Below are 100,050 nucleotides of genomic sequence, written 5' to 3'. Positions count from 1 at the left end.
GGCTGGCCTCCTTGTCCAGCCCTCAGCTTGAATCACTATTCACCACAAAAGGGAACCCAAGACGATTCAGACTTTTTGGGAAATGCTCTAGCAGCGTCGACGTGTTGTTCGATACTGCCCAGAGGAAATTTGAATATCTTGCGGGCGATGATGCATTTGCCCTTGCTGTAAAGTGTATTTGGGCTCTGGGTGATATTGATACTGAATCGTCTAGGCAAAAGTTAAAATTGCTGACGAAGTCAGACAACGAAATAATCAAGAAAAACGCTCAATATCAAATCAACTTGCGATCATAAAATTATCCAAGGCTTGGTTCGAGCTGACATCAGTCGTATTCGTAACTCGTGGAGTTTTAGCGCCCCACCTTCGGGGCTGTGTTTCCAATTCCCGCATTTCGTGATCAAGGTCACTGGCCTTAAAAGCTGTTTCGGGCAGGGTCCCTTCGTCGTTTCGTGGGTTTTGCAACCGCGCTTGCGGGCCTTTTGAGCAGGCCGCCGGCGTGCCCTTTAAGGAATTTGGACGTGAATTTTCAGATCAATATCGGAGACTGGAAGACCAAACCCGCAGCGCTGACGCGGCTGAAATCCGTTAGCGGCAGCGACTATGCGAAACTCAGGCAGTGCCGCTGGAAACTGATCAAGCTGGCGCGCGAAAGACCGGTCTGCAATGCCTATTTCCGCTCCCTGCCGAAGGGGCGGAGCCTGACCAGCCTTCTGGGCGATTCAAGTATCTGGGTCAGCCTTGTGGAGCCTTGCCCGTTCAACTACGGCGAATCCTGGGAGGCGCATAACGCCATCGGCGTGACGGCGCTGGCCCTTGTCAGCAGCCGGCAGCAGTTGCTTGCCACGCTCGTTCACGAATTCGCCCATATTAACGGCGCCGATGGTGCAGGCCACTGGGCGGAGTTCGCAGCGCTTGCCTGCGGCTTTGGCAGCTGGAAGGAATTCCTGACCGGCGACGACGATCCGGATACGCCCTACGATCCGACGATTAACGGGTAGGAAGGCCGGGGCTCCCTGGTTCCGGATCTCCGCTTTGCGCCGTCCGGAAGGACTGCCAGAGAAGCTTCTCCGGAGAAGCTTCGCCGGGGCGCAGCGCTTCAAAAGCGCATGCATGGGACCCGGAAAGACAGCTTTTCTCAAAGGGTCTCAATGTTTGAGCCCATGGCCTTTGCAAAGTCATGCCTGAAAGACCCGCGGGAGGCCTGATCTCATCCCTTTGCCCGGCAGACCAGCAAGGAACTGTTGCACCAGCCACGGAGGCCCGGCAAGGAGCCGAAGGTGCGGCTGAGGCCTATTTCAAGGGGCTTTAACGGTCCCCACTCGAATGTTTTGCCGCGCAGATGGTGAAACAGCTTCCCGTGCCGGTTGGTCTCCTCGTACCAGGGGCTGAGCATGGGCAGATAGGGCAGGCAGGAGAGATAGCCGATGCCATGCACGGCTTCGATGGTCACCGCCCGGCCGATAATGTCCGACCATTCACCCAGGGTCATACGCACCTGGTGTTCGGGATAGTGGAGATGTTTCAGCTTGAGCCGGTCGAGCCGGTAGAGCTGCGGGACCACGGCCAGGATCAGGCCGCCGGGGGCCACGACCTCTGCGCATTGGCGCATGACCGATTCAATGGCAGCGGCCTTGCCGGGCAGGTGTTCCAGAACATCCAGCAGGGCAATGACATCTGGCTGCCAGGGCAGCTCGTCCCGGTGTTCTGAGAGCCGGGTGGCATCCAGAACAACATCCGGCTGGAACGCGGCTTCATAGTCGGCGCCGCAATAGTCGAAGTCCAACCCCGTGTCGGCCAGATATTCCTTCGAAATGGAGGTGGAGCAACCGATGTCGAGAATGCGCGGGCGGCGCCCGATATCCCTGGACCAGTTGCGGATCTGCCGGGACACAATGTCGAATTTGACCGTGCCGTAAAGGTTGCGCTGCGCATTGGCGAGCTTCTTGACCAGATATTCGGAATGAACCGTGACCCCTTCAGACGCCTCCATCAGATCCTGTCCCTCTGCTCGATCCACAATTGTGTGCACGTCGCTTCTCCTTCTGAGGCAAGCCGGTGAATGCCAGGCTCGTAGCTGTAGGTGGTCAGATCCGCCATCAGGACAATCAGCTCCCCGAGGATGAGTTCGACAATCTCGTCGGCAACGCTGCCTGAGCCTGGAATGAAATTCGCGGGATAGCCGTCATTGACCAGACAGATCTGCCGGTCCCGGTCCGCCTGTGGGTCGGGAAAGTGAAAGGCGCGGATGGAGGGGTGAATGTCGCAGGCTGGCGCTGTTTCCAGATAGCCGACATCGATTTCAATCCGCCGCGAGCTGGCGCTTGCAACCATGCAGCCATTGCGCAGCCGGGCCAGAATGTCTTCGGTGACGGACAGGCGCCCGGCCGCGCCCACCACCAGATCCGATTTCCCGAGCAGAGCTCCGGGCGACAGGCTGGCGTCAAACCCGGACAGGCGCGCCTCGGCCACTTTCAGGGGATCAATGTCAACCAGTGACGTGGTGACATCCAACCGCCTCAGGGCCTTGGCCACACCGAAGCCGATCCAGCCGGCACCGAAAATGGTTGCGTGGCGCCCGGCCAGCGAGTTGCCAAGGTCGCGCATCAGGCCGTCGAGACAGCGGGCAATGGTCTCGCCGCAGCGGGCGGCTTCCAGGCGTTTCAGTTCGCTGTCCGCGCAGTGCATGACCGGGATTTTCAGATCCAGTTGCGCCGCACGCCAGATCCCCTGTTTGGTGATTTCAACGACACCTTCCACAAGATGGAGCTGGTTTTGAAAGCGCTCATGCAGGAGCTCGACAACATATCCGCCGACCTCCTGGATCACGAGTTTCTGTCCTGAGTCGCGGCAGGCATTCAGGCTTTTCTGGAGAGCCTCGGCCAGCACGGTACGGAAATCGGTTTCCGTTTTCGGACACTGAACCCTGTCGCCATACCGGGCCTGCCATTTGAGCCGTGTCGCGTCGCTGCCCGAAGAGTAGGGCACGCCCACGATGGCGTCGAAATCCATGATCCCGTTCAGGGCATCGATCATGCGCATGGTGTCGTCAAACAGATGCGCGACCAGCAGGAACCTGTGGCTGCCGCTCAAGACAAGGTCCAGGCGCTCAACCAGCGCCGGTAAATAATCCGCACGGCGCGCATAGGAAGGAAAGGTCTGAACAGACACTTCGGGAAATGTATTCATTGATATAAATTCCGATGGGCCAGTCACTTTGACACTGGCAGAGGGTCAAGAACAAGTCCCGGTTCATCAAAAGCGCCAAGAAAAATAATGCGGCCACTGCGACTGGAGATTCGACTGCATAATTTCTGCAAGAACATTGCTGAAAACTCAGGCAAAGGGGATCAAATGTCTCCGTTTTGCACATGCAAGTTGCCGGAGTTGAACGAGCTCCGGTGTTCTGCCGGGGGGTTCCGGCAAGGGATGTGCGCATGACTGACGATACGGGCCGCAAGAGCAAGGCCGAGACTGTTTCTTCCTCCAGCTTTTCCTCAAGGTCGCAGTCACCCAGCGTGATGGAGTGGATGGCTTCACCCGCAGTGAAATTTGTCCTGATCGGGCTTTTGACCCTAGGGCTACTGATCCCGAGTGTGTTTGTCTGGGGTCTGGTAGAAGAACGCGCGGACCGGGCCAAGAAGGTTGCCCGGGACATTGCCAGATCCTGGGGCGCGTCCCAGACGGTCAACGGGCCCTATCTGGTGGTTCCTTACACGGAGACCTTTGTCACCACGAACACAGAGGGCGTTTCAAGCGAACGCAGTTCCAAACACTACGCGGTCTTCTTTCCCAAGGCTCTTGACATTCATGCCGAGGTCACAGCCGAAGAGCGGCGAAAGTCCATCTACTCCTTGCCCGTCTACCGCAGTGTTGTGCGCCTGAACGGCCGGTTCGCGAAGCCCGAGGACGCTTTGATCGTGCCGGAACACCTGGACGGTAAAGTTGTGTTTGATCCTGCTGACGCTTTCCTGATAACCGGCATTGGCGACATCAGGGCGCTCAAGAGCGACGTGACACTGGTTCTGAATGGATCGCAGAAAGTCGCCTTCGAGCCGGGCCTTGCCGCGCTGAGAGGCAATGTGTCCCGTCACCGTTCTGACGGTCGGATAAGCTCCGGGATCAGTGTACCGGTTTCCGTCAGGGAGTGGCGCAAGGGGTTCGCTTTTGAGATCTCTTTGGAATTGAACGGGTCCAGTAGCCTTTCTCTCGCCCCGTCCGGTCAGACGACCAAAGTAAAGCTGACTTCCAACTGGCCGCATCCCGGTTTCACAGGGGCCTTTTTGCCGGACCAAAGATCCATTTCCAACACGGGATTTGAGGCCACCTGGACCATTCCCTATCTTGCCCGGGGCATTGCGAACGTGGTGCAAACGGACCAGCTGCCATTGCAGGATAAGCAGCTGGGCGTGAAATTCGTGGAGCCGGTCAATTTCTACCAGACGATTGCCCGGTCGCTGAAATATGCCGTGGGCTTCATCAGTCTGACCTTTCTGGCCGTGTTTGTTCTGGAGCTGCGCTCCGGCTGGCGGCTCCACTGGATCCAATACGCTCTGGTCGGCTTTTCCCTGATCGTTTTCTACGTGATGCTGCTCGCGTTTGCCGAGCATATCGGCTACGGCCCCGCCTATTTGATTGCAGCGGGTGCCGCAACGGTTCTGAATGCCGTCTATGTGGGGACATCCTTGAGGAGCCGGATGGCGGGCGTGATCCTGTTTGCTGTCCTGGCCAGCACGTTCGGTATCCTCTTTGCCTTGATGCGGGAACAGGACTACGCGCTTCTCATCGGCTCGGTGGTCGGATTTGCCGCCCTGGCTGTGACCATGTTCGTGACCCAGAAGATCGACTGGACCGGAGCCGGTCAGTCCCTGCCAGGGCCGGGCAGCCGAACCGGTTAGACCACCTTGCCCCGCTTGTCCGGGCTCGGCATAAGAGCCCGGACAAGCGGGGCAAGGTCCCCGTCCAGAATTCCTGCAGAAACGGCCAGGGCTTCCAGCTGGCAGGGCTGTGGGCCCACGGCCTGGAGGAAGAACACCGGCTTGCCATGGGCGTGGGCGCAGGCGGCTTCCATCAGAGCATTGGCGCCGACATAGCCGGGAATGCCGTGTTTTGCATAATTGGCAATCAGAACCGCATCGGCTGTGCGGATGGTCTCGAAATAGCCGCTCAGAAAGGGGCGTTTGAGGGCGACGGCCGCTTCAAGAGGCAGCTTGTTCCAATCATGACTCTCCTCTTCCTTGACCGGTGTTGTCGCGAGAAGTCCCAGATCGCGCAGGGTTGCGGCCAGAGCTTCCATCTCCTTGAGCGCTGACATGGACCCGCACAGGACTACATGCGGGGAGGGTCTTGGTTGTTTGGGGGCTGTCACGGGGATCTCACGCTGTTGTGTGGGGCGGGCAGGGCGAGTTGAGTTGTCTCTTTGCGCGGCTGCGATAGGTCTATAGCAGGTCCGGCATGTCTTTTAGACCGGTTAGGCGTCCGCCGATTGCGAAAATACCAAAGCAAGGACGTGGCCGTGTCACGGTGACAGCTGGAAACAGGGGAAACCACCGGTCTGGAGAGACGCCCATGCTACGCCTGCCCGCCCTTTTTGTTGCTGCTGTCCTTGCAAGTGCGGCGCCGATCAAAGCTGCTCATGCGGAAACGGCCGTTTTTGCCGGCGGGTGTTTCTGGTGTGTGGAGGCCGACCTTGAAAAAATCCCGGGCGTCCGGGATGTGGTCTCCGGCTATGCCGGAGGCACCACACAAAGCCCCACCTACAAGTCTTATGAAAGCGGCGGGCACCGGGAAGTGGTCAGGGTCGATTTTGATGAAAGCCGGATCAGCTATCAGGACCTGGTGCGCATTTTCCTGCGCACGGTGGATGTGACCGATGCGGGCGGGCAATTTTGCGACCGGGGGTTCAGCTATTCCACCGCGATCTATCCGTTGAATGCGAACCAGACGAAGGCGGCGAAAGCGGAAGTGGCCAGGGCGGACAAGGATCTCGGCGGCAAGGTGGTCACGCCAGTTGAAAACGCAGCTGTGTTCTGGCCTGCCGAAGACTATCACCAAGGATATTATAAAAGCAGCGCGCGCACCCTGACCCGCTTTGGCTATGTGACCCGGGCAAAGGCCTATAAGGGCTACCGCAAGGCGTGCGGCCGGGACGCCAGGGTCAAGGCGGTCTGGGGTGCGCAAGCCTATCAGGGCCTGCCCAGGGCTGGGTCCTGATGCAATAAAAAAAAGCGGCCACATGGGCCGCCTTTTCGTATGCGCAGACTTATCGCCAGATGCTCTAAACCCCGGCTTCGAAAGCCTCGACCAGATCGATAAAAGTCTCGCCGTATTTTTCCAGCTTGGACTGGCCGACGCCGGAGACGGCCAGAAGCGCGTCAGCGGTCACCGGGCGCGCAGAGGCAATGCCGGCGAGGGTCGCATCGGGAAAGACCACGTAAGGCGGCACGTTCTGGTCCCGGGCGATCTGGGTTCTGAGCCGGCGCAGGCGCTGGAACAGGAGCTTATCTTCCTCGTCCAGCTCGTCGGCAACGGACCCGGCCCTGGAGGACCGGGTCTGTTTCAGCCCGGCCGCGTTGCGGTCCTTGCGCAGGGCAATGGAGTCATCTCCGCGCAGCACCGGCCGGGCCTTTTCCGTTAACACAAGCGCGCCGAACTGGGCATGATCCACATCCAGAAATCCGGCGGCCACAAGCTGGCGGGCAATGGATTGCCAGGTCTTCTGGCTCTGGTCCTGGCCAATACCGAAGACCGAAAGGCCGTCATGGCCAAACCGGGCCACCTTTTCGTTGGTCTTGCCAAGCAGTACATCTACCACATGGCCGGTGCCGAAGCGCTGACCGGTTCTGTAGACTGCGGACATGAATTTCTGCGCTGCTTCCGTACCGTCCCAGGTTTCCACAGGGGACAGGCAGGTGTCGCAATTGCCGCAAGGCTGCGGATAGGTCTCGCCAAAATGGGCCAGGAGGGCCTGGCGGCGGCATCCGGCGGTCTCGCAAATGCCGAGCAGGGCGTTCAGCTTGGCATTTTCCGCGCGTTTGATCTCGTCCGGCGCATCGCTTTCGGCAATCATGCGCCGCCGCTGCACCAGATCGGCCATGCCATAGGCCATGAACGCTTCCGACGGCGCCCCGTCGCGCCCGGCACGCCCGGTCTCCTGATAATAAGCCTCCACGGAGGAGGGCAGGTCCAGATGGGCCACATAGCGCACATCGGGCTTGTCGATCCCCATGCCAAAGGCGACCGTGGCCACAAGGCACAGGCCCTCTTCCAGAAGAAACGCATCCTGGTTGGCGGCCCGTTGCTCGGCCGGAAGACCCGCATGATAGGGCAGAGCCCGGATACCCTTGGCGCTCAGCCATTCGGCGATGTCTTCAACCTTTGCCCGCGACAGGCAATAGACGATGCCGCTTTCACCCTTGTGCTTGGTCAGGAAGTCCAGCAGCTGCTGGCGCTGGTTCGTGCGCTCGACAATTTCGTAGCGGATGTTGGGCCGGTCGAAACTGGTTGCAAAAACGGTCGCCTCTTCCAGCTGCAGGCGGCTCAAGATGTCCTTTTGCGTGTGCGGGTCCGCCGTTGCGGTGAGGGCAACCCTTGGCACGCCTGGATAGCGCTCGGCGAGACAGGACAGGGACATGTATTCGGGCCGGAAATCATGGCCCCACTGGCTGACACAATGGGCTTCATCAATTGCAAACAGAGCAATCTGCAGCGTGTCGAGAAATTTGCGGAAGCTCTCATTGGCGAGCCGTTCCGGTGTGACATAAAGCAGATCAATCTCACCGGCGCGCAGCTGGGTGCGCAAATCGGCCTGCGCCTCCTGGGACAGGGTGGAGTTGAGAGCCGCAGCCCGGACCCCTGCGGCCGACAGCGCACCGACCTGGTCCTTCATGAGCGCGATGAGCGGCGAGACCACAATGCCGACCCCGAGCCGGCACAGTGCCGGGATCTGATAGCACAGCGACTTGCCAGCCCCGGTCGGAAACAGCACCACCGCGTCACCGCCCTCAATCAGCGTGTCGATCACTGCCTGCTGTTTGCCGCGGAAGGCACTGTAACCGAAAACGGTCTGCAGAACGGCAAGGGGCCTGGGTTCCGGACGGACTGACGGAGCTTCAGATGCCGGAGCGTCTGAAGGCGGAGCTGAAATGGGGGCATCCGCAGCGAGCGCGGGTGAGACTGACATGTGGCGGCTGTTTCCCTAAAACTACCGCACAATGTCTTATTCGCCCGCCAAGGGCAAACTGCCCTGTGGATGATTTTGACACGGCAAAGTCAAAGCCTGGATGGGGGCAGCGGAGGGGTCAGAACTCGGCGTCTGGATCTTCAGCAAGCGTTTCGGCGCAGTGCACCCGCATCTGTTCGGTCAGCTCTCCAAGATCTCCAGACAGGCGCTCCGGACGGATCGGTTTGCCGAAATGAACGTTGAACCGGGCTTCTTTTTTGTTGAGCAACTCGTTGAATACGGTCATGTCGCGCAATTCGGTGGACACCCGCGCGAGAAAATAGAAAAGGCCGGAGTTCCGGCCGCCCATATGCATGGGGATGATTGGGGCCTTGTTCTTGCGCGCCAGGGCCAGAGCCGACGTCATCCAGGGCCGTTCGGTCAGCTTGCCCTGGTGCCAGTAGGCCAGGCGCCCGGAGGGAAACAGCACGACGACCCGCTCCTGGGTGAAGGCCGAGTTGGCCAGCTTGATCGTTTCCTTGGATTTTTCGCGGCTTTTGAAATCGGCGCGCCATTCGACGGGAATGATCATCTCCGCAAGACGTGGATTGATACGGATCGCATCCCGGTTGGCAAAGATCGCCAGATCCGTGCGCCGGGACTTGATTGCGTCATAAAGCACAATGCCGTCGGCAATTCCGGTGGGGTGATTTGAGACCAGCACCACCGGCCCGTCCTTGGGAACGCGCTCCAGGCCGAGCGTTGTAACGTTCAGGGTCAGAAGCTTGCTCAGATGGGCAAACACATCGACCGCGTCCATGTGGGAAATCGTATCGGCCATGTCCACGGCGGAGCCGTAGCGCAGGATCTTGTAGGCAAACGGCTTGATCAGCGGCCACCAGGGACTGGCCATGACCAGTTTGCCCCGTTCGGCAATCAGAACATCGACAATATGCTGATCTGCAAGCTGTCGCTGCAATGCGGCTTGTCGGTTCGCCGGCAAAGTGTTTGTCGTCTGGTTTGTGGTCCGCACACTTCACCTCTGCCCATGGGGAACCCGTACTACACACTTGCATCGTTAACGAAATCGGCCGCGCGGTGCAAATGCTTGCTCAATAATTTTGCACTTCCCGAAGAGGGGTCAGGTCCAAAGAGAACTCGTAAAAAGTGCCATGAGTGTGATGAAGGAGGCTGCCCAGGCCACGGAGCGCGGTGTTGCTCTGTCTGCCCAATAGCAAAACACGTATATCAGCCGCAGGAGAATGAAGAGCACGGCCAGCCGGTTGACCCAGTCGAGCGAGGCCCCCTGGCTCATGGCGACAAAAACCGAGATAGCGAAAAATGGGAAGGCTTCGAAGCCATTGGCCTGGGCGGCCTGGGCCCGGGCCCGGAAGCCCTCGCGCCAATAGTCCGGATCGCGCGGTCTGGCATTGTCGTATTCCTTGCTCAGCTTGGCCGGAAACACGGACAGGATGGGCAGGATGGCGGCGGCGAGGATACACCAGAAGGCAATGGGCATGGTCAGATCCTTTTATGCGAGGTCTTGTTCACACATAAGACACTCTGTCCGCGAATGCCGGAAAAACCCGGCCGCCGGAACAAAGTGGTGCCGGCTGCATGCCGCGTGTGCGGCGGAAACACGGCAATCTTGGAAAGTGGGGATAAGCGGTAAGTGTCACAAAATTTTCCTGTGCTGCCGTTAAGCGGAAGCCGCTGGCGCCGCAGGAGGCTGCGCTTATGGATTCGAGGACAGCCCGTGACAAAGACAACCCTTCTCTTTCTGTGCCCGGACAATGCCTTGCTGGGACCTTTGGCCGAGGCTTATCTGAATGCGAAGGGCCGGGGCCTGATGCGCGCGTTCTCCGCAGGAACCGCGCCGGCAGACGGTTTGAACCGCCATGTGAAACGGCTGTTGTCGGCTCAGGGCATCGAATCGCACGGCCTGGCCCCCAAGCCGGTGGACGTGTTCCTGATGCCGCATGCCATTGTCCCGGACCGGGTTGTCTATCTGAGCAACATGGCTCCCGTACCGCTGCCCGCACATTGGAAAGCCACTACATCGAGCCATTGGTGGCAGATGGATCCGGTCGTCTCCGGGATGGCGGGCTTTGGCGCGTGTCTTGGCGCATTTGAGCGAATCCGCTCGGCCATTGATGATCTGATCGAACCGGAAAATGCGGTGGGGCGGGGGGTCCTGTGGAATGTCGCCTAGCGCCCCCACAGGAACAGAATTATGCACTATTTTGGATTTTCGCCGCATTCTGGGCTAAGAGAGGCGAACAGAAAGGGTCGAGGATAAGGAACTGATTCGTCATGACGCTTACGGGAAAACTGGTTTTGGTAATGGGCTTGGCCATTCTGGCGGCCGGATGCCAGAGGACCTCCGGTGGCCCGAACTATGCCGCGCCCCTGCCGGCAACCCCGACGACGCCCGTCGGTACAGGCGCTCTTGGCCCGCTTGACGCTAACGGCGCACCGCCGGTCGGAACGACCCTTGGCGGTAGCACGGACCTTGCCAGCAATCCGGTGGCAGCGCCCGCCAACGCGCAGCAGGTGGGCCGGACAGATCTTCTGGGGGGCTGGAAACTGGCCTCTTCCGGGGACAATTGCATGGCGTTCATGACACTGACGGCCTGGGAAGGCGGTTACCGCGCTAATACCAGAGGTTGTGTTACCCCCGCCCTGTCCGGGATCTCCGCATGGGACCTCAATGGCAATCAGGTGATTTTGAAAGACGGATCCGGCGTGATTGCCGCCCAACTTTATTCCAGCGAGCCCGGAAAATTTAACGGCCAAACCTCTACAGGGGCTCCCATTTCCCTGTACCGTTAATAACCCTAGGTATTTTTTCTGGACACTGCTCGTTATAAGTGTATAATTGCATGGCAATCGGAAAGGCTGTGCAATGTCAAAATACGAACCCCTACGTGAACACCTGGCCCGTCTTGAAGATGTTGTTTGGGCCGCGAAGCTCGATGAGGTCGAAAACATCCTGGGAACAAACCTGCCCAAAAGTGCGCGGGAACACAGGACGTGGTGGGCCAATTCTGGCGGAAGTCTCGTTCATCAAAATGCCTGGCTGGATGCTGGCTGGCGTGTCGAGCGCACTGATTTGATGCGTGATGTAATCGTTTTTAGACGCTTGAGGATTGGCGGAACGGTTGCCGTTGCCAAATCCTCAAATGGCGAGAAAACACTCAAGACCCCCAAGCGGGCGGCAGAAAAACGACTGGTGAAGGAAATGGCGGCCCTGCGCCAGCCGGCAACCGTGACCCTGCGTTCTGAGTGGACAACGCTCGGCAGCCTGCAGGAGACCCCCTGTTCAAATGGATCGATCCCGAAGCAGGGCGGTGTGGTGCGCTTTGCCGCCATGGATGGCGATGACGTGATCACCACGATTGTGGCGAGCCCGTCGATCCAGAAGGCCTATCGCGCCTTACGGCTCAAGATGAACGGACATGATTCTGAAGACGGTTATCAGACCGGAGTCGAGATCGTGGAAAAGTCCGGCTTTGACCTGAGTGCCCCGATCGAATGCGACACGGTGAAAGGTGGCAATGCCTGGCTGCTCACCGATGGCCGTGGCCGCAAGGCCGACCTGGACGATCCCAAAGAATGTCATCTGGTCGCCCAGCTTCTCTATCTGCAGGAACTGCAGGCCGGACGGAAGTCTGTCCTGATCCTGAAATAAGTATCTCCTCAAGCACAGTCCCCTCCCTGTGCGCTTGCCCGTGTCCGGTTGACCGGATGCGGGCAATTTTTTGCGGCAGCCGGCACCCGCCGGTTCATAGTCCTTAAGGACCCGGCCGGGCCGTGACGGGTTTTGCCTGCACCTTCAATCGGTTGAAATGTGACTTCTTGAGATTCTGGAACGCCTCCGGCGCAGATCGTGACTTGCATCTGCGACGTTTTGACCTTATTCCGCCGGGCGAGAACTTGTCAGAAGACACGGCAGCGGCGGCCGGTGTTCCAGCGCCCGTCCAGTCCGGACTGTTGACGACACCTCCTGGAGGGAGCAGCACCCTTGAAGATGGAACTGCCGGTCAGCCGCGCACTCAGCGCCCGCTACGATGCCCTGATCGCGTCTGGCCAGATCAGTGAAGACCCTGTCCAGCGGGAAGCCGTCCGGCGCCTGGATCTTCTCAATACCCGCCTTGCCGAAACCCGGCTTGCTTCAAAGAAAAGTTCGCTCGGCTGGCTGTTTGCCAAAAAGAAGAATCAGCTCTGGGCGGCGGTGCAGGGGCTCTATATGTGGGGCGGTGTCGGGCGCGGCAAGACGATGCTGATGGACCTTTTCTATGAGGTCACGGTCATTCGCCGCAAACGCCGGGTGCACTTTCATGAATTCATGAGCGATGTGCATGAGCGCATTCATGCGCACCGCCAGGCGCACAAGCGCGGAGAGGTGAAGGGAGATGATCCGATTCCGCCGGTCGCCAGCAAGCTGGCCGAGGAAACCCGGCTGCTCCTTTTTGACGAATTCGCCGTGACCGACATCGCTGATGCGATGATCCTGGGTCGTCTCTTCACCCAGCTCTTTGAGCGCGGTGTGATTGTGGTGGCAACCTCAAATGTCGAGCCGGTCAATCTCTATAGGGGTGGCTTGAACCGGCAATTGTTCCTTCCCTTCATCGGCATGCTCCAGTCCAAGGTGGAAGTGCTGCATCTCGACTCGCCCACGGATTACCGGCTGGAAAAGTTGGCTGGCGCCCCGGTCTATGTCACTCCGCTTGGCGGGCAAGCCGACACTGAGATGAACCGGATCTGGGACCGGCTCACCCATGGCATGAAACCCCATGCGGATGAACTGGAAAACAAGGGCCGCAAGATCCCGGTGCCCCAGGTGGCCTCCGGCGCCGCCCGGTTCTCCTTTGAGGATCTGTGCGCCAAACCGCTGGGCGCGTCCGACTATCTGCGCATTGCGAGCGCCTATAGCACGGTCTTCCTGGATAACGTGCCCGTCATGTCAAAGGCGCGGCGCAATGAGGCCAAACGCTTCATCACGCTGATCGATGCGCTTTACGACAACGGCATCAAACTTGTGATCTCGGCCGCGGCCGAGCCGCCGGATCTCTATGTCGCTGAAAGCGGTACGGAAGCTTTTGAATTTGACCGGACGAGTTCGCGGCTGATCGAAATGCGGTCGGAGGCATATCTCGCGGGAGAGAAAAAGGATATACACGCCTAGGTCTGCATTCCCTATACAGGAAGTATGCAGACGGGAAGAAATGAAAAAATTCGCCGCCTTGTTCGCAATATTCTTTTGGCGAGGTTGCGCGGGGGCGGCAAAGGGAGTAGTGCCATCCGCAGTCATCAGCGGATGGCATCAAGTTCCATCTTACGTAAAGGGAAACTTTCGATATGGCGCGGAACAAAATTGCCTTGATCGGCTCAGGTCAGATCGGTGGCACGCTCGCTCATCTGGCAGGTTTGAAGGAACTGGGGGACGTCGTTCTCTTCGACATTGCGGAAGGTGTTCCGCAGGGCAAGGCCCTGGACCTTGCCGAGTCTTCCCCGGTGGATGGATTCGACGCCAAGCTGGCCGGTGCCAACAGTTACGAAGCCATTGAAGGCTCCGACGTTGTCATCGTGACCGCCGGGGTTCCGCGCAAGCCCGGAATGAGCCGCGACGATCTTCTGGAAATCAACCTGAAGGTCATGGAACAGGTCGGTTCCGGCATCGCCAAACACGCTCCGAACGCCTTTGTCATCTGCATCACCAACCCGCTCGACGCGATGGTCTGGGCCCTGCAGAAATTCTCCGGTCTGCCGAAGAACAAGGTTGTCGGTATGGCCGGGGTGCTCGACAGCGCCCGCTTCCGCTATTTCCTGGCCGAAGAATTCAACGTCTCCGTTGAAGATGTCACGGCCTTTGTTCTGGGCGGCCATGGCGACACGATGGTGCCGCTGACCCGCTACTCCACCGTAGCCGGGATCCCGCTCACCGATCTGGTCAAGATGGGCTGGCTCACGGCCGAGCGCCTTGAGGAGATCGTTCAACGCACCCGCGATGGCGGCGCTGAAATCGTCGGCCTTCTGAAAACCGGCTCCGCGTTCTACGCCCCGGCCTCCTCCGCCATCGCCATGGCCGAGAGTTATCTGAAGGACAAGAAGCGCGTTCTGCCGGCTGCTGCCGCTCTCGATGGCCAGTATGGCCTGAAGGACACCTATGTGGGCGTTCCGGTTGTCATCGGCGCTGACGGGGTTGAGCGCATCATCGAGATCGACCTGCAGGGCGACGAAAAAGCCAATTTCGACAAGTCTGTCGGCGCCGTCGACGGCCTGGTGGAAGCTTGTAAGAAAATTCAGCCGGCACTGGCCTAAGCGCTGGCTGTCTCGGACTAGAAACGGCCGGTGCTTCATCCATGAAGGGCCGGTCCTCCGACAACGGGGAAACACATGAACATTCATGAATATCAGGCCAAGGCGGTCCTCAAGGAGTTTGGTGCTCCGGTCGCCGAAGGTGTGGCGATTTTTTCCGCTGATGAAGCGGAAGCGGCAGCCAAGAAGTTGCCCGGACCGCTCTGGGTCGTCAAATCCCAGATCCACGCCGGCGGGCGCGGCAAGGGCAAGTTCAAGGAACTTTCCGAAGATGCCAAGGGCGGTGTCCGCCTGGCCTTCTCGCTGGAAGAAGTGACGGCCCACGCCAAGGAAATGCTCGGCAACACCCTGGTCACCAAGCAGACCGGTGACTCAGGCAAGGTTGTCAACCGTCTCTATATCGAAGATGGTGCTGATATCGAGCGTGAGCTCTATCTCTCCATTCTGGTGGACCGCAGCGTCGGCCGTCCGGCCTTCGTCGTCTCTACCGAAGGCGGCATGGACATTGAAGCCGTTGCCGAAGAGACCCCGGAAAAGATCATCACCTTGCCGATTGACCCGGACACCGGTGTCACCGAAGCCGATGCTGCCAAGCTGTGCGAGGCCCTGGAGCTGACCGGTGCGGCTGCTGAAGACGGCAAGACGCTGTTCCCGATCCTGCACAAGGCATTTGTCGAAAAAGACATGGCCTTGCTGGAAGTCAACCCGCTCATCGTTATGAAGGACGGTCACCTGCGCGTTCTGGACGCCAAGGTCTCCTTCGACGGCAATGCGCTGTTCCGCCATGACGACATCATGGCCCTGCGCGATGAAACGGAAGAGGACGCCAAGGAAATCGAAGCGTCCAAATACGACCTCGCCTATGTTGCCCTTGATGGCGATATTGGCTGCATGGTGAACGGCGCGGGCCTGGCCATGGCCACTATGGACATCATCAAGCTCTATGGCGCCGAGCCGGCCAATTTCCTTGATGTGGGTGGTGGTGCCTCCAAGGAGAAGGTGACGGCCGCCTTCAAGATCATCACGTCCGATCCGAACGTGAAGGGCATCCTGGTCAACATTTTCGGTGGCATCATGCGTTGCGACGTGATCGCGGAGGGCGTTGTTGCAGCCGTCAAGGATGTCGGGTTGCAGGTTCCGCTCGTTGTGCGCCTGGAAGGCACCAATGTTGAGCTTGGCAAAAAGATCATCAACGAAAGCGGTCTGAACGTGATCGCCGCTGACGATCTCGACGACGCTGCCCAGAAAATCGTGAAAGCCGTGAAGGGGGACGCGTAATGTCCATCCTCGTCAATAAAGACACAAAAATCATCGTTCAGGGCCTGACCGGCAAGACCGGTACGTTCCATACGGAACAGGCGCTTGAATATTACGGCACCAGGATGGTGGCCGGGGTGCACCCGAAAAAGGGCGGCGAATCCTGGTCCTCCGGTCTGGAAAGCGCCGCCGAGCTGCCGATCTTCGCCTCTGTCGGCGAAGCCAAGGAAGCCACCGGGGCCGATGCGTCCGTGATCTACGTTCCGCCGGCAGGCGCAGGCGCTGCCATTATCGAGGCGATTGAGGCGGAAGTTCCGTTCATCGTCTGCATTACCGAAGGCATTCCGGTGGCCGACATGGTCAAGGTGAAGGCCAAGCTGGAGAAATCCAACTCCCGCCTGCTCGGCCCGAACTGCCCGGGCATTCTGACCCCGGAAGAGTGCAAGATCGGCATCATGCCGGGCTCCATCTTCAAGAAGGGCTCGGTCGGTGTGGTCTCCCGCTCCGGCACGCTGACCTATGAGGCGGTCTTCCAGACCTCCAATGCCGGCCTCGGCCAGACAACGGCTGTCGGCATCGGCGGTGACCCCGTCAAGGGAACGGAATTCATCGACGTGCTGGAAATGTTCCTGGCTGATGATGAGACCCAGTCCATCATCATGATCGGGGAAATCGGTGGCTCTGCGGAAGAAGAAGCGGCCCAGTTCCTCAAGGACGAGGCCAAGAAGGGCCGCAGCAAGCCGATGGCAGGCTTCATTGCGGGCCGCACGGCACCTCCGGGCCGCACCATGGGCCATGCCGGTGCCGTGATTTCCGGCGGCAAGGGCGGCGCTGAAGACAAGATCGCGGCCATGGAAGAAGCGGGCATCAAGGTGTCACCGTCTCCGGCTAAACTCGGCGAGACGCTTCTGGAAGTCTTGAAGGGCTAAGGGCAGAGGATTATGTGCCTTTTGCGACGGAAACTGTTTACGTTTCCTATTGCATGATGACAGGATGGGTTGCGGCGCCCCGGGTGCCGTAACCATTTTCGCGGGGCCGGAGATTTTACCGGCCATTGTAGGGAACCGGCCGCGGGTCTTTTGCCGACCCGCCAAAACGAAAAGGGCGGAGCAGCCCTCCGCTAAAGGACATGGCACGGCAGGAAGCGAACAACGTATTCGCACTGACGTCGTTGCTTTACGGCGCCAACGCAGCCTATATCGAAGATCTCTACGCGCAGTACAAGACCGATCCGAATTCGGTCGATGCCGACTGGCGGGATTTCTTTGCAGCCTTTCAGGACGAGAAAGACGCGGTTCTGAAGGAAGCCCGCGGGGCTCCTTGGAAACGCGCGGATTGGCCGATCGAAGCCAATGGCGATCTCGTCAACGCCTTTGACGGCAACTGGGGCCCGATCGAGCAGAAGCTCGGCGACAAGCTGAAAAAGAAGGCCGAAGCCAAAGGCGCGCCGATGTCCGACGCCGAGGTCCATCAGGCTACCCGGGATTCGGTCCGGGCGCTGATGATGATCCGCGCCTACCGCATGCGCGGCCATCTGCATGCGGATCTTGATCCTCTCGGACTGGCCGGCAAGGGCGATCACGAGGAACTGCACCCCTCGTCCTACGGCTTTACGGAAGCTGACTGGGACCGCAGGATCTTCATCGACCATGTTCTGGGTCTGGAATATGCCACCATCCGGGAGATGCTGGATATTCTGAAACGGACCTACTGCTCGACGCTTGGCGTCGAGTTCATGCATATTTCCGACCCGGCGGCAAAGGCCTGGATTCAGGAACGCATCGAAGGTCCGGACAAGCAGGTTGCCTTTACCTCTGAAGGCAAGAAGGCAATCATGAACAAGCTGATCGAGGCCGAAGGCTTCGAGAAGTTTCTTGACGTCAAATACACCGGAACCAAACGTTTCGGCCTGGATGGCGGGGAAGCGCTGATCCCGGCTCTGGAACAGATCATCAAGCGCGGTGGCCAGATGGGCCTGAAAGAGATTGTGTTCGGCATGGCTCACCGGGGCCGCCTGAACGTTCTGTCTCAGGTTATGGGCAAGCCGCACCGGGCCATCTTCCACGAATTCAAGGGCGGCTCCTATGCGCCCGACGAGGTGGAAGGCTCTGGCGATGTGAAATACCACCTGGGCGCGTCCGCTGACCGCACCTTTGACGGCAACAATGTTCACCTGTCCCTGACGGCCAACCCCTCCCACCTGGAAATCGTCAATCCGGTGGTGCTGGGCAAGGCACGCGCAAAGCAGGATCAGCTGGCAGCTGCACAGGACGGGTCGTTCATTGATACGACCGAGATCGACCGGGGTACGGTTCTGCCGCTGCTGCTGCATGGCGATGCGGCCTTTGCGGGCCAGGGGGTGGTTGCCGAGTGTTTTGGCCTGTCCGCGCTGCGCGGCCACCGCACCGGCGGCTCGGTCCATGTGATCATCAACAACCAGATCGGCTTCACCACCAATCCGCGCTTCTCCCGCTCCTCGCCCTATCCGTCTGATATGGCCAAGGTGATCGAGGCGCCGATTTTCCATGTGAATGCGGACGACCCGGAAGCGGTTGTCTTCGCGGCCAAGATCGCCATCGAATACCGCCAGACCTTCCATCGTCCGGTGGTGATCGACATGATCTGCTATCGCCGCTTCGGCCACAATGAAGGCGATGAGCCGGCGTTCACGCAGCCGATCATGTACCGCAAGATCCGCAAGCACGCGACGACGCTGCAGCGCTACTCGGAGCGCCTGATCAAGGAAGGCGTGCTCGGCCAGGAAGACGTTGACCAGATGAAGGCCGACTGGCGCAAGCACCTGGATGGCGAATTCGAGGCGGGCCAGGCATTCAAGCCGAACAAGGCCGACTGGCTGGACGGCAAATGGGCCGGGATGAAACGCGCCGATGACGAGGAAGATCCGCGCCGGGGCGAAACCGGTCTGCCGATCGACGAGTTGAAGAATCTCGGCCGGGCACTGACCCATGTGCCGGACGGCTTCAACATCCACCGCACAATTGCGCGCTTCATGAACCACCGGGAGCGCATGATCGAGACGGGCGAGGGCATCGACTGGGCCACCGCCGAGGCGATGGCCTTCGGCTCGCTGCTGAAAGAAGGCCATCCGGTGCGCCTGTCCGGCCAGGACTGCGAGCGCGGCACCTTCTCCCAGCGCCATTCCGTGCTCTATGATCAGGAAGACGAAAGCCGCTATATTCCGCTCAACCATGTGGGCGAAGGGCAGCAGCGCTATGAAGTCATCAACTCCATGCTGTCGGAAGAGGCCGTGCTTGGCTTCGAATACGGCTATTCGCTGGCAGAGCCGCGCGCGCTGACCTTGTGGGAAGCCCAGTTCGGGGATTTCGCCAACGGCGCCCAGGTCCTGTTTGACCAGTTCATCTCCTCCGGGGAGCGCAAATGGCTGCGCATGTCCGGCTTGGTCTGCCTGCTGCCCCATGGCTATGAAGGTCAGGGGCCCGAACACTCGTCTGCCCGGCTGGAGCGTTATCTGCAGCTGTGTGCGGAAGACAATATGCAGGTGGCGAACTGTTCGACCCCGTCCAATTACTTCCACATCCTGCGCCGCCAGCTGCGCCGAGACATCCGCAAGCCGCTGATCCTGATGACGCCGAAATCGCTTCTGCGTCACAAGAAAGCGGTGTCCAAGCTCGACGAACTGGGGCCGGACACAACGTTCCACCGGCTGTTGTGGGATGATTGGGGGCCGAACCTCAATTCCGAAGGCAAACTGGTGGCCGACGACAAGATCCGCCGGGTCGTGATGTGTTCGGGCAAGGTCTATTACGACCTGCTCGAAGAGCGCGAAAAACGCGGCATCAACGATGTCTACCTGCTGCGCGTGGAACAGCTTTATCCGTTCCCGAAAAAGGCTTTGATGCTTGAACTGGCCCGCTTCCCGCAGGCCGAGATGGTCTGGTGTCAGGAAGAGCCGAAGAACATGGGCAGCTGGTTCTTCGTTGAATCCTATATTGAATGGGTCCTGGAGCAGATCGATGCCAAACACAAGCGCCCGCGTTATGCCGGCCGCTCCGCAATGGCGTCCACCGCAACGGGATTGATGTCCGTACATCTGGCTCAGTTGCAGGCATTCCTAGAAGAAGCTCTGGGGAACTGAGTACATCTTTCTGGAGGGCCTTCGGGCCCTCTTTCAAAAATTGGCCGGGTAATTTTAAGAGAAGGCGACCATGGCAACCGAAATCCGCGTGCCCACTTTGGGTGAATCCGTTTCCGAAGCAACTATCGCGCAATGGTTCAAGAAACCGGGCGACGCCGTCAGCCAGGACGAGCCGCTGGTAGAGCTCGAAACCGACAAGGTGACGGTGGAAGTGCCGGCGCCGACCGCCGGAACCCTGGAAAGCATCGTGGTCAAGGAAGGCGATACGGTTGAAGTCGGCGCCCTTCTCGGCCAGATCGCAGAAGGCGCGGGTGCCGCAGCTGCCGCGCCGGCCAAGAAAGAACCGGCCAAGGAGGCTGCTCCGGCAGCCAAGGCCGCCCTGGTCGATGTGTTGACCCCAAGCGCAGGCGAATCGGTGACTGAAGCTGAAGTCGGCGAGTGGAGCGTCAAGGTTGGCGATGTGGTCAAGGCGGATGACACTCTGGTTGAACTGGAAACCGACAAGGCGGCGCAGGAAGTGCCCGCACCGGTTGGCGGCACGGTTGTGAAGATCGCTGCGGAGACGGGAGCAACCGTCGAGCCGGGTGTCCTGCTCTGTCAGATCGATCCGTCCGGTGCCGCAGCAAGCGCCGCACCGGCCGCGGCCAGCGCACCGGCCCCTGCTGCTGCAGCACCGGCTGCAAGCGGCTCGGCTATGCCACCGGCGCCCTCCGCCTCCAAGATGATGGCGGAGAAAAACCTGTCTGCCGGCCAGGTCGCCGGGTCCGGCAAACGCGGTCAGGTTCTGAAGGAAGACGTGATCAACGCAATTGCGTCCGGCGCAACGGCCTCCGCGTCTGCTCCGGCACCGGCGCTGCGCGGCCCGGTCGCAGCGGAAGACGAAGTGCGCGAAGAGCGTGTGCGTATGACCAAGCTGCGCCAGACCATTGCGCGCCGCCTGAAAGACGCCCAGAACTCGGCCGCCATGCTGACCACCTACAACGAGGTGGACATGGGCCCGGTCATGGAGCTGCGCAAGCAGTACAAGGAGCTGTTTGAGAAGAAGCACGGCGTCAAGCTCGGCTTCATGGGCTTTTTCACCAAGGCGGTGACCCATGCGCTGAAAGAGATCCCGGCGGTGAATGCCGAGATCGACGGCACGGACATTATCTACAAGAATTTCTGCCATATCGGCGTGGCTGTCGGCACCGACAAGGGCCTTGTGGTTCCGGTCGTGCGCGATGCCGACCAGATGTCGATTGCCGAAGTCGAGCAGGAAATCGGCAATCTCGGCCGCAAGGCCCGGGACGGCAAGCTGGGCATGGCCGACATGACCGGCGGCACCTTCACCATCTCCAATGGCGGTGTCTATGGCTCGCTGATGTCCTCTCCGATCCTGAATGCCCCGCAATCGGGTATTTTGGGCATGCACAAGATCCAGGAACGCCCGATGGCTGTGAACGGCCAGGTGGTGATCCGCCCGATGATGTATCTTGCGCTCTCCTATGACCACCGGATCGTTGACGGCAAGGAAGCCGTGACCTTCCTGGTCCGGGTCAAGGAAAGTCTGGAAGACCCGCAGCGTCTGGTCCTGGATCTTTGATCCGCAGGGCAGTTCCGGCAAAAGCGGATCCCGGGTTCGGATGCGGAATTGCCAAATGACAAAATGTTGGTGCAGTCCACAGGCTCTGATCTGAACGGACTGCTCCAGCGGATCTGAAACGTGCAACCCAGGGGGGCGCCGGATCATGAGCCTGGAATTTCTGATGACCGCCTTGATCGTGGTGCTGGTTCCCGGAACCGGCGTTGTCTACACGGTTGCAGTCGGGCTCGGAGGCGGGCGGCGGGCCTCAGTTGCGGCGGCTTTCGGCTGCACCCTCGGCATCATTCCGGCCATTCTGGCCGCCATCATTGGCCTGGCGGCCCTGTTGCACACCAGTGCGCTGGTGTTTCAGGCGGTCAAGTTTGCGGGCGTTGCCTATCTGCTCTATCTCGCCTGGCAGACCTTGAAGAACCGGGGTGCGCTGGACCTGAAAGAGGACCGGCAGGCAGGTCGCTCCCTGGCGGCGACGGCGCGGACCGGTTTTCTGATCAATATTCTAAACCCGAAACTGAGCGCTTTTTTTCTGGCCTTCCTGCCGCAATTTATCAGTCCGGCCGCAGCCAATCCGGCCCTCGACATGGCCATGCTCGGAGCGGTCTTCATGGCGATGACCTTTGTCGTTTTTGTGGTCTATGGCCTGTTTGCCTCGCTTCTGGGGGATCATGTTCTCAAAAGCGAGACGGTGCTGGTCTGGATGCGGCGGACCATTGCGGCCACCTTTGCAGGTTTTGGTCTGCGTCTGGCCCTGGCGGATCGCTGAGAGGAGACGGCAGGTGATCAGACCCATATCAAAAAAGGGCCGGGGAGCGCATGTCTGAGAAGGTTGTCATTGTAACCGGCGGCAGCCGGGGAATTGGCGCCAGTGTGTGCCTGAAACTCGCCGCGCCCGGAACAACGGTCCTGGTCAATTACGCGTCCAATGCGGCTGCGGCGGCAGAGGTCGTATCCGGTGTGGAAGGCCGGGGCGGCAAGGCCATTGCTGTTCAGGGCAATGTCGGCTCAGAGGCTGATGTGCTGCGGCTTTTTGAAGAGGCGGACAAACACGGCCCGTTGACCGGGCTCGTCAACAATGCCGGTGTGGTCGATGAGGCGGTTCGTGTGGAAGACATGAGCCTGGAGCGTCTGACCCGGATCTTCAGCATCAACCTGACGGGCTCGTTTCTCTGCGCCCGGGAAGCGGTGCGGCGCATGTCGGCCCGCCATGGCGGGACCGGCGGCAGCATCGTCAATCTGGGCTCAGCCTCCTCCAAGATCGGTTCGCCTGCGCAATATGTCGACTATGCCGCCTCCAAGGGGGCCATCGATACCATGACGGTTGGTCTCGCACTGGAAGTGGCTGGCGAGGGCATCCGCGTGAATGCGGTCCGGCCCGGCATCATCGATACGGACATTCATGCGTCCGGCGGCCAGCCTGACCGGGTTGCGCAAATGGAAAGCAAGTTACCCATGAAACGCGCCGGAACCGCCGAGGAAGTGGCCGACGCGATTGTCTGGCTCATGTCCAGCCAGTCCAGCTACACAACCGGAGCCATTCTGGATGTGAGCGGCGGGCGGGCGATACTCCCGTAATTCAGAAACTGGATTAGAAACAAAAGAGGCAAAGGCGACCTAAAATGTCCCAATATGATCTTGTCGTCATCGGAACCGGCCCGGGGGGCTATGTCTGCGCGATCAAGGCGGCCCAGCTGGGCCTGAAAACCGCGGTGGTGGAAAAACGTTCTACCCTTGGAGGAACCTGTCTCAATATTGGCTGCATTCCCTCCAAGGCCTTGCTCTATGCCTCCGAAATGTTCGAGGAAGCCAGCCACGGATTTGAGAAAATCGGCATCAAGGTATCCAAGCCCAAGGTCGATCTGCCGGGCATGATGAAACACAAAAGCGATGTGGTTGATGCCAATGTCAGCGGCGTCGCCTTCCTGATGAAGAAGAACAAGATCGATGTTCACACCGGCACCGGCAAGATCCAGGGACCGGGCAAGGTGGAAGTTGCCGCCGAAGACGGCACGTCCAGTGTTCTGGAGACGAAGAACATCGTGATCGCCACCGGCTCGGATGTCATGCCGCTGCCGGGCGTTGAGATCGATGAAAAGCAGATCGTGTCCTCCACCGGCGCATTGGAGCTGGAAAAGGTGCCGGGCAAGCTTGTGGTCGTCGGTGGCGGTGTCATCGGTCTGGAACTGGGGTCTGTCTGGAACCGTCTGGGCTCCCAGGTAACCGTGGTGGAATTCATGGACAAGATCCTCGGGCCGATGGACGGGGACGTCTCCAAGAATTTCCAGCGCATGCTGAAAAAACAGGGCATGGACTTCAAGTTGTCTTCCAAGGTCACCGGCGTTGCGAAGAAGGGCAAGGGCCTGGCTGTCACGGTGGAGCCGGCCAAGGGCGGTGAGCCGGACGTCATCGAAGCCGACATCGTTCTGGTTGCCATCGGCCGCCGGCCTTATACGGAAGGGCTCGGCCTGGAGACCGCCGGTGTGGCACTTGATGAGCGCGGCCGGGTGCAGATCGACGCCCACTACAAGACCAACGTGGACGGGATCTATGCGATCGGCGACGTGGTCGCCGGTCCGATGCTGGCGCACAAGGCCGAGGATGAAGGCGTTGCCATTGCCGAAATCCTTGCAGGGCAGGCCGGTCACGTGAATTACGACGTCATTCCGGGTGTCGTCTACACCCATCCGGAAGTGGCCTCAGTCGGCAAAACGGAAGAAGAGCTGAAAGCAGCCGGGGTTGAGTACAAGACCGGCAAGTTCAACTTCTCCGCCAATGGCCGGGCCCGTGCCATGAACCAGACCGACGGCTTTGCCAAGGTTCTGGCCGATGCAAAGACCGACCGGGTGCTCGGCGTTCACATTGTCGGCTTCGGCGCCGGGGAAATGATCCACGAAGCGTCGGTTCTGATGGAATTCGGCGGCTCGTCTGAAGATCTCGGCCGCACCTGCCACGCGCACCCGACCATGTCGGAAGCGGTCAAGGAAGCCGCCCTGGCCACTTTCGCCAAGCCGATCCATTCCTGATCTTCGGTCCTCGCGGATCGGAATGTCTTGAAAGGCGCTGCACGTCTCTGGCTTGCAGCGCCTTTGCCTTGTAAAGGGAAAGCGAACGGAAGCCATCAGACTCAGGTCTTTCGACGGAGGTGATCAGATCGGTTCCAGTTGTACTTTCCTGGCGTTTAAGCGGGATCTACCTTCGCTTTGAAAGTCTCCTTTTGCCGGAAGTCATCCAATGCGATAGACCGCTAAAACGGCTTGTCCTTTTTCAGCCTCTTTGGCCAAGGGGCCATGGCAGTTCTTTAAAGATGCGTGGGGCGCGCAATGCACATGAAATCAAACGGACGTATGACCGCACACATGGCGGGTCTTTGGGGGCTGTTCTGTATCGGATCAGCCTTGGTGTTCTTCTGGCCGAGCCATACGATTGCCAATATAGATGACCTGTTCTTTGTGCCCTGGGCCACGGAATATGCAGCCACAGGTGAGCATATCAATCCGTTGCTGGCCATACAGTTTCCAGGGCTGGAGAATTATCATCTCTACACCCGGTTCCATCTGATCCTGTCCGGCTTGTTCCTGGAACTTTTCGGCGTCAGCAGGCTGACAGTGATTGCCTATGAGTATGCGTGTTTTTTATCGACCGCCCTTGCCTTTTCAGGCTTGTGTCTGGCAATCCGGTTGCCCAAAGCGGCCATAATGGCCCCCCTGCTCTTCGCGCCAATGTATGTGGTGGCAGGTTTTCGGCTCGAGACCACCGCCTGTATTTTTTGGATGTTTGGCCTGTTTATGCTGTTTCTCGCGGCCCGCTTGCAGGATCACGGAGAAACAGAGCTAAGGGTCTCCGGTGTCAGAACGCTCGGCAAATTTATGCTTGCGTTTGCACCCTTGGCCTCACCGGCTGTCTTCGCCTGGAGCCTCGGCGCTATCTTGGCGCATGATTTGTGGCAGCTTTATTCCCGCAAGCTCGGGTTTGGCCGCTTCGTTCTTGAAAATGGGATCGCCCTCCTTCTGGGCCTGTTGGTCTTTTCGCTCAGCATTGAGTTTCAGTATCGCGACTTTTTTGATCAGCTTGTCTTTCATGCGGCGAGGTCAACCGGGCACGGCATCAATGACGAGGCGCTGCTCCGGGCTGGGATTTTTGCCGCGACAGGACTGATCCTCACAAGGTGGTCGCGTGCGGCAGCGCTGCTTTGCCTGATGCTGGCGGCAGGGCAGGGGCTGGGAGCGTTCCTGCATGACAAGGCACTGGCCAGGAACCTTGCGGCCAGTGCCGTCTTTCTGGTGGCGCTTGATGCGGTCACGGCAAAGCGCTTCCAGGCGCTCGCCTATGGGATTTACGGTCTGGTTATCCTCGTGGTGTCAGCCAACTTCCTGCTGTTTTACCTGCTGTCCGGCACCGCCCCGGGCCGGGACCTTGCGCTCAAGGATTATCAGCATGATGTCGCGGCCCACAAGCGCGTGTTCATCGATGAAACCATGGCGCATCACTATCTGGACCATCAGACCCGCGATGCAATTGCCTGGACATGGGGACGCAAGTTTCCCCTTGCCCGGGCCGAAAAACTGAGCGAACTGAACCCTGGGGAGGTCTGGTATCTCAGCCCCTATACCTTGTTCGGATATCTCAAGGGGCATACGGCCATTGCCGATGCGGTCAAGGCCGGCGGTATCAGCTACCGGCATACCCCGCAGTTGCCCTGTGTCATGGGCCGCCAGTCCTGCCGGCTTCCGGCCGAAGGCTGGACCATGCTGCGGCTTGAGCGCACCGGCGGCAGTGTGCAATTGAAGGACTATTCAACAGGCCGCACCATTCAGCTTCCCGAAGGGTCCTGACCTCAGGTTTTGTTGTGGTTATGGCGGCACAAGCTGTGATCGCCGAAGGCCTTGAGCACGTTGCAATCTGTCATGGTGTGTGTGCCCTTGCAGCTGGCTGCGATGCGCTCAAGTTCGGCTTCCAGCTTTTTCAGATAGGCAATACGTGCCCGCACCGCCACCAGCTGATCGAGCGCAATGCGGTCTGCCTCCTGGCACGGCATATCTGGGTGCCGGGAAAGGTCAATCAGCTCCCGGACAGCTGGCATAGGCAGGCCGAGATCCCGGCAATGTTTGATAAAGCCGAGCCGGTCCCGGTCTGCCTCCCGGTAGCGCCGCTGGTTGCCTTCGGTCCGCACAGGCGTGTCAATCAGGCCTTCTTTTTCATAATAGCGGATCGTGGGGACCTTCACTCCGGTCTGTTTCGACAAGTCTCCGATTGAAAAATCCATAAAAGCCTCTTGAACCTCTAGCCACTATAGGGATTAGAAGGCCTGGCAGACAGGAAATCAAGATGTTTCAAGGAGACGGACATGGGCGCCTGCTGCGCAAAATCCCACGGGTCATTTGATGGAATGTCCAGGGACTACCGCCGCCGTTTGTGGCTGGTGATTGGCTTGAATGCGGTCATGTTCGCAGTGGAGATGGCTGCCGGTCAGGCTGTCGGCTCAAAAGCGCTGCAGGCGGATGCCCTGGATTTCTTCGGCGATGCGCTGACCTACGGGGTATCCCTTGCGGTGATTGGGACCTCGCTGAAAACCCGGGCAACGGCTGCTCTGGCCAAAGGGGTCAGTCTGCTCTTGATGGGGGCATGGGTCGCCGGTTCCACGTTCTATCAGGTTTTTGTCCTGGGCGTGCCCCAGGCCGCAGTCATGGGATCCATCGGTTTTCTCGCCCTTGCGGTCAATCTGGCCAGCGTGGTGCTGTTGATGCGCTACAAGGACGGGGATGCCAATGTGCGCTCTGTCTGGCTCTGCTCGCGCAATGACGCCATCGGCAATGTGGCAGTGATGGCTGCGGCCATGGGCGTATGGGGCACGGCAACGGCCTGGCCGGATCTCATCGTGGCAGGCCTAATGGCAGCATTGTTCCTCTCCTCCGCGCTCCAGATTCTCGGTCAGGGACGAAAGGAATACCGGTACAAGGCCGATCATCCGGCGCCTCTTGAAGGCGCTTGAAGACCAGGAGATCATCCCATCGGGGCCGATCTGACAGTGTCTTTTTGAGAGGCACAAAAAAGAACCGCTGCCGAAGCAGCGGTCAATGGATTGGAGCGTTAGAAACTTGGATTACTCGGCAGGCGGCCCGGAAGGCGCCTGCAGAATGGTCTGTTCCTCCACGACCGCCTGACTGAGGTCATTGGTCGCGATGGAAATGTCCGTTTCGACGTTTGGAACTGGAGCCGTTTCCGCAACGGTCATGTTCTTGTCGGCCTTGGCAGTTTTGTCCCATGGGCACGCAGTTGCCGGAGCAATGGCAAAGGCGCTCAGGGCGAGGACTGCCGTAAAAGTGCTGGTCATGCGCATCTTAAGCCTCCATCGAATGTCGCGGGGTACTGTAGCGACACTGATAAAGGTAAAGCAAAACTGAAATCCGGCAAGGAAAAACCGGGTGAAGATTGATACCAAGGTTAAGATCAGTGCTTCACTGGCGGTTAAGGTTAAAGGTTTGTTGCGTATTTGGCTCTGACAAGTCGTTGATTACGTTGACGACATGGGTATCCAGAACGTCGCCGAAAGCTCTGAGCGTGATCTTTTTGCTGCTCAGGAAGCCGATCAGAAGAACGACGATCGCGCCGTCTGAACGCAGCTCCGCATCGGTCCAGCCCCATTTGCAGTCCCGTGGAATACAGGCGGTAAACGCCCGGACCTTGATGTAAACCCGCTCGTTCTCACATTTGCTGCGCACTTCCACCCGGCTGATTTCCTTGGGCTTGGCCTCCGGATTGACCCAGACCCCGTCTTCGGGAAGCGGGCAATAGATGCGTTCGGCCTGGGAGGGGGCCACAAGGAGGAAGAACAGGCTGGCTGCAAGGATCACGATACGCATTGAAGGTCTCCAGCGAAAGCTTGCTTGCGGTGCCTGTCCGAGGCGCTTTTTCCGGTCCTCTGCGGGATCCGGTTGCAGGTATTTTATATACTTGCCGATGGAATATTCGCCTTTAGCGATTCGCATTCAATCGAAAGTGTCCCGGTCATGCACTCACTCACCACGGAGCAGCTTGTGCTGCGCCCGCCAGAGCATAGCGACTTTGAGGTTTACAAGTCGTTTTTTTCCGATCCGGACGCCTCGCGCTTTTATGGCGGTCCGTTGCGGGCCGACCAAGCCTGGCGGGGTCTGGCGGCACATCTGGGGCACTGGCAGTTGCGCGGCTATGGCATATGGATGATTGTCCTGAAAGACAGTGGCGATCCGGTCGGCGGCTGTGGCTTTGTCTGGCCGCAGGGGTGGCCACGGCGCGAACTGACCTGGTGGTTGCTGCCGCAAGCGCGGGGCCGGGGTATTGCCGTGGACGCCTCGCGCGCCGCCATCCGCCATGCTTATGACCAATATGGCTGGGCGCTTGTGGAAACCCATATGAAGGACAGCAATATCGCCGCGAAAAAACTGGTGCAGAAGCTGAACGGCCGGGAGATTGCGCGCGAAACCTTCCCCGATGGCGAGATCCGCTCTGTTTATGCGCTGCCACGGCCTGACTGAGACCCGCAGCTCCTTATCGTCTCGGATGCGCCTTGTCATAGGCGGCCAGCAAGTGGGCGGAATCGATTTCAGTATAAATCTGTGTCGAGGAGAGGCTTGCATGACCGAGCAGCTCCTGAATGGTGCGCAGATCCCCGCCACCGGCCAGAAGATGCGTGGCAAAGGAATGGCGCAGGGCATGCGGGGTCGCAGTGTCGGGCAGGCCGAGCGCGCCGCGGAGCTTTTCCATGGCCAGCTGGATCATGCGCGGGTTGAGCGCTCCGCCCCGAGCACCCAGGAACAGCGGCCCGTCCGCAGAGACCGCATAGGGGCAATGTTTGAGGTAAAGGGCAATGGCCTCGCAGACGGCGGGCAGGATCGGCACGATGCGCTCCTTGCGGCCTTTGCCGAGAATGCGCAGGGTCTTTGTGCCAGGCGTTGGCGCCATGCGTCCGGTCAGCGAAAGCGCCTCGGAGATCCGCAGGCCACAGCCATAGAGCAAGGTCAGCACTGCGGCATTGCGCGCTTCAATCCAGGTCTCGCTTTCCAGGGCCAGATCGCCGCTGGTCACGTCCAGTGCATCCTTGGCCGACACCGGCTTGGGCAGCGAGCGGGCCTGGCGCGGCGGTCGCACCGCATCGGAGGCAGCCGCATTCACCTCGCCGCGCCGCTCCAGAAACTTCAGGAACGAGCGGATACCGGCAAGCCCCCTGGCAAGTGACCGGCTTTGCACCCCTTGTCTGCGGCGGGACGCCAGAAACCCCCTGAAATCGGCAGGCCGGAGTGCAGCAATGTCTTTCAGACCGGGGGCACCGCCGAGATGCATGGTCAGGAAGCGCAGAAACTGCCGCAGGTCCCGGTCATAGGCGAGCAGCGTCTTGTCCGACAAACGGCGTTCATCCGACAGATGATCCAGCCACAATCCTATCCGGTGGTTCAGGTCCGGTTGGGCGGTCACAAGAAGATTGGACATGTCGGATGCGGTCGGGCTCATGAGGGGAGTTTAGGACACCGGCCTGTACCGATTGGTTAACCGGCCCACCATAGTAAGACTGCCCACAAAAAACGGCCCGGATATGGTCCGGGCCGATCCTGTTCTGTTGGTCTGATGACGGACTTAAAGAATGCTCTGCCCGGTCTTGGCCCAATCGGCCAGGAAGGCGTCCAGGCCCTTGTCTGTGAGGGGGTGCTTAACGAGGCCCTTCAGGGTCGCTGGTGGGACCGTTGCCACATCTGCGCCGATGATCGCGCATTCCTTCACATGATTGGCGGTGCGGATCGAGGCGGCCAGGATCTCGGTATCAAAGCCGTAATTGTCATAGATCACGCGGATTTCGCGGATCAGTTCCAGGCCGTCGATGTTCATGTCGTCAAGGCGCCCGATGAACGGCGAGATGTAGGTCGCGCCAGCCTTGGCCGCCAGAAGGGCCTGGTTCGCGGAGAAGCACAAGGTAACATTCGTCTTGGTGCCGTCTTCCGTCAGCAGCTTGCAGGCTTTCAGTCCGTCGAAGGTCAACGGCAACTTGATGACCACATTGTCGGCAAGTGCCTGAAGCACTTCGGCTTCTTTCATCATGGTGTCGAAATCGGTGGCGGCCACTTCAGCCGAAACATCACCGTCTGTGATCTCGCAGATCTCGGCAATCACTTCCTTGAAATCGCGGCCCGACTTGGCAATCAGGGACGGATTGGTGGTGACGCCGTCAAGGAGACCGGTGGCTTCCAGTTCCTGGATTTCGGCGGTGTCGGCCGTGTCGACGAAGAATTTCATGCCTGTCTACTCCTTGTAAGGCACCCGTATCAAAGCACCCGTCCGGTCTGCTGCCGTCTGCCGGTCTTGCCCGGTCAGGCGGAAGCAAAAATTTGCGCGGTGAGCCGCGCTCTCTTTACCCTAGGATGATGACAAGAAGAACCCCTGATTCTCCGGTGGATGAAATTCCTGTGGTGCGTCCCGCAAATGCCGCAGGGCTTGATTGCTGGTCCTTGCCGGGCAAACCTGCGCCGGATTATGAAACCAGCCTGCCGGATGGCACCGGGACCTGCCCTGACATTTTGGAGACCTGAAAATCCGTGCTGTTTGACGATCCCGATCCTCAGGAAACGATTGCCAGCGTGCTGGTGCCCGTCGCCATTGCGGGAGCCTATACGTATAAAGTGCCGGCCGGCCAGACGGTGGTTCCGGGGACAATAGTCAAGGTGCCGCTAGGGCCCCGTGAAGTTATCGGGGCCGTTTGGGACATTGAGCCGGATGCGGCGATCAACCCGCAAAAGCTGAAAACGATTTCCCGCATCTATCAGGAGACGCCGCCGCTGGATAAGGATCTGCGCCGGTTTGTCGACTGGGTGGCCAACTGGACCCTCGGCGCGCCCGGCATGGTGCTGCGCATGGTGCTGCGCTCAGAAGAGGCCCTGGCGCCGGAAGCGCCGGTGCCCGGAGTGCGCCGGATCGAAGGGGCTGAGCCGGACCGGCAGACGGCGGCGCGCCGGAAAGTGCTGGAGACGATGGCGGACGGCATGGCCTGGACCAAAAGCGGCCTGGCCCATGCGGCCGGGGTGTCGGCTTCCGTGATTGACGGTTTGATCCAGCAACAGGTGCTGGAGGTGATCTCCATGCCTGCGGCCCCGCCGCCGCCCAGGCCTCAGATCGATTTTGCGAAGAAAGACTTGACGCCAGCCCAGCAGGCGGCCGCCGGAAGCCTGATCCGCAGTTTTGACGCAGGCGCAGGCGTGTCGCTGATTGATGGCGTGACAGGGTCGGGCAAGACCGAGGTCTATTTCGAGGCGATTGCAGAAGCTCTGCGCCGGGACCAGCAGGCGCTGGTCCTGATCCCGGAAATTGCCTTGACCGAGCAGTTCCTGCGCAGGTTCGAACAGCGGTTCGGGGTCTATCCCGCTGAGTGGCATTCTGAAATCACGCCAAAAACCCGGGCGCGGGTCTGGCGTGGTGTCGCTTCCGGCGATGTGCGGGTGGTGATCGGCGCCAGATCGGCCTTGTTCCTGCCCTTCCGCGAGCTGGGGCTCATCATTGTTGATGAAGAACATGATGCGGCCTTCAAGCAGGATGACCGGGTGCCCTATTCGGCCCGGGACATGGCAGTGGTGCGCGGTCATATTTCCAGGTTTCCTGTTGTTCTGGCGTCCGCAACCCCTTCTGTTGAAAGCCATGTCAATGCGGAAACGGGCCGCTACAGCCTGGTTGAATTACCGGAGCGGGCCTCCGGGGCGGAGCTGCCGGATTTGAAGGCCATCGACATGCGCATGGACGGTCCGGAGCGGGGGCGCTGGCTGGCGCCGCAGCTGGTCCATGCGATCAAGGAGACGTTTGCGGCTGGCGACCAGTCCCTGCTTTTCTTGAACCGGCGCGGCTATGCGCCGCTGACCCTGTGCCGGACCTGTGGCCACCGGTTTCAATGTTCGCATTGCAGCGCCTGGCTGGTGGAGCACCGCTTTCAGAAGAAGCTCGTTTGCCACCATTGCGGCCATGTGGAGCCGGTGCCCCAAAGCTGCCCGTCCTGCCAGAGCAAGGACAGTCTGGTGGCCTGCGGTCCCGGGGTTGAGCGGGTGGCGGAGGAGGTCTCCGATCTTTTTCCCCAGGCGCGCACGCTGGTCCTGTCCTCCGACCTGCCCGGAGGGCCGGAACGGCTGAAACGGGAAATGAAGATCGTGGAAGAGGGCGGTGCCGACATCGTCATCGGCACCCAGCTGGTGGCCAAGGGGCATAACTTCCCGAAAATGAAACTGGTCGGTGTCATCGATGCGGATCTGGGCCTGGCCCATGGGGATCCGCGCGCGGCGGAAAAGACGTTTCAATTGCTGGGGCAGGTGACCGGCCGCGCAGGCCGGGTCACCGGCGGCGGTGTCGGTTATTTGCAGACCTATAACGCAGAGCATCCGGTCATCAAGGCTCTTCTGTCGGAAGACAAGAAGGCCTTCTATCAGGCGGAAGTCGAGGCCAGGCGCGCGGCCGGCCTGCCGCCATTTGGACGGTTGGCCGCCTTGGTGGTGTCCGGGCCGGACAAGGGCTTTGCCGAAGGGTTTTCCAGGGCCCTGGCGCGGGCGGCGCCGCATGATCCGGCGGTCACCTTGCTGGGGCCGGCGGAAGCCGCCCTAGCCATGGTCCGGGGACGGCATAGATACAGGCTGCTTGCCATGGCCCCACGCCAATTCGATCTTCAGTCCTATTTGCGCCATTGGCTCAGCGCAGGTCCGAAGCCGTCTAAAGGTCTGCGGGTTCAGGTCGACATCGACCCGCAGCATTTTTTGTAAAACCGGTTTGAACGCTACGGAATCAGGTGTCCCACCGCTCGGTTTTGAGGGCTGCAAGCTGGAAAGACACGGGCTTTCTGGCGAAGTTTGGCGCGATTTCGCAGCCAGGGCGGCAGGCCCGCAAAGGGGATTTGAGGCGTGGGCTGCAAAAAACTCCCAAAAATCGGCCAGAACAGTCTTTTGGCGAAGTTGCACACGGTGAAACCCTGTGCTAATTGAGGCGCGGCTTTGGGGGGATCGGCTTAACCGTCATACCTTCTGACCTTGAAAAAGATCATTATTTTCAAAGTTTTGCGGGCGATTGCCGTTCCGTGGGCTTGAAAAAACGTCAGAGAGCACGGACCTGGTGACTGATAACGTATCTCTCGTATCCGGTGTGGCACAGCGTTACGCGTCCGCCCTTCTCGACCTTGCGGAAGGCGATGGCGTCACGGCTGACGTGGAACGGGATCTGACTGCTTTCGAAGGCATGTATGCTGAAAGTGAGGATCTCGTCCGTCTCGTGAGAAGCCCGGCATTCAGTGCAGAAGAGCAGCTTGCGGCGCTCACAGCACTTCTTGACAAGGCAGGCATCTCAGGTCTTGCCGCAAATTTTGTGAAGCTGGCCGCCCGCAACCGGCGCCTCTTCGTTCTTCCCGACATGATCAAGGCATTCCGCGCGCTGCTTGCAGACAAGCGCGGTGAGGAAACTGCAGAGGTCACCTCCGCAGCCGCCCTGTCCGACGAGCATGTCGCTGCCCTGAAAGAGGCTCTCTCGGCTTCAACGGGCAAAACCGTAAACATCGCAGCGAAGGTTGATCCTGCCCTGATCGGCGGCCTTGTGGTCAAAGTCGGGTCCCGCATGGTCGACACGTCTCTGCGTACCAAGCTCAATTCACTCAAGTTCGCGATGAAAGAGGTCGGCTGATGGATATTCGGGCCGCGGAAATCTCCGCAATCCTCAAGGACCAGATCAAGAGCTTTGGCCAGGAAGCCGAAGTTTCTGAAGTTGGTCAGGTGCTCTCCGTCGGTGACGGTATCGCCCGTGTGTATGGTCTGGACAAGGTCCAGGCCGGTGAAATGGTTGAATTCCCGGGTGGCATCAAGGGCATGGCCCTGAACCTGGAATCCGACAATGTCGGCGTCGTGATCTTCGGCTCCGACCGTGACATCAAGGAAGGCGACACCGTCAAGCGGACCGGAGCCATCGTGGAAGTGCCGGTCGGCAAAGGCCTTCTGGGCCGCGTTGTTGACCCGCTCGGCAACCCGCTGGACGGCAATGGCCCGATTGAGGCCACCGAAAAGCGCCGTGTGGACGTGAAGGCACCAGGCATCCTGCCGCGCAAATCCGTGCATGAGCCGATGTCAACCGGCCTGAAGGCAATTGATGCGCTGATTCCGGTTGGCCGTGGCCAGCGTGAGCTTGTGATTGGCGACCGCCAGACCGGCAAGACCGCAATCATTCTGGATACGTTCCTGAACCAGGCGCCGCTGCACAAGTCCGACGACGAAGATGTGAAGCTGTACTGCATCTATGTGGCTGTCGGCCAGAAGCGGTCGACCGTTGCCCAGTTCGTGAAGACCCTGGAAGATGCCGGTGCGCTGGAATATTCCATCGTCGTGGCCGCGACCGCTTCCGATGCCGCCCCGTTGCAGTTCCTGGCACCTTTTGCGGGCTGTGCGATGGGTGAGTTCTTCCGCGACAATTCGATGCATGCTGTGATCGGCTATGACGATCTGACCAAACAGGCCGTGGCCTATCGTCAGATGTCCCTCTTGCTGCGCCGCCCGCCGGGACGTGAAGCTTTCCCGGGCGACGTCTTCTACCTGCACTCCCGCCTGTTGGAGCGCGCCGCGAAGCTCAATGAGGATCACGGCAAAGGATCCCTCACGGCGCTTCCGGTCATCGAGACCCAGGGCAACGACGTGTCGGCGTTTATCCCGACAAACGTGATCTCGATCACCGACGGTCAGATCTTTCTGGAAACGGACCTCTTCTACCAGGGTATCCGCCCGGCCGTGAATGTTGGCCTGTCGGTGTCCCGCGTAGGCTCGTCCGCCCAGATCAAGGCCATGAAGCAGGTTGCCGGTCCGATTAAGGGGGAACTTGCCCAGTACCGCGAAATGGCTGCCTTTGCCCAGTTCGGCTCTGACCTTGATGCCACCACCCAGCGTCTGCTGAACCGTGGCGCCCGCCTGACCGAACTCCTGAAGCAGCCGCAATTCTCACCGCTGAAGACGGAAGAGCAGGTCGCGGTCATCTATGCCGGTGTGAACGGGTATCTCGACACCTATCCGGTGGACCGGGTGAAGGACTTCGAAGAAGGCCTGCTGCTGTTCCTGCGTGGCGAGCACCAGGATTTGCTGAACGCCATCTGGGAGAAGAAGGCTCTGGACGACGACCTGACGGCCAAGCTGAAAGCGGCCATCGACGCGTTCGCCAAGAACTTCGCCTGAGACCACACGCCGGGATAAGGAGCAGGGGCGGCCATGCCGAGCCTGAAGGACTTACGAAACCGCATCGCTTCCGTTAAGGCGACGCAGAAAATCACCAAGGCCATGCAGATGGTGGCCGCGGCGAAACTGCGTCGTGCCCAGGAAGCTGCGGAGGCCGCGCGCCCCTATGCGGAACGCATGGACGCCGTGCTGGCCAATCTCGCGGTGGCTTTTGAGGGCCGCGACGATGCTCCGAAGCTGATGTCCGGGACGGGCAGGGACCAGGTGCATCTCCTGGTGGTTGCTACGGCCGAGCGCGGACTGTGCGGGGGCTTCAACACCAACATTGCCAAGCTGGCCCGTGAGAAGGCCCGCAGCCTGATCGCGGACGGCAAGACCGTAAAGATCATGTGTGTTGGCAAGAAGGGCTTCGATGCGTTGAAGCGCGAATTCGGCCAGCATGTGATCAAGACAGTCGATCTGCGCAGCGTTAAGAATGTGGGTTATGCCAATGCCGATGAAATCGGCCGGGATGTCCTTTCGATGTTCGCCGATGGCGAGTTCGATGTCTGCACCCTGTTCTATTCGACCTTCAAGTCGGTCATTGCGCAGGATCCGACGGCTCAGCAGTTGATCCCGGCTCATTTTGAGGCCGGAGAGGGCGAGCAGGCCAGCGGCGCGCAGGCGGTTTACGAATATGAGCCGGATGAGACGGAGATCCTTGAGGATCTTCTGCCGCGCAACATTTCCGTTCAGATTTTCCGGGCGCTTCTGGAAAATGCTGCTTCTGAGCAGGGCGCGCGCATGTCCGCCATGGACAACGCGACCCGCAACGCAGGCGAGATGATCGACAAGCTGACGATCAACTACAACCGCCAGCGTCAGGCCCAGATTACGACGGAACTGATTGAAATCATCTCGGGCGCCGAAGCGCTCTAGAGCAGTCTGCGCCCGGTAAAGGGCGCAGACTGCCAGACTGGTATTAATGTCGATCAACCGGCTGTTTCCTCATGAAAGCTCAGGAAACAGGTTGATCAAACGGGATCGAGACGAGGATTAGGGATATGGCTGACAAACAGGTCGGACGGGTCACCCAGGTCATCGGCGCCGTTGTCGACGTCAAGTTCGATGACCACCTGCCGTTGATCCTGAACGCTCTTGAAGTAGACAATCAGGGTGTGCGCCTGGTGCTTGAGGTTGCCCAGCACCTCGGCGAAAACACGGTGCGCACCATCGCCATGGACTCCACCGAAGGTCTGGTGCGCGGTCAGGACGTGGTCGACACCGGCGCACCGATCGCCGTTCCGGTCGGCGACGGCACCCTGGGCCGCATCATGAACGTCATCGGGGAGCCGGTGGACGAAGCGGGCGACATTCCGCATGAAGACAAGCGCGGCATCCACCAGGAAGCTCCGACCTTCATCGAACAGTCCACGGAAGCTGAAATCCTGGTGACGGGCATCAAGGTCGTCGACCTTCTGGCGCCTTACGCAAAGGGCGGCAAGATCGGCCTGTTCGGCGGTGCCGGTGTCGGCAAGACCGTTCTCATCATGGAGCTGATCAACAACGTTGCCAAGGCGCATGGCGGTTACTCCGTGTTTGCCGGTGTGGGCGAGCGGACCCGTGAAGGCAACGACCTTTACTGGGAAATGATTGAATCCGGCGTGAACAAGGAAGGCGGCGGTGAGGGCTCCAAGGCGGCGCTCGTCTACGGCCAGATGAACGAGCCTCCCGGAGCCCGTGCCCGTGTTGCTTTGACCGGTCTGACGGTCGCCGAGCATTTCCGTGACCAGGGCCAGGACGTGCTGTTCTTCGTGGACAACATCTTCCGCTTCACCCAGGCCGGGTCCGAAGTGTCCGCGCTTCTCGGCCGTATCCCGTCCGCTGTGGGCTATCAGCCGACCCTGGCGACCGACATGGGCGCGATGCAGGAACGGATCACGACCACGACCAAGGGGTCGATCACGTCCGTTCAGGCCGTTTACGTTCCGGCCGATGACTTGACCGACCCGGCGCCGGCTTCGACCTTCGCCCACCTGGATGCTACGACCGTTCTGAACCGCTCGATCGCTGAAAAAGGCATCTACCCGGCTGTGGACCCGCTGGACTCCACGTCCCGCATGCTGGACGCCCGCATCATCGGTGAAGAGCACTACAACACGGCGCGCGCCGTGCAGGGCACGCTGCAGCGCTACAAGGCTCTGCAGGACATCATCGCCATCCTGGGCATGGACGAATTGTCTGAAGAAGACAAACTCACCGTTGCCCGCGCCCGCAAGATCGAGCGCTTCCTGTCCCAGCCGTTCTTCGTGGCAGAAGTCTTCACCGGGTCCCCGGGCAAGCTTGTGGCTCTGGAAGATACCATCAAGGGCTTCAAGGGTCTGGTGGAAGGTGAATATGACCATCTGCCGGAAGCTGCCTTCTACATGGTTGGCTCCATGGAAGAAGCCATTGAGAAAGCACAGAAACTGGCTGCGGAAGCTGCCTGATCTGGCCAGCAGGACCGGACGCCCGGAGGGTGTCCGGTCTCTTCAAGTCTGATGGCGCAGCCATCTGAAACGTGACTGACAAGGAAGCCGCCAAATGGCCGAACTTTTCCAGTTTGAGTTGGTGTCGCCGGAGCGCCAGCTCCTGTCCGAACAGGTCGCCGAGGTTGTCGTTCCGGGCGCCGAAGGCGAATTTGGCGTTCTGAAGGACCACAGCCCGTTCATGTCCAGCATCGCGCCGGGCATTTTGAAGGTCCGGGCCGATGCAGGCACCTGGACCGAATATTTCGTCCGTGGCGGTTTTGCCGATGTGGCAGGCGGTGGTCTGACGGTTCTGGCCGAGCAGGCCGTGCCGGTCTCCGAGATCAGCAAGGACCAGCTTGATCAGGCGATCCGCGACGCCGAGGAAGATGCGGCCGATGCCAAGGACGACGCAGCGAAACAGAAGGCTGACCGTACCCTGGCGCGCCTGAAAGACGTTGCCGAAGCTCTGAAAGCGGCTTAAGCCAGCTTACAAAGTCCTTTTTATAGCTCTCCAGAACACCGCCTTCATCAAGGCGGTGTTTTTTTTATGTCTATTATTTCAACAACTTACGCAGATCCTATTGCGCGTAACAAGGGAATTACGGAGTTGTAATATTTCATTAACTAAATTAATTAAAATAAATGATAGAGAAAATCACCAATGTATTTTGATTCGACTCGCAAGAATCTGAGTCGGTATTCCGTAAGGAGCGCGATATGACGATACGAAGGAAGATTTTACTTGGATTTTCTTTTGTTGCAATCTTGGTTGCCGTAATTGGAGGCTGGTCTTTCGTCGTTTTGACCAAGTTTGTGAATGACATCGAAGCGATGGGGGACATGAGCGGAGATGCTCTTTTGTCCGCAGAGCTCAATGCGGATATGGCCAAGGTTCTGGTGAACACGAACAAGTATCTGCAGACCCGTTCCGACGAGGCTCTGGGGCAGGCTCATGACTTCATCCGCCAGATGGAGGAGGGCTTGAAGACCGCAGACGCGGAAATCAATAATCCGGCGCGGGTTGAGCTCTTGAAAAAAATCAAGGGCGGTATGGCGAATTTCAAAACGGGGCTCGAGACGGTTGTACAGTTGTACCGGGAGCGGGATGACCTGGTAACAAACCGTCTGGATGTGATCGGACCGGAAGCGCGCAAGAACCTGTCTACCATCAATGAAAGCGCGACCTGGGCCAGCGACTATGAAACCGCAAATCTGGCGGCCAGAAGCTCCCAGAAATTTCTTCTTGCCCGGCTTTATGTGCTCAAGTTCCTGGCGTCCAACACGGCTGAAGACTTTGAGCGGGCCATGGAGGAAATGGCCAAGGTTCAAAAGGAAGCGACCGCTCTGAGCGAAAGCATTGAAAATGCAGACCGCAAGGACCTGCTGGCAAAGACCCTGCCGATGCTGGAAGACTACAGACAGGCCGCACAGCGGGTTCATGATATCGTCGTGGAGCGCAACGAGATCCGGAACACGGTGCTGGATCATACGGGCACTCAGATCAACGCCTGGGCTGCGGAGATCAAGGAAAGCGCAGTTGCAGACACGGGCGTGATCGCTGACAACACGGTGGAGCGGGCCGTCTTTGCGGAATACCAGATTGCCTTTGTGGCTGCTATTGGCTTCCTGGTGGCCGTTGGCCTGTCCGTGATCATCACCTTCAGCATTACACGCCCTCTCACCCGGCTTGTGGCCGATGCCACGCGCCTGTCGGCGGGAGACACATCTGTCGCTTTCAAGGAAGCTGAGCGCAAGGATGAGATCGGCACGGTAGCCCAATCGGTTGCCGGGTTCCTGGACGGGGTTGTCCAGCGCCAGCAACTGGCGGAGCAGCAAGAGCAGGAGCAAGAGGCCCGTGAGGTCCGCAATGAGAAGATTGCCGCTCTGATCGACACATTCAGCAAACAAAGTGCCGGTCTGCTGGAAGTGGTCGACGGTGCGACAATCGCGTTGCAATCCACTGCGACCCAGATGACCCAGACGGCCCAGGACACCAGCATGCAGTCGGCGGAAGCCGCTAGTGCTGCCGAAGAGGCGACAACCAACGTCCAGACGGTCGCGAGCGCCACGGAAGAGCTGTCCGCCTCGCTTACGGAAGTGAGTTCCCAGGTCAGCCACTCCACCGGTATTGCCGCGAAAGCCTCGTCCGAGGCGAAAAAAACCAATGCCCAGATCGGAAGCCTTGCGACGGTCGCTGAGGATATTGGCGAGGTCATTGGGCTGATCCAGAACATTGCCGAACAGACCAACCTGCTGGCATTGAATGCCACCATCGAAGCGGCACGGGCCGGCGAGGCGGGCAAGGGCTTTGCCGTTGTGGCAGCGGAAGTGAAGGACCTGGCCAGCCAGACTGGCAAAGCGACGGAGGAGATTTCCCAGAAGATCTCCGCTATTCAGGAAGAGACCAAGGATGCCGTGGGCGGTATTCAGGTGATCAGCGAGATCATCGATGAAATGAACAGCGTTGCCACAACCATTGCCTCGGCCATCGAGGAGCAGTCAGCGGCGACGGGCGAAATTGCAACCAATGTGGATCAGGCCGCCGGGGGAACCGGGGTTGTCAGCAGCAATGTTGCCCGTGTCTCCCAGGCCGCCAGCGAGACCGACGCGGCCGCCAAGGGGGTGTTGGACGCTTCGGAAAAGCTGGCCCAGCAGGCGGAAGAGATGCGGTCCACGATTGAGACCTTCTTGACGGAAGTCCGGGCCGCCTGACGCAAGGTGATATGATGGCGCCTATTTGATGGGCTTTGCCCCGGATGTCTTGTCATCAAAATTAGGGTGAGAGAATTGAGACCTTCTGGACCGCGACCTGGAAACAGGCCGCGGTTCGCTCTTGGAAAGGGTTGGGGCTGGTCAGGCCTGTTCCTCGAAATGCTGGAAGCCGTCCCGGCCTGCATTTTTAACCGCATAAAGGGCAACGTCTGCTTTCTTAAGAAGGGGGCTGGCGGCATCTCCAGCCCCTTGGATGGCGGCAATACCGACACTGGCACTGATCAAGATGGAGTTGCCTTCGATCTGGTAGGGCCTTTTGAGTTCGGTGACGATGCGTTGAGCGATGCGCGTGGCCAGCCCCCGTTCGGCTTCGGTGTTGCGCACGATCACTGCGAATTCATCGCCCCCCAGACGGGCGACTGTGTCCTTGGAACGCACACAATCCTTCAGCCGCGTGGCAACAAGCGTCAGAAGCTCATCCCCGACATGGTGCCCATAGGTGTCATTTACCGGCTTGAACCGGTCGAGATCGACCATCAGAAGGTCGCTGGCTTCGCCATAAAGCTGTGAGCGCGTGATTGCATCTTCCAGCTTGAGATTGAACAGCGTGCGGTTGGCAAGTCCCGTAAGGGTATCGTGATGGGCGGCGTGGGTGATCTTCTCGGTGGCCCGCTCGCGCAGGGTGACGTCTTCATGAGTGCCGATCCAGCCGCCATCGGGCAAGGGGGTGCGAACAATGCTCAGGACCTTGCCATTCGGATGCCTCAGGGTTGTCCGTACGACCTCTCCCGCATCTAGCCGGTCCCGAAGGGCCAGGTAATAGGCGATGGAGTCGCCGTCAAAATGGTTGCGCGATTTCTCAAGCTCAAGCACGTCAATCAGATGCATGCCTTTTTGGACTTCCCCTTGCGGTTTGTCGAAGAGGTCCAGGAATTGTTTGTTCCAAAGAGAAATGCGGCCTTCATTGTCGAAGACGCAGACCCCTTGGCGCATATTGGCGATAACCGCTTCCAGCTCGTTCAACCGCTTGGTGGCCAGGCGTTCCTTTTCCACCAGCTGCTCTTCCATCCGTTTGCGGTCGGTGATGTCCATGATGCTGGTGACATTGCCGCCATTGGCAAGGGTGGTGCCACGCACCTCAAGCACGCGGCCTTCCGACGTTGTGCGTTCATAGATATGGGTGTTGGAAGAGCCGTATTTCCGGATACGCTCTTCGGCGATCTCGTCCGGTTTGCCCGGGCCGTAATCCCCCCGTGCGGCGAGGAAGGCGACTGTGTCTTGCAGTGTTGGGGGCGGGTCCTTCTGCAGGAACTCTTCCGGTATGTTGAACAGGCGCACAAATTCCGAGTTCCAGGACGACAGGATCTGGCCGCTGTCGTGATGGACAAGACCCCCCGGGAAGTTGTCAAAAAAGACCTGCAGCGTTTCTGCCTGCTGTTTCAGCTTGGTGATATCGGCCAGGGAGATCACAGCTCCGGCCAGATCATGCTCACCACTTGGTTCGATGCTTTGCGCATTCATGCGCAGCCAGCGCAGGCGGCCGCTGGGTTCATCCCGGACCTGAAGTTCCACGTCCCGTATTCTGCCGGGATCCCGGATTGCGAGTTTGAAAGGATTGACGGACGAACCGTCAACGAGACTGGGCATCTGAAACGACACTGGCAGGTCGTGCGCGCATTTCCCGGTCAGGTCCGTGTCTGCCAGGTTCTGTCCGGTCAGGCCCAGCAAATCCATGGCGGCGGAGTTGAGGGAGCGGATGCAGCCTTCCGGGCAAACCAGTAAAATGCCTTCCTGAAGCGCTTCAAAGGTGGAGCGGCGCACGGCTTCGGCCGCCCGGGCTTCCTGGTCTTTTTGGCGGGCCCGGGTGATATCCAGCAGCACGCCGACAAGCCGGCGCACCGATCCGTTTTCGACGACTGCATGGCCGGCCAGCCGGACCCAGATCTCCTGGCCTTTGGCATTGGTCAGTTGCAGATCCCTGTCCCAGCTGACGCCATCGCGGAGGCCCTCGTGGAAGGCGCTTTCCAGGACGTCCCGGTGTGAGGGACACAGGAACGCCAGAAGGGTATCCAGGTCAGGCTCGAAAGCGGCATCCACGCCCAGAATGTCCCGTGTCTTGTCGGTCCAGGTCATCAGGCCGGTGCGGGGGTCATAGTCCCAGCCGCCAACTCCGGACACTTGGGCGATTTCGGTCAGGAGACCCTGGTGTCTGTCGGCCTTTGCCTGTTCCTGCTCTGCTTTTTCAAGGGCCTCCCGCGTTTCGTAGCCCGCCTTCAGCGATTTGATCAGACCTTCGACCACTTTGGCTGTATTGCGCAATTGCGTCACTTGGACGTCTGTAAGCTGGCGGGGCTTGTGGTCAATGACACAGATTGTGCCAATGCAGTTCTGTCCATCCAGGGAGATTGGGCAGCCGGCATAGAAGCGGGCCCCGAGAGGTCCCGTGACCAGCGGGCTGTCCTGGAAGCGCGGATCTTCCAGAGTGTCGGGAACAATCAGGATATCCTGACCGAGAATGGTGTGGGTGCAAAAGGAATTTTCCCGGCGGGTTTCAGGGGTGTCCAGGCCCACAGCCGCCTTGAACCAGACCTTGGTCCTGTCCACGATCGATATCAGCGCAATCGGGCATTCCAGCATATGAGACAGGTTGGAAACGACCGCATCATATTCTGGCAGATGCTCAGAATTCAGAATGGCTAGCTTCCGTAAAGCTTCCAGCCTTTCATTTTCATTCTGTACCCTTGCCAGCGCCATTTCCGATATAGACTCCGTATTCGCACGTCTCCGGACTCTGGTATGTTATAGTATCGATTTAATAATCATATCAATGCAATAAACTGAATAGAGAAATATATAAACGCAATGAAGATATTTGTATGCATCTGCTATTTTTCATTTTCATTTGGAATTTTAATTCTCTGAGTTTTCTTTATTGTTAAACTTAACTAGGATTTTGTGGCGCGTTCATTTTGGTTTATTCACAGAAAAGACACGGCCAGAGACCATCTCGTTGCTTCGATCAACTTTATTGCGAGAAGACATTCAGACCATCCTCACCAAATAAGACCCTGTTTGACCGTGACATGAGAGCGTTCAGCAAGGAGCCTGTCACAGGGCGATGTGGGGCATCGTCCAAGACGCGCGACACGGCGGAACGCTTCCATGTCGTGGACTTCGATGGGTTTTTGAATGCGCCGGGCTGCATCACGCCGCTTGCCCGGCCGCCCAGGCCGATCTGCGCGCGCTTCCTGGTTGGCGAACCTGAAAAACATCCAATAGGGTCTTTTTTGGTGAGCGTGGTGTCAGCCATAGGTTCTTGAGAAAGTTCCCAAGGGGCAGACAAAAGAAAACCCGGCACGAGGCCGGGTTTCAAGGAGTGTGGGGAACCCCACGATATGTCTGCTTTTGTTGCGAGCAGCTTTATCAATCACGCAGCGCGGCGGAAAGACAGGCTCATGCCACCACCGGACCGGTTGCGGCGGCGTTCTTCCGGCGGAATGTAGACAATTGCGCTGTGTTCTTCGCAATAGGATACGCCCGCTTCAACACGGGTGTTGCACGGGAACGTATAGTTTCCAGCGTCACCTTCAGCCCATTTGCAGCAGCCCGGGCGCGGGAGGGACAAGTCAGCCATCTTGTTTTCCTTCTCAGTCAAGCAGCAAAAGCGCTCGAGCATCCTCTGGAGGGGAGGATCCGAACAGCTTTCGACAGAAATCGGATATTACAGCGCCCCGGACTGCGTCCGGTGGTTGACCCGGTCAAGGGCTCCTCAGTAAGCGCAGGATTTAAATAAGCGGGGTGTCACAAAATTGCAATAGAATACCTGACATTTCCGTCCTGCACTCAGTGCATACCGGGTTAATCGGGCGTTAAAGCGTCGTGCGCCGGTAGGGGGAAACCACTTTGTCTTTTGAGGTGAGTTCTGTTCTCTCAAGAAGTTATCCGGGTGTGCCGCGGTCCTTGAAATGCCCACCAGCCGCTTCCAGGGCTTGAGGTGTATCCAGATCAAGCCGGGCCGCCGGGCCAATTTCAACTTCGGTCACGAAGCCTGGATTGCCGGCAATGACATGCCGTGCCCCCACATCTCCGCTCAAACTGCGCAAGGCGTCGAAAAAGCGCCGGTCCCACAGAACGGGATTGCCGCGTTTGCCGTCCGCTGTCGCCGTTACGATCAGGTTATTGCCGCCCGCCCGGTAGGCGGCAATCAAAGCGGTCAGGTCTGAGGCCCGAATGCGAGGCATGTCCCCGAGCAGAATGAGAACGGCCTCCGTATCCGGTGCGATGGCCTTCATGCCGGTGGCGATGGACCCGGCCATGCCGTCCGCAAAATCGGGATTGCGTACACATAAAATACCGAGATCTGCGACATGCGCTTCCACCTCTTCGGCCAGGTGGCCCGAGACCAGGATGGTCTGGGAAAGCTCCGCGCCGCAGGCGGCTTCCGCCACATGGCGTATCAGCGGTTTGCCGTCCAGCTCAGCCAGCAGCTTGTTGGGCCCGCCCATGCGTGTCGACTGTCCGGCCGCCAGAAGAATGGCGGCGATTTTGGGCGGTGACGCCCCGGGGCGTTTGACCTCGCGCGGCTGCGGCCGGGTTCCGATTTCCATCAAAAGACCTCCAACGCCCATGGCGGTGATGTCGTCTGGACCGGTCTCGATACCGGCCAGAAGCCGGTCGAGTACCCAGTCGAAGCCATTTTCCTTCGGGCTTCTGGCACAGCCCGGCGCGCCAAGAACGGGCACACCGGCAAGGTCTGCCAGCATCAGCAGGTTACCCGGATCGACGGGCATGCCCAGATGGGTGACGGTGCCTCCGGCCAGATCGACTGCCGCGGGCAGAACATCGTGCCTGTCTACGACCGCCGAGGCGCCAAAAAGAATGAGACAGTCCGCCCCGTCCCGGATCAGCCGGCCCATAGCCGCGCTCACGGCTTCGCTCGCATGTGCCACTCTTTCTTCCTGAAGCACATGGCTGTTGCTGGCCCGGAGCCGGTCCTCCAGAACCCGCCGGGTCTTGTCCATGGTGCTGTGTTTCAGATGGGGCAGTTCGGTGGCGACAAGACCGACTTTCCGGCTGCGGAACGGCGCGATGCGGACGGCCTTTTGCAGGGCGGTCTCGGCCTGATGCAGGGCGGTGCCGGTCACGGCAAAGGAAATGATCTTTGCTGTGGCGACCATGCGGCCTGGCACCACCTTTGTGTGGTTCGCCAGCGTGGCAAAAGTAATCGCTGGGTCGACCCGGTTGGCCGCCGTGACAGCGTCTTCGTCAAGACACAAAAGGCCCGGCGTTGCCGCATAAAGGTTCAGGCGCCCGGTAAAGGCGGTATCGGCTTCAAGGCCTTCTCCCATGGCGGCTCTGCCCAGACGGGTGGCGGCGGCATCTTCATTGATATCGCCAGGGTCCAGCCGTGCGGCAATGACCGAGGTCTCTCCCTGGGCTGCCAGAAGACGGCAGTCTTGTGCGCTCAGCACATGCCCTTTTGTCAGCACCTTGCCGGCAAGCCGGGTTCTGTGAGCCAGCAGACAGCCTTCGGCGTCCTGAAGCGGAACAGCGCCGAATTTCATCCGGCCGTCTCCGGATCTCCCTGTCTCAGGGCCTTGAGGATGGCCGCCAGAACGGCGACGGCAATCTCGGCCGGAGACGCGGCGCCGATATCCAGTCCAATGGGGGCGTCAATGCGCTCAAACAGCGCCGGGTCGGCCCCTGCGGCAGCGAACCGCTCCAGCCGTTTGGAATGGGTCTTCCGGCTGCCCAGGGCGCCGACATAAAAACAGCCCGTCTTCAGGGCTTCCAGAAGCGGCGTGTCGTCGATCTTTGGGTCATGGGTGAGGGCGGCGACGGCGGTATAGGCGTCAAGCGGTGCTGCCTTCAGAACATCCTCCGGCCACTCGGCTTTCAGGTCCGTGCCCGGAAACCGGTCCGGCGTGGCAAAGGCGGTGCGCGGATCAACGACCGTGACATCGAGCCCGGCGATCCGGGCCATCGGCACCAGCGCCTGGCTGATATGCACAGCGCCGATGATCAGCAGCCGGGGGGCGGGCACGCTGACGGTTAGAAAGACGTTGCCGGCTGGAGTTTCCACCAGACCGGATTTGCCCGACCGGAACCGTTTTTCAAATTCTGCGGCAAGCGGGTGGGCAGAATAGTCATCGGCGGCGCGCACCAGTTCCTGCGTGCCGTCATCCAGCCGGGTGACCAGCAGGGCGGCCCGGCGGGCCTGCCGCTCCGTGTTCAGGGCTTCAAGACGCGAAAGATCCATGGTGTCAGGCTTTGTCCGTCGCCAGCTTGAGCCCAAGCCCGACCAGAAGGGACCCGCCGATCCAACGGCCCAGATCCTGGAACCTTGAGGTTGAGGTGATACGCTTCTTGACCTCGGAGGCAAACAGCACGGTGATGATATCGGCTGAGGCAAAGGCGCAATTGACGATCGTGCCCAGGACTAGGAATTGCGCCCAGATCGGCAGTCCAACTTCGGGGGAGACAAACTGGGGCAGGAAGGCGATGAAGAAGATCGCGGCCTTGGGATTGAGAACCTCCACAAGGATACTGTCGACAAAGGCTCTGCGGCCGGACTTCTGCGGCAGTTCGGGAAGCGGCGCTGCTGTGAGACGGGTGCGGATCATTCGCCCGCCCAGATAGATCAGATAGAGTCCACCCACCAGCTTCAGGGCCACATAGAGCGCCGGCACGAGCGCGAAGAGGGCAGAAAGGCCAAACGCGGCTGCCAGGACATGGGCATAACACCCCAGATGGATGCCAGCGGCGGCCATGAAGCCAGCCCGCCTGCCCCGGGAAATTGTCTGCGCGGCGGTGTAGAGCACTGCGGGACCGGGCATATAGGCGAAAAGGGCGGTTGCTGCGAGAAAGGCAAGGAAGGTTTCAAGCGAATACATCAGCTATGTCTCTCATCAAACAACGGGTTCAACATAGACACGGATCCGGCCGCCACAGGAGAGTCCCACGCGCCAGGCCGTTTCATCGGCGACACCGAATTCCAGCGTTGCCGGGCGTCCCGTTTCGATGACATCGATGGCCTCGGCCACCACAGCCCCTTCCACGCATCCGCCTGACACGGAGCCTTCAAACTGGCCGTCCGCGTCAATCACCAGATGGGAGCCGACCGGCCGGGGGGCAGAGCCCCAGGTCTCAATCACTGTAGCCAGCGCAACCTTGCGTCCCGCCCGGCTCCAGTTTTGGGTCGTGGTCAGTACATCGGTGATGCCGTCGGGACCTTGCCCGGATGCGGCAAGGTGAGGGCTGTCGGTTGTTGTCATATGTTTGGTCCTCCCAAAAGGGTTTTTCCCACGCGAACGTGGCAGACGCCGGTTCAACTATAGATTTTTCTGGGGCAGAGAAAAGCTTTTCTCAAACAGAAACGGCGCCCGGGGGGCGGGCGCCGTTTCAAAACGTGAATGTGAGATTGCTATGAGCCGGTTACTCGGCAGCGCTGCGCAAGGAGGGGGCTGCGCTCAGAACGGCTCCGTCCACATGGGCTTCGAAGGTCTCGAAATTGTCGACGAACATCTGTACCAGCTTGGCAGCCTGTGCATCATAGGCCGCCTTGTCCGCCCAGGTGTCCCGCGGGGTCAGGATGGCAGTGTCCACGCCCGGCACGGCGACCGGAACCTCAAACCCGAAATTCGGGTCGGTGCGGAACTCCGCATCGCTCAGCGCGCCGGACAGGGCCGCCTGAAGCAGGGTGCGGGTCGCCTTGATCGGCATGCGGTGCCCGGTGCCATGGGCGCCGCCGGTCCAGCCGGTGTTAACCAGCCAGCAATCCACATTATGCTTGGCGATCAGGTCCTTCAGCAGGTTGCCGTATTCGGACGGGTGGCGCGGCAGAAACGGCGCGCCGAAGCAGGTGGAGAAGGTGGCCTGCGGCTCGGTCACGCCCTTTTCGGTTCCGGCCACCTTGGCCGTATAGCCGGAGAGGAAGTGGTACATGGCCTGGGCCGGGGTCAGCCGTGCCAGCGGTGGCATCACACCGAAGGCATCGGCCGTCAGCATGATGATTGTCTTCGGCATCGGCGCGCAGCCGGTGGCACTGGCATTGGAAATGAAGTGAATCGGGTAGGCCGCCCGAGTGTTTTCCGTCTTCGAGCCGTCATCGAAATCTGGCACTCGTCTGTCGTCCAGAACGACGTTTTCCAGCACAGTCCCGAAGCGCTGGGTGGTCGCGTAGATTTCCGGTTCCGCGTCGGCCGAAAGTTTGATGGTTTTGGCATAGCAGCCGCCTTCGAAGTTGAAGACACCTCGTTCGCTCCAGCCATGCTCGTCGTCGCCGATCAGCGTGCGTGCAGGGTCGGCGGAGAGCGTTGTCTTGCCGGTGCCTGACAGGCCGAAGAACACGGCCGTGTCTCCCTCATGTCCCACATTGGCGGAACAATGCATGGACATGATGCCCTTGGCAGGCAGCAGGTGGTTGAGCATCGTGAAGACCGATTTCTTCATCTCGCCCGCATAGGACGTGCCGCCTATCAGGACGATCTTGCGGGTCAGGTCGCAGGCAATAACCGTTTCGGAGCGGCAGCCGTGGCGCGCCGGATCTGCCTTGAAGCTCGGCAGGTCAACAATGGTCATGTCCGGTGCGAACCCGGCCAACTCGCTGGCGTCCGGGCGCAGCAGCAGATTGCGGATGAACAGCGAGTGCCAGGCAAATTCTGTATAGACCCGCACAGGCAGGCGGTGAACCGGATCGGCACCTCCGTAAAGATCCTGGGCGAACAGCTCCATGCCGTCCGCGTGTGCCAGGAAATCCGACAGCAACAGATCGAACTGCTCTTTGGACATCTGGGCATTGTTGTCCCACCAGACCGTATCTTTGGTCTCGTCATCCAGAACAACAAACTTGTCTTTCGGGGACCGGCCGGTGTGGATGCCGGTCTCGGCGACGAGAGCGCCGCCGGCTGCCAGCCGGGTTTCGCCGCGGGAGAGGGAATACTCATAAAGAGCAGGCTCGTACTGGTTCCAATAGAGCGCCTTCAGGCCTTTGAAGCCGAAGAGTTCACTGCCTTGGGCTAGGTTCCTGATGCCTGTTTCTTTCATCTTCCCGCATTCCTCGTGATGGGAGCTTTTCCATGCCGGACCCTGGATCGAAACGCGTCGATCCGGCTTTGAGGGCTGCGAAGCTAGTGGATTGACTTCACGGCAGCAAGACTCGCCGAGGGGCTATGTCTTTGTTTAATCGATTAAAATACTTGGCAAATCCGCCGATGATTAATTTGAGCGGCGAAGTAAAAAACGAAACCTTCGGATCGGTCGATGTATTGCTCAAGGTGAAAGAAAGCGCGTTTAAAACGAAGATAAGCTCACATCCTCAGCAGCGATGGCGCGGCCGCAAGCAGTTTGGAAACCGTACAAAGAGAAACCGATGGTTGCTGAAAGAGAAACTGCCTGCCGCTATTGCATTTCCCTTGCCGCCGCCCCATCAACGCAGACTTCAGGGCCTCATTTGGGGCCAGGAAGCGTGTCTTCGGGCCGTCTGCCTTAATTTATGCGCATTTAGCGGGCCAAAGGCTCTATGTTACAGTAAGACCGGTGCCAAAGCATCGTGGACTGCCGAAAATGGATAAATAGAGAATGCCGACAATTGCTCTGGTCGATGACGACCGCAACATTTTGACTTCGGTGTCAATTGCTCTGGAAACGGAAGGCTACCGGGTTCAAACCTATACGGACGGAACCTCCGCGCTGGACGGGTTGCAAAGTGACCCGCCTCAACTGGCCATTTTCGATATCAAGATGCCGCGCATGGACGGCATGGAGCTGCTGCGGCGACTGCGCCAGAACTCCGACTTGCCGGTGATCTTCCTGACTTCCAAGGACGATGAGATCGACGAGCTGTTCGGCCTGAAAATGGGTGCGGACGATTTCATTCGCAAACCCTTTTCCCAGCGTCTTCTGGTGGAACGTGTGCGCGCGGTGCTGCGCCGCGCCCAGCCCAAGGATGCCAGCGCGCCGCGCGAGGATGCGGACAAGTTGCTGGAGCGGGGCCAGCTGGTCATGGACCAGGAACGGCACACTTGCACCTGGAACAACAAGCCGGTCACCCTGACCGTCACCGAATTCCTGATCCTGTCCGCGCTGGCCCAGCGTCCGGGCGTGGTCAAAAGCCGCAACGCGCTGATGGATGCGGCCTATGATGACCAGGTCTATGTGGACGACCGGACCATCGACAGCCACATCAAACGCCTCCGGAAAAAGTTCAAGGTTGTTGACGACGACTTCGACATGATCGAAACACTCTATGGTGTGGGCTACCGCTTCCGGGAAGTCTGATCCAACCCAAGGCCCGTTTGGGCGCATTGGAGATGCAGGTTGTGCGAACAGAGGCGAGAGACGGCGGTCAGAAGGGCAACGGGCGTATCGGTGATAGGCTCAAGCTTCTTTTGGCGGCGGCCCGAACCGTCTGGTCTTGCGCAAGATGCATCCCCTGCGCCAATACGGCCTAGAGACAGCATTTAGATGGCGGTTGACAGCGAGAATGCCGAAACAGGTGCGGGCTCTGATCCGTTAAACGGGTCTGAGAAGTCCCGGCTGCGACGTCTCGGCAACAAGCGGATCCGCCGCCGGCTTCTTAATCAGCTCGGCCGCCTGTTCGGCACCTATGTGCTGTCGTCCCTGACCCGGCGGATCATTGCCATCAATCTGGTTGGCCTGCTCGCCCTGGTGATCGGCATTCTCTATCTCAACCAGTTCCGGGCCGGGCTGATCGACGCCAGGGTTCAGAGCCTGCTGACTCAGGGCGAAATCATTGCCGGGGCCATCGCCGCCTCCGCGACCGTGGACACCGGCACCATCACGATTGATCCGGAGCGCCTGTTGCAGCTTCAGGCCGGGGAAAGCATCACCCCGACGGCCGAGGATCTCGACAGTCTGGATTTCCCGATCAATCCGGAGCGGGTGGGGCCCGTCCTCCGGCGCCTGATTTCGCCCACCAAGACCCGGGCGCGGATCTATGATCCGGAGGGCATTCTCATCCTGGATTCACGCCACCTTTATTCCAGCGCGCAGATCCTGCGCTTCGATCTGCCGCCGCCGTCCGGCGAGGAGACCGGGTTCTGGGACACGGCCTGGCAATGGGTCAAGCGCTGGCTTCAGCAGGGCGATCTGCCGCTGTACCAGGAAGTGGGCGGGGGCGACGGGCGCACCTATCCGGAAGTGGAAGCCGCTCTGTCCGGCTCTCCGGCCAGCGTGACCCGGATTTCCCAGCGCGGTGAACTGATTGTGTCCGTTGCCGTGCCGATCCAGCGGTTCCGTGCGGTTCTGGGCACGTTGCTGTTGTCGACCCAGGGCGGCGATATCGATGCCATCGTGCGTGCGGAGCGCATCGCGATTATCCGGGTCTTCCTGTTTGCCGCAACAGTGGTGGTGCTTCTGTCGATCCTGCTGGCTGGCACCATTGCAGGGCCGGTGCGCCGGCTGTCTTCGGCTGCAGACCGGGTGCGGCGCGGGTCCAATTCCCGCCAGGAGATCCCGGACTTCTCGGACCGGCAGGACGAGATTGGCCATCTGGCCCGGGCGTTCCGGGAAATGACCAACACGCTCTATAACAAGATCGACGCCATTGAACGCTTTGCCGCCGATGTGGCTCATGAACTCAAGAACCCATTGACCTCCCTGCGCAGCGCGGTGGAAACCCTGCCACTGGCAAAGACCGCGGAATCCCAGGGACGGCTGATGGAGGTGATCCAGCATGATGTGCGCCGTCTGGACCGGTTGATCAGCGACATTTCCGACGCCTCCCGTCTGGATGCGGAATTGGCGCGCATTCAGGCCGAAACCATCGACCTGGCCGAGCTGCTGCGCAACATGGGCGATGCGGTCAACCAGCGCACTGGGATCGATGATCCCAAGGTGAAGCTGACCGTGGCCGATGCTCAAGGGCCCAAACCCTATGTGGTTCAGGGGCATGACATCCGGCTGGGCCAGGTGATCTCCAATCTTCTCGACAATGCCCGCTCCTTCTCGCCCCAGGGCGGCACTGTGCGTGTGGATCTGGCGCGTGAAAACCGGCGCATCCGCATCGTTGTGGATGATGATGGCCCGGGCATCCGGGCGGAAAACACCGAACGGATCTTCGAACGGTTCTATACCGACCGTCCGGACGGCGAAGGCTTCGGCAACAATTCCGGCCTTGGCCTGTCTATTTCGCGACAGATTATTGAAGCTCATGGCGGTACGATCTCCGCCACCAACCGCAAGGAACAGGGACCGGACGGAACCATCAAAACCGCAGGTGCCCGCTTTACGATCCTGCTTCCGGCCGGGTCTGCCAAGTGACGGGCGGCAGCGGGAGCAGCGAGGCCGGGAGCGGGATTGGGGCCAGCGAAGCCCTCCATGCCAATTGCCTTGTGATTGGAACCGCGGGGCTTCTTGTGCGCGGCCGGTCCGGCAGCGGTAAATCCGGTTTCAGTGACCATCTGATCGAGGCGGCCCGCACCAGGGGCAGCTATGCAAATCTGGTGTCCGACGACCGGGTGCATCTGGCCGCAGAGGATGGGCGGCTGATTGCCCGTCCGCCCAAGTCCATTTCGGGTCTTTTGGAAGTGCGCGGCGCGGGATTGATGCGCACCGGCTATCAGCCTGTGGCGGTGATCACCCTGCTGGTGGATCTGGAACCAGCCGAAACGCTGGAGCGTTTGCCCGAGCGGGCCTTTGCCCCCAAAAAAGTCGGAGATGTGCTGGTGCCTTCGATTTCGTGCCCGGAAAACCGGCCGGACACCGGACTGCGCCTCGTCCGCTGGGCGTTGCGTAGTGTTCTGGCTGGGACACCCGACTATATTTAGAGCATAGCGGTCGTTTTTTGCTTGCAACTGGTCAAACGGTTGCAGAGAGTGCATCAGACTGATAAACGCCCGGATCCGCCCAGAGCCAATACACACGATAGTCAGGCTGAAGACTGAATGATCGGACTAGTTCTCGTTACGCATGGACGCCTCGCTGAAGAATTCAAAGCGGCGCTGGAGCATGTGGTCGGTCCCCAGGAACAGGTTGAAACCATCTGCATCGGACCGGATGACGATATGGAGCAGCGGCGTCAGGACATTCTGTCCGCGGTGGAGGCTGCAAACTCGGGCAAGGGCGTTGTCCTTTTAACGGACATGTTCGGGGGCACCCCCTCCAATCTCGCCATTTCGGTGATGGACGGAAAATCCGTGGAAGTGGTGGCCGGGGTCAACTTGCCGATGCTGATTAAGCTGGCCAGCGTACGCGGCGACCGGCAGCTGACGGATGCGGTCGATGAGGCCCGGCAGGCCGGCCAGAAGTACATATCCGTGGCGAGCCAGGTGCTGTCGGGGCAGAACTGATCACGGATATGACGGCGACCCATCTATTTGAGAAGGACCTGACCATTGTCAACCGCCGGGGGCTGCATGCCCGCGCCTCGGCCAAACTGGTCAAACTCGTCGAAACATTTCAAGCGGACGTGACCGTCTCCAAGGACGGCCAGACCGTCGGCGGCACGTCGATCATGGGGTTGATGATGCTGGCCGCGAGTCCGGGCTGCTGCATCAAGGTTCAGGTCAGCGGCGAGGAAGCGCAGGCGGCCCTGGACGCAATAACGGATCTTGTCGAAAACGGGTTCGGCGAAACCGACTGAGGCCAGCTTTCCCTCAAGGGGCCTGCCTGCAGCGCTGGGGGCACTTGAGACGGGCCAGGCGCGATTCGGGCCGGCTTCCGGGTTCAGTGGGGGATTTTCATGGCTGGCCAGTCTGGTGACCGTACGTTTTCTGCCGCGCATGCGGCCCTGTCCCATTTGCATCAGGGCCTGGATCTTCAATTTGCCTTTGAATTGTGGGACGGGACCCGCATTCCGCAGGACAGTCCTGCTGAGGGTCTGCGGCTTGCCCTGTCCGCCTCCGCGCTCACCCGGCTGCTGAGACGCCCATCGCTCAAGACGGTCATCGAGTTGTATTCCACCGGTGACATTGACCCCAGGGGGGGCAGTATTTTCGATTTTGCGGAAAAGCGGCCGAAGCTCAAAAGCCGCGAGATCCGCAAGCGTTTGAACAAATGGCTGCTTCTGAAGAGCGCCTGGCCGCTTCTGCGGGGGGCCGGTAAAGGCTTGGCGGGGCCTGAACAGGGTCTGGACGCGGGCAGGGCGGCGGACCGCAGTTCGGGGAGCCGCAAGGCTGACATCGCGTTTCACTATGATGTCTCCAACGCGTTCTACCGGCTCTTTCTTGATCCGGAAATGGTCTATACCTGCGCTTATTTCCGGGACTGGTCCAACGATCTGGCCACCGCCCAGCAAGACAAGCTGGATATGATCTGCCGCAAGCTGCGGCTCAAGCCCGGCGATCGCATGCTCGATATCGGCTGCGGCTGGGGCGCGCTCATCTGCCATGCAGCCGAACATTACGGGGTGAGCGCCGTTGGCGTGACCTTGGCCGAAGAACAGCTTAAGCTCGCCCGCGAGCGGATCGCGGCGCGGGGGCTGGAGGGCAAGGCCTCGGTGGAACTGATCGACTACCGGGACATGACCGGCCAGTTCGACAAGATTTCCTCCATCGGCATGTTCGAAGCCGTCGGGCTGGACAATTACGATAATTATTTCCAGAGCGTTCACCGGCTCTTGAAGCCGCGCGGCCTTTATCTGCACCACGCCATCACCCGGCGGGGCAAGAAGGATCTGACGGCGTTCCGGCGCAAGAAGCCGGAATATCAGGCACTCGTGCGCTACATTTTCCCGGGCGGGGAAGTCGACCATATTGGCTGGACCCTGACAAATCTGGAGGCCCACGGCTTTGAAGTGCATGACGTTGAAGCCTGGCGGGAGCACTACGCCCGCACCACCCGGCTTTGGGCGGAGAACCTGACAGCGGTCCGGGACGACGCCATCGCCGAGATCGGCGAGCAGAAATATCGGCTCTGGCTTGCATATCTTTGCGGTGTTTCCCTCGGCTTTGAACGGGGCTCCATCGGGATTTTCCAGACGGTTGCCTCAAGGCGCACCAAGGGCCCATCCGGAATGCCTCCCTCGCGCGAGGACCTTTACCGGCCCGGGAACGGCGAGCGCACAGTCAGTCTCGATTAATCATATAAAGAATTCTTTATATCTTTATTGCGTTAAGTCGCGCCGGGGGCTATAACCCTGCCAACGGTTTCCGGCCTTGCCGGAATCGGCTGGCGGCCGCCCCGAATGCGCGTGCACTGGCATGCGGAAGGGCGGCGGCATCCTTCAGGGCCGGCAGTGGCCCGGACCCGATTTAACGCTGGACCAACAGCAGGACACTTCAATGACCGACTATATCGTCAAAGACATCGCGCTCGCAGACTGGGGCCGCACCGAGATCGAAATCGCCGAGCACGAAATGCCGGGCCTCATGGCCTGCCGTGCCGAATTCGGCGATGCCAAGCCGCTCACGGGCGCGCGGATCGCCGGCTCGCTCCACATGACCATCCAGACCGCCGTCCTGATCGAAACGCTGGTGGCGCTCGGAGCCGAAGTCCGCTGGGCTTCCTGCAACATCTTCTCCACCCAGGATCAGGCGGCAGCTGCCATTGCTGCTGCGGGTATTCCGGTTTTCGCCGTTAAGGGGGAGACCCTGGAAGAATATTGGGACTATGCCGACAAGATCTTTGATTTTGACGGTGGCGCCAACATGATCCTGGACGATGGTGGCGATGCGACGCTCTATATTCTCATGGGCGCCCGCGTGGAAGCCGGGGAAACCGGCCTGATCGAAAACCCGCAGTCGGAAGAAGAAGAATGCCTGTTTGCGCAGATCAAGAAGCGCATGGCATCCCATCCGGGCTGGTTCACCAAGCAGCGTGATCTGATCCAGGGCGTTTCGGAAGAGACCACCACCGGTGTTCTGCGTCTTTATGAAATGCAGAAAAACGGCCAGCTGCCGTTCCCGGCCATCAACGTCAATGACAGCGTGACCAAGTCCAAATTCGACAACCGCTATGGCTGCCGCGAATCCCTGGTTGACGGCATCCGCCGCGGTACCGACGTGATGATGTCCGGCAAGGTGGCCGTTGTCTGCGGCTATGGGGATGTGGGCAAGGGCTCTGCCCAGTCGCTTGCCGGGTCCGGCGCCCGGGTGATTGTCACCGAGATCGATCCGATCTGCGCTCTGCAGGCCTCTATGGACGGGTTCGAGGTCAAGACCATCGAAGAGGCACTTCCGGAAGGCGATATCTACGTCACGGCCACCGGCAACAAGGACATCATCACCCTGGACCACATGCGCGGCATGAAGGACATGGCGATTGTCTGTAACATCGGCCATTTCGACAACGAGATCCAGGTCGCGTCGCTGAAGAACTTCAAATGGCGCCCGGTCAAGGATCAGGTCGACATGATCGAATTCCCCGATGGCAAGCGGATGATCCTTCTGTCCCAGGGCCGTCTTGTGAACCTGGGCAACGCCACCGGACACCCGAGCTTCGTGATGTCCGCCAGCTTCACCAACCAGGTTCTGGCGCAAATCGAACTCTACACCAAGGGCGATGCCTACAAGAACGAAGTCTATGTGCTGCCCAAGCATCTTGACGAGAAGGTTGCCCGCCTCCACCTGGAAAAACTCGGTGTGACGTTAACCGAATTGACCGACGCCCAATCCGATTATCTGGGGATTAATAAGGCCGGTCCGTTTAAGGCGGAACACTACAAATACTGATCTTTCTGATTCGGGTCACTACATCTGGTGATGGCCCGGAACGCCACATGTGAACAAAAAAATGCAGAACCCTTCAATTTGAAGGGTTCTGTTAACTTTTCGGTTACGGACTCTTCTGCGTGATTCTCAAAAAGGTTATGGTTTAAGCGAATCAAGGGCCAGAAGGCGGATGTCTTTGATTTGCTCCCGAAATCCGGGGGTTCTCCCGCATAGCGGGGAAGGCGGCACAAGGGGATCGTAACATGCCGATAGGCGGCAAGAACGGCGCGCAAAATAGCGCGGCGTGGCGAGAATGGAGTCTGAAAACGGTGACGCTCGGCAGCGCCTCAATGGCGAGCTATGGGCTGTCGGCCGGTCCGGCTTTTGCCAATATTCTTGCAGACACCACAGAGGCCATCAATCCGGGTGCCATGATCCTTGTGGGCGCGATGGGCGGTATGTGCGCCTTTGCAGTGACCGCAGCCGTTGCGCTATTAAGGCACCGCAAGCAATCATCCCAAATCACTGTCGCTCTGGAAAAGGAAAAAAGCGATCTGAAACTCCGGGTCGACCGCCTGGAGGCTATGCTCAACACCGATGAGCAGCGCGTGATCGTGTGGACCGGAAACGGAGCCGTGCCCCAGATCTGGGGCGTTCTGGCGGAAAAGTCCGGCGTGCCGCGCCCGCCTGCCCAGCTTCTGGCCTTTGGCAGCTGGCTGACGGTGAAATGCGCCGGGGATCTGGAACGGCATCTGGATATGCTGTTCCGCACCGGTGAGGCCTTTACCGCGACATTCAAAACCCGTGCGGGCACCTATGTGGAAGCTCTGGGGCGCACCACAGGCGGCGCCGTCGTGCTGCGGCTGAGGGACCTGACCGGCGAGCGCCAGATGCAGGCCGAGCTTGCAGCCCGCAATGCGCGGATTTCCGGCGAATTGCATATGCTTCATGCCTTGCTCGATGCCATGCCGGCCCCGGCCTGGCAGCGGGATGCGGAGGGCAATCTGACCTGGGCCAATGCGGCCTATGCGGAGGCGGTGGAGCTTGGCGATGCGGAAAGCGCCGTCAAGACCGGTGCGACCTTCCTGGACGCGGCGGCACGCACCGCCATGGCCGTGCAGCGGACCGAGGATGGCTGTTTCAGCGCCAGAATTCCGATTGTGGCCTCCGGCGACCGCCGGGTCTTCGAGGTGACCGATGTCAACGCGAGTGTCGGCGGCGCCGGCATTGCCGTTGATATCAGCGACCTGGAACAGGCCCGCAAGGAACTGGGCCGCGCCGAAGATTTCCATGGCCGCACCCTGGACCAGCTGGCCGCCGCCGTGGCGATCTATGGCAGCGATCGCAAGCTTCAGTTTCACAATGCGGCCTTCCGACAGCTTTGGGACCTTGACGATGCGTTCCTGGGGGGCAGGCCGGAAGATGGCGCCGTGCTCGACGCTCTGCGGGCCGCGCGCAAACTGCCCGAACAGGCCGATTACAGGGTCTGGCGCAACAAGATGCTGGAAAGCTACCAGTCCCTGGAAGCCCGCGAAAGCTGGTGGCATCTTCCGGACGGGCGGACCTTGCGCGTCATTGCCAATCCGCACCCCCAGGGCGGCGTGACCTATATTTACGAGAACTTCACCGAGCGCCTCGACCTGGAAAGCCGCTACAACGCGCTGGCACGGGTGCAGGGCGAAACTCTCGACAATCTGTCGGAAGCCGTGGCCGTGTTCGGGTCCGATGGCCGCCTGCGCCTGTGGAACCCGGCCTTCGGCAAGATCTGGAACATCGAGGAAGAGCAGCTTGCCGAACTGCCCCATGTGAACGAAGTTGTCTCTGCCTGCACGCTCAGCGAACAGGAAGAAGACGCCTGGAAGAAGCTGGCGGGCAATGTCACCGGCCTGCTCGACAACCGCACCCACAAGGTCAGCCGCCTGGAACGGCACAATGGTGATGTGCTCGACTATGCCACCGTGCCCCTGCCTGATGGTGGCACGCTGGTCACCTTTGTGGACGTGAGCGACAGCGTGAATGTAGAGCGCGCACTTCTGGAAAAGAACGAGGCGCTGCAGCAGGCCGACCAGATCAAGAACGCCTTCATCCAGCATGTGTCCTACGAGCTGCGCTCGCCCTTGACCAACATCATCGGTTTTGCCCAGTTGCTCTCGGATCCGAAATTCGGTGATCTGACGGACAAGCAGGGCGAATACGCGGAATACATCCAGTCGTCCTCGTCGGCGCTTCTGGCCATCATCAACGACATTCTCGATCTGGCGACCCTGGATGCGGGCATCATGGAACTGGACCTGGGCGAAGTCGATGTGGCCTCCACAGTCTCGGCGGCGGTCGAGGGCCTGAAAGACCGGATCGCAGATGCCAAGATCACGCTGCGCACCCATGTGCCCGAAGATATCGGGAATATGGTGGCCGACGAGAAGCGGTTGCGTCAGGTACTGTTCAACCTGATTTCCAACGCCGTGCGGTATTCAGAAGAAAACGGCGTCGTCGATGTCAGCTGCAACCGGAATGACGGCCAGGTTGCCTTCGTGGTGCAGGATCATGGCTACGGCATCCCGGCGGAAATCCTGACCCAGGTTTTCAACCGCTTTGTCGGCCATGACACGGGCACACGGCGCCAGGGCGCGGGCCTGGGCCTCGCGATCGTCAAGAGCTTTGTCGAGCTCCATGGCGGCACCGTCGAAATCGATTCGGTTGAAGGCAAGGGCACTACAGTTACTTGCGTCTTTCCTGCGCGCCCGGAGCAGCCCGGTCAGGTGGCCGCTGAATAACGGACCCGCCCATGGCAGACCACCGGCTGCGGCAGCTTCCAGCCTCTTTCCTGACACGGAATCTTCCCGACGAGGGCGCTACGGCCCGCCTGGCCGGGGACATTGCCATGATCCTCAAGCCGGGCGATACCGTGTGCCTGTCCGGAGATCTGGGCGCCGGAAAATCCACCTTCACCCGGGCGCTGATCCGGGCCTTTGCCGAAGAGCCGGAGCTGGAAGTGCCCAGCCCGACCTTCACACTGGTTCAGACCTATGCCTTGCCCCGCTGTGAACTCTCCCATTTCGACCTTTACCGGCTGGAAGAGCCGGAAGAGTTGGAAGAACTTGGTCTTGAGGACCTGCTGGAGACGGGCGCGGCGCTGATCGAGTGGCCGGAAAAGGCAGAGGCATTGCTGCCGGAGACCGTGCTTTGGATCCAGATCATCCAGCCGGATGCGGACAGCGAAGAGCGGGCCCTTGCGTTCGTTTCCTCCGATCAGGACTGGCAGACACGCGTCACCCGGACGCTGGAGATGCGGGATTTTCTGGAAACAGCAGGATTTGGTGGCGCATCCCGGGCCTATCTGGCTGGAGATGCGTCCTTACGGAGTTTCGAAACAGTGACTGGTGACGGGCGCACTGCCATTTTGATGAACTGGCCTTTCCGCGACGGGGCAGTCTCAGAAGAGGTCCGCACCTATATGGCAAAGGTTCATCTGGCACAGGATTGCCGTTCGGTTCTGGCGATCGGGTCCGAGCTGCGCAAACGGGGGTTCCGGGCGGCGGAGATCTATGCGGCGGCTCCGGACCAGGGGCTTGTCCTGTCTGAGGATCTGGGCCGGGAAACCGTTCTGGTGGATGGCAAGCCGGATCCGGACCGGTATCTGGCGGCGGTGGAGCTTCTGGCCAGGATGCATAGTGAAAGCTGGCCTGAACAGGTCAGCCTTCCCGGCGGCAGCGTCTATCCCGTTCCGGACTATTCCCAGGAGGCACTGATTGCAGAAGCCTCTCTGTTTCTGGACTGGTATGTGCCCCATGTGACCGGGGCGGACGCGACACAGGAGACGCGGCAGGCCTTTGAAAGCCTCTGGCAGCATGCTCTGGACGGGATCGCAGAGGCCCAGCAGGGCTGGGTCCTGCGGGACTTTCATTCTCCCAATCTTCTGTGGCAGCACGGCGCCAGCGGCCTTGACCGCATTGGCCTGATCGATCTGCAGGACACGGTAAGAGGGCCGGTGGCCTATGATGTCGCCGCCCTGTTGTTCGATGCGCGCACAGATGTGGATGCCGCACTGGAAACAAGGCTCTACGAGGCTTATCTGATGGCGAGGCAGAGAGAGCAAGGGCCCGATAGAGACCTGTTTGCGAAAGCCTACGGGGTCATGGCCGCCCAGAGAATTTCGAAGATCCTCGGCATCTTCGTGCGTCTGGCGAAGCGGGATAATAAGCCGGCTTATTTGAGCCATTTGCCGCGTATGCTAGGCTATCTCGACCGGGTGCTTGACAGGCCGGGAGTGACGGATTTGAAAGAAGGCTATGCACGCTTCCGGCGGTGAGATTTGATTGGCCGGGCGCAGGGAAGCATTTGAGTGAGCGTATGACAACATCGCGGTTCCGACCCACAAAAGCAATGATCCTGGCCGCCGGAATGGGCAAGCGCATGCGCCCTCTGACCGCCACCACCCCGAAGCCGCTGATCGAGGTCAACGGCCAGGCGCTGATCGACCATGGCATGGACCGTCTGGCGGCTGCGGGCGTGAAAACCTGCGTGGTCAATGTCCATTATCTGGCGGATCTAGTGGAAGTCCATGTGCGCCGCCGGAGCGATATGGACATCCTCATTTCCGATGAGCGGTCCCGCCTGTTGGAAACCGGCGGCGGCATCCGCAAAGCGCTGCCGCTTTTGGGCGACGAGCCGTTTTTCCAGCTGAATTCGGACACCTGTTACTGGATAGAAGGCGTCAAGCCCAACCTGGAACACATGATCGATGCCTGGGACGAGGCGCGCATGGATGCGTTGCTTCTGGTGGCCGAAACGGTCAAGTCCGTCGGCTATTCGGGCCGGGGCGATTTCGAAATGGCCAAGGATGGCAGTCTGACCCGCCGTCTGGAAAAAGGGGTCACACCCTTTGCCTATGCGGGGGCGGCCCTGTTGCATCCGCGCCTGTTTGAAGGCACGCAGGACGAGCCATTCTCCATAAATATGCTGTTCAACAAGGCCATTGCAGCGGGCCGTCTGTTCGGGGTTCAGATGGAAGGGCTTTGGCTGCATATCGGCACGCCCGATGCCATTCGCGCAGCGGAATATGCGGTGCGCGAGAGCGCGGCCTGAGACCGCGATGCACCCGCCGCGCGCAGGCCTGTTCTCCGTTCCGCCCTCCGTCCCGTTTCTGAAGACCCTGGTCGATACGCTCGCCGACGGTTCCCTGATCCCCGGCTTTTGCCCGCTGCAGACGCCGCAGCTTCTGCCCACTGTGACGCTCTACGTGCCGACGCGCCGCTCCGCGCGCTTGTTGCCCCAGGTGTTTCAAGAGCGTTTTGGCGGCCGCCCGGTGCTGCTGCCGGCTATCCGGCCGGTGGGCGATGCGGACGAGGATGTGCAGGCCCTGAGCGGGGAGGCGGATCTGGAGGCCCTGCCGCCTGCCATGCCCGTTCTGGAGCGGCATCTGGCCATGACCCGGCTGGTGAAAGCCTGGAAGGGCACCTTGCGCCGGGAAGCCTTGAGCCTGCGCACCGACGAGCCCCTGGGCGTGCCCGCCTCAACAGCGGATGCGGCCTGGCTGGCCTCTGATCTGCTGGCCCTGATGGATGAGGTGGAGACCGAAGAGGCGAACTGGTCGGACCTGACCGCGCTGGTGCCTGAAGATTTTGCCCGCTATTGGCAGATCACGCTGGATTTTTTGAAGATTGTCCAGGAGGCCTGGCCTGCCCATCTTGCCGAATGCGGCCGGATGGACCCGAAGGCGCGCCGCTCCGCCCTGATCCGGAGGGAAGCGCAGCGCCTTGTGGCCACCCCACCGAAGGGGCCTGTGATTGTCGCCGGGGTGACCGGCTCGGTTCCGGCCACAGCCGCGCTGCTGAAAGCGGTCGCCGGGCTGGAGCAGGGGGCCATTGTGCTGCCCGGTCTCGACCGGCATCTGGATGACCGGTCCTGGCAATCTCTCGGCCTGCGCAGCGCCCCTGCAAAGGCTGCGCCGGGCCAGCCAGCCCCGGCAACGCTGCCGTCCCATCCGCAATATTCGCTGAAGCAACTGCTCGACCGGCTTGGGGCGGACCGCTCCGCGATCCGGGAACTCGGTCCGCAGCCTCCCGCCGCTCTGGCGCAGCGGGAAGTTCTGGTGTCTGAAGCCCTGCGCCCGGCTGATACCTCCGACGGCTGGACGGGCTTCTTGAGCGAGACCGGAACGGAAATGAGGGCGGAGGCCCTGAAAGATGTGTCCCTTCTTGTGGCGCGGAACGAAGCGGATGAAGCGCTCAGTCTTGCCATTGCCTTAAGGGAAAGCGTGGAGCGCGGTGAGACCGCAGCCCTGATTTCGCCCGACCGGATGCTGACCCGCCGGGTAGCGGCGGAGCTGTCGCGCTGGTCCATTCAGGTGGATGACAGTGCGGGCCGCCCGCTCGATCAGACCGCCCCGGCCATTTTGACACTGCTATCGGCCAAACTCGCGTTGGGCGGCTGTGATCCGATTGACCTTCTGTCCCTTTTGAAACATCCCCTGGCCCGCCTTGGGCTGCCCTTCAAGGATATCCGCTCAGCCGCCCGGGCGCTGGAGCGGGGGGTGGTGCGGGGCCCACGCGCCCGGCCGGGCACGGAGGGGCTTCTGGAGGCGATCGAGGCCAGCCGTTTGGAGGTGGGCAAGGCCCATACGCCGCGCTGGAAAAAGATCCATGACGGCGACTGGGAGGTCATGGCCGCTCTGGTGGAGCGGCTTGGCAAAGCCCTTGCGCCGCTGGAGGCGCTGGCGGGTCAGGCCGACCCTGTGTCCGTTTCCGAGCTGGCCCGGTGTCAGGTCGAGGTTGTTCAGGCCGTTGCCTGTGACGAAACCGGGTCCATGTCGGAATTGTATGCCGGGGAAGCGGGCGAGGCGCTGGCCCAGTTCTTTTCCGCACTGCTGGACGGCGAAACCAGTGGCCTGTCCTTTCCGGCGGGGGAATGGCCAACCGTTCTTCCGGCCCTGATGGCGGGCCAGTCTGTGCGGCGGCGGCTGCCGGGAGACCCGAGGGTGCAGATCCTCGGCCCCATGGAAGCCCGGCTGCAGAGCTTCGATGTCGCAATCCTGGGCGGCTTGAATGAAGGCACATGGCCCCAGCGCACGCGCAATGATCCGTGGCTGAACCGGCCCATGAAACGGGATATCGGCCTGGAACCGCCGGAACGCCGCCTCGGGGCAGCGGCCCATGACTTTGCGCAAGGGATGGGTGCGCAGCGGGTGCTCTTGTCCCGGGCTGGCCGTGTCGATGGCGCGCCGACTGTGGCCTCCCGCTGGCTGCAGCGTCTGACAACGCTTGCAGGGCCTGAGATTTCAGAGGCCATGGTGGCGCGCGGGGCGGTCTATGCGGAGCTTGCAGCCCGTCTGGACCAGCCTTCCGGACCCGTGCGTCCGGCGCTGCGGCCATGCCCGAAGCCGTCTTTGGCCGCGCGCCCGCACACCCTGTCGATCACGGAAATCGAGCGGCTGATCCGCGACCCTTATGCCATTCACGCCCGTCACATTCTGGAATTGCAGCCGGTCGACCCCATTGGCGGCGAGCCGGGTGCTGCCGACAAGGGCAACCTCATTCATGATGCGCTCGCCGAGTTTCTGGCCACCTGGACCGGGCCTTTTGATGACACGGCTGTGGCCGCCCTGACCGGGATTGGCGAAGAGCTTTTTGAACCGCTCGACGCCTTCCCGGCGATCCGGGCGCTATGGTGGCCCCGTTTCCAGAAGATCGCTGCAGGCGTTGTGGCGTTTGAGGCTGTTCGTTCTGCTGCGGTGGAGCAGCGGTTTCTGGAAATCGGCGGCGGGGTGGACCTTGCCCTGCCGGGCTTTCCGTTCCGCCTGCGCGGGCGGGCCGACCGGATTGACCGTCTCACATCGGGCAGCCTGTCCGTGGTCGATTACAAGACCGGACAGGTTCCCTCGCAAAAGCAGGTGGATGCTTTGCTCTCCCCGCAGTTGCCGCTGGAAGCAGCCATGATCAGGCGGTTCGGCTTCAAGGATGTTCCGGCGGACCGACCGGTGAGTGAGCTTTTGTATCTGCAGCTTAAAGGCGGTGTGGAGCCGGTGGTGGAAGCGTGCCGCAATCCCAGGGAAACGGAACTGGAAGAGCTGATCGAAGATGCCTGGCAGCGGCTGGAACAGCTGATCGCCCACTATGCCAGGGAAGACACCGGCTATCTGTCCCGCGCCCGCGTCCTGCAGGAGCGCATGATGGATGGCGACTATGACCATCTGGCGCGGACCCAGGAATGGGCCTTGTCCGGGGAGGAGAGCGGATGAGCGGCTTTCAGATCCCCGAGCTGACCCGGCAAAGGCAGGACCTCGCGTCGCGTCCGCGTGCATCGGCCTGGGTGAGCGCCAATGCGGGCTCGGGAAAGACCTTTGTCCTGTCGCGCCGGGTCGTTCGCCTGCTTCTGGACGGCACGGACCCCGGCCGCATTCTGGCGCTGACCTTCACCAAGGCGGCGGCTGCGGAAATGGCCACCCGCGTCTTCCGTATCCTGGGCGGCTGGGTGACCCTGGAAGACGAGGCCCTGGCCGCCGAATTGCAGGATATCGAGGGGCGGCGGCCGGATGCGTCCCGCCTGGCCATGGCCCGGCGTCTGTTCGCCCGGGCACTGGAAACCCCCGGCGGGCTGAAGATCCAGACCATCCACGGCTTTTGCGAAGCGCTGCTGCACCAGTTTCCCCTGGAAGCCAATGTGGCCGGTCATTTTTCCGTTCTGGATGACCGGGTGGCGGCCGAGCTGATGGCCGAAGCCCGCGCCAGTGTGTTGCACCGGGCCGAAACGGAGCCGGACAGCCTTCCGGGCCACGCGCTGGCTGCCGTCATTGAGCTGATGAGCGATGGCGGGGCGCAAAAGGCGCTGGAAGAACTCATCCAGAACCGCGATGCCTTCCGCCGCTGGACAGTGGATGCAGGCGGGTTGGAGGGCGCCCTGACGGATCTTGCCGCGCTGCTGGAGGTCACGCCGGGAGAGACCCTGGCGGAGTTTGATCTCAGGTTCAAGGCGGACTGCCCAGTTGACCTGCGTCTGGCCCAGGCTTATGCCGAAGCCCTCAACACAGGCACGAAAACGGACCAGCAGCGCGCGCTGGATCTGGTGGAAGCGGTCAGGATCAGCGATCCGCTGGCGTTCCGCACCGCATGGCAGGCGGTCTTTCTGACCTCGAAACTGGAACCGCGCAAAGCGCTGGCCACCAAGAAGGTTGCCGCCAGCTTTCCGGAGATGGTCGAAGCGCTGCAGGCGGAACAGGTCAGGCTGCTGGATCTGCTCAGCGCCCGGCGGAAGATCGCGACCTTTGAGGGCACGGCTTCGCTGCTGCGCCTCGCCGACGGGGTCATCCGCCACTATGAGAAAGCCAAGACGGCCAGAGGCTATCTCGACTTTGAGGATCTGGTCGTGAAGACGGCCACGCTGTTGCAGAAATCGGATGCGGCCCAATGGGTCCAGTACAAGCTGGATCAGGGACTGGATCATATACTGGTGGATGAGGCCCAGGACACCAGCCCGCGCCAGTGGGAGGTGGTCACTTCGCTGGCCTCCGAGTTCTTTGCCGGGACCGGTGCCAATGAGCGCATCCGCACCCTGTTTGCGGTCGGCGACGAAAAACAGTCCATCTATTCGTTCCAAGGCGCGGTTCCAGCCTATTTCGACGCCATGCGCCGGGCGTTTTCCAGTCAGGCCGAGGCGGCGGACCGTGAGTTTCATTCGGTCAATCTGCAGCTGTCCTTCCGCTCCACACCGGATGTGCTGGGGGCGGTTGACCGGGTGTTCCGGGACGAGGACGCCTACCGGGGCCTGTCCCAGGAGCTTGCCGCACCGGTTCATGAGGCGATCCGGCGGGATCCGGGCATCGTGGATCTGTGGCCGCTGGAAGCGGAGGCGGAAACCGACGCGCCTGATGACTGGCGGCTGCCGATAGATCATGTCGGCTCCGGCAGTCCGATGCTGAAAGTGGCCAGGCGCATTGCCCGGGAAATTGCCCGCTGGATGCGCGAGGGAACTGCCGATCCGGGCGATGTCATGATCCTGGTGCGCAAGCGCGGCCCTTTTGTGGAGGCGCTGAACCGGGAACTCAAGGAGCTGGATGTTCCAGCGGCCGGCAGCGACCGGCTTGTGCTGACCGATCATATCGCGGTGCAGGACCTGGCTGCCCTTGGCCGTTTTCTGCTGCTGCCGGAAGATGATCTTTCCCTGGCCGCCGTCCTGAAAAGCCCGCTGTTCAATCTGGATGACGACCAGCTTCTGGACGTGGCCCGGGAGACGCCGGACAAGGCCCGTCCCGGAACTTTGTGGCAGATGCTGGTCAAACGTTCGGAAACGTCCGGGCTATGGCAGGGCGTGCGGGCGAGGCTGGAAGACTGGCGTGCACGCGCCGACTTCGTACCGCCTTATGAATTTTATGCCCGGCTTCTGGGGGCTGATGGTGGCCGCAAGGCCTTCCGGGCCCGGCTCGGGGTTGAGGTGAATGACGTGCTGGACGAGTTTCTGGCGCTGACCATTGCCTACGAACAGGCCGGACCCCCGGGGCTGGAAGGCTTTCTGGCCTGGATCGCCGCAGCGCCCACGGAAATCAAGCGCGAGCTGACCAATACCAAGGGCATGGTTCGGATCATGACCGTCCACGGGTCGAAGGGGCTGGAGGCCAGGATTGTGATTCTGGTGGATCCGGGTGCCGCTCCGGTCAGCGCGCTCCATGATCCGTCTTTCCTGCCGCGTGCACGCCTTGAAAACGATCTTCTGCCGCCCGCACTGGTTTGGCTGCCGCCCAAGGCAGACCGCATGGACTGGCACGAGGCGGCCGTTGCCAGGCTCCGGGACGATCAGGCGGAAGAATACCGCCGCCTTCTCTATGTTGCGCTCACCCGTGCCGAGGACCGGTTGATTGTGTGCGGCTGGGAGCCGAAGCGCGGGGCCCATGCAGAATGCTGGTATTCCCTGGTGGAACGGGCCCTGAAGCCCGAGGCGCAGGAGATCATCACGGCGGATGGTCAGGTGCTCGCCTGGCGCTGGCAGAAAAGCGGCGCAGAGGCAGACCCGCACAGCGCGGCCGAAAGCGAAGGGCGCCCGGCCCCGTCCGGCGGTGCCGGGCCAGAGGCGGAAAAAACCATGCCGGGCTGGCTGGCAGAGCCGGTGGCGCCGCTGCCAAAGAAAAAGCGGCTGCAGCCCTCCAAGGCCTTTGAAGAGATGGAGGAAAAGGACGGGGTTGATCCGGTGCCGGCAGTCTCGCGGCTGGAAGCGCGCACCCAGCCCGCATCCTGGCCACTGGAGCGGGGGCGGCTGGTGCATCGGCTTTTGGAACTGCTGCCCGATCTTCCCGACAGCGAGCGCCTTCCGGCGGCCGGGCGGTTTTTGGATCAGGAGCTTGCCCCCGCGTTTTCCAGCTACCGTGCCGCGCTCTTGAGTGAAATCGAAGCGGTTTTGACGGCCCCTAGCTTCGCGCCGCTGTTTGGAGAGGGCGCGCTGGCGGAAGTGCCGCTGGTTGGAACGATTCGGGCCGCTGACGGCACCGAGGTGGAAGTCTCCGGCCAGATCGACCGCCTGCTTGTCGATGGTCACCGGGTTGTGATTGTCGACTACAAGACCAACTTGCGCCCTCCGGAGACCGCTGAGGCCGTGCCGCTGGAATACCGGGCGCAGCTTGCCGTTTACAGGGAATTACTGGCCCAGATCTATCCGGAGCGGGAGATCGAGGCCTATCTCCTGTGGACCTCTACACCTGCCTTGATGCAAATCCCGTCCGATATTCTGGACCGGACGTTCTCCGGACTGAAGCCGGATGGCCGTCCGGCTTGACGGCGGGCCTGCCGCTACCTACGTTCTGGCCAACTGGCACGCTTACATCGGGTAGGCGTCTGAACGCAAACCACGAGATCTTGATATGGCAACAACTCAAGTCACCGACGCCTCCTTCGAAACAGAAGTTCTGAAATCCGACGGTCCGGTGGTCGTCGACTTCTGGGCCGAATGGTGCGGCCCGTGCAAGATGATTGCTCCGGCTCTGGAGGAAATCTCCGAGGAAATGGACGGTGCGGTGAAGATCACCAAGCTCAACATCGACGAGAACCAGGACATGCCGATGAAATACGGCGTCCGCTCCATCCCGATGCTGATCCTGTTCAAGGATGGCGAGCCGATGGCAACTCAGGTTGGCGCGGCTCCGAAGGGCAAGCTCTCCGACTGGATCAAGAGCGCTCTTTGAGGTCGTTCTGCTGCCGCTGGCCGGCTGCGGAGCAAATGATTGCATCCGGCGGACGGGCTTTGCGCCCGCCCGCCGATTTGCTTTGAATTCTTTGCAACCGGTCTTATAAGCATTCGCATACAGATTTGAGCAAATCGCGTTTGATTGGATTTGTCTTTCGCTGCCTGACATCAGAGATTTGAACGCAAAAGACAAGCAGTTTGCAATCCGATGAACGCGACACGCTCTAGAGCCAAACGGATTACCCATGAGTGACGAGACCCAAACTCCGCAAAACCAGCCGTCTGACGCGACCCCGGAAACGGACACTGCGGCCTCTCAGCCCGAAGCGGCGGAGATGGCAGCAACCGATCCGGCCGAGGCTCTGAAAGCCGAAAATGCCGAGCTCAAGGACCGGGCTCTCAGAACCATGGCGGAGATGGAAAATCTGCGCCGCCGGACGGAAAAGGAAGTTAAGGACGCGCGCCAATATGCGGTGTCCGGGTTTGCCCGCGACATGTTGACCGTCTCCGATAACCTGAGACGGGCTTTGGAAGCGCTGCCCGAAGAAGACCGCAAGAACGCCGATGCGGGCGTGGCCGCGCTGATTGAAGGCGTGGAAATGATCGAGCGGGACCTGCTCAACCAGCTGGAAAAGAACGGCGTGCGCAAGCTGGACCCGGAAGGTCAGAAATTCGACCCGAATTTCCACCAGGCCATGTTTGAGGTGCCGAATACCGAAGTGCCGAACAACACGGTCGTGCAGATCGTTCAGGCGGGCTATGTGATTGGCGAGCGGGTGTTGCGCCCGGCCCTGGTCGGGGTCTCCAAGGGCGGCCCGAAAGAGGCGCCAAAAGAGGCCGGACAAGCCGAGGACACGACCGCTGGCGACGCAGGGCAGACGGTCGACAAGAGCGCTTGACGGAGCGCCTTCCCGAAGACTTCTATAAAAGCCGCCCGGAGTTAAGCTCCGGGCGGCTTTTATGTTTTCGCCCAAGGAGACGATGATGCTGCTACAGGTGCTGGATTATCTGGGCGTGGCAGTCTTCGCCATGACCGGCGGTATTGTCGCCTCCCGAAAGAAGCTCGATTTCATTGCGCTTTTGTTCTTTGCAACAATGACCGGCATTGGCGGCGGCACTTTGCGGGATCTGCTTCTGGGCGTGCCGGTCTTCTGGGTGGAAAATGAGGCCTATCTGCTGGTCTGCCTTATGGTCAGCATCTTCCTTTGGTTCTTCGCCCACTGGATCGAACAGCTCAACAAACCTTTGCGCTGGGCGGATGCGCTGGGCTTGTCTGCCTATTCCGTGATGGGGGCAGCCAAGGCGATGAGCGTGGGCGACACCATGCTGGTGGCTGTGCTGATGGGCGTTGCGACCGCCACCTTTGGCGGCGTCATCCGGGACACGATCGCCCGGGAAGCGTCCTCCATTGTGAAGCCGGAAATCTATGTCAGCGCCGCCTTTGCCGGAGCGGGCGGTTTTGTGGCCCTGTCGGCTCTTGGACTGCCGCAGACTGGCGCGGCCGTTGCCGGAGCGTCGCTGGCCTTGGTGCTGCGTGGAGGGGCGATCCTCAGGGACTGGACGCTGCCCGGCTACCGTGCCAAGAAAGAAACCTGATTTTTTTCGGTATTTGATCCGGCGCGGTGTGCTCTTTCAGCGGGCCGGACGCAGCCAAACGGCAGGGAGGCCGGTATGGTTCAGGTTGAGCATGGTGTTTTCTACTGGAATGAGTTGATGACCCGGGACACGGAAAAAGCCAAGGCGTTTTACGGTAAGGTCCTCGGCTGGACCTTCACCGACATGCCCATGGAAGAGGGGCCTGTCTATACGCTGGCCACTCTCGGCGACACGCCGGTGGGGGGCATCTTCCCGATGGCCGGGCCAGACTATGACGGCGTGCCGGATCACTGGATGAGCTATGTGGCCGTTGACAATGTGGATGAGCGTGTCGAACTGGCGCTTGCCCATGGCGGCGAAGTCATCCGCCCGCCCTTTGATGTGGCCGGAATTGGCCGGATTGCCCTGTTGAAAGATTCTGGCGGCGCCGTTCAGGGCTGGATGACCCCGAGCGAGATGGCGGGCTGAGGGGCGAGGCTGGGTGTCGTTTCAAACCGGGAGGGCCCGCTCAAACCGTGAAGGCCCGCAAGCTTCAAGCTGGCCCGCCCACTGCCTGGCGTCCCACTGCCAGCCCCCACTGTCCGACCGCATGTTCTTCGTCCCACGACCAACCTGACCCATGCCACAGTCTTCTGAATTGCCGGGGATCGGCAAGCTGCCTGTCTCAGGCCAGAGTCGTCTGGATGCCTACTGGTTCTGGGGGGCGCTGCCCTCTGAAGAGGACATGCGAGCGCAGCTGGCCGGGTTCCGGGCGCAGGGCTTTCAGCGGATTTATATTCAGGCCCGGCTTTCCCTGCCGCGGCCTGTCTACCTGTCTGACGCCTGGCTGACGGCGTATCGCAAGGCGGTCGACCTCATGGCTGGGCTGGGTCTCACGGCCGGGCTTTATGATGACTATGCCTGGACCAGTGGCCAGGCCGGGGGGCGCACCGTTGCAAGCGCGGATCATCTGCGAGAGACCCATGTTTTCTGGGCTCGTGGATCGGCGCGGGAGATCCGGATCGACGGCATCAGGGCAACGCTTGGTGCAGCGCTTGGCCCGGCGGTTCAATCCTGGATCCATGAGAGCGGCACCCCGGAATTCGAGGACTGGAGCGTGGTGGCCGCTGTGCTCAAGGAGCCGGGGAAAGCGCCGCAAGACATCAGCTCCGGCGTTCGGCTTGAATCGTGTGATGCACAGCAGGCAACGGTCCGCTTGGTGTGGGACATGCCCCCTGGGGCCAGCTGGACGGTCTTTGCCCGCGCCCGTGTGCGGACCTCGCGGATCATCAACTATCTCCTGCCGGAGGCGGGCCGCCGTTTTGTGGAGCTTGGCCTTCAGCCCTATGCGGACGCGCTCGGCCCCCATTTGGCCACAACCGTGGACTGTCTCTTTTTCGATCAGCCGGCCCCTGTCCTTTACGACTGGCCGGGCCGCTATGGCAATTTGCGCAACAGCCTGCCCTGGAGCGATGCCTTTGCGGACGCCCTTGCCGCTGACGGGTCTGTGGCGCTCCAGCTGGCTGCGCTCTTGGACGGTTCCGACGCCGGTCCCGTCCGCGCCCGGGCCTACCATTTGCTCAACACAATGATGCAGAAGGCGTTTTTTGAGCCGGTTCGCGGATTTTGTGACCGTCATGGTTTGACGCTGACGGGTCATGAGATTTTGCCTCATGTGGGCAGCTTTGCGCTGAATGGCGGCTTTTCCGGCATTGATCCTCGGGTGGCAATGGCGGCGGATTTTTTTGGTCTGGACCGCTGGCGGGACGAAACGGCTGTTGATGCCAACAATCTGGGGGCCCAGCTTGCTCCGCTCCTGGGGGACAGTCTTGCCAGAGCCAGCGGGCGGAGGGGCTGCTGGACGGAACTCTATCTGACCGCAGAGCGCACACCGCGCAGGGCCGCAGGCCAATGGGAACTGACGCCTGCGGCCCTGCGCAGCCAGCTCTTGCGCCTGCACATGCTGGGGGCAAGCCGGATCATCCTGCATGCGCTTTATGCCGGAGGCGGCCGCAGCGACAGCCTCGGAGACGGGCCACCGGAGCCGCTTGAAACCCTGCTATTCGATTTTCCGCCGGGCTATAATCTTCAGCCCTGGTGGCCGGTTCTGGGAGACCTTTCGGAAGAGGCGGGCAGGCTGGCCGGGTTTTTGGAGGCGGCAAGCCCGCCGCCGCAGGTCGCACTGGTCTATCCGTACGAGACCGCCTTGCGCGAAGGTCCGGCCCATGCCCATGGTGTTGCTTTCGGGGCCTGGTGCGAACAGCTGCTGGCCCATGGCCACCGGCCTCTCATCTGCGACGAGGCCGGATTGGATCACCTTTGCCGCACCGGACAGCTTTTCGGATCTCAGATCGTGGCGGTAGCTCTGCCCGGAGAAATCACCTTTCAAACCCCGGGACTGTGCGCGCGCCTCGCAGATTTGAAGATCCCGGTGCTTGGAAAGCCGCCGGTATCCGTGTCCGGCCTGTTCCCGCAGGACGTGCCGGTGCTGGAAAAAGGGGCGGGCGTCCGCGCCTTGCTGGCTGGACGGGATGCTGCGGGACACTGGCAGGTGGTGCTTTTGAACGAAAGCGATCAGCCGGGCGAAGCCGCTGTTCTGTCTTCTTTGGGGCTTGCTGTTTTGGAAAGTGATATCCCGGCGGCGAGAAGGCTTGATGTCCGGCTGGCACCCCAGGAGTTACGCTGTCTGCGCTTGCAGTCAATCCGGGCGGAGACCGGGAGGGTCTGGCTGCCCTCTGCCCATCCAACGCCCGGTCCCGCCTTCCAGGTCTTGGACACCGGATGGACGTTGGCAAGAGGAGACGAGATCAGACCGATCCGGGTTGATGAGGGCTGGCAGGCTCAAGAGCTGGCAGACTGGTCCGGAACCGGGCTCTATGAGTGCCGCTTTGTGCTGGACGAAGACAGGGCGCTGATGCTGGACCTGCCCGGTGTGGCCTGTGTTGCGGAGGTCTTTTTGAACAGTCATCCGGCCGGGCGCCGCCACCACGCACCTTTCCGCTTTGAACTCGGCCTCCTGGCAAAGGGCGAGCATCATCTGGCCATCCGTGTTGCCAATACATTGGCCAATGCCCTTTATGCCGGGACGGAGTTTGCCGGGAGCCTCTGGCCGGATGCATCCGGCCTCACGGCCCCGCCCGTTTTGCGGGATCTGCCGGGGGACTGATGCCCTTATTCGCCCGAGAGAACAGTCTCCGTCGACGTGATCTTAAGCATCGGCGCGCGGTCGGCCATGACGGCAACGGCCCCTTCGTGCAGACCTTGGCTGCCTGCGGCGCAGGCATCCGCAACAAGGCGCAGATGACGGCCCGCATCCACTGCTTCGACGGCGGTCCCCAGAACACAGCAATCGGTCGCAACGCCGCATAACGTAATCCTGGCGTCCCCCGGCAGCACGGCTTCCAGTTCGCGCCATTTGGAAAAGCGGTGGCTGGTGACGCTGGGCCGGTCCTGCCAGCGCGGGTCGAGCTCCCAGACCCAGCGCATCTCAGGGCTTAAGGCAAAGGGCCATTGCTCATAGTAAGCCTGCCAGGCGCCCACGGGTTCGGCGGGGGGCACAAAACGGGTGAACAGGACCTTTTCGCCATAGCCGTCCACCATCCGGCCGATTTTCTCTGCGCAGACCTCATAGCCCGGCGTGCACCACGGGCTGTCGGGATGACCGAAGCCGGGCTGCATGTCGATCACCACCAGCCAGTCGGTCATGCGGGCACTCCAATCGTGTCTTCCACCGCCCAGCTGAGCCAGACATCACCGTCTCCGGCAAGCTCCGGAATATCCCGGTCCCGGGCAATCAGTTTCCAGTCCTGATCCTCCACCTGGATCAGGCAGGTGGCCATAGCCCCGGCAAACACCCTTTGGGTCAAACGCCCCTGAATGGCATTGTGACCGGGGACAGGGGCCGTGCCAATGGCAAGGGCTTCCGGGCGCACGGCGAACCGGCTCGGCCCCGGCCGGTCGGGCAGGGTCAGCCCGTCAAGGCGGGTTTCGGGAAGCCAGTTGGCTTCGCCCAGAAAGCTGGCGGCAAAGGCGTCGGTGGGCCGGTCATAGACCTCGCGGGGGGGACCGGCCTGGACAATGCGCCCATCTTTCAAGATCCCGATCCGGTCGGACAGGGTCAGCGCTTCTTCCTGATCATGGGTGACAAAAATCGTGGTGATGCCGATTTCGCGCTGAATGCGTTTGAGTTCAATCTGCATGTCGACCCGCAAGGTCTTGTCGAGCGCAGACAGGGGCTCGTCAAGCAGCAGCACCTTTGGATTGGTCACGATGGCGCGGGCGAGCGCGACACGCTGGCGCTGACCGCCCGACAACTGGGCAGGGTTGCGGTCCGCAAGACCCGAGAGCTGGACCAGTTCCAAAGCCTCTGCGATCCGTCGCCTTTCCTCCGCAGCCGGAACTTTTCGTACCCGCAGGCCGAAGCCGATATTGTCGGCGACGGACATGTTGGGAAAAAGGGCGTAGTTCTGGAACATCATGCCAATGTCCCGCTTCTCCACGGGCACTCGCTCAACATTGTGTTCGCCGATACGAATGCTGCCCGTGTCTGGAAAGCTGAAACCCGCAATGGTGCGCAACAGCGTGGTCTTGCCGGAGCCGGACGGGCCGAGCAGGGCGAAGAAACCGCCATTGTCAAAGCGGATGGTCACATCGTCCAGCGCCGCCACGCGGCCGAAAGTCTTGGTCACATTTTGAACGTCGACAAGGGACATCAGCGGCTTCCTGCGAATTTGGACTTGCGGGTGGCCAGAAACATGACCCCCATGGACAGGGTGATGATGAGGGTGGAAATCGCATTGATCTCCGGCGTAAAGCCTTTGCGGATCGCGGTATAGATCAGCACCGGCAAGGTGCTGTCCCCCGGTTTGGAGAGAAAGTAGCTGACGACGAACTGGTCGAAGCTGACCGCAAAGGCGAAGAGTCCGCCTGCCACGATGCCCGGCGAGATCCAGGGAAGGGTCACCCGGCGCAGAACGGTCAGGGAACTGGCCCCAAGGGAGCGGGCAGCCTCTTCCAGGGCAATGTCGAAGCTGGACAGGCGGGCCGTCACCGTGACGATGACATAGGGCAGGGCCAGAGCCACATGGCCGATGATGACCGCCGGTGTGCCCCGGCCGATGCCGATGAAGAAAAAGAAGATCAGCATGGCCGTGCCCGTGATCAGCCAGGGAATGGCAATCGGGGGAAACAGCAGCGCCTGGAACACCCGCTTGCCCGGAAAGTCGTAGCGGAAGAGGGCAATGGAAGCGGCGGTGCCGAGGCTGGTGGCAATCACGGTGGTGGCAATGGCAATCAGGATGGAGCGGATCGCGGCCGCAATGATCTGATCGTTGCCGGCCATCTTCTGATACCAGGTCCAGGAAAAGTCGAAGGGCAGCTGATAGAAGGGCGAGGCGTTGAGGGACATGGCGGCCATGACCAGGATCGGGGCATAGAGAAACACCAGGATCAGGGCCAGCCACAGACGGCCGAGCACGGATAGCAGAGAAGGTCTCATGGGGTGGCCCTCCGCAGGATAGGGCTGGCACAGGCAAGGATCAGCAGCACCACGGCCAGCAGAATGAAGGAGAGGGCCGCGCCGAGCGGCCAGTTATAGACGGCAACGAACTGGTCTTCGATCACCGTGCCGTAATAGGTGCCGACCCGGCCGCCGAGAATACGCGGTTCCATGAAGGAGCCGACTACCGGCACGAAGACAAGCACGGCCCCGGCCAGCAGGCCGGGCATGGACAGCGGCAACAGCAGGCGGCGCAGGATGGTCAGTTTTGACGCGCCCATGGACCGGGCCGCCTCGATGATATCATCGTCCACCGCCTGAAGCGCCAGATAGGAGGTCAGCACCACATAGGGCAGGTAGCTGTGGACCAGGCCGATGACCACTGCCGTGGTGGTGAACATCAGGTTCAATCGGATGTCGAAAGGTAGGAAAAACTCGATGCTGCGCTCCAGCACCCCGTTGCCGCGCAGCACGATGGCCCAGGAAAAGATCCGCACAAGGGAATTGGACCAGAAGGGCAGGATCACGAGCAGGAACAGGGTTTCGCGGGCCCGGCCCCGGATCGTGCGGGCCAGGACCAGGGCGCAGGGATAGCCGATCAGAATGCACAGCAAGGTCACGGTCAGGCCCAGGGTGAGCGACTTCCACAACAGCTTGCCATAGGTCGGATTGGTCAGGAACCGGTCATAATTTTCAAGCGTAAATGCCCAGTCGGGCGTTTGCTGGGGCAGGTCGGTCAGGAAGCTGAAAAACAGCATGGCCGAAAGCGGCAGGAAGACGGCCACCAGAAGCCACAGATAGGCGGGGGACAGATGCGCTGCGAGGCGCATTCGGTCCTGCGCGGACGTGAGTTCAGCCATGCGCATGTCCTTGCGTCGCGGAGGTCAGGAAGCGGGACAGGCCGGGATCTGACCGGCCCGCCCGCAGAGCATGTGTGGATTACTGCGCGGCCTTCAGGCCTTGCCACAGTTCAAGATATTTCTCGCGGGTCTCGTCCGAGATGGGGGCCATGAATTGGACACGGGCAGCCACACCCGGATCGCCCAGAACGCGCTTGTTGAAGGCGTCATCCGGCAGGGCCGCTGCCGCGTCCGCATTGGCCGAGGCCGGAGCCCCTTCCTTGTCCCACACGGTGTAGAAGGCCGGATCAATCATCCAGTTGATGAATTCCAGCGCCGCGTCCTTGTGTTCCGACGTGGCCGGCAGGGACAGGCCGTCAAGCCAGCCAATGGCGCCTTCCTTCGGCACCACGAATTCAATAGGCAACCCTAACCCGATGGACCGGGCTGCAGATCCGGACCAGTAGGTGGCAAGATCCAGTTCGCCGGCGGCCATGTACTGGTTCCAGTCGTTTTCACTGCTCCAGAAGGTGCGCAGGTTTGGCAGAAGAGTTTCCAGCTTTGCCTTCACTGCGTCCAGGTCTTCAATGTCATTGATGTTCTGGCCCGTTGCCAGTGCACCGAAATGCATGGCCTCAACCGCATCATCGCGGATCGCCACCCGGTCCTTGTAGGCTGGGTCCCAAAGGGCTTCCAGCGTGTCGGGCACCTCGGACATGGCAGAGGTGTTGACGGCGAAGGAGGTCAGGCCCCAGACCCACGGAACCCCATAGACCTTGCCGTCCGGGACCAGCTGCGGATCGGTGGCAAACTTTTCCGAAATGCCTTTGAAATTCGGCACCTTGGTCGTGTCGATCGGCTCAATCAGGCCTTCGGATGCGGCCTGCTGGGTGTAGATCGAGTTGATCAGCACCACATCATAGGCCCCCGGATTGGTGCGCAGCTTGGTGAGCATCTCCTGTTCGGAGTTGAAATATTCATGCACGACCGTATGGCCCGTGGCCTTTTCGAACGGCTCCACGGCGAAGGACTGGTCCGTGCCGTAGCCCTGCCAGTTCAGGACACGGATTTCATCCGCGACAGCGCTCCCGGCCATAAGAGCCAGGGCAGAAAGGGAAATCAGGACTGTTTTCATCTGGTGTCTCCTTGTGAAGGTCATCGGGCCGCTTCTGTCTGGCGGGCCTCTTGTTTTGAAGTTAAAGCAGTGCTGCGACCTCCTCCCGCGCGGGGGGCGTGGCAGGTCCGGTGCGGGTGGTGGACAAGGCTGCAGCGATATTGGCGTAGCGGGCCGCCTGGAGCGGATCGCCCGTGCGCGCAAGTTCGGCGGCAAAGCTGCCGATATGGCAATCTCCGGCACCGTTGGTGTCAAGGGCGGTCACCTTGTGCGGGGGAAACTGAAGGATCTGTTCTCCCGTGGCTAGCAGACAGCCCTTGTCGCCGTCCCGTAGCAGAGCGCCGCGCCGCCCCGCGGCAAGTGAGGAAAGGGCTTTGTCTGGCGCGGTTTCTCCGCTTATGGCCGCTGCCTCGTGCCGGTTGGCGCTAATCCAGTCGGCCCGGCCCAGAATCGGGCCGAGAACAGCCTGCTCGAGACGGGCGGCCACCGGGGCGGGATCGAACATCACCGTGATCCGGGCGGGAAGCGCAGCGACCCACCTGGCAAGCGCGGTGCAGGTGCCCGGATGGGTGAGCGTGTAGCCGGAAAGAAGAACGGTGCTGACCTCTTCCAGGGCGATCCCGTCGAGGTCTTCGGGCGCGATCCGGCCTTCAGCACCGGGTGCGCTGAGGAAGCTGCGTTCTCCATCCGGTTCCAGCAGCACGGTGCAGCAGCCCTGGTCGATGCCCTCGAGAGGTGGGCGGGCCCGGGAAATGCCCAGCTGGTCGAGGCTCTGCGTCACGAGCGCAGCCAAAGGCCCGCTGCCCAGCGAGCCGCCCAGGCGGACCGGGATTCCGGCAGAGCGTGCTGCGGCCATGGCATTGAAACCACCGCCCGGTGTAACGCTAAAACCGGTCACTTCGGCTTCCTTTCCGGAGGCTGGCAGCGCTTTGACCGCATAGACCATGTCCACCACCGGAGCGCTCATTTGCAAAAGCAGGCTCATGCAGCGGCCCCATTCATGGAGGTTGCCCGAAGGGCCAGAAGATCCCGGACAAGCGGATCGATGCCGAGGTGATTGGCGGCCTGGACCGTGGCTTGTGCGGCGTCCGGAATGGTACCGCCAAGGGCACCGGCCAAAGCGCCGGTAATGGCGCCAATCGTGTCGGTATCGTCCCCCGCATTGGCCGCGATCAGAAGGGCCTGCCAGAGATCTCCCTTGGCCAGCTGCAAAATTCCGAAGGCCATAGGCACGCTTTCCCGGCTGGCGACCGATGTGCCGATGCCTGCGATCAAGGCCATTTCGCTCCCCCGCGCAGCCAGCTCCAGAGCCAGTTCAATCCGGCCAGCCATGTCGGGCTCTCCGGCAGGATAGCCGCATGCCTGTCCGGTGCGGCAGGCCGCAAGGGCTTTCTTGAAAGCCGTGTCCCGGTCCTGTCCGGCAATCCCGCAGGAAATGGTCATGGCGACCGCAGAGGCAGCGGCAATGGCTTCGCCGGTATTGTGGGTGACACGGCAAGTGCGGGCGGTCCGGGCAACGAGGGTCTCAATGTCCGGCCCGGTCATGATGCCGACCGGCGCGATGCGCATGGCCGCGCCATTGGTGGTGCCGCTTTTACCGGTCTCCTCCGGCGCGGTGCCGGACAGAAGGGCTTTGATGGCGGCTTTGGACGAGGGGCCAAGCAGATCGGACAGTCCCTTGGCCCGGATGTCCTGTTCCCAGGACAGCAGGTCCTGTGCCCAGGCCGCTTCATCGAACCGGCCGGGGTCTGCAATCAGACGCCGGGCCAGCAGCAGGGTCTGCTCCGTGTCATCCGTTACCTGGCCTGCCGCAAGTCCGTGGGACACGGGATGGCCGGCAAACGGGGCCATGAACCCGTCAATCCGGCCATAGTGCCTGGCAATTTCCGCGCGTGGCAGGGTCTGGGACGGCATGCCAAGGGCATCGCCGATGGCAAGTCCCATCAAGGTGGCGCGGGCGCGCGCCGTGATGCCGGTCTCGCTCATGCGGGTCAAAACTCCATATGCAGCCCGAACAGGGCCGGATCGAGCAGGCTTTCCACATATTCCATGACGGCCCCTTCTGCTGTGCGGGTCAGGCGGCGCAGACGCAGCATGGGCTCTCCCGCCGGGCGGCCCATCACCCGGGCATCTGCCTCGCAGAGCGCGGGCAGCACATTGGCCCATTCTTCTCCCGATGCAGGCCGGAGGCCGCACCGGTCCAGGGTCCGGCTCAAGGAGCCATTGTCCAGTCCTTTGTCCGGAAGGGCTGCGAAATCCGGCTGCCAGGGCAACCGGGCCCGCTCCAGTGTCAGCGTCTGTCCGAGCCCCTCATGGACCCGCACCCGGTCGACGGCGAGTACATCACCAGCTGCAAAGCCGGGCGCGTCCAGATCCATCGGCTGGCGGGTTATGGACAAAATGCGGGTTGTCAGTGTGGCGCCGGTGTCGGACAGGGCAAGGCTCCAGCCCAGGTCGCTGTCGATCACCGCGCCGCCATAGGTCACAAAGGAACCGATGCCGACCCGTGTCTTGATCAGGCCCTTGGCAGCAAGAATACCAAGGCTCTTGCGTACGGTGCTCCTTGAAACGGCAAAGCGTTCCACAAGCGCATTCTCGCTCGACAAAGCTTCCCCGTCGGGAAGCGCGCCGGAGCGGATTTCAGCTTCCAGCAAACGGGCAATGCGTTCCGGTTTGGTCTTGGGAGACATGTGCGGCATGTGGTCCTCCTGTCTTGAGTTTAGACAGGTCCAGACAGGTCTGTCACCCTTGAAGGTGCATAAATTTTTGCCATGCTTTCAAAGTAGCTGATATTTATGCGTAAACAGGCGGCAAGCAGAAGCTCCGAGGCCGCCGCTTGCCCTATTAGGCCCGCCTGGCCAATTCGTCCCGGCTCGCGGTCAGGTAGCGTTCGGCATTGCCGGAGAGGGACGGGCCGAGATAGCCGCCTTCTTGAATGAGGGCGGTGGGCAGGCCCATGCGCACGATGCTGCGCGCCATGGTCTCAAAGCCGTTGCCCGTCATGCCGACCACTGACAGGGGATCGTCCCGGGCCATGTCGAAGCCGAGCGAAATCACGAGTGCCTCTGCGCCCCAGGTTTCAAGCGCTGTGATCCCTTCGTGAAACCGTTCCAAGATGACGGCTTCATCGGCACCGGGGGAGAGCAGGAGGTTCAAGCTGGTGCCATATCCGGCGCCTTCGCCGGTTTCATCCGCATAACCGAGATAGAAGGTCGGATAGTGTGCCGGGTCCACATGCAGAGAGCAGACAAAAATGTCCGCCTGATCATAGAAGATATCGAGGGTGCCGTTGCCCGTGTGGGTGTCGATATCAAACACTGCGACCTTGCTGAAGCGTTTCTGAAGCGCCTTTGCGGCAATGGCCGCATTGTTGAAGAAGCAGAACCCGTTCGCCCCGTTCTTCAGCGCATGGTGGCCCGGCGGGCGGCACAGGCCATAGGCCATCCGGTCCCCGTCCAGAACCCGTTGGGCGGTTTCAATGGCTGTCTGGGCGGACCAATAGACCGCCTCATAGGTGCCTTGGGTCAGAGGAACAGAGGTGTCGGTTGCATACCAGCCGAGCTGGCCGAAAATCGACGCGGGCACCCGGCCAGGCCTGTGACCGGGATGATAGGTCGGGATGGGTTCGGCATCGCCCGCTTCCGCGCACCAGCGGTCATAGGCATCTTTCCAGAATGCGACATAGTCGGGGTCGTGAACAGCCAGAATGGGCGTAAGGCCATGGTCCTTTGGGGCCTCGATGTCGAACCCGTTCCGGAGCAGCATGTCCCGCAAAAGGACGGCCCGTTCGGGCTGCTCCGGATGGGGAATATAGGCGCCCCGGCGGAAATACCGTTGCGGATTATGTTTGAGCTGACGCTCGTCGAAGATCGCTTTCATCAGGTCTCGCCTTCCTGAAAAGTGGTGGCCGCCCGGTCAAACGGCAGCTGCAAGGTCCTTCTCCCGTCCGGGGATCGCATCGATCAGAGACCGGGTATAGGCAGATTGCGGGTTTTCAAAAATCTCGAAGGCTGTGTTCAGCTCAACGATCTGTCCCTTTTGCATGACCGCGATCCGGTCACAGATCTGGGCGGCCACCCTTAGGTCATGGGTGATGAACACCAGGGAGAGTCCAAGGCGGCGTTTAAGATCCGCGAGCAGATCGAGAACCTGCGCCTGGATCGAGACATCAAGCGCGGAGACGGCTTCATCGGCAATGATGATTTTCGGGTTCAGGGCAAGTGCACGTGCAATACCGATGCGCTGCCGCTGCCCGCCGGAAAACTCGTGAGGATAGCGCTCGCTAGCCGCCGGATCCAGACCAACCAGATCAAGGAGCTCCCTGGCTTTTGCAAATGCCTCGGCCTTCGGGGTGCCATAGGCGATCGGTCCGTCGGCAAGGATGCGGCCGACTTTGGAACGCGGGTTCAGGGACGCGAAGGGATCCTGAAAGATCATCTGGATCGACTTGCGCGCAGCGCGCAGTCTTTCGCCGCGCAAATGGGCCATGTCGTCCCCGCCCAGAAGCACGGCACCCGCATCTGGTTCCATCAGGCGAACAAGACAGCGGCCGACGCTGGATTTGCCCGACCCGCTTTCCCCCACAATGCCAAGGGTTTCCCCTTCAGCCAGCCGGAAGCCGACCCCGTCGACCGCCTGCACCACCCTGCGGGCGGCGCCGAAGAGGCCACCGCCGGAGGTGTAACGCTTGCTCAGGCCGACCACTTCCAGAACCGGCTTTCCGGCCGGTGCGGCCTGTTTCCGCTTTGCCTGAAGCCGGGGGATCGCCGCGATCAGCTTTTGGGTGTAGCTGTGCTCCGGATGATCCAGCACCTTGGCTGCCGTGCCCCTCTCCACCACCTTGCCAAGCTGCATGACCGCAACACGGTCCGCAATTTCGGCGACAACTCCAAAGTCGTGGGTGATGAACATCACCGCCATGCCGTGCGTTTTCTGAAGATCCCGGATGAGCTCAAGGATCTGCGCCTGGGTGGTTACGTCAAGGGCCGTCGTCGGTTCGTCGGCGATCAGAATGTCCGGTTCCAATGCAAGGGCCATGGCGATCATGACGCGCTGGCGCTGACCGCCGGAAAGCTGGAACGGATAGGCCTTGGCCGCTTTGTCAGGTTCTGGAATGCCGACTTCGGTTAACAGGCTAACCGCGCGCGCAGATCTTTCTTTCTTGCTCAGAAGGCCGTGGGCCTCAAAGACTTCGGCAATCTGGTCGCCAATGCGCATCAACGGGTTCAGCGCCGACATGGGTTCCTGGAAGATCATGGAAATCTTGCGGCCCCGGAGCTTCAGCAGCTCCGACTCCGGCACTTTGAGCAGATCCCTGCCTTCGTACAAAATCTCGCCGCCTGTTGGATGGACACCTTCCGGCAGGAGCCCCATCATGGCATTGGCGGACATGGACTTGCCCGACCCGCTTTCCCCGACAATGCACAAGATCTCTCCCGCATGCAGGTCAAGGGAGACGTCGTCCACTGCAAAGGGCCGGTCGGCGCCTGTCGGCAAGGCGATCTGTAGGTCCTTGATGGTCAAGAGCGCAGCGGCCCGGGTCATGCCTTTCTCCCCTTTCTGGAAAGTCGAGGGTTCAAGGCGTCGTTCAGGCCTTCGCCGATCAGATTGAGGGCCAGAACCGTTACCACGATGGCAATGCCGGGAAAGAAGGACAGCCACCAGGCCTGGCGGATGACGGTGCGGGCCGCGCCGATCATATAGCCCCAGGACATGAGATTGGGATCGCCCAGTCCGAGAAAGGACAGGGAGGATTCCAGCAAAATGGCGGTTGCAACCATCAGTGAGGCCAGAACAATAATTGGCGACAAGGTGTTTGGCAGGATCTGGCGCAGGATAATGTTCCGGGTTTTCTGTCCCGAAAGGATCGCCGCTTCCACATATTCGCGTGAGCGCAGGGCCAGTACCTCGCCGCGTACCAGCCGGGCGACGGGCGGCCAGCTGACAATCGCGATGGCACCGACAATAGAATAGACGCTCGGTTCGAATATCGCGACCAGCACGATGGCAAGCGCGAAATTCGGCACGGTCTGGAAGAACTCGGTAAAGCGCATCAGCGCGTCATCCACCAGGCCGCCAAAATAACCGGCAAGTGCACCGATCGGAATGCCGATCAGAAGGGCGACCAACGTTGAGGTCAGGCCGACCAGCAGGGAGACCCGGGCCCCATGGGCCAGTCCGGACAGCACATTGCGCCCGAGTGCATCCGTGCCGAGGGGAAAAGCCTCCATGCTCAGGGGCGGCAGGAAGGGCCGCTGTACCATTTTCCAAGGAGATTGCGGAAACAGCGCCGAGGCGAATAAGGCGATCAGGATGACGCTGGTCAGGATGACGAGGCCGGCGACGGCGCCCTTGTTGGTTTTGAATTGGCTCCAGAAGCTCCGCATCATGCCACCCGGATTCTCGGGTCGACAATCCGGTAGAGAATGTCGGTCACCAGATTGAAGACGAGCACCATGGCGGCGGACACAAAGAAGACGCCGAGCAGCACATTGTAGTCCCTCTGGGCGAGGGCCTCGAACATCAGACGGCCAATGCCCGGCCAGGCAAAGACGGTTTCGGTCAGAACGGCTCCACCGACAAGCTGGCCCGCCTGCAGACCTGCCAGAGTAACAACAGGCAGGATGGCATTGCGCAAGACATGGCGGCGCTGGATCACACCGGGCCGCAGTCCCTTGGCCCGTGCGGTCTTGACGAAATCCAGCGTGTTGACCTCCAGCATGGAGGCCCTTGTCATGCGCATATAGACGGCCATGAAGAACAGGCCGAGCGTGCCGGCCGGCAGGATCAGGTGTTTGCCAATGTCCAGGACCCGGTCCAGACCGGTAAAATTGCCGCCTACGGTCTCATAGCCGAAGCCGGGCAGCCAGTTGAGCTGGACGGAAAACAAAAGCACGGCCATCAGCGCGATCCAGTAGAGCGGCGTGGCATAGAACAGGAGCGCCAGCGTGGAAATGGCCGTGTCGGACCATTTTCCGGCACGCATGGAAGCCAGCACCCCGGCAAGGGTTCCCAAAACCAGCGAAATCACGAAAGCGGTGACGGTCAGAAGAAGGGTCGCGGGCAGCCGCTGCAGGATCAGATCCAGAACCGGCATCTGCTGGCGGTACGAATAGCCGAGGTCAAATTTCAAGATCCCGCCGAGATAGATCCCAAGTTGGGTCAGGAGCGGTTTGTCGAGGCCGAATTGTTCCTTGAGCTGTTGAAGGAACACTTCATCGGCCGCCCCGGCTTCCCCGGCCATGACAGCAGCCGGGTCGCCCGGGGCAGCGTGAATGAGAAAGAAATTCAAAGTCACGATGGCGATCAGGATGAACGCCGCCTTGACCAGTCGCAGAGCGATGAAACGAAGCATGAGCTGTGTGGGCCTGTTGTCATCCGGACGAAACAGGGGCCTTGCGCCAAGACCCGGCAAAGGGGCGGCGTGCCGCAAAGGCCACCGCCCCGATCAGGCACTGCGCCTAGTTCTTGTCGATATAGGCGTCCCGGAACCCGTCATTGACGCCGATGGCGGTGGTGACGAGATCCTTCACATTGCAGCGGTAGATGGTGGGAAAGCCCAGTTCCAGGAGCCAGGCAACCGGAACATCCTCCGTCAGGATCTGCTGGACCTCCGTATACAATTTCTGGCGCTCGTCCTGGGAGGCGGTCACTGCAGCCTTGGCGAACAGCTCATCCACCTTGGGGTTCTCATAGCCTTCCACATTGTTCCAGGGTGAGCCCTTGGCAATGTTGGAGGAGATATAAGTCCGGGACACGCCCAGGGCCGGATCGCCATACTGGTAGAGATAGGTGAAGGCGAGGTCATAATCCCACTCGCTGATCTTCTGGTTCCAGCCAGCGACGTCAGAGGCAACCATATCGACCTTGATACCGACCTCTTCCAGGTTCTGCTTGATGGCTTCCGCCCACCGCTGCCAGGTTTCCCCATAGGGCAGGGGCAGCAGCCGGACGGCAGTGCCGTCATAGCCCATCTCTGCCAGTAGGGCCTTGGCTTTTTCAGGATTGTAGTCATAGTGGGCCACATCTTCGGAAAAGAACCGGGTGGAAGAGGAGAGCGGCCCCTGGGCCACCTTGCCGAGACCGTTCCAAAGCGCGTCCTTTGCAAAGCCCCGGTCCATGGCGAACATGACCGCCTGGCGGAAGCGTTTATCGGCCATCGGGCCTTCCCGGTTGTTGAGCCACAGGAAGGACAGCGGCCCGAAGAACTCCCAACCTTTGTCGGTGACGCAGGTGTTGTCCAGGGCAGTCAGGCGGCCGACATCGAAGTTTTCAACGGACCCGCCTGGCAGGATATCGACCACACCGGTTTCATAGGCAACCGCGCGGGAGGCAGCATCCGGAATGACATGCCAGTAGATCTCGTCGAGATAGGGCAGGCCGTCGATATAATAGTCCTCGTTCTTCGTCAGAAGAATATGGGAGCCTTTGACCCATTCGGTGAATTTGAATGGACCGGTGCCAATCGGAGTATTGTTGGCCGGATTTGTCTTGAAGTCCGTGCCCTCATAAATGTGCTTGGGCACGATTGGCATAGTGCCGGATTCAAAAATGCCGATGAACGGGCCGAAGGGCTGCTTCAGCTTGAAGACCACCGTGCTGGCGTCCGGCGCCGTTACGCTGTCCACATGGGTAAGGGAAGCGCGCAGGCGGGGATTGGTTTCCCGCAAGAACGTGTCGACTGAGAAGACCACGTCGTCTGCGGAAAACGGTTCGCCGTCATGCCACTTCACATTGTCATAAAGATGGAACGTGTAGGTCAGGCCGTCGTCCGAAATCTCCCAGGACTTGGCCAGTTGGGGCATCGGCTGCAGTTTATCGTCGTAGCGCAGCAGGCTTTCATAGATATTACCGGCCACCATCTGGGTCGGGCCGTTCTGAACCACGCCAAGCATAAGCCCGGGCGGCTCGGGCTGAATAACGACATTGGCGCGCCCGCCGGAAACGGGATCTGCAAATGTTGCGCTGGTGGAAAGCAGAAGGCATGCCGCGAGCGCGGCCAAACGCTTTTTCATAGTTCATAGTCCCCTTTGGCTGCCGGCTCTTGGTTTTGATCTGTGCCGGAAATCTTTGTGCTGGAAGGTGCCGGTTGTCCGGCTTATGTCGAAAGATCGGGATAGTGTTTCAGGGCCAGGCGCTGGAAAGCGTCCCATTCGGGATCGGCCTTCTTGCTGGAGTGCTGGTCGCCCCAGGCCTCATATTGACGGGCGGTCTTCTCCGCCAGATCCCCGCCGACCGGCCGGGGCGTCCCGCCGGAGGACATGATCGCCAATTGTGCCCGGCAGGCCCGTTCCAGATTGAACATTAGGGAAAAGGCTTCCCCCACCGAGTGGCCGCAAGTCAGAAGGCCGTGATTGCGCAATACCATCACCTTGCGTGTGCCAAGATCGGCGACCAGCCGTTCCCGTTCTGCGAGATCGAGCGCAATGCCCTCATAATCGTGAAAGGCCAGACGGCCGTGGAATTGCAGCGACCACTGGTTCAGCGGCAGCAGCCCTTCTTCCATGGAAGAGATGGCAACCCCGGCCACGGTGTGGGTATGAAGAACACAGTGCAGATCGGGTTTGGCGGCATGTACCGCACTGTGAATGGTGAACCCGGCCTGATTGATCCCCGCGCCATAAGGATCGTTCAGCACTTTGCCGTCCACATCCACGGTGACCAGATTGCTGGCAGTCACTTCGTCAAAACGAAACCCATAAGGATTGATCAGAAAGGCATTCTCGCCTTCCTCCACCGGGGCCTTTGCCGAAATATGGGTGAAGATGCTGTCATCAAGCTGGAAGTGGGCAATCAGCCGGTAGGCCGCAGCAAGTTCAAGCCGCTCTTTGGCCGGTGAAGAGGAGGGAATGGGTGAAACTGTCATGCGTCCGCCTTGGAAATGGGGCCTTTGAACGCGCATCGGATATTGGAACGTGATGCCCGGCCCTCTGAAGTTCCTTAAGGCAACCATGCAAATTTTGGATTGTCAATTGTCGACAATAAACATAAATTAGGCATTCTGCCGTATTGCGGAGCAGGCCCTGGCCAGGGACGAAATGCGCTTTCAGGTCCGGAGAAGACCTGTTCAAAGCAGCGGGCGTTGCCGGTATAAACGGTCGTCCGACAAGATTGGAAAGACCGCATGTTCTCAACCGTCACCACCACTGATCTCGTGCGTCAGATCGCCCGGCAGATTGCCAGGGCCATCACGGAGGGGCGCTTGAAGCCGGGCGAACGGTTGACTGAGTTGCGGCTGTCAAAGGAATTCGGCACCAGCCGCGCCCCGGTCCGCGAGGCCGCGCGTCTTTTGGAAAGCCAGGGTCTGGTGGTGTCGAGCCCACGGCGCGGGTTTTTTGTGCGCACGCTTACGGCCACGGATCTGAAGGATATTTACGAGCTGCGCATGGCCCTGGAATTGCACGGCGTCGATCTTGCCCTGCGGGATCTCGATGAGGCGAAACTGAACCGCCTGAAAGCGCAACTGGCGAAACTTTTCGAAATGGCCGAAAGCAAAACGGCCGAAGAGCAGATTTTTGAAGATCTCCGGTTTCACCGCATGCTGTGCGAGTTCAGCGGCAATGCGCGCCTGTTAAAAACTTATGACGACCTGGCTGTGGAACTGACCGCCGGTATTACCTTGATCGGGAAACTTTATGACGATCCGCAGCGGATCGCCGAAACCCATGTACCGATCATCGAAGCCCTGGAGCGCCGGAGCCGTGACGAACTGCGCGGTGCGCTGGAATATCACATCGGCTATGCGCGGGATCAGATTGTGGATCTGTTCAGCACCCTGTCTGATGACGATGAGGATTAAGGCTCGCTCCTCTGAGAGGCTGCGGCGGTAAAAGCCGGCCACGCCGCCGCAGTGTCAGGAGACAAGTCCCGAACTGTCTCAGTAGACAAGCCCCGAAGTGGCTGACACGAACACGATCAGCCCGATGGAAATCGCGGGGAGGCTTGCCGAATAGGCAAGGGTCGTCAACATGTTCTGCTCCTTTGCAAAACGGTTGGAAAGCGCGCTTTGGTCCAGCTGGTCTCTGGAGTGCTGTGCGTTCTTCTGGTTCTACCGGACTGTCTTGCAGCGCCAACATCAAGGAATGTCAGGCGGAAAAAAGGCAGTGCGAATTTGCGGCTGCAAGCTCCAGATCAGACAGGTCTTTAAGCATCTGCTTTCAAGGTCTGCCCCCTCTGACTGCATATATCGGGGCTACACGCAAAAGTTCCAGATCTTATGACCTCAAAAAAATGTGTGCGGCGAGAGCGTGGTCGGCAAGGCCTGTTCTGGCACCAGGCAGAAACAGGGTCCGCTGGCCATAATAGCGGCGGCCCGCCTTGCTGCCCTTGGCAAGATCAGCCAGATCAGCGGCAAATTCCAGGTCCGGAAGCGGCGGGGCTGCTAGGTCCGAGGTGAAGAGCCTGGCGTCGTCCAGAAGCTCCCCGGTGAGGTCTGCGTCCGGATCGGCGACATCGATATGGCATCCGGCGGGCGGGTCAAGAAACCGCAGGGCTTCATAGGCGCCCGACTGCCAATCGGGTCCGGCAATGCAGATCATGTCGGCTCCGTCCTGAGCAGCGTCAAGTTCGCTGGTTTCCCCCAGGCTGACATTGGCAAGCGCCGGTTGAAGGGCGATCTTGCGCCGGACCTCCGCCGAGGTTCCCAGGCACAAGACGGAGGTCAGGTTGCGCACCCTGGCAAAGGCGGAGAGCATGCGCGGCAGACGCGGATTGTCGCCGATCACGAGCAGCCGCGAGGTGTCCTCCCGGGACAGATAGGCAGCGGCAAGTGCGTGGAGCCCTGCCATGCGCCACACTGCCAGCCTCATGCCGTCCAGAATGGCAATCGGCTGGCCCCCTGTCCCGGAAAACAGGAGATAGAGATTTGACCGGAATTCCTCGGATTCGGGAAGGCTGAGGGACAGGCCGCAGCCCACATAGCCCCGTGTCACATCGTTCTGGGCGGGAAAATCGGTCCAGGCGGGCTGGAGCGAGAGATGGCCGGTCTGGTCACGCAGCCGTGCAATAGGCTGATCGGGAAGAAACGGTGCGATGGTGGTGGACCGGTAACCACGCCGGAGGGTCTCCAGAACCTCCCGGTCTTCCAGACAGGCATCGATTTCGTCGGTGGAAATAATTCGCATTCATGCTCCGTGATGGAACAGTCTGCGCGTCAGGCGGCCGAGCGTTTGCCCGGTGCCAGCAGTCCCTTGGCGTTTGAGGCGGCAGGGGCTGCGGCCGTCATCTCACGCAGCTGGTCGGCTTCCTTGTGCCACTTGTCGGCTTCGCGGCGCTTGAGGCGCGCTTCCTTGCGCCAGCGGCCCTGTTTGGCCCAGGCGCCCATGCCTCCCACCAGGATGCCGACACCAAGGCTGGCGAAAATCACCCAGAACAGGGGAACGCCGGTCAGGGTCAGGCGGGGGTCCTGGGGATCGAACGGGTTGAACGACAGGAATACCGTGTGACGGTTGGCCACGGAGAGGGGGACCAGAACCGCCGCAATGGCAAGAAGGATCAGGTTCCTGATGAAGCGGGTCAAAGCGGTCTCCCCCGGATATATGTCTCGTCACATGTCGGTGGTCAGGCACTGCGGCAAAGCCCTGCCTCAGTCGTCGCCGTGATCGACCCCGTCATTCAAACGTATACGCATTTCCTTACCGGTTTTGAAGAAGGGAACGAATTTCTCGTCGACTTCCACCTTTTGGCCGGTGCGCGGATTGCGTCCGGTCCGGGCCGGACGGTTCTTGACGGAAAACGCGCCGAAGCCGCGCAGTTCGACCCGGTCCCCGCGCATCAGGGCTTCCGTGATCTCATCGAGGATGGCGTTGACAATATTCTCGACGTCCCGCTGGTAAAGGTGCGGGTTTTGTTCTGCGATGTGCTGTACCAGTTCCGATTTGATCATGAAAAGCCCCCTCGATTACTGTTTATTATCTGCCGCGTCTGAAGCCTGCCAAACAGATACGAGCCCGTCAAGCGTAAGACCTCGAGGAATCAGCCCCTTAGCATCATCAAAAGGGATTAAGAGAGCCGATCCGATCCCTTTTCCGAATTCCCGGGAGATCCGGGCGGAAAATGGCAGTTCGTCCAGGTTTTCATTTGGTGTCCATGTGACAATAGGAAGGTCTTTCGCAACGCCCTTTTCCGAGACCAGCCATTCCACCGCCTTGTCTTCGCCGCCAATGGCGTCGACGAGCTTCTCCTCCAGCGCCTTGTGACCGGTCAGAATGCGGCCATTTGCCAGGGCTTTTGCCTTGACGGCGGCCAGTTGCCGGCGTTCGGCCACGAGGCCGACAAACCAGTCATAGGAATCGTTCACCAGCGACTGCAGCATGGCCCGTGCTTCAGGAGTTGCCTCGGAATAGAAGTCGGGTTCAGCCTTAAGCGGCGCGCTCTTGACCGCTTCCATCTTGACGCCCACCGTCTCAAGCAGTTTTTGCACATTGCCGAACTGGAACAGGACGCCAATGGAGCCGGTGATGGAATTGTACCTCGCGACAATGTGATCGGCGGCCAGCGCCACCATGTAGCCTGCGGAGGTGCCCACCGTGCGGATCTCGGCAACAACCGGTTTCTTTTGCGACAATTCGCGCAGCGCTTCATACAGCGCTTCGCCGCCGGTGGTGCTGCCACCGGGAGAGTTGATCGAGATCACCACGCCCTTGACCGCATCGGCCTTGCCGATCTTTTCGATCATCTGAAGCGTTTTCCGGTTCTCCATGATCACGCCTTCAATCGGAATGCGAGCGATATGAGCCGAGCGTTTGGACAGTCCGGACAGGCCGGACACATAGGCAAGGGAGCCCAGAAGGGCAGCTGCGATCACGACAAAGGTCGCCGCGCGCCAGAACGTTACCTTGCGCCGCAACCGTCGTCTATCCACCAGCGCATCAACATCTACAGGCATGAACAGGGCATCTCCCGGCAAGATCGTATGAAAACCAATAACCTACATAGGAACACAAAGTTCAAAAATGCAATTGAATATAAATACGGCTCGAACACAATGCCGCAGTTTCGGGCAAAGTGATGGCGAAAATGACACTTCTGGACAGATTGATCAAAAAAGCGGCCGCTTGGCCTGCCTGTGAGCCCGGAATCCCGTGCAAGAGCTTTGAAACACCGGGAAAAGTCCGGGAGGACGGTTTCAAACATCTTGACGAAAGCGGCTCCAATGGGCGCTGAACAGCGGCCTTGGAGTGGTCCCGGCAGGGTGAGGGCCAGTCTCCTTTGCCCGCTGACATCGTTGGATCGCATGTGTGGAGGGAAAACACCACATCGCGCAATCCGCCTCCTCAGTAGACAAAGCAGATCCGGTTAAATCGTGCTGACTTATCGCCCGAGGCTCTAGTTGATGCCTGTGAGCTGGATTTCGAAGGTCAATGCCTTTCCCGCCAGCGGATGGTTGGCGTCCAGTACCACCTCGTCGCCGGAAATCTCGACAACAGTGACCGACATGGTCTGACCGTTCTCGGTCTGGGCCTGGAGTTGCAGGCCGATTTCCAGCGGCACATTGGCCGGGATGGTCGTGCGTGGCACGGACTGGCGGGCGTCCGGGTTGTGCGGGCCATAGGCTTCGTCGGCTTCCATGCGCACGGTCTTTTCATCGCCGATCTTCATGCCGGGAATGGCCTTGTCGAGGCCGGAAATGATCTGGCCCGAGCCGACAGTGAATTCCAGCGGCTCGCGTCCTTCCGAACTGTCGAAGACGGAACCGTCATCCAGGGTGCCCTTATAGTGCAGGCGAACCGTGTCGCCATTTTTGGCTTCGGTCATGATGGGGTCGCAATTCTGTCTGGGGTGGGTTTTGAGGCCGCTTCCTTATGGCGGGTACTCGTCGTATTTCTCCCAGCCTAAAGAGCATGGAGCAAATGTAAAGGGTTGTGTCCCTTAGGTCAGAAAAAGAAAACCCGGCATTTCAAGCCGGGTTTTTCAACTCTATTGTCAATTCAGCCTAGTGTGTTGAATCTGAAATACGCCTCATCTTGGCAGTAACCGCCGGAGTGTATTTCAAATTCGAAAACCACACTAGAAACATAAACTTGCTAGTCACCTTCTTGAATCTGAAGTTCGTTCGGAGCGCACCGGGAAATCTGGCGAACTTCAGTTTCAGGTGATTAGCGTTTGGGCAGCGGAATCCATTCGGCAACGGACACATTTGCATGCTGGAACTGGGGCATCTTCTTGCCCAGGTCTTCCATGTTGCGCACGTCCTGTTCGTTCAGGAACTCCTGGGTGATCAGGGTCGGCGGGACGATCACCTGTTTGCCCGGATCTTCTCCTGCCAGCATCAGGGCCAGGGTGCGCACACTCACCTCGCCGACCACGGCCGGGTTGGTGGCCACAGTGGCCGCCCAGGCGGAGTCCGGTTCGCGCATGGCGGAGATATCCGCCGTTGAGACATCGGCGGAATAGATCTTGATGTCCTGATTGAGACCGGCTTCGTCAACGGCAATCTTCACGCCCTTGGCAAATTCGTCATAGGGCGCGAACACCACGTTGATATTCGGATGGGCCTGCAGTACGGACCGCGCCTGGTTGGCCACCGAATTGGCAATCGGGTTGTCGAGCGTGCCGAACATGGCCGCTTCCTTGATGCCTGGATTGTCCTTCTTCACTTCCTTCCAGGCAACGTCCCGCCGGTCGAGCGGGGCAATGCCGGGCACATAGACATAGCCTGCGGTGAAATTTGTGCCATTGTCCCTGATGGCCTGTTCCAGCGCCAGCTTGCCAAGCATGTAGTCGGACTGTTCGACCTGCGGGATGGCATCGTTTTCCACGTTCACATCAAATGCAACCACCTTGATCCCGGCCTCAACGGCGCGCTGGGCAGCCGGTTTCATGGATTCAGTCAAGCCGTGCTGGATGATGATGCCGTCCACGCCAAGGGCAATGGCCTGATCCACCATGTCGGCCTGGAGCGCAGCGTCCTGGCGGCTGTCCAGCACCCGCAGATCCACGCCGAGGGCCTGGGCCTGCTGTTCAACGCCCGAAAGATAGGACTGAAAGAAGTCCCCGGTCGACAGGTAGCGCACCAAGGCGATTTTCACCTCGCCCGGTTTGTCGAAAGGGGCGGGCATGTCGGCGGCAAGAGCGGCGCCGCTGAGGCTGCCCCCAAGGCCAAGCGAGGCCGCAACGGCCAGTTTCACGAACTCACGTCTTAGCATTTTTTTCCTCCCGTTAATGGCGCCGGACCGGCGTCACGCTGTTCGCCTGCCGCCGCGCCGCGACGACAGGTAGAATGTGAAGACAAGGGCGGCGACGAGCACGGCGCCCTTGACGAAGTCCTGCATGTAATAAGGGGCGTTCATCATGGTCAGGCCCTGCAGCAGGATGCCGACAAACAGGGCGCCCGCCGCTGTTCCGAACGCGTTCGGCCGCGCAGCGCCCAGAACCGCAAAGCCGATCAGGGCAGCGGCCACGCTGTCGAGCAGCAGGTTGTTGCCGGAAGCAATGTCCCCGCGCCCGAGCCGGGCCGCCAGCAGAATACCGCCAACGGAAGCCAGCATGCCTGAGATCATATAGGCGGTGATCTTGTAACGGTGCACATTGGTGCCCACCAGTCCGGCGGCCCGTTCATTGGAGCCGATGGCATACATGAGGCGGCCATGGCGTGTGTAGCCCAGAAACAGCCAGATCAGGAGGGCGATCAGCAGGAAGACGACCACCGGTACCGGCAGCAGCCGGTCCAAAAAGAGGTCGAACCGGTGACGTCCGAGCCACAGAAACGCGGCTGAAAAGGTGCCTTCGGCAACCGAGCCGTCCGCAAGGCTCATGCCGGTGGCAATCGAGTTGCCCTGGGTCGGAATGCGCTGAAGTCCGATCAGAAGAAACATCATGCCAAGGGTGGCCAAGAGATCCGGCACACGCATCTTCACAATCAGAAGCCCGTTCACCAGGCCGACAAGGGCGCCCATGACCAGGCACAGGGCGACCGCCACAAAGGCGGATTGCTCCAGGATCACCATCGTATAGGCGGACAGCATCAGGGCCGAGGTGGCGACCGAACCGATGGACAGGTCAAAGCCGCCCACAACCAGCGTGCAGGTGACACCGAGGGCGAGAATGCCGGTAATGGCAACGGATTGCAGGACAAACACTGCAGAGCGCGGGCTGGCGAAGCCGCTCGCATAAAGCGAGAAAAACAGGGCAAGGCCCCCAAGCAGGATCAAAAAGCCGTATCTGATGGCATAGTCGAGTGCGGTCTTGTTCATGCGGTCCATTTCATCCTGCAAGTGCCATCTGCGGGCTGGGGCCGGAGACATCGGCAACCAGGCTGTTCAGATCGACATTCCTGTTCACATATTCGCCAACAACCGCCGCCTCGTTGAGGACAATGATCCGGTCGGCGATTTCGAGGGCTTCATCAATTTCCGCGACAAAAACGAGGGTGGTCCGGCCCGGTGCGGTCTGGCGGATATGGTGGCCGATATCCCGTCGCGCGCCGATATCGACCCCTTGAAAAGGCTCGTCGAGCAGAAGCACGCGGGAGGGCTGCAGCAGCCAGCGGCCGATCATGACCTTTTGCTGGTTGCCGCCGGACAGCGTGCCGATCCCGTCCGAATTGTGCTGGCAGACAATGCCGATCCTGCCGATCATCCTCTCCGCAGCCTTGCGCTGGGCGGCGTCGCTCAGGAACGCGGCCCGGCTGAAGGCTTTCAGGAACGGCAGTGTCATGTTGTCGGAAATGTCAAAATCCGGCACGACTGCATTTTCGCTTCGGTCTTTGGGGGATAGGAACACCCCTTGCGAGACTGCATCTCCGGCACCTTCCGGCCGATAGGCCTTGCCATCCAGGCGCAGGCCTCCGGCGGCAGGCGCAGCCAGCCCGAAAATGATCTCCGCAAGCCGCGTCTTGCCGCTGCCCAGGAGGCCGGTAAAGGCAATGACTTCACCTTCAAAAGCGGTGAAGTCGATCCCGGCGCTGTGGTCGAATAGCTTCACACCCTCCAGCTGCAGCACAGGGTCCCCGCCGGAGACGGGCTCGATATCGACTTCGGTCATCTGGTGGCCAAGCATGGCATTCACCGCGCCCACATAGTCCAGCGGCTCGGTGTCAAAGACCCCGGAAATGGCGCCGTCGCGCATGGATATGATCCGGTCGGCGATGCGGCGGATATCGGACATGCGGTGAGAAATATACAAAATGGCCACCCCGTCGGCGCGCAGCCGGTCAATCAGCGCGAACAAGCGCTCCGCCTCCGAAGAGGACAGGGACGAGGTTGGCTCATCCAGAATGAGCAGCTTTGGCGCGCGGGCCATGGCCCGTGCAATGGCAATCATCTGCCGGTCGGCCACATCCAGGTCCGCAACCCGCATGCGCACATCCATGGTCAGGCCCATGCTGCCGGCAATCTCGCGGGCCTGACGGCGCAGGGCCCTGTCATTGACGAACAGTCCGGCGCCCGGCTCGGTCAGCCGGTCAAGCGTCAGGTTGGTGGCCACATCGAGGTCGGGGATCACTCCGTCGTCAATGGACTGGTGCACGGTGACGACGCCCTTGGCAATCGCATCGGCAGCGTCGGCCGGGGCAAAGGGGGCACCGCCCAGCTCAATGGTCCCGGCATCCGCGTGGTGATAGCCGCACAAGACCTTCACCAGCGTGGACTTGCCAGCCCCGTTGGCACCCATAAGTGCGGTGACTTCTCCGGCCCGCAGGTCCAGATCAATGCCTTTCAGAACGTGATTTCGTCCAAAAGACTTTTCCAGACGGCGGAGCCTGCAGGTGACGTTTTGCACCTTTCCTCCCATATTTTTTGAACGAGCTCCCATCTCGTTGTCCGGAGTTACAGCATGCAAAATAGGCATTTGTCAACTCGGTTGACTTTTGAGTAATCTTGCCCATTATCGGGCCGCAACAGGGAGGAAAAAGACAGTCATGGAAACGCCGGAACAGTATCAGCCCCTGACCCCTGAAAGCCTGGGCGACCGCCTGGCGCCGGTCGCGGCCGTTGCTCAGCGTGTGGGAGAAGATCCAGCCTCCTGGACCGTGCGCGAGGTCGGGGACGGCAATCTCAATCTGGTATTCATTGTGGAAGGCCCGGTGGGAACCGTGATTGTCAAACAGGCGCTGCCCTATGTCCGTCTGGTCGGAGACAGCTGGCCGCTGCCCCTTTATCGTGCCTTTTTCGAGTATCACGCGCTTGTCCGCCAGGCGCAGCGGGACCCGGGCGCGGTACCGGAAGTCTATCATTTTGACGAAGAGCAGGCGCTGATCGTCATGGAATTTCTTGCGCCCCACAAGATCCTGCGCCGCAAGCTGATCGAAGGAGAGACCGTTGAGGGGCTGGGCACGTTTCTCGGCACTTTCTGCGCCAGAACCGCCTTCCGCGGCTCCGAACTCTCCCTGAAGAGCGCGGACAAGAAGAAGGATGTCGGGCTCTTTTCGGGAAATGTCGAAATCCCGGCGATCACAGAGGCGCTGGTCTTCACCGACCCTTATTTTGAAGCGGAGATGAACCATCACACGCCGGAGCTGGATCCGGTGGTCAAGCAACTCCGCCTGAACGGCGAATTGAAGGCTAAGGTGCAGCGGCTGTTGATGAAATTTGCCTCCAACACCGAAACCATGGTCCATGGAGATCTGCACAGCGGCTCGATCATGTCGACCGGCACCGAAAGCCGGGTGATCGATCCTGAATTTGTGCAATACGGGCCGATGGGCTTTGATCTCGGCATGTTGCTGGCCAATTTCCTGATGGCCTATTTCAGCCAGCCGGCCCATCGGCCGGCTTCGGACCTGGACAGCTATCAGGAATGGATCCTGTTCGTGATTGCGGACACTCTGCAGGCCTTTGAGGCAGAGTTTTTGAACCTCTGGGCGACGGAACGGACCGGCATGCTCTATCCGCATGCCCTGTTCGAAGCGCAGGGGCTGTCGTCACAGCCCGCCTGCGCCGCCCTGTTATCCGGCATCCTGGCAGAGGCGATGGGGTTCTGCGGGATTGAAATGCACCGGCGCACTTTGTCGCTTGCCCACAACGCGGATTTTGAAGAGATCGAGGACAAGGGTCTGAAAGCCCGTCTGGAAGCGCGCAATCTGAAGATGGGGGCCGAGCTTGTCTTGACGCCCAGGGCGGTAACGTCCAGGGATGCCTTGCTCACGCTGGCCCGCCGTTTCAACAAAAGGGATATCATATGAAGGTCAACGGAACCCATTACCGTTCGCTCTGGTGGGATGCGGACAAGGGGGCTCTTCAGATCATCGACCAGCGCTGGCTGCCCCATGACTTTCGGGTCCAGCAGGTCGGGACGCTGGACGATTTCGCCGATGCGATTGTCGAAATGCGGGTGCGCGGCGCGCCCCTGATCGGGGCCACAGCCGCCTATGGCATGGCGCTTGCCGCAAAGCTGGACCCCTCCGATGCGGGCCTGAACGCAGCCTGGGCCTTTCTGGAAAAGACCCGGCCCACCGCCATCAATCTGCGCTGGGCGCTGAACCGGTGCCGGGACTATCTTTTACCCCTGCCGGAGGCCGAGCGCGGGCAGGCGGCGCTCAACCTCGCCCATGAAATTTCCGATGAGGATGTGGAGATCAACCGCAACATCGGCCAGCACGGGCTGGAGATCATCCGCAAGATTGCTGCTGGCAAACCGGCGGGACAACCGGTGAACATTCTCACCCATTGCAATGCTGGCTGGATCGCCACGGTAGACTGGGGCACGGCCACCAGTCCCATGTATCAGGCCCATGATGCGGGAGTGCCGATCCATGTGTGGGTTGACGAGACGCGGCCGCGCAATCAGGGCGCCCTGACCGCCTGGGAACTGGGCAGCCATGGCATTGCTCACACCTATATCACCGACAATGCGGGCGGGCATCTGATGCAGCATGGCCAGGTGGATCTGGTCATCACCGGCACGGACCGAACCACCCGGCGCGGTGATGTCTGCAACAAGATCGGCACCTATCTGAAGGCGCTTGCCGCAAAGGCCAATAATGTGCCGTTCTATGTGGCGCTCCCATCGCCCACGATCGACTGGACCGTGGATGACGGCGTTGCAGAAATCCCGATCGAAGAGCGCAGCGCCCGGGAAGTAACCCATATTCAGGGACTGACGGAAGAAGGCGGGATCGGCCAGGTCCAGGTGACGCCCCGGGGCACATCCGGTGGCAATCCGGCCTTTGACGTCACGCCGAACCATCTGGTGACCGGTCTGATCACCGAGCGGGGCGTGTGCGAAGCCTCTCCGGCAGGCTTGGCCGGGCTGTTCCCGGACCTGTCCAAGACCGCCGAGAGCGCATGAGCCCGGTCCCGGCGGGATCTGGAGCGCGCGGGACCGGAGCCCGCGTGCGCAACCAGGAAGAGGCAATCATCGAGGTGACCTGGTGCTATTATCAGGACGGCCTGAACCAGAACGAGATTGCCGCCCGCCTGGGTATTTCCCGGGCCACCGTGGTCAATCACCTTCAGGAAGCGCGCAAGCGGGACTATGTACGCATTTCC

General features: G+C 60.5%; 88 protein-coding genes (1 of these 88 only partly in view). 48 read left to right on the top strand and 40 right to left on the bottom strand.

Annotated features, from left to right (window positions below; translation table 11 throughout):
- Both ACXAIC_RS04870 and ACXAIC_RS04865 read left to right on the top strand, forming a co-directional pair.
- Nucleotides 1–296 (top strand): hypothetical protein (locus tag ACXAIC_RS04870; RefSeq protein ID WP_475174219.1); only part of this gene is annotated, 296 nt, incomplete at its 5' end.
- 225 nt (nucleotides 297–521) lie between these two features.
- On the top strand, nucleotides 522–1,001 hold the full coding sequence (locus ACXAIC_RS04865) for a hypothetical protein (RefSeq protein WP_475174218.1): 480 nt from the start codon (nucleotides 522–524) through the stop codon (nucleotides 999–1,001).
- 209 nt (nucleotides 1,002–1,210) lie between these two features.
- On the opposite strand, the gene ACXAIC_RS04860 is transcribed toward ACXAIC_RS04865, so the two are convergent.
- Nucleotides 1,211–2,032, bottom strand: a complete 822-nt coding sequence (locus tag ACXAIC_RS04860) for a class I SAM-dependent methyltransferase (RefSeq protein WP_475174215.1) — start codon at nucleotides 2,030–2,032, stop codon at nucleotides 1,211–1,213.
- Entirely contained in the window at nucleotides 1,993–3,189 is a 1,197-nt protein-coding gene (locus ACXAIC_RS04855; protein ID WP_475174214.1) for a Rossmann-fold NAD(P)-binding domain-containing protein, read from the bottom strand. Before ACXAIC_RS04855 ends, ACXAIC_RS04860 begins: the two co-directional genes overlap by 40 nt.
- A gap of 248 nt (nucleotides 3,190–3,437) precedes the next feature.
- On the opposite strand from ACXAIC_RS04855, the gene creD reads away from it, so the two are divergent.
- Nucleotides 3,438–4,898, top strand: a complete 1,461-nt coding sequence (gene creD / locus ACXAIC_RS04850) for a cell envelope integrity protein CreD (protein ID WP_475174211.1) — start codon at nucleotides 3,438–3,440, stop codon at nucleotides 4,896–4,898.
- Here creD and ACXAIC_RS04845 read toward each other — a convergent pair.
- Nucleotides 4,895–5,314 carry a hypothetical protein gene (locus ACXAIC_RS04845; protein ID WP_475174209.1) on the bottom strand — a complete coding sequence of 140 codons (420 nt, stop codon included), beginning with the start codon at nucleotides 5,312–5,314 and terminating at the stop codon, nucleotides 4,895–4,897. The genes creD and ACXAIC_RS04845 overlap by 4 nt on opposite strands.
- 254 nt (nucleotides 5,315–5,568) lie before the next feature.
- Between ACXAIC_RS04845 and msrA the strand changes: the two genes are divergently transcribed.
- Nucleotides 5,569–6,213 carry a peptide-methionine (S)-S-oxide reductase MsrA gene (gene msrA / locus ACXAIC_RS04840; protein ID WP_475174208.1) on the top strand — a complete coding sequence of 215 codons (645 nt, stop codon included), beginning with the start codon at nucleotides 5,569–5,571 and terminating at the stop codon, nucleotides 6,211–6,213.
- A gap of 64 nt (nucleotides 6,214–6,277) precedes the next feature.
- Here the strand turns inward: msrA and recQ are convergent, their stop codons facing one another.
- The 3 genes from recQ to ACXAIC_RS04825 form a co-directional block, all read right to left on the bottom strand.
- A complete protein-coding gene (recQ, locus tag ACXAIC_RS04835; protein WP_475174205.1) occupies nucleotides 6,278–8,182 on the bottom strand; it encodes a DNA helicase RecQ in 1,905 nt (634 codons plus the stop codon).
- A gap of 118 nt (nucleotides 8,183–8,300) precedes the next feature.
- Nucleotides 8,301–9,194 carry a GNAT family N-acetyltransferase gene (locus tag ACXAIC_RS04830; protein ID WP_475174203.1) on the bottom strand — a complete coding sequence of 298 codons (894 nt, stop codon included), beginning with the start codon at nucleotides 9,192–9,194 and terminating at the stop codon, nucleotides 8,301–8,303.
- A 108-nt stretch (nucleotides 9,195–9,302) separates the two neighbouring features.
- On the bottom strand, nucleotides 9,303–9,680 hold the full coding sequence (locus tag ACXAIC_RS04825) for an MAPEG family protein (protein ID WP_475174201.1): 378 nt from the start codon (nucleotides 9,678–9,680) through the stop codon (nucleotides 9,303–9,305).
- Between the two features lie 237 nt (nucleotides 9,681–9,917).
- Between ACXAIC_RS04825 and ACXAIC_RS04820 the strand changes: the two genes are divergently transcribed.
- The 13 genes from ACXAIC_RS04820 to ACXAIC_RS04760 all read left to right on the top strand — a co-directional run bounded on the left by ACXAIC_RS04820 (nucleotide 9,918) and on the right by ACXAIC_RS04760 (nucleotide 26,264).
- On the top strand, nucleotides 9,918–10,373 hold the full coding sequence (locus ACXAIC_RS04820) for an arsenate-mycothiol transferase ArsC (protein ID WP_475174199.1): 456 nt from the start codon (nucleotides 9,918–9,920) through the stop codon (nucleotides 10,371–10,373).
- A gap of 101 nt (nucleotides 10,374–10,474) precedes the next feature.
- Nucleotides 10,475–10,993 carry a protease inhibitor Inh/omp19 family protein gene (locus ACXAIC_RS04815; RefSeq protein ID WP_475174198.1) on the top strand — a complete coding sequence of 173 codons (519 nt, stop codon included), beginning with the start codon at nucleotides 10,475–10,477 and terminating at the stop codon, nucleotides 10,991–10,993.
- Between the two features lie 73 nt (nucleotides 10,994–11,066).
- On the top strand, nucleotides 11,067–11,852 hold the full coding sequence (locus ACXAIC_RS04810; protein WP_475174196.1) for a DUF7662 domain-containing protein: 786 nt from the start codon (nucleotides 11,067–11,069) through the stop codon (nucleotides 11,850–11,852).
- Between the two features lie 339 nt (nucleotides 11,853–12,191).
- Nucleotides 12,192–13,349 carry a cell division protein ZapE gene (gene zapE, locus ACXAIC_RS04805; RefSeq protein ID WP_475174231.1) on the top strand — a complete coding sequence of 386 codons (1,158 nt, stop codon included), beginning with the start codon at nucleotides 12,192–12,194 and terminating at the stop codon, nucleotides 13,347–13,349.
- 173 nt (nucleotides 13,350–13,522) lie between these two features.
- Nucleotides 13,523–14,485 (top strand): malate dehydrogenase, encoded by a 963-nt coding sequence (gene mdh / locus ACXAIC_RS04800; RefSeq protein ID WP_475174193.1) that lies wholly within the window; start codon nucleotides 13,523–13,525, stop codon nucleotides 14,483–14,485.
- 75 nt (nucleotides 14,486–14,560) lie between these two features.
- A complete protein-coding gene (gene sucC, locus ACXAIC_RS04795; RefSeq protein ID WP_475174191.1) occupies nucleotides 14,561–15,760 on the top strand; it encodes an ADP-forming succinate--CoA ligase subunit beta in 1,200 nt (399 codons plus the stop codon).
- The gene (gene sucD, locus ACXAIC_RS04790; protein ID WP_475174190.1) at nucleotides 15,760–16,668 is read left to right on the top strand and encodes a succinate--CoA ligase subunit alpha; all 909 of its coding nucleotides are present in this window, start codon (nucleotides 15,760–15,762) and stop codon (nucleotides 16,666–16,668) included. Before sucC ends, sucD begins: the two co-directional genes overlap by 1 nt.
- A 200-nt stretch (nucleotides 16,669–16,868) precedes the next feature.
- Nucleotides 16,869–19,856 carry a 2-oxoglutarate dehydrogenase E1 component gene (locus ACXAIC_RS04785; protein WP_475174187.1) on the top strand — a complete coding sequence of 996 codons (2,988 nt, stop codon included), beginning with the start codon at nucleotides 16,869–16,871 and terminating at the stop codon, nucleotides 19,854–19,856.
- Between the two features lie 70 nt (nucleotides 19,857–19,926).
- Nucleotides 19,927–21,438 (top strand): 2-oxoglutarate dehydrogenase complex dihydrolipoyllysine-residue succinyltransferase, encoded by a 1,512-nt coding sequence (odhB, locus tag ACXAIC_RS04780; RefSeq protein WP_475174186.1) that lies wholly within the window; start codon nucleotides 19,927–19,929, stop codon nucleotides 21,436–21,438.
- 145 nt (nucleotides 21,439–21,583) lie between these two features.
- On the top strand, nucleotides 21,584–22,198 hold the full coding sequence (locus ACXAIC_RS04775) for a LysE family translocator (protein ID WP_475174184.1): 615 nt from the start codon (nucleotides 21,584–21,586) through the stop codon (nucleotides 22,196–22,198).
- Nucleotides 22,199–22,248: 50 nt separating this feature from the next.
- On the top strand, nucleotides 22,249–23,007 hold the full coding sequence (locus tag ACXAIC_RS04770) for an SDR family oxidoreductase (RefSeq protein ID WP_475174181.1): 759 nt from the start codon (nucleotides 22,249–22,251) through the stop codon (nucleotides 23,005–23,007).
- Nucleotides 23,008–23,051: 44 nt separating this feature from the next.
- Nucleotides 23,052–24,455 (top strand): dihydrolipoyl dehydrogenase, encoded by a 1,404-nt coding sequence (lpdA, locus tag ACXAIC_RS04765; RefSeq protein WP_475174178.1) that lies wholly within the window; start codon nucleotides 23,052–23,054, stop codon nucleotides 24,453–24,455.
- A 321-nt stretch (nucleotides 24,456–24,776) separates the two neighbouring features.
- Nucleotides 24,777–26,264, top strand: coding sequence for a hypothetical protein (locus ACXAIC_RS04760; RefSeq protein WP_475174175.1), 1,488 nt, complete (start codon nucleotides 24,777–24,779; stop codon nucleotides 26,262–26,264).
- A 2-nt stretch (nucleotides 26,265–26,266) separates the two neighbouring features.
- Here the strand turns inward: ACXAIC_RS04760 and ACXAIC_RS04755 are convergent, their stop codons facing one another.
- A complete protein-coding gene (locus ACXAIC_RS04755; protein ID WP_475174173.1) occupies nucleotides 26,267–26,695 on the bottom strand; it encodes a MerR family transcriptional regulator in 429 nt (142 codons plus the stop codon).
- Between the two features lie 81 nt (nucleotides 26,696–26,776).
- Here ACXAIC_RS04755 and ACXAIC_RS04750 point away from each other — a divergent pair, with 81 nt between their 5' ends.
- The gene (locus ACXAIC_RS04750; RefSeq protein WP_475174167.1) at nucleotides 26,777–27,421 is read left to right on the top strand and encodes a cation efflux transmembrane domain-containing protein; all 645 of its coding nucleotides are present in this window, start codon (nucleotides 26,777–26,779) and stop codon (nucleotides 27,419–27,421) included.
- A gap of 111 nt (nucleotides 27,422–27,532) precedes the next feature.
- Here ACXAIC_RS04750 and ACXAIC_RS04745 read toward each other — a convergent pair whose 3' ends face one another.
- Together ACXAIC_RS04745 and ACXAIC_RS04740 are read right to left on the bottom strand one after the other, a co-directional pair.
- Nucleotides 27,533–27,763: a hypothetical protein gene (locus tag ACXAIC_RS04745; RefSeq protein WP_475174165.1), complete on the bottom strand. Its 231-nt coding sequence runs from the start codon at nucleotides 27,761–27,763 to the stop codon at nucleotides 27,533–27,535.
- Nucleotides 27,764–27,887: 124 nt separating this feature from the next.
- Complete coding sequence (locus tag ACXAIC_RS04740) at nucleotides 27,888–28,292, bottom strand: serine/threonine protein kinase (RefSeq protein ID WP_475174163.1); 405 nt, start codon at nucleotides 28,290–28,292, stop codon at nucleotides 27,888–27,890.
- A gap of 147 nt (nucleotides 28,293–28,439) precedes the next feature.
- Between ACXAIC_RS04740 and ACXAIC_RS04735 the strand changes: the two genes are divergently transcribed.
- The gene (locus ACXAIC_RS04735) at nucleotides 28,440–28,943 is read left to right on the top strand and encodes a GNAT family N-acetyltransferase (protein WP_475174160.1); all 504 of its coding nucleotides are present in this window, start codon (nucleotides 28,440–28,442) and stop codon (nucleotides 28,941–28,943) included.
- Between the two features lie 13 nt (nucleotides 28,944–28,956).
- Here ACXAIC_RS04735 and ACXAIC_RS04730 read toward each other — a convergent pair whose 3' ends face one another.
- Nucleotides 28,957–29,916 carry a tyrosine recombinase XerC gene (locus ACXAIC_RS04730; RefSeq protein ID WP_475174157.1) on the bottom strand — a complete coding sequence of 320 codons (960 nt, stop codon included), beginning with the start codon at nucleotides 29,914–29,916 and terminating at the stop codon, nucleotides 28,957–28,959.
- Between the two features lie 123 nt (nucleotides 29,917–30,039).
- On the bottom strand, nucleotides 30,040–30,693 hold the full coding sequence (gene fsa, locus ACXAIC_RS04725) for a fructose-6-phosphate aldolase (protein WP_475174155.1): 654 nt from the start codon (nucleotides 30,691–30,693) through the stop codon (nucleotides 30,040–30,042).
- Nucleotides 30,694–30,992: 299 nt separating this feature from the next.
- On the opposite strand from fsa, the gene ACXAIC_RS04720 reads away from it, so the two are divergent.
- The 7 genes from ACXAIC_RS04720 to ACXAIC_RS04690 all read left to right on the top strand — a co-directional run bounded on the left by ACXAIC_RS04720 (nucleotide 30,993) and on the right by ACXAIC_RS04690 (nucleotide 40,825).
- Complete coding sequence (locus ACXAIC_RS04720; RefSeq protein WP_475174154.1) at nucleotides 30,993–33,188, top strand: primosomal protein N'; 2,196 nt, start codon at nucleotides 30,993–30,995, stop codon at nucleotides 33,186–33,188.
- A 346-nt stretch (nucleotides 33,189–33,534) separates the two neighbouring features.
- Nucleotides 33,535–34,095 (top strand): F0F1 ATP synthase subunit delta, encoded by a 561-nt coding sequence (locus tag ACXAIC_RS04715; RefSeq protein ID WP_475174152.1) that lies wholly within the window; start codon nucleotides 33,535–33,537, stop codon nucleotides 34,093–34,095.
- Nucleotides 34,095–35,624: a F0F1 ATP synthase subunit alpha gene (gene atpA, locus ACXAIC_RS04710; RefSeq protein WP_475174150.1), complete on the top strand. Its 1,530-nt coding sequence runs from the start codon at nucleotides 34,095–34,097 to the stop codon at nucleotides 35,622–35,624. The genes ACXAIC_RS04715 and atpA overlap by 1 nt, the downstream gene beginning before the upstream one ends.
- A 33-nt stretch (nucleotides 35,625–35,657) precedes the next feature.
- Nucleotides 35,658–36,542: a F0F1 ATP synthase subunit gamma gene (locus ACXAIC_RS04705; protein ID WP_475174149.1), complete on the top strand. Its 885-nt coding sequence runs from the start codon at nucleotides 35,658–35,660 to the stop codon at nucleotides 36,540–36,542.
- Between the two features lie 125 nt (nucleotides 36,543–36,667).
- The gene (gene atpD, locus ACXAIC_RS04700) at nucleotides 36,668–38,092 is read left to right on the top strand and encodes a F0F1 ATP synthase subunit beta (RefSeq protein WP_475174147.1); all 1,425 of its coding nucleotides are present in this window, start codon (nucleotides 36,668–36,670) and stop codon (nucleotides 38,090–38,092) included.
- A 94-nt stretch (nucleotides 38,093–38,186) separates the two neighbouring features.
- Nucleotides 38,187–38,594, top strand: a complete 408-nt coding sequence (locus ACXAIC_RS04695) for a F0F1 ATP synthase subunit epsilon (RefSeq protein ID WP_475174145.1) — start codon at nucleotides 38,187–38,189, stop codon at nucleotides 38,592–38,594.
- A 332-nt stretch (nucleotides 38,595–38,926) separates the two neighbouring features.
- The gene (locus ACXAIC_RS04690) at nucleotides 38,927–40,825 is read left to right on the top strand and encodes a methyl-accepting chemotaxis protein (protein WP_475174142.1); all 1,899 of its coding nucleotides are present in this window, start codon (nucleotides 38,927–38,929) and stop codon (nucleotides 40,823–40,825) included.
- 141 nt (nucleotides 40,826–40,966) lie between these two features.
- Here ACXAIC_RS04690 and ACXAIC_RS04685 read toward each other — a convergent pair whose 3' ends face one another.
- From ACXAIC_RS04685 to ACXAIC_RS04655, 7 genes are all read right to left on the bottom strand, one after another.
- The gene (locus ACXAIC_RS04685; RefSeq protein ID WP_475174139.1) at nucleotides 40,967–43,579 is read right to left on the bottom strand and encodes a PAS-domain containing protein; all 2,613 of its coding nucleotides are present in this window, start codon (nucleotides 43,577–43,579) and stop codon (nucleotides 40,967–40,969) included.
- Between the two features lie 673 nt (nucleotides 43,580–44,252).
- A complete protein-coding gene (locus ACXAIC_RS04680) occupies nucleotides 44,253–44,459 on the bottom strand; it encodes a hypothetical protein (protein WP_475174136.1) in 207 nt (68 codons plus the stop codon).
- Between the two features lie 304 nt (nucleotides 44,460–44,763).
- Entirely contained in the window at nucleotides 44,764–46,389 is a 1,626-nt protein-coding gene (locus ACXAIC_RS04675) for an NTP transferase domain-containing protein (protein ID WP_475174135.1), read from the bottom strand.
- Complete coding sequence (locus ACXAIC_RS04670; RefSeq protein WP_475174132.1) at nucleotides 46,386–47,084, bottom strand: XdhC family protein; 699 nt, start codon at nucleotides 47,082–47,084, stop codon at nucleotides 46,386–46,388. The genes ACXAIC_RS04675 and ACXAIC_RS04670 overlap by 4 nt, the downstream gene beginning before the upstream one ends.
- Before the next feature lie 4 nt (nucleotides 47,085–47,088).
- Nucleotides 47,089–47,718: a LysE family translocator gene (locus tag ACXAIC_RS04665; protein ID WP_475174129.1), complete on the bottom strand. Its 630-nt coding sequence runs from the start codon at nucleotides 47,716–47,718 to the stop codon at nucleotides 47,089–47,091.
- Between the two features lie 15 nt (nucleotides 47,719–47,733).
- On the bottom strand, nucleotides 47,734–48,099 hold the full coding sequence (locus ACXAIC_RS04660) for an XdhC family protein (protein WP_475174127.1): 366 nt from the start codon (nucleotides 48,097–48,099) through the stop codon (nucleotides 47,734–47,736).
- Nucleotides 48,100–48,259: 160 nt separating this feature from the next.
- Nucleotides 48,260–49,870, bottom strand: coding sequence for a phosphoenolpyruvate carboxykinase (locus ACXAIC_RS04655; protein WP_475174125.1), 1,611 nt, complete (start codon nucleotides 49,868–49,870; stop codon nucleotides 48,260–48,262).
- A 125-nt stretch (nucleotides 49,871–49,995) separates the two neighbouring features.
- Here ACXAIC_RS04655 and ACXAIC_RS04650 point away from each other — a divergent pair, with 125 nt between their 5' ends.
- The 18 genes from ACXAIC_RS04650 (at nucleotide 49,996) to ACXAIC_RS04565 (ending at nucleotide 74,341) form a co-directional block, all read left to right on the top strand.
- Nucleotides 49,996–50,397: a hypothetical protein gene (locus ACXAIC_RS04650; protein WP_475174124.1), complete on the top strand. Its 402-nt coding sequence runs from the start codon at nucleotides 49,996–49,998 to the stop codon at nucleotides 50,395–50,397.
- A gap of 7 nt (nucleotides 50,398–50,404) precedes the next feature.
- Entirely contained in the window at nucleotides 50,405–51,103 is a 699-nt protein-coding gene (locus tag ACXAIC_RS04645; RefSeq protein WP_029064229.1) for a response regulator transcription factor, read from the top strand.
- A gap of 186 nt (nucleotides 51,104–51,289) precedes the next feature.
- Complete coding sequence (locus ACXAIC_RS04640) at nucleotides 51,290–53,107, top strand: stimulus-sensing domain-containing protein (protein WP_475174121.1); 1,818 nt, start codon at nucleotides 51,290–51,292, stop codon at nucleotides 53,105–53,107.
- Entirely contained in the window at nucleotides 53,104–53,613 is a 510-nt protein-coding gene (locus ACXAIC_RS04635) for an HPr kinase/phosphorylase (RefSeq protein ID WP_475174120.1), read from the top strand. Before ACXAIC_RS04640 ends, ACXAIC_RS04635 begins: the two co-directional genes overlap by 4 nt.
- Before the next feature lie 117 nt (nucleotides 53,614–53,730).
- Nucleotides 53,731–54,135 (top strand): PTS sugar transporter subunit IIA, encoded by a 405-nt coding sequence (locus ACXAIC_RS04630; protein ID WP_475174117.1) that lies wholly within the window; start codon nucleotides 53,731–53,733, stop codon nucleotides 54,133–54,135.
- 8 nt (nucleotides 54,136–54,143) lie between these two features.
- Nucleotides 54,144–54,428 carry an HPr family phosphocarrier protein gene (locus ACXAIC_RS04625; protein ID WP_475174115.1) on the top strand — a complete coding sequence of 95 codons (285 nt, stop codon included), beginning with the start codon at nucleotides 54,144–54,146 and terminating at the stop codon, nucleotides 54,426–54,428.
- A 99-nt stretch (nucleotides 54,429–54,527) separates the two neighbouring features.
- Complete coding sequence (locus tag ACXAIC_RS04620) at nucleotides 54,528–55,865, top strand: class I SAM-dependent methyltransferase (RefSeq protein ID WP_475174114.1); 1,338 nt, start codon at nucleotides 54,528–54,530, stop codon at nucleotides 55,863–55,865.
- A gap of 202 nt (nucleotides 55,866–56,067) precedes the next feature.
- Nucleotides 56,068–57,456: an adenosylhomocysteinase gene (gene ahcY, locus ACXAIC_RS04615; RefSeq protein ID WP_475174111.1), complete on the top strand. Its 1,389-nt coding sequence runs from the start codon at nucleotides 56,068–56,070 to the stop codon at nucleotides 57,454–57,456.
- Between the two features lie 329 nt (nucleotides 57,457–57,785).
- Nucleotides 57,786–60,209: a PAS domain-containing sensor histidine kinase gene (locus ACXAIC_RS04610; protein ID WP_475174110.1), complete on the top strand. Its 2,424-nt coding sequence runs from the start codon at nucleotides 57,786–57,788 to the stop codon at nucleotides 60,207–60,209.
- An 11-nt stretch (nucleotides 60,210–60,220) separates the two neighbouring features.
- The gene (gene tsaE, locus ACXAIC_RS04605) at nucleotides 60,221–61,744 is read left to right on the top strand and encodes a tRNA (adenosine(37)-N6)-threonylcarbamoyltransferase complex ATPase subunit type 1 TsaE (RefSeq protein WP_475174109.1); all 1,524 of its coding nucleotides are present in this window, start codon (nucleotides 60,221–60,223) and stop codon (nucleotides 61,742–61,744) included.
- Nucleotides 61,745–61,785: 41 nt separating this feature from the next.
- Nucleotides 61,786–62,520 (top strand): nucleotidyltransferase family protein, encoded by a 735-nt coding sequence (locus ACXAIC_RS04600; RefSeq protein ID WP_475174107.1) that lies wholly within the window; start codon nucleotides 61,786–61,788, stop codon nucleotides 62,518–62,520.
- Between the two features lie 7 nt (nucleotides 62,521–62,527).
- Entirely contained in the window at nucleotides 62,528–65,671 is a 3,144-nt protein-coding gene (gene addB / locus ACXAIC_RS04595) for a double-strand break repair protein AddB (RefSeq protein WP_475174105.1), read from the top strand.
- Complete coding sequence (gene addA / locus ACXAIC_RS04590) at nucleotides 65,668–69,192, top strand: double-strand break repair helicase AddA (RefSeq protein ID WP_475174104.1); 3,525 nt, start codon at nucleotides 65,668–65,670, stop codon at nucleotides 69,190–69,192. Before addB ends, addA begins: the two co-directional genes overlap by 4 nt.
- A gap of 85 nt (nucleotides 69,193–69,277) precedes the next feature.
- Nucleotides 69,278–69,598 carry a thioredoxin gene (gene trxA, locus ACXAIC_RS04585; protein ID WP_475174102.1) on the top strand — a complete coding sequence of 107 codons (321 nt, stop codon included), beginning with the start codon at nucleotides 69,278–69,280 and terminating at the stop codon, nucleotides 69,596–69,598.
- A 247-nt stretch (nucleotides 69,599–69,845) separates the two neighbouring features.
- Entirely contained in the window at nucleotides 69,846–70,499 is a 654-nt protein-coding gene (gene grpE / locus ACXAIC_RS04580; RefSeq protein ID WP_475174100.1) for a nucleotide exchange factor GrpE, read from the top strand.
- A gap of 85 nt (nucleotides 70,500–70,584) precedes the next feature.
- Complete coding sequence (locus tag ACXAIC_RS04575) at nucleotides 70,585–71,196, top strand: trimeric intracellular cation channel family protein (RefSeq protein ID WP_475174229.1); 612 nt, start codon at nucleotides 70,585–70,587, stop codon at nucleotides 71,194–71,196.
- A 75-nt stretch (nucleotides 71,197–71,271) separates the two neighbouring features.
- The gene (locus ACXAIC_RS04570; protein WP_475174098.1) at nucleotides 71,272–71,664 is read left to right on the top strand and encodes a VOC family protein; all 393 of its coding nucleotides are present in this window, start codon (nucleotides 71,272–71,274) and stop codon (nucleotides 71,662–71,664) included.
- Nucleotides 71,665–71,815: 151 nt separating this feature from the next.
- Nucleotides 71,816–74,341, top strand: coding sequence for a carbohydrate-binding protein (locus ACXAIC_RS04565; RefSeq protein ID WP_475174097.1), 2,526 nt, complete (start codon nucleotides 71,816–71,818; stop codon nucleotides 74,339–74,341).
- A 5-nt stretch (nucleotides 74,342–74,346) separates the two neighbouring features.
- Here the strand turns inward: ACXAIC_RS04565 and ACXAIC_RS04560 are convergent, their stop codons facing one another.
- From ACXAIC_RS04560 to ACXAIC_RS04495, 14 genes are all read right to left on the bottom strand, one after another.
- Complete coding sequence (locus ACXAIC_RS04560; protein ID WP_475174095.1) at nucleotides 74,347–74,880, bottom strand: cysteine hydrolase family protein; 534 nt, start codon at nucleotides 74,878–74,880, stop codon at nucleotides 74,347–74,349.
- Complete coding sequence (locus ACXAIC_RS04555; protein ID WP_475174092.1) at nucleotides 74,877–75,887, bottom strand: ABC transporter ATP-binding protein; 1,011 nt, start codon at nucleotides 75,885–75,887, stop codon at nucleotides 74,877–74,879. The genes ACXAIC_RS04560 and ACXAIC_RS04555 overlap by 4 nt, the downstream gene beginning before the upstream one ends.
- Entirely contained in the window at nucleotides 75,887–76,672 is a 786-nt protein-coding gene (locus tag ACXAIC_RS04550) for an ABC transporter permease (protein ID WP_475174090.1), read from the bottom strand. Before ACXAIC_RS04550 ends, ACXAIC_RS04555 begins: the two co-directional genes overlap by 1 nt.
- A complete protein-coding gene (locus tag ACXAIC_RS04545; RefSeq protein ID WP_475174089.1) occupies nucleotides 76,669–77,538 on the bottom strand; it encodes an ABC transporter permease in 870 nt (289 codons plus the stop codon). Before ACXAIC_RS04545 ends, ACXAIC_RS04550 begins: the two co-directional genes overlap by 4 nt.
- Before the next feature lie 73 nt (nucleotides 77,539–77,611).
- Complete coding sequence (locus tag ACXAIC_RS04540) at nucleotides 77,612–78,646, bottom strand: ABC transporter substrate-binding protein (RefSeq protein WP_475174087.1); 1,035 nt, start codon at nucleotides 78,644–78,646, stop codon at nucleotides 77,612–77,614.
- A 61-nt stretch (nucleotides 78,647–78,707) separates the two neighbouring features.
- A complete protein-coding gene (locus tag ACXAIC_RS04535) occupies nucleotides 78,708–79,610 on the bottom strand; it encodes a PfkB family carbohydrate kinase (RefSeq protein WP_475174085.1) in 903 nt (300 codons plus the stop codon).
- A complete protein-coding gene (locus ACXAIC_RS04530; RefSeq protein WP_475174083.1) occupies nucleotides 79,607–80,611 on the bottom strand; it encodes an ADP-ribosylglycohydrolase family protein in 1,005 nt (334 codons plus the stop codon). The genes ACXAIC_RS04535 and ACXAIC_RS04530 overlap by 4 nt, the downstream gene beginning before the upstream one ends.
- 5 nt (nucleotides 80,612–80,616) lie before the next feature.
- Nucleotides 80,617–81,324, bottom strand: a complete 708-nt coding sequence (locus ACXAIC_RS04525) for a GntR family transcriptional regulator (protein ID WP_475174081.1) — start codon at nucleotides 81,322–81,324, stop codon at nucleotides 80,617–80,619.
- 145 nt (nucleotides 81,325–81,469) lie between these two features.
- Nucleotides 81,470–82,504 (bottom strand): histone deacetylase family protein, encoded by a 1,035-nt coding sequence (locus ACXAIC_RS04520; protein WP_475174080.1) that lies wholly within the window; start codon nucleotides 82,502–82,504, stop codon nucleotides 81,470–81,472.
- 36 nt (nucleotides 82,505–82,540) lie between these two features.
- Complete coding sequence (locus ACXAIC_RS04515) at nucleotides 82,541–84,169, bottom strand: ABC transporter ATP-binding protein (RefSeq protein ID WP_475174079.1); 1,629 nt, start codon at nucleotides 84,167–84,169, stop codon at nucleotides 82,541–82,543.
- Nucleotides 84,166–85,011 carry an ABC transporter permease gene (locus ACXAIC_RS04510; protein ID WP_475174227.1) on the bottom strand — a complete coding sequence of 282 codons (846 nt, stop codon included), beginning with the start codon at nucleotides 85,009–85,011 and terminating at the stop codon, nucleotides 84,166–84,168. Before ACXAIC_RS04510 ends, ACXAIC_RS04515 begins: the two co-directional genes overlap by 4 nt.
- Complete coding sequence (locus tag ACXAIC_RS04505; protein WP_475174077.1) at nucleotides 85,011–85,979, bottom strand: ABC transporter permease; 969 nt, start codon at nucleotides 85,977–85,979, stop codon at nucleotides 85,011–85,013. Before ACXAIC_RS04505 ends, ACXAIC_RS04510 begins: the two co-directional genes overlap by 1 nt.
- 106 nt (nucleotides 85,980–86,085) lie before the next feature.
- A complete protein-coding gene (locus tag ACXAIC_RS04500) occupies nucleotides 86,086–87,639 on the bottom strand; it encodes an ABC transporter substrate-binding protein (protein ID WP_475174075.1) in 1,554 nt (517 codons plus the stop codon).
- A gap of 83 nt (nucleotides 87,640–87,722) precedes the next feature.
- The gene (locus ACXAIC_RS04495; RefSeq protein ID WP_475174074.1) at nucleotides 87,723–88,490 is read right to left on the bottom strand and encodes a class II aldolase/adducin family protein; all 768 of its coding nucleotides are present in this window, start codon (nucleotides 88,488–88,490) and stop codon (nucleotides 87,723–87,725) included.
- A gap of 258 nt (nucleotides 88,491–88,748) precedes the next feature.
- Between ACXAIC_RS04495 and ACXAIC_RS04490 the strand changes: the two genes are divergently transcribed.
- The gene (locus tag ACXAIC_RS04490; protein ID WP_475174073.1) at nucleotides 88,749–89,423 is read left to right on the top strand and encodes a GntR family transcriptional regulator; all 675 of its coding nucleotides are present in this window, start codon (nucleotides 88,749–88,751) and stop codon (nucleotides 89,421–89,423) included.
- A gap of 415 nt (nucleotides 89,424–89,838) precedes the next feature.
- Here ACXAIC_RS04490 and ACXAIC_RS04485 read toward each other — a convergent pair whose 3' ends face one another.
- From ACXAIC_RS04485 to ACXAIC_RS04450, 8 genes are all read right to left on the bottom strand, one after another.
- Nucleotides 89,839–90,747 carry an ornithine cyclodeaminase gene (locus tag ACXAIC_RS04485; protein ID WP_475174071.1) on the bottom strand — a complete coding sequence of 303 codons (909 nt, stop codon included), beginning with the start codon at nucleotides 90,745–90,747 and terminating at the stop codon, nucleotides 89,839–89,841.
- 29 nt (nucleotides 90,748–90,776) lie between these two features.
- Nucleotides 90,777–91,142: a LapA family protein gene (locus tag ACXAIC_RS04480; protein WP_475174070.1), complete on the bottom strand. Its 366-nt coding sequence runs from the start codon at nucleotides 91,140–91,142 to the stop codon at nucleotides 90,777–90,779.
- 66 nt (nucleotides 91,143–91,208) lie between these two features.
- Nucleotides 91,209–91,508: an integration host factor subunit beta gene (gene ihfB / locus ACXAIC_RS04475; RefSeq protein WP_475174068.1), complete on the bottom strand. Its 300-nt coding sequence runs from the start codon at nucleotides 91,506–91,508 to the stop codon at nucleotides 91,209–91,211.
- 15 nt (nucleotides 91,509–91,523) lie between these two features.
- On the bottom strand, nucleotides 91,524–92,510 hold the full coding sequence (gene sppA, locus ACXAIC_RS04470; protein WP_475174067.1) for a signal peptide peptidase SppA: 987 nt from the start codon (nucleotides 92,508–92,510) through the stop codon (nucleotides 91,524–91,526).
- Between the two features lie 440 nt (nucleotides 92,511–92,950).
- Nucleotides 92,951–93,379 carry an FKBP-type peptidyl-prolyl cis-trans isomerase gene (locus tag ACXAIC_RS04465; RefSeq protein WP_475174065.1) on the bottom strand — a complete coding sequence of 143 codons (429 nt, stop codon included), beginning with the start codon at nucleotides 93,377–93,379 and terminating at the stop codon, nucleotides 92,951–92,953.
- 341 nt (nucleotides 93,380–93,720) lie between these two features.
- Nucleotides 93,721–94,770: a substrate-binding domain-containing protein gene (locus ACXAIC_RS04460; protein WP_475174062.1), complete on the bottom strand. Its 1,050-nt coding sequence runs from the start codon at nucleotides 94,768–94,770 to the stop codon at nucleotides 93,721–93,723.
- A gap of 33 nt (nucleotides 94,771–94,803) precedes the next feature.
- On the bottom strand, nucleotides 94,804–95,817 hold the full coding sequence (locus ACXAIC_RS04455; protein WP_475174060.1) for an ABC transporter permease: 1,014 nt from the start codon (nucleotides 95,815–95,817) through the stop codon (nucleotides 94,804–94,806).
- 10 nt (nucleotides 95,818–95,827) lie between these two features.
- The gene (locus ACXAIC_RS04450; RefSeq protein ID WP_475174225.1) at nucleotides 95,828–97,354 is read right to left on the bottom strand and encodes a sugar ABC transporter ATP-binding protein; all 1,527 of its coding nucleotides are present in this window, start codon (nucleotides 97,352–97,354) and stop codon (nucleotides 95,828–95,830) included.
- A gap of 127 nt (nucleotides 97,355–97,481) precedes the next feature.
- Here ACXAIC_RS04450 and mtnK point away from each other — a divergent pair, with 127 nt between their 5' ends.
- The 3 genes in view from mtnK to ACXAIC_RS04435 are tightly spaced (each overlapping or abutting the next) and all read left to right on the top strand, a layout consistent with a single transcriptional unit that may run on beyond the window.
- Nucleotides 97,482–98,744: an S-methyl-5-thioribose kinase gene (gene mtnK / locus ACXAIC_RS04445; RefSeq protein WP_475174057.1), complete on the top strand. Its 1,263-nt coding sequence runs from the start codon at nucleotides 97,482–97,484 to the stop codon at nucleotides 98,742–98,744.
- The gene (mtnA, locus tag ACXAIC_RS04440; RefSeq protein WP_475174055.1) at nucleotides 98,741–99,850 is read left to right on the top strand and encodes an S-methyl-5-thioribose-1-phosphate isomerase; all 1,110 of its coding nucleotides are present in this window, start codon (nucleotides 98,741–98,743) and stop codon (nucleotides 99,848–99,850) included. The genes mtnK and mtnA overlap by 4 nt, the downstream gene beginning before the upstream one ends.
- Nucleotides 99,847–100,050 carry the 5' portion of a sugar-binding transcriptional regulator gene (locus ACXAIC_RS04435; RefSeq protein WP_475174053.1) on the top strand. 795 nt of this gene lie beyond the right edge of the window, so only the first 204 of its 999 coding nucleotides appear in the window; the start codon lies at nucleotides 99,847–99,849; the stop codon falls past the right edge of the window. Before mtnA ends, ACXAIC_RS04435 begins: the two co-directional genes overlap by 4 nt.

The organism is Roseibium sp. AWQ4_254, assembly GCF_056161025.1.
Note: the sequence above shows the minus strand (reverse complement) of the source record. Positions and strands in the feature narration are given on the sequence as shown.

Excerpts from the sequence above, each read along its gene's own strand:
- ACXAIC_RS04855 (WP_475174214.1), bottom strand. The coding sequence starts at position 3,189 with ATGAATACATTTCCCGAAGTGTCTGTTCAGACCTTTCCTTCCTATGCG.
- creD (WP_475174211.1), top strand. The coding sequence starts at position 3,438 with ATGACTGACGATACGGGCCGCAAGAGCAAGGCCGAGACTGTTTCTTCC.
- ACXAIC_RS04845 (WP_475174209.1), bottom strand. The coding sequence starts at position 5,314 with ATGTCAGCGCTCAAGGAGATGGAAGCTCTGGCCGCAACCCTGCGCGAT.
- msrA (WP_475174208.1), top strand. The coding sequence starts at position 5,569 with ATGCTACGCCTGCCCGCCCTTTTTGTTGCTGCTGTCCTTGCAAGTGCG.
- recQ (WP_475174205.1), bottom strand. The coding sequence starts at position 8,182 with ATGTCAGTCTCACCCGCGCTCGCTGCGGATGCCCCCATTTCAGCTCCG.
- ACXAIC_RS04825 (WP_475174201.1), bottom strand. The coding sequence starts at position 9,680 with ATGCCCATTGCCTTCTGGTGTATCCTCGCCGCCGCCATCCTGCCCATC.
- ACXAIC_RS04815 (WP_475174198.1), top strand. The coding sequence starts at position 10,475 with ATGACGCTTACGGGAAAACTGGTTTTGGTAATGGGCTTGGCCATTCTG.
- ACXAIC_RS04810 (WP_475174196.1), top strand. The coding sequence starts at position 11,067 with ATGTCAAAATACGAACCCCTACGTGAACACCTGGCCCGTCTTGAAGAT.
- zapE (WP_475174231.1), top strand. The coding sequence starts at position 12,192 with ATGGAACTGCCGGTCAGCCGCGCACTCAGCGCCCGCTACGATGCCCTG.
- mdh (WP_475174193.1), top strand. The coding sequence starts at position 13,523 with ATGGCGCGGAACAAAATTGCCTTGATCGGCTCAGGTCAGATCGGTGGC.
- sucC (WP_475174191.1), top strand. The coding sequence starts at position 14,561 with ATGAACATTCATGAATATCAGGCCAAGGCGGTCCTCAAGGAGTTTGGT.
- sucD (WP_475174190.1), top strand. The coding sequence starts at position 15,760 with ATGTCCATCCTCGTCAATAAAGACACAAAAATCATCGTTCAGGGCCTG.
- ACXAIC_RS04785 (WP_475174187.1), top strand. The coding sequence starts at position 16,869 with ATGGCACGGCAGGAAGCGAACAACGTATTCGCACTGACGTCGTTGCTT.
- odhB (WP_475174186.1), top strand. The coding sequence starts at position 19,927 with ATGGCAACCGAAATCCGCGTGCCCACTTTGGGTGAATCCGTTTCCGAA.
- ACXAIC_RS04775 (WP_475174184.1), top strand. The coding sequence starts at position 21,584 with ATGAGCCTGGAATTTCTGATGACCGCCTTGATCGTGGTGCTGGTTCCC.
- ACXAIC_RS04770 (WP_475174181.1), top strand. The coding sequence starts at position 22,249 with ATGTCTGAGAAGGTTGTCATTGTAACCGGCGGCAGCCGGGGAATTGGC.
- lpdA (WP_475174178.1), top strand. The coding sequence starts at position 23,052 with ATGTCCCAATATGATCTTGTCGTCATCGGAACCGGCCCGGGGGGCTAT.
- ACXAIC_RS04760 (WP_475174175.1), top strand. The coding sequence starts at position 24,777 with ATGACCGCACACATGGCGGGTCTTTGGGGGCTGTTCTGTATCGGATCA.
- ACXAIC_RS04755 (WP_475174173.1), bottom strand. The coding sequence starts at position 26,695 with ATGGATTTTTCAATCGGAGACTTGTCGAAACAGACCGGAGTGAAGGTC.
- ACXAIC_RS04750 (WP_475174167.1), top strand. The coding sequence starts at position 26,777 with ATGGGCGCCTGCTGCGCAAAATCCCACGGGTCATTTGATGGAATGTCC.
- ACXAIC_RS04745 (WP_475174165.1), bottom strand. The coding sequence starts at position 27,763 with ATGACCAGCACTTTTACGGCAGTCCTCGCCCTGAGCGCCTTTGCCATT.
- ACXAIC_RS04740 (WP_475174163.1), bottom strand. The coding sequence starts at position 28,292 with ATGCGTATCGTGATCCTTGCAGCCAGCCTGTTCTTCCTCCTTGTGGCC.
- ACXAIC_RS04735 (WP_475174160.1), top strand. The coding sequence starts at position 28,440 with ATGCACTCACTCACCACGGAGCAGCTTGTGCTGCGCCCGCCAGAGCAT.
- ACXAIC_RS04730 (WP_475174157.1), bottom strand. The coding sequence starts at position 29,916 with ATGAGCCCGACCGCATCCGACATGTCCAATCTTCTTGTGACCGCCCAA.
- fsa (WP_475174155.1), bottom strand. The coding sequence starts at position 30,693 with ATGAAATTCTTCGTCGACACGGCCGACACCGCCGAAATCCAGGAACTG.
- atpA (WP_475174150.1), top strand. The coding sequence starts at position 34,095 with ATGGATATTCGGGCCGCGGAAATCTCCGCAATCCTCAAGGACCAGATC.
- ACXAIC_RS04705 (WP_475174149.1), top strand. The coding sequence starts at position 35,658 with ATGCCGAGCCTGAAGGACTTACGAAACCGCATCGCTTCCGTTAAGGCG.
- atpD (WP_475174147.1), top strand. The coding sequence starts at position 36,668 with ATGGCTGACAAACAGGTCGGACGGGTCACCCAGGTCATCGGCGCCGTT.
- ACXAIC_RS04695 (WP_475174145.1), top strand. The coding sequence starts at position 38,187 with ATGGCCGAACTTTTCCAGTTTGAGTTGGTGTCGCCGGAGCGCCAGCTC.
- ACXAIC_RS04685 (WP_475174139.1), bottom strand. The coding sequence starts at position 43,579 with ATGGCGCTGGCAAGGGTACAGAATGAAAATGAAAGGCTGGAAGCTTTA.
- ACXAIC_RS04680 (WP_475174136.1), bottom strand. The coding sequence starts at position 44,459 with ATGGCTGACTTGTCCCTCCCGCGCCCGGGCTGCTGCAAATGGGCTGAA.
- ACXAIC_RS04675 (WP_475174135.1), bottom strand. The coding sequence starts at position 46,389 with ATGAAATTCGGCGCTGTTCCGCTTCAGGACGCCGAAGGCTGTCTGCTG.
- ACXAIC_RS04670 (WP_475174132.1), bottom strand. The coding sequence starts at position 47,084 with ATGGATCTTTCGCGTCTTGAAGCCCTGAACACGGAGCGGCAGGCCCGC.
- ACXAIC_RS04665 (WP_475174129.1), bottom strand. The coding sequence starts at position 47,718 with ATGTATTCGCTTGAAACCTTCCTTGCCTTTCTCGCAGCAACCGCCCTT.
- ACXAIC_RS04660 (WP_475174127.1), bottom strand. The coding sequence starts at position 48,099 with ATGACAACAACCGACAGCCCTCACCTTGCCGCATCCGGGCAAGGTCCC.
- ACXAIC_RS04655 (WP_475174125.1), bottom strand. The coding sequence starts at position 49,870 with ATGAAAGAAACAGGCATCAGGAACCTAGCCCAAGGCAGTGAACTCTTC.
- ACXAIC_RS04650 (WP_475174124.1), top strand. The coding sequence starts at position 49,996 with ATGTCTTTGTTTAATCGATTAAAATACTTGGCAAATCCGCCGATGATT.
- ACXAIC_RS04645 (WP_029064229.1), top strand. The coding sequence starts at position 50,405 with ATGCCGACAATTGCTCTGGTCGATGACGACCGCAACATTTTGACTTCG.
- ACXAIC_RS04640 (WP_475174121.1), top strand. The coding sequence starts at position 51,290 with ATGGCGGTTGACAGCGAGAATGCCGAAACAGGTGCGGGCTCTGATCCG.
- ACXAIC_RS04630 (WP_475174117.1), top strand. The coding sequence starts at position 53,731 with ATGATCGGACTAGTTCTCGTTACGCATGGACGCCTCGCTGAAGAATTC.
- ACXAIC_RS04625 (WP_475174115.1), top strand. The coding sequence starts at position 54,144 with ATGACGGCGACCCATCTATTTGAGAAGGACCTGACCATTGTCAACCGC.
- ACXAIC_RS04620 (WP_475174114.1), top strand. The coding sequence starts at position 54,528 with ATGGCTGGCCAGTCTGGTGACCGTACGTTTTCTGCCGCGCATGCGGCC.
- ahcY (WP_475174111.1), top strand. The coding sequence starts at position 56,068 with ATGACCGACTATATCGTCAAAGACATCGCGCTCGCAGACTGGGGCCGC.
- ACXAIC_RS04610 (WP_475174110.1), top strand. The coding sequence starts at position 57,786 with ATGGCGAGCTATGGGCTGTCGGCCGGTCCGGCTTTTGCCAATATTCTT.
- tsaE (WP_475174109.1), top strand. The coding sequence starts at position 60,221 with ATGGCAGACCACCGGCTGCGGCAGCTTCCAGCCTCTTTCCTGACACGG.
- ACXAIC_RS04600 (WP_475174107.1), top strand. The coding sequence starts at position 61,786 with ATGACAACATCGCGGTTCCGACCCACAAAAGCAATGATCCTGGCCGCC.
- addB (WP_475174105.1), top strand. The coding sequence starts at position 62,528 with ATGCACCCGCCGCGCGCAGGCCTGTTCTCCGTTCCGCCCTCCGTCCCG.
- addA (WP_475174104.1), top strand. The coding sequence starts at position 65,668 with ATGAGCGGCTTTCAGATCCCCGAGCTGACCCGGCAAAGGCAGGACCTC.
- trxA (WP_475174102.1), top strand. The coding sequence starts at position 69,278 with ATGGCAACAACTCAAGTCACCGACGCCTCCTTCGAAACAGAAGTTCTG.
- grpE (WP_475174100.1), top strand. The coding sequence starts at position 69,846 with ATGAGTGACGAGACCCAAACTCCGCAAAACCAGCCGTCTGACGCGACC.
- ACXAIC_RS04575 (WP_475174229.1), top strand. The coding sequence starts at position 70,585 with ATGCTGCTACAGGTGCTGGATTATCTGGGCGTGGCAGTCTTCGCCATG.
- ACXAIC_RS04570 (WP_475174098.1), top strand. The coding sequence starts at position 71,272 with ATGGTTCAGGTTGAGCATGGTGTTTTCTACTGGAATGAGTTGATGACC.
- ACXAIC_RS04565 (WP_475174097.1), top strand. The coding sequence starts at position 71,816 with ATGCCACAGTCTTCTGAATTGCCGGGGATCGGCAAGCTGCCTGTCTCA.
- ACXAIC_RS04560 (WP_475174095.1), bottom strand. The coding sequence starts at position 74,880 with ATGACCGACTGGCTGGTGGTGATCGACATGCAGCCCGGCTTCGGTCAT.
- ACXAIC_RS04555 (WP_475174092.1), bottom strand. The coding sequence starts at position 75,887 with ATGTCCCTTGTCGACGTTCAAAATGTGACCAAGACTTTCGGCCGCGTG.
- ACXAIC_RS04550 (WP_475174090.1), bottom strand. The coding sequence starts at position 76,672 with ATGAGACCTTCTCTGCTATCCGTGCTCGGCCGTCTGTGGCTGGCCCTG.
- ACXAIC_RS04545 (WP_475174089.1), bottom strand. The coding sequence starts at position 77,538 with ATGCGCATGGCTGAACTCACGTCCGCGCAGGACCGAATGCGCCTCGCA.
- ACXAIC_RS04540 (WP_475174087.1), bottom strand. The coding sequence starts at position 78,646 with ATGAAAACAGTCCTGATTTCCCTTTCTGCCCTGGCTCTTATGGCCGGG.
- ACXAIC_RS04535 (WP_475174085.1), bottom strand. The coding sequence starts at position 79,610 with ATGAGCCTGCTTTTGCAAATGAGCGCTCCGGTGGTGGACATGGTCTAT.
- ACXAIC_RS04530 (WP_475174083.1), bottom strand. The coding sequence starts at position 80,611 with ATGAGCGAGACCGGCATCACGGCGCGCGCCCGCGCCACCTTGATGGGA.
- ACXAIC_RS04525 (WP_475174081.1), bottom strand. The coding sequence starts at position 81,324 with ATGCCGCACATGTCTCCCAAGACCAAACCGGAACGCATTGCCCGTTTG.
- ACXAIC_RS04520 (WP_475174080.1), bottom strand. The coding sequence starts at position 82,504 with ATGAAAGCGATCTTCGACGAGCGTCAGCTCAAACATAATCCGCAACGG.
- ACXAIC_RS04515 (WP_475174079.1), bottom strand. The coding sequence starts at position 84,169 with ATGACCCGGGCCGCTGCGCTCTTGACCATCAAGGACCTACAGATCGCC.
- ACXAIC_RS04510 (WP_475174227.1), bottom strand. The coding sequence starts at position 85,011 with ATGCGGAGCTTCTGGAGCCAATTCAAAACCAACAAGGGCGCCGTCGCC.
- ACXAIC_RS04505 (WP_475174077.1), bottom strand. The coding sequence starts at position 85,979 with ATGCTTCGTTTCATCGCTCTGCGACTGGTCAAGGCGGCGTTCATCCTG.
- ACXAIC_RS04500 (WP_475174075.1), bottom strand. The coding sequence starts at position 87,639 with ATGAAAAAGCGTTTGGCCGCGCTCGCGGCATGCCTTCTGCTTTCCACC.
- ACXAIC_RS04495 (WP_475174074.1), bottom strand. The coding sequence starts at position 88,490 with ATGACAGTTTCACCCATTCCCTCCTCTTCACCGGCCAAAGAGCGGCTT.
- ACXAIC_RS04490 (WP_475174073.1), top strand. The coding sequence starts at position 88,749 with ATGTTCTCAACCGTCACCACCACTGATCTCGTGCGTCAGATCGCCCGG.
- ACXAIC_RS04485 (WP_475174071.1), bottom strand. The coding sequence starts at position 90,747 with ATGCGAATTATTTCCACCGACGAAATCGATGCCTGTCTGGAAGACCGG.
- ihfB (WP_475174068.1), bottom strand. The coding sequence starts at position 91,508 with ATGATCAAATCGGAACTGGTACAGCACATCGCAGAACAAAACCCGCAC.
- sppA (WP_475174067.1), bottom strand. The coding sequence starts at position 92,510 with ATGCCTGTAGATGTTGATGCGCTGGTGGATAGACGACGGTTGCGGCGC.
- ACXAIC_RS04465 (WP_475174065.1), bottom strand. The coding sequence starts at position 93,379 with ATGACCGAAGCCAAAAATGGCGACACGGTTCGCCTGCACTATAAGGGC.
- ACXAIC_RS04460 (WP_475174062.1), bottom strand. The coding sequence starts at position 94,770 with ATGCTAAGACGTGAGTTCGTGAAACTGGCCGTTGCGGCCTCGCTTGGC.
- ACXAIC_RS04455 (WP_475174060.1), bottom strand. The coding sequence starts at position 95,817 with ATGAACAAGACCGCACTCGACTATGCCATCAGATACGGCTTTTTGATC.
- ACXAIC_RS04450 (WP_475174225.1), bottom strand. The coding sequence starts at position 97,354 with ATGGGAGGAAAGGTGCAAAACGTCACCTGCAGGCTCCGCCGTCTGGAA.
- mtnK (WP_475174057.1), top strand. The coding sequence starts at position 97,482 with ATGGAAACGCCGGAACAGTATCAGCCCCTGACCCCTGAAAGCCTGGGC.
- mtnA (WP_475174055.1), top strand. The coding sequence starts at position 98,741 with ATGAAGGTCAACGGAACCCATTACCGTTCGCTCTGGTGGGATGCGGAC.